Here is a 114,834-nt window from a genome sequence, read left to right as displayed (position 1 = left end):
GATGGCCGCGCTCGACCTGCACCACGGCCGGCGCCCGCACGAGCTGGCGGCGGACCTGCGCCGGGCGTTCTCAGGCATCGTGGCCGGCAACGTCAAGGAAGACGGCCTGCGTCGGGTCGAAGAGTACGGTCCGTTCCAGATCCACGGCGACAGCGACATCATGCAGTCGCTCGACGCGCTGCTGCGCGCGTTCGTCGAACAGCGGCGCATGAAGATCTCCGGCGAGTACCGCCCCTGCTACGAAGTCATCGCCTGAGTCTGGCGGCCACCGTCCGGCGCTTCAGGCGCCGGTCGGCAGCGTCACCGTCGCACTGAAGCCATCGGCCTCGGCACGAGTCACCAGCGCGGCTCCCGGTGCGAGCGCGGTGAGCCGCGCGCGCACAGCCTCCAGCCCGATGCCGTGGCCGCTCGACGCAGCAGGCGCCTGCGCCGCGAGCGGATTGCCGATCCGGATCGTGACCTGACCGGGCTGCACCGACACCTCGATCTCGACCGTGCCGCCTTCCAGGCGCGGCTCGACGCCATGCTTGATCGCGTTCTCGACCAGTGGTTGGATCGCAAGCGCCGGAACGGGCGTGGCCGCGACCGCGGCCATCGCGTCGGGCAGTGTCCAGCGCACCTCCAGGCGGCTACCGAAGCGCAGCGACTCGATTTCCAGGTAACGCCGCACAAGCGCCAGTTCCTCCGAAAGCGGGATCACGCCCGGCCCGCTGAAGGCGGCGCGGAACAGGTCGGCCAGGTCGAGCAGCAGGCGCTCGGCTTCCTCCGGGCGGTCGTGGACCAGCGCCGCGCCGGTGTTGAGCGTGTTGAACAGGAAATGCGGATGCAGACGCGCGCGCAGCAGTTCGAGCTCGGCGGCATCGGCGCGGGCCGACGACTGCAGCGCCCGCCAGTAGTTCTGGTAGATCAGCAGCGCCAGCAGCCCCGCGATCGCCGCCAACGCCACGACCCGCACCAGAAACCGCAGCGGCGACTCAGCGGCCATCGGGCCGCCGGCAAGCTGCCAGCCGGCCCAGGCGACGCTCGAGGCGACGACCACCAGCAGCGCGAGCATCGCCCACGACCAGGCCTGCGGCGGCAGTCGCAGCAACAGCGGGCGCGCGAGTCGCACCGCGCCGAGCAGCACCAGTACGATCCACAGCACTGCCAGCGACGTGAGCCCGAACCGGATCGGCCAGTCGGCATCGAGCGGCCGGGCGAGGCTGAGCATCGCCGCCAGCGCCTGGCTCGACAGCACTACGGCAACCAGCACGGGCGCGGTGAACAGGGCGAGCAGCGGGTGGGGCCGGGGCGCGGGCATGGGGTCTGACGGACGGGACGGGACCGCCATCGTGCCGCAAACCACGCCGGTGCGACCGTTCGGGCCGCCGCAGCGACCATCCGTCGGCCACCGCTGGCGTCCGGGCCGGGTGACCTCTAGTGTGCGGCCGATCGGATTGGGGGTGCTATGCGCAGTGGCAGACACGGCCTGCAGGGCCGCATCGAAGCGGGCGGGTTCTCGCTGGTCGAGCTGATGGTGACGGTCGCAGTGCTCGCGATCCTGTCGGCCGTCGCCGTGCCATCGATGACTGGCCTGATCAATGCCAATCGGCTGTCGAGCGCGTCGAGCGAGCTGGTGGCGGCCGTGCAGTTCGCGCGGTCGGAGGCGGTCCGCCGCAATGTCCGAGTCAAGCTGTGCGGTACCGCCGACGGCGCGACCTGCACCAAGGCGGCGGCGTGGTCCGGCTGGCTGGTCGTCGACGAAAGCGGCGCGAAGCCCGAGGTGCTGCGTGCGCTGGTCGCGCCGGAAAGCCTTCAGATCAACGGCCCGGCCGACGGTGTCGTATTCCGGCCCTCGGGCCTGCTGTCGGCGGCATCGTCGCTGACCGTGTGCATGCCCACGACGAATCCCTCGAGCAACCAGCGCGTGATCAACATCAACATCAGCGGGAGCGCACGCAGCAGCAGCAAGGACGGGAAGGGACAATGCGCCTGACTGGACACCCAAGACGCGCCCTGGCGCCGCCGCGCGGACAGCGCGGTGTGAGCCTGATCGAAGTGCTGGTCGCCGTCGTCGTGCTCGGCATCGGCCTGCTCGGCACCGCGGCGCTGCAGGCGGTCGCGATGCGTGCGGGCCAGAGCTCGCTGGCGAGCAGCATGGCAGTGGTGCAGACCAATTCCATCATCGAGGCGATGCGCGCGAACATTGCGCAGGCCAGCGCCTACAACATGGCGATGACCTGCGATGTTCCGACCGAGGCTGGCACATTGGCCCAGCGCGATCTGCGCGACTGGATGATCGCACTCAAGACCACGGTCGGCGCCGGTGCGGCCAGCGCCGCCGGCGGCGCAGCGGCTGCGGCGCTGGATACGACCACCTGTGCCAGCATCAGCGGCTGCCCGGATGCCTGCGCAGTCGTCGTGCAGTGGGACGACACGCGCGCAGGTGGCAATGCGCAGCGTCAGGTCGAAACGGTGACACGGCTATGATCCGACCCGGTTTCCAGGCGCGCCACCGCGCCGCCGGCATGGCGCTGGTCGAGTTGATGATCGCCATGGTGCTGGGCCTGCTGGTCGTCGGCGCCGCATTCGCGATCTTCCTGTCCAACCAGCGCAGCTATACCACCAACGAGGACCTGAACCGGATCCAGGAGAATGCGCGGATCGCGCTGGACCTGATCGCACGCGATATCCGGGCCGCCGGTGGCTCCGCCTGTTCGAGCGCATCGGAGATGGCCAGCGGAGGCACCAATGCGCTGCTGTTCCGCGATACCCCAATCACGGGCAATGCCAGCACGTTGCGAGTTGCGTCGGGTGAGGATGCTGCATACAAGATCGCGGCCGCATCGGCCACGGGCCTGACGTTGGCACCCGGCCAGCTTTCGAAGGCCTCCAACGTGTTCAGTGCGGGAGATGTGCTGCTGCTTTGCAATGCGCGCAAGACCTTCGTGGTCACCGCGACCGCGGTTGGCGACCAGACCATCAGTTTCGCTGCGCTGCCATCCGGATATGATCCTGCGGCCGACCCCTATGCGTCGCTGGCGACGGTGGCACTGGCGCGGTTCCGCGACGTCACCTGGTCTGTCGCCAACAACGCCAACGGCAAGCGGTCGCTGTTCGTCAAGCGCGGTGGCGGCGCGGCCGAGGAAGTGATCGAGGGCGTGCAATCGGTCGCCTTCTCGTATCTGGACAGCAGCACCGGCCTCTACTCGGCAACGCCGAATTTCGCGAACGTGATCGCAGTCCGGGTCGAACTCGTGCTGCAGGGCGCGGCCGTCGATGGCAGCCCGCTGCTGCGGCGCGCATCGAGTGTGATCAGCGTGCGTGGGAGAACCCTATGACAGTTTCAGGACGATGGATGCCGCCAGGTGTCCGCCTTGCGTCCGGCCGCGCTTCCGAGCGCGGCATTTCTCTGATCGTGGTGATGGTGCTGTTGGTCATCACTGCGCTGCTGGGCATCGCGATCCTGCGCAGCGCCACGCTGCAGGAGCGCATGAGTGCGAACACCCGCGACCGTGGGCTCGCGTTCGAAGCCGCTGAAGCGGCCCTGCGCTATGCGCAGCAGAACGTACTGGGCGTCGCACCCGATGCCACGGCGCCTACCCTGACCTGGGCCAGCATCGTGCCGACCGCCGCGCACTGCGCGAACCTGGGCGTCTGCCCGACCGGGTCCGCGCCCGTCTGGAAGTCCGTGCCCACTGGAGCCTTCAACCCCAAGGGGTTGGTATCGCAACCGGAGTACTGGATCGAGTATCTGGGAACCGGGCCTGGTTACCAGGGCAGTTGCGAGGTGGTGCCCGTGCCGCTCGACTGCCAGAGCCCGATTTTCCGCATCACCGTCAAGAGCGAGGCAGTGGGGCGCGCGCAAGTCGTGCTGCAGGCCAATGTCGTCAGCCGCATTCCGCAGCCGGGAGCCTGAAGCATGTCCGTCTCCCTCCCTGTCCGTCGCCGCACGGCCACCTCCCAGCGCCGCTGGTGGTCCGGGCCGGCAGCTTGCCTGGTGACGTTGCTGGCGCTGCCCGCCAGCGCGGGGATCACCATTCCCGACGATCCGTTGACCACCGCCAGCCGCGTCGCGCCGAACATCCTCTTCATCCTCGACGATTCGGGGTCGATGGCGTTCGAGACGATGCCCGACAACCCGCCGAGCACCTCGATGCCAGATGTCTCGAACGGGACCTACACGCGCAATTCGTTGGCCTACAACCCAGCCGTCACCTATCTGCCCTGGCGTCAGGCGGACGGCACGCGCATGAGCGGCGGCACGAACTTCAATGCGGTCTACGGCAGCTTCAATCTGGTCGGCGGAAGCACGATCAATCTCGCCAGTGGATCGAGCTGCCGGCGCTACAACCGCAACAGCAACTCCACCAACGACGAACTCTCTTCGGGCGGAACGCAGGTGTGTGGAGGCGTGCAGACGTTCTACGTGCCCAAGGACCCGTCGAGAACGGAGGCGTCCTACCTGAACAACGGCGAGAATTACTACCGCTACCAGATCAGCGGCGACGATGTCGTACGCAGCGAGTACGGTGCCGTGTCGTCGAGCACTGGCAACGTGGCGGGATATCCGGTGTCCGGGCTGTCTGCGAGCCGGGGACAATCGCTGTCCTACACGGTCACCGTGCCGGCGGGCACCACTGCGCTCACCATTGCGATCAATGGCGGAACGGGTGACGCCGATCTGTATGTGCGCCTCAACGCTCAGCCGAGCTTGTCAAACTACGATTGCAGGCCTTACGCAAGCGGCAACAACGAGAGCTGTTCGTTCAACCCGCCAGCCGGCGGCGGGACCTACAATGTCCTCGTCAACGCCTACAGCAACTTCAACAACGTCACGCTCAGCGCCGTGACGAGCAACAACAACCGGTGTGCGTCGGGGACGGGTTCGCGGGATTGGATCAACTGCCAATCCGCAACGCCTACGGGCCGCACCGTTGCGGCCGAGCAGGCCAACTACGCGACCTGGTTCTCCTATCACCGGACGCGAATGAAAGCCGCGAAGGCGGGGGCGTCGGAAGCATTCACCGACCTCGACAGCCGTGTCCGCGTTGGATTCCGCACGATCTGGGACCGCAACAGCTTCGACATTCCGGTCAACGACGGCAATGATGGCCGCTTCGTCGACAATCCCGGTGGGCAGGGGACCTCGGCGACGACCTCGCGCTCGACTTGGTATTCCCGGCTGCAGAATGTCATCGCCTACAACGGCACGCCACTGCATGGCGCGCTCGACTCGGCCGGGCGCTATTTCAGCCGCACGGATGCGCAGGGCCCTTACGGACCACAAGCGACATCCGGGCAGTTCTCGTGCCGTCAGAACTTCGCGATCCTCACCACCGACGGTTACTGGAACGACACCAGTAACAATTACAGCGTCAAGGTCGGTAACCAGGATGGCAACCCTGGTTCGACGATCACCGGCACCAACAATCAAAGCTACCGCTACAGTCCAAGTGCGCCTTATACGGACGGTTACTCGGACACGCTGGCCGACGTGGCAATGCGCTACTGGAAGGCGGATCTGCGAACGGACCTTGCCAACAACGTCCCGACCAACTCGGCTAACCCTGCGTTCTGGCAGCACATGGTGACGTTCGGCATCTCCATTGGCCTCAATGGCAACAAGCCTTGGTCGAGCGTAGGGGCGGTGCCGTCGGACGCCACCTGGGAAGATCCCACAGATCGCGAGGATGCCGACCGCATCGATGATCTGCTGCATGCGGCAGTCAATGGCCGTGGTGCGTTCGTCGCCGCATCCAATCCTGAGGAATTCAGCGCCGGCCTCCAAGGCGCGCTCGCTGTGATCTCGCAACGCACGAGTTCGTTCTCCAACGTTGCGTCCAATTCGGTCTCGCTCGATACAGGCTCGCAGGTCTTCAACGCCAGCTACGTATCTGGCACGTGGACGGGGGCGGTGACCGCGCGTGCCGTGACGCAGTCGGGCGTCGCGAGCACGGTCAGCTGGACGTCGACGGTGCCGGCCTGGGCCTCGCGCAAGATCTTCACCGTCAGCGGGGGCGCGGGCGCGAACTTCCCCAGCGCCGCGCAGGTCACTGCGCTGGCACGTGGGGGCGGTCCTTCGAGCTTCCCCGTCACTGGTGAGAACAACGCCAACTATCTCAAGGGACAGCCGACTCTGGAGGAGCGCAACGGCGGTACGTTGCGCAACCGCGCGTCGATCCTGGGCGACATCGTGGGCTCGTCGCCCGCCTATGTGGGCGACACCAATACGCTGTATGTCGGTGCGAACGATGGCATGTTGCACGCATTCGACGCAGCCAACGGACAGGAACTGTTCGCCTATGTGCCGGGCATCATCGACATCTCTGCGTTGTCGACGCTGAGCCGGCCCGATTACACGCATCGCTACTTCGTCGATGGTCCCGTATCGGTCACGTCTCGAGCCCTGACACCGGGAAAGAATCTGTTGATCGGGACGCTCGGCCGCGGCGGCAAGGGCGTGTTTGCACTCGACGTGAGTGCGCCGCGAACGGCGACCGCGACACGTGTCTACAAGTGGGAATTGAAGGACACCACGACCGGCAGCGACGGCAACATGGGGCTGGTGATGGGCAAGCCGTTGCTGTCAAAGGTCGCCGGTGGCCGGGTCGCCGCGGTGCTGGGGAATGGCGTCAACAGTTCGCGTGAGAAGGCCGTCCTGATCGTGCTCGATGTCGAAAGCGGAGAGATCATCCGGCAGATCGATACGGGTATCGGCTCGGCCGATGCGCCAAACGGGCTGTCGGCGCCGGTGGGGGTCTACAGCGCGGACGGCCAAACGCTTGCTTATGTCTATGCAGGTGACATGCTCGGCAACGTGTGGAAGTTCGATCTGACCAGCACCAATGCGACGCAGTGGAGCGCCAAGCGGCTGTTCACGGCGCAGGACGCCAACGGGACCGCGCAGCCGATCACCGGTGCGCCGACCGTGACCACGCATCCGACGACGCGCAAGCGCTGGGTGTTCTTCGGTACCGGGCGCTATCTCACGACCGAGGATGCCGATGCCCGGAATACTGCGGTGCAGACGCTCTACGGTCTTGTTGACGACGATCCGGCGACCCCGCCGACTCGGTCCGCACTCACGCGGCGCACGATCACAGTGCAGAGCACGACCGTCAGTGGCCTCGCGGCACGCGCCTTCGAATCGCGCAGCGCATTGCCGGCGAACTCAAAGGGGTGGTACATCGACCTGCCCGGCAGTGGTGAGCGGATCGTGCAGGATGCGCAGATCGTGTCCTCGTTCCTGGTCACGGCCAGCGTGATGCCTTCGGGTAACGCTTGCGACGCCGATGGCTCGGGCTTCATCAACGCGCTCGACGCGTTTACCGGTACCAGTGCCGGTGGTTCCTATTTCGACCTTGACGGCGACGGGCAGACAGACGATGCGGGTGTGAGCTCCCCGAACGGGCCTCTGCCGGTCGGGTCGGTCAATCCCGGGGTCGGCATGCCGACGCTGCCCAATCTGCTGCGCGGTCGCCTCGTGGTCGGCGGCACCGCTGGGTCCGACCTGCGCACCCTGGGCACGTCGCGTCCGCGCTGGGATCGCGTATCGTGGCGCGAGCTCCGAGGAGACTAACGATGACGCATGCATTCTTTGCACGCTGGCATGCGCGCCGTCGCGCGCAGACTGGTTTTTCGCTGATCGAACTAATGATCGTCGTCGCGATCATCGGCATCCTCGCCGCGATCGCCTATCCGAGCTACATGCAGCATATCGTCAAGACCCGCCGTGCGGCGGGCACTGCATGCCTGATGCAAGCAGTGCAGCAGATGGAACGCTTTTACACGGCCAATCTGACGTACGCGGGGTCGCCGACCAGCTTCACTTGCGACAACGAGGCATCGACGTACTACACCGTCAGTAAAGTGGCGGGCTCATCTAGCGCCAGTACCTACACCTTGAGCGCGGCACCCAAAGGTGTTCAGGACACCCAGGATAAGACGTGCGGCACGTTGACCATCACCAACACAGGGGTGCGTTCGCCGATGACGGGAAATTGCTGGTGATCATGGGACGCGTCGCGTCGGTGTCTGGCCGGCGCTTCGCATCGAACACTTAAGACTTGTTGAATGGTCCGTCATGGACGAGGCAACAAAGAAAAAGGCCTGTGCACTGCACAGGCCTTTTTCGAATTTGGCGCCCGAAGTTGGACTCGAACCAACGACCCCCTGATTAACAGTCAAGTGCTCTAACCGGCTGAGCTATTCGGGCGGGGACGCGTAGTTTAAGGGTTCGTCGCGGGAGGTCAAGCGCCTGAGACGGCGCGTGCCTCCGCGGTGACGAGCGCGGCCGGGCGGGGCGTCAGCCTGCGCCGCACGGCGCAGCGTCCGTGGCCCGTTCGGTCCGCACGCGCCCGACATTGTTGACGACGAGCTGGCGCTGCACACGGCCGGCGCCGCAGACGGCGATGGTCAGGTTGGTCCCGACGCTGCGGCCATCGGGCCGGTAGCGCACGAAGGGGCGGTTGGCCTCGAAGGCGAGGTCGCCGTTCGCCAGCCCGGCCGGGCTGGCGATGCGCAGCAGGTCGTGGTCGGCGTCGGCGGTGAGATTGCGGTCCGGGTCCCGCAGCACCACCCAGCCGAGCGTCCAGGCGCCATCGTCGCGGCATCGGTTGTCCTCTGTGCGCGGGCAGACGACGACGCTCTTGCCGCCGGTGATGGCGGTATTGCGGGCCAGGGCCAGGTCGGTCCTGAGGTGCTCGGCCGCCGATATCGCGCGGTAGGCCGCGATGGCCTGCGTAAAGGCGGGCACTGCGACCAGCGCGAGTACCAGCAGTACGCCGACCGTGCACATCAGTTCGAGCAAAGTGACGCCGCGTTCGCGGTGCATGGCCGATCCTCCTGAACGGGAACGGTCAGCATGGCCGGTCCGGCTGGCACCTTCGCTCGGTGCATGCCGCCTCCACGTGTCGGAAACCACCGGCTGCTATCGTCAGGGGCTCTCCGCGCCGGCGGTTGTCGCCAGCGCCGGTCGCCCCCATTTCCAGTGCTTCCTCGCATCGCAGACGCCATGAACGACGCCATCCAACCTGCCGGATTCCAGCTCGTCTCGCCCTACCAGCCGGCCGGCGACCAGCCGCGGGCGATCGAGCAGTTGGTCGAGGGCTTCGAGGCCGGTCTGGCGCATCAGACACTGCTTGGCGTGACCGGCTCGGGCAAGACCTACACGATCGCCAACGTGATCCAGCGGGTGCAGAAGCCGACCCTGGTGATGGCGCCGAACAAGACCCTGGCCGCCCAGCTCTACGGGGAGTTCAAGTCGTTCTTCCCGCACAACGCGGTCGAGTACTTCGTCAGCTACTACGACTACTACCAGCCCGAAGCCTACGTGCCGTCGTCGGACACCTACATCGAGAAGGACAGCTCGGTGAACGAGCACATCGAGCAGATGCGGTTGTCGGCGACCAAGGCGCTGCTTGAGCGGCGCGATGCGATCATCGTGTGCACGGTTTCGGCGATCTACGGCCTGGGCGATCCGAACGAGTACTTCCGGATGGTGCTGCACATGGTCCGGGGCGAGCGCATCGATCAGCGCGAGCTGATCCGTCGGCTGACCGAAATGCAGTACAGCCGCAACGACCATGAACTGCGCCGCGGTACCTACCGCGTGCGCGGCGAGACGATCGACGTGCACCCGGCCGAGTCGGACGCCGAGGCGCTGCGCATCGAGCTGTTCGACGGCGAGATCGAGCGCATCACCCAGTTCGACCCGCTGACCGGCGAGACCCGGCGCACGCTGCAGCGTTACACGATCTACCCAAAATCGCACTACGTGACCACGCGGCGCACGACGCTCGATGCGATCGAGGCGATCAAAGCCGAGTTGCCGCCGCGGCTGGAGCAGTTCTACGCGGAGAACAAACTGGTGGAGGCGCAGCGGCTGCAGCAGCGCACCCAGTTCGATCTGGAGATGATGGCCGAGGTCGGCTACTGCAATGGCGTGGAGAACTACTCCAGGCATCTGACCGGGCGCATGCCGGGCGAGGCGCCGCCGTGCCTGTTCGACTACCTGCCGCCCGATGCGCTGCTGGTCATCGACGAGTCGCATGTCACCGTTCCGCAGATCGGGGCGATGTACAAGGGCGACCGCTCGCGCAAGGAGACGCTGGTCAACTTCGGCTTCCGGTTGCCGTCGGCGCTGGACAACCGGCCGTTGAAGTTCGAAGAGTGGGAAGGGCGCTCGCCGCGGGCGATCTTTGTCTCGGCCACCCCCGGCAGCTACGAGATGGAGAAGTCACAGGGCCAGGTGGTGGAGCTGGTCGTGCGTCCGACTGGCCTGATCGACCCGGTGGTGGAGATCCGGCCGGTCGCGACCCAGGTGGACGACGTGCTGGGCGAGATCCGCGAGCGCGTGGCGATGGGCGACCGGGTGCTGATCACGACGCTCACCAAGCGCATGGCCGAGAACCTGACCGAGTACCTGAGCGAGCACGACGTCAAGGTGCGCTATCTGCACTCGGACATCGACACCGTCGAGCGGGTGGAGATCATCCGCGACCTGCGGTTGGGCAAGTTCGACGTGCTGGTGGGCATCAACCTGCTGCGCGAGGGCCTGGACATGCCCGAGGTGTCGCTGGTCGCGATCCTCGATGCCGACAAGGAAGGCTTCCTGCGTTCGGGGGGATCGCTGATCCAGACGATCGGCCGCGCCGCCCGCAACCTGCGCGGCAAGGCGATCCTGTATGCCGATCGCATCACCAATTCGATGCAGACCGCGCTCGACGAGACCGACCGTCGCCGCCAGAAGCAGGTCGAGTACAACGCCGAGCATGGCATCACACCCAAGTCTGTCGCACGCGCGATCGTCGACATCATGGAGGGCGCGCGCGCCGAGCCCGAGCTCGAGAAGAAAGGCCGCGGCAAGGGCCGCAAGGTTGCCGAGCCGGCCGAGGACTACGCGGCGCTGTCGCCGGACAAGCTCGCCGCCAAGCTCAAGACGCTCGAGCAGCAGATGTACCAGCACGCGCGCGACCTCGAGTTCGAGGAGGCCGGGCGCCTGCGCGACCAGATCCAGAAGATCAAGGCGGTGGCGCTGGGGTAGGCGCCGTCATCGGCCGGTACGCTCCCGAGGCCCGTAGGGGAGGGCGTGTCGGCCGTGCGCATGTCTCGCGAGGCATGGCGCGCCGCGCCCGATGACTGCGCGGGTGGAGGGTGGGGCCGCAAGTCGCTGAATTGGTTGAATGTTCATCTGCTTGGATGTACGTTATCCCGTACATACCCGAGATGGCCGCCATGGATACCCTAACCTACACCGCCGCCCGCGCCACGTTGGCCGACACGATGGAGCGCGTGGTCAACGATCATGAGCCGGTCATCATCACGCGCGGGCGTTCGCAGTCGGTGGTCATGGTCTCGCTGGAGGACTACAAGGCCATGGAGGAAACCGCCTATCTGCTGCGCAGTCCCAAGAGCGCGCAGCGCTTGCTGCGTTCGATCGCGCAGCTTGAATCCGGTGGCGGACAGGTACGGGATCTGATCGAGTGATTCTGCAATTCTCGGAGGATGCCTGGGAGGATTACCTCTACTGGCAGCAGGCTGACAAGAAGCTGCTCAAGCGCATCAACGAGCTGATCAAGGCCATCCAGCGTGATCCCTTCCAGGGCATCGGCAAGCCCGAGCCGCTTCGGCACGCGCTCGCGGGCTACTGGTCCAGGCGCATCAACGATGAGCACCGGATCGTCTACAAGGTCGAAGGCGATGTGCTGATGATTGCGCAGGCCCGCTATCACTATTGACGCTTCGTCACGCCTGATCGTCCGGCTGTGAAACGGTCCGGAAGCGGTATCTCCGTAAACGAAAAACCCGGCACGATGGCCGGGTTTGTCTGATGCCACGAAGACGCCTGAAGGCTGGGTCTTGCGTGGTGGGCGGTACAGGGTTCGAACCTGTGACCCCTACCATGTCAAGGTAGTGCTCTACCGCTGAGCTAACCGCCCGATGTTGCTGCCCGCCGCTTCGGCGAGGTCGCGCATTCTAGCCCAGTCATCGGAGGTGCACAAGCGTCTCCAGGTTCAGATGCCTTGCGCCTGACGTGGGCCGCCGGCCGCGCGCAGGACGCCGCGCGGCCGGTATGGGTCAGAAGCGGTAGTTGACGCCCATCAGATAGGTGCGGCCGTAGTCGTAGAACTGGTTCGGGCGCTCCTGCAGGCCGTCGAAGGTCGAGCGGAAGGGCTCGTTCTCCAGGTTGTTGACCTGCAGCAGCAGCGACAGGCCCTCCAGGCGTCCGCTTTCGAACGCGTAGCCCAACTGCAGGTCGGTCACGGTCTCGCCGGTGAACATCACCTTGGTGCGGTCGCCGCCGGCGCCCTGGACCTCGCCGAGGAAGTCGGAGCGGCTGCGCTGCGATACGCGGGCCGAGAAGCCGTAGCGCTCGTAGTACAGCGCGACGTTGGAGACGTACTTCGACAGGCCGGGCAGGGGCTCGGAGCTGTCGGGGCCGTTGGGCGCGATGTCGCTCTCGGTGTCGGAATAGTTGCCCATGAAGCCGAAGCCTTCCAGCGGCGCCCACAGCAGGCCCAGCGGGAGCGATACGGCGAACTCCCAGCCCTTGATCGTGCCGCCCTCGCCGTTGACCGGCTGGCTGTACTCGCCGATCCACGACGGCGGCAGGTTGCCCGGCAGTTCGGGAGGCAGCGGCAGCTGGCTGAAGTCGAACGCGGTCGTCTGACGGTAGATGTAGGTCTTGAGGTCCTTGTAGAAGTACGCCGCACTGACGTAGCCGCGCCCGATCGATTCGTTGCCGAAGTACTTCTCGTACGAGAGGTCGTAGGCATTGGCCAGCCACGGATCGAGCTCGGGGTTGCCGCCGCTGCCGGTCCAGCGGTCGCGGCTGCGGTCGATGCTGTAGCTCCCGCCTGCGGTGAGTTCGTCCATGCGCGGCCGCGCCATCTGACGCGAGGCGCCCACGCGCAGGAACTGCTCGGCGGGCAGGCCAAAGGACAGGTTCATGCTCGGCAGGTAGTGCACGTGGTCGGCGCCGCGCTCGCTGGGCGCTTCCAGCGCCGCGCCTTCGAACGTCGCCACGCCGGTCGAGCGCTGGCTGGCGTTGACCACCTGCACGCCGACGTTGCCCTTGAGCGGCACCGGGCCGAGATCGGTGTCGATGTCGGCCTGCACGTAGAGCGTGCCGATCTCTTCGTGGATCTCCCAGTTCTTGTCGTTGATCGCCGCATCGTCCTTGCGCCACGGGCGATAGACGCCGGCGGCAAGCATCGCGCGCTCGTCGAGGTCGAGGATCGTCGGAATGCCGGCGAAGCCGAAGGCGCTGCTGCGCACGTACTGTCCCGGGATCGCAACGCTGAGATCGCCAGTGCAGGCGTCGGTGACGCACAGGGTGTACTCGGTCGAGGCGCGGCTCTTGCGGCGGTCGGTGATGTTGCCGCCGAAGCGCAGGGCGGACACGAAGCCGGCATCGAAACGGCGCTCGAGGTCGACCCGGAACGCACTGATCTGATCGCGGACCTCGAAGTTCTTCAGGTAGCCGGCCTGGTCGCGCTCGCCGCCCCAGCGGTCGGGATCGCGCAGGACGAAGCCGCCCGGTGCGCCGAGGTCGTAGTCCAGGTCGATGTCGTACCAGCCCTCGGGATTGAACACGTAGCGGCCCGAGCTGGTGACGCCGGCTGGCGGCGTGGCGTAGACCTCGAACAGTTGCTCGGCGCGGCGCGCGCGCGAGTGACTGACGTCGGTAGTCAGCGTCCAGTTCGCGTTGACCTCCAGCTCGGTGTTCCAGCCAAACGACAGCAGGCGGTCGTCCATGGTGTTGCTGTCGTTGCGCAGCACGATCGGCGCTATCTGCGACCAGGTCGAATCGATCGTGGTGCCATTGGGGCTCAGCGTGGCGTCGTCGAGGGTTGCCCGGCCATAGGCCAGGCCGGTCTGCAGACCGTACTTGTTCTCTTGCCGATCGAACTGCGAGTAGAACAGGTCGATGGTGGAGTGCAGGCGCTCGTTGGGCTGGAACTCGAGCACCGCCATGTAGCCGTCGCGGCGATTACTGCCTTCGATGGCATAGGCGGCGGTGCCGCCGAGCACGGCGTTGCCCGCGTAGCCTGGGTACTCCTTGTTGAAGTTCCACGACTCGAACTGGTGGCCGAGGTTCGGGCTGTCGAGGCGGGCGTAGCCGAGCGCGATGCCGACGGTGTTGTCGGCGAACTGATCGATGTACGAGATGCTGGCGCGGCTGCCGTATTCCTTGTCGTCGCCCAGCTTGTTCATGTCGCCGCGCACGTTCACCGCAATCGCGCGCTCGCCGAACGACAGCGGGCGGACGGTCTTCATGTTGACTGTGCCCGACAGGCCCTGGCCGACCAGCTGCGCATTGGTGGTCTTGTGCACCACGACCTGGCTGATCAGTTCGGACGGGTACTGGTCGAACTCCACGCCGCGGTTGTTGCCGAAGCTCACCTGCTCGCGGCCGTTGAGCAGCGCGGTGGAGAAATCGCCGGCGAAACCGCGGATGTTGAGTTCCTGCGGGCGGCCGCCGAAACGCTGTGCCGAGATGCCGGGCAGGCGCGCCAGCGAGTCGGCGATGCTGGTGTCGGGCAGCTTGCCGATGTCCTCGGCCGAGATCGCCTCGGCGATGGTGTCCTCGGCTTGCTTGGTATCCATCGACAGTTCGATGCCGCGGCGGATGCCGGTGACGCGAACGCTGTCGAGCTGCACGGCGTCGCCGCCGGAGGCCGGCGTCTGCGTCGAGGCGGTGTCGGTCTCGTTCGACGACGTGGTGGTCTGCGCATGTGCGCCGGTTGCGAGCATCAGCAGCGCAGACGACAGCGCAACGCTGAGCAGATTGCGATCGAGCTTCGACATCTCCCCTCCCAAGGGTGTCCAGCAGGCAGTGTTCGGGGCGCGCCGTCGGCATCGGAACGCGATGGATCGGACAGGCCCCGCGATTGGCGGCCATGGTAGTCCTGGGGTTCGGATCCGGCGGCGCACTGCATACGTATTCATGGCGCAATGCGGTGGCGCTCGTCGACGATGGGGCGTCGATGGCGCTGGGAGGCGGCGATGGAAAACGTTTACATGCAACAGCGCATGCGGGCGTGCGTGCGAGGTCTCGCGCTCGCGTGCCTGTCCTTGATCGCTGGCGCGGCAAGTGCAGGCGACCTGCACGTGCCGTCGCCCGATTGGCGCGATCAGATCGTCTACTTCGTGATGATCGACCGCTTCGACGATGGCGATCCGTCCAACAACGACCAGGGCACCGGCGAGTACGATCCCAACGATCCGGCGCGCTACAGCGGCGGCGACCTTGCGGGGGTGACGCGCCGGCTCGACTACGTGCAGGGACTGGGTGCGACGGCGGTATGGATCACTCCACCGGTGGCGCACCAGTGGTGGAATGAGGCGACGCGCTACGGTGGCTATCACGGTTACTGGGCGGACGATTTCTCCGCCATCGACCCGCACTTCGGCACGCGCGACGACTACCGCGCCCTGTCGCGCGGTCTGCATGGCCGCGGCATGTACTTGATTCAGGACATCGTGGTGAACCACACCGCGAACTATTTCGGCTATCCCGACGGCTGGCGCGCGGACGATCCGGCGGCCGGATTCGTGCGCTTCACTGATGCGCGCGGACGCCAGGCGCCGGTGCAGCCGCCGTTCGACCGCAACGATGCGCGCGACCCCGCGCAGCGCCGCGATGCGATTTACCACTGGACACCCGACATCGTCGATTTCACCGACCGCACGCAGGAGCTGACCTACCAGCTCGCCGGCCTCGACGATCTCAATACTGAGCATCCCGAGGTCCGCCGCGCGCTGCGCCGCAGCTACGGCGATTGGATCCGCGACATCGGTGTCGATGCGTTCCGTGTCGACACTGCGCTGCACGTGCCGGCGGATTTTTTCGACGATTTCCTGCACGCCGAGGAGCGCGATGCGCCGGGCATCGCCGCGGTCGCGCGCGCAACCGGCCGCGAGGACTTCCATGTGTTCGGCGAGGGCTTTGCGATCGACAAGCCGTTCGAGGACAGCCAGGCGCGCCGGCTCGAGGCCTATATGCGCACCGAGTCCGGCGGCGAGCGCTTGCCCGGCATGATCAACTTCCCGCTCTACGGCAGTCTCGGCGACGTGTTCGCGCGCGGCGAGCCGACCGCGGTGCTCGGCCATCGCATCGCCAGCATGGTCGCGCTGCATCCGCGCCTGCACTGGATGCCGAGCTTCGTCGACAACCACGATGTCGACCGGTTCCTGGCCGGGGCCGACACGCGCGCCCTGCGTCAGGCGCTGTTGGCGATGATGACCCTGCCGGGCATTCCCACGCTGTACTACGGCACCGAGCAGAGCTTTTCGGGGCGCCGCACGGCGATGTTCGCCGGCGGCATTGGCGCGCAGGGCGACGCGTTCGACACCGCCGCACCGCTGTATCGCGAGATCGCTGCGATGTCGGCGCTGCGGCTCGACGACCGGGTGTTCTCGCGTGGTGTGCCCGAGGTGTTGCGCGACAGTGGCGGCGGGCCGGGCGCGCTGGTGTGGGCCACCCGCCACGAGGCGGCGCTTGCGCTGGTTGCGTTCAACACTGCCGATGCGCCGGTGCTGGTCGATGCGCTGGAGACGGGGCTGCCGGCCGGCACGCGGCTGGAGGGTGTGTTCGGACTCGATGGCGATCCGGCGCCGCTGACCGTCGCCGCCGATGGTCGGCTGACGCTGGTGCTGCCGCCGCGTGCGGGGCTGGTCTGGCGGCAGCGCGGCGGCGAGGCACGGCCGGATGCGTCGCAGTCCGCGGCACCGACGCTCGATGCGCTGCCGCCACTTCCGTGGCGCGACGACGTGGTGCTGCACGGACGTGCGGCGCCCGGCGACGTGTTGCAGGTCGTGGTCGATGGCGATCTGCAGCGCGCCCCGCGGGTCGTGGCCGGTGCCGACGGTCGCTGGACGGCGACGCTGCGCACCGACAGTTGGATCGATCCGGCGCGCAGGCATCGCCTGGTGCTGTGGCGCGAGGCCAACCGGGCCGCGTCGGCGGCGCAGCCGTTCCAGGTCGAACGCGACTGGCGAGCGGTGGCACGCATGGACGATCCGGCCGGCGACGATCACGGCCTGGACGGGCGCGTGGTCTATCCCACCGGCGGTCAGTGGCGGACGCAGCGGCAGGGCGACCTGCGTGGGTTGGACGTCGAGACCAGCGGCGGCGCGCTGCGCGTCACCTTGCGCATGGCCAGCGTCACCCAGGGCTGGAATCCGCCCAATGGCTTCGACCATGTCGCGCCGGTGGTGTTCATCGAGCTGCCGGGGCGCGAAGGCGGCAGCGAGGTGATGCCCCAGCAGAACGCGCGCCTGCCGGACGGGATGCGCTGGCATTACCGCATCCGCGCCCACGGCTGGTCGAACGCGCTGTTCTCGGCGCAGGGCGCTGACGCCGATGCCGAGGGCACGCCGCAGGCGCAGCCGGCGCGCATCGAGGTCGATCCGGACGCGGCGACGATCCGCTTCACGCTGCCGGCCTCGTCGCTGGGCGATCCGACGACGCTCGTCGGCGCGCGCGTGCATGCGGTGACCTGGGATTACGACGATGGGTTCCGCCCCTTGCAGCCGGAGGCGAGCAGTTCGGCGTTCGGGGGCGGGGATGGGCGGCACGACGCCCGCGTCCTCGATGCGGTGGGACCACTGCGGCTGCCGTGAAGGTGGGCGGCCATGGACAAGCCGCCCCTTCATCTGGAAAATGAGAATCGTTCCCGATAAGTGAGTGTCGCGAGCCAGCAGGTTCGACGGCACCTGCGGTCCGGCTCAGCACCGGCCCGTGCCTGCGGCGGCCATGTCGCCAGGCTCCCATGCGGGCACCCCTCCCATCCCGTCCAGCCGAGTCCATGCCCATGACCCCGTCCCCCCGCACTTCGACCTTGCTGGCTGCCGCGACCGCGCTCGCGCTTGGCTTGTCGTCGCTCGCGCATGCCCAGCAGGCGCCGACCGTCGCAACGCCTGCGGCCACCGCGACCGCGCTGCCCGAGGGCGTGCTGCGCCGCGATCTCGCGCGCGGGGTCTACGAAGCGCGCTACAGCCAGGCCGCGAACGCCTTGTTCGTGGCGTCCTCGGAGGCCGCGCCCGACACCAAGGGCGGGGTGATCTACCGGCTCGATCCGCTCACGCTGGAGACCCGCGGCCAGACCCACACCGACCTGCGCAACTTCGCCATCGCGACCGACGCCAAGGGCGAGACCCTGTACGTGACCAACAGCGTCGAGCGTGGGCTCACCGCGATCGACGCGGTCAGCGGCGAGGTCAAGGGCCGGTTGCGCTTCGAGGACAAGGCCTCCGACGGCACGTACTACGGCCCGCGGCAGGTGATCCTCGACGAAGCCAGCGGCACGCTGTATGTCGGCGGCGTCGGCGCCCCCGGGCTGATCTGGGTGGTCGACGCGGCCACGCTGACGCTGCGCGCGACGATCGGCGATGCCGGCAAGTGGGTGACCGGCCTGCTGCTCGATCCGGCAGCCGGCCGGCTGTACGCGGCCAATGGCGACGGCGAGGTGCTGGTGATCGACACCACGACCCATGCGATCCAGCACCGCTGGACGCCCGGCGACGGCAAGGAGTACCTGCTGCTCAACCTCGCCCACGATCCGGCCACCCACCGCCTGTTCGTGACCGACCACTCGAAGGGCGCGACGGTGCTGGTGTTCGACACGCGCACCGGCAAGGTCGAGCGCAGTCTGCCGGTCGGCGATTCGATGGGCATCGCGCTCCATCCCGCGCGCAAGGCGCTCTATGTGACCCATCGCGACCAGGGCACGGTCAGCGAGCTCGACGCCGACAGCTACGCCGTGCGCCGCACCTGGACGTTGCCGCCCAATCCCAACAGCCTGGAGATCGCGCCCGACGGCAAGGCGCTGTACGTGACGGTCAAGGCGCCCTTCAACAAGGACTACACCGCCAGCGCACTGGAAAGCGTGGTCCGCATTCCGCTCGAGTGATGCCGCGTCGGCGGCGGCGCCCGGATCGCACGCCGCCGCCGCACAGCACATCCGAACGGACGCCAGGCGTCCGTTCGGCACACGGCATCACAGTGCGAGCGAGATCGACAGCGTGACCGTGCGCGGCGCCGCCAGCACCAGGTAGTTGGCACCGGCGGTGCCGCCGGTCGAGGCCCAGTAGGCGCGATCGAAGACGTTGTCCACGCGCGCGCGCAGCGTCCAGTCGCGGCCGCCGGCCCCGAATGCGTAGCGCGTGCCCAGATCGAACCGCGTCCAGGATGGCAGTTCCAGCGCGTTGTCCGCGCGCGCCGCCTGGCGGCCGGTGTGCACCGCACGCGCATCGAGCGTGAGCCCGTCCACGCCGGGGACGTCCCAATCGATGCCGGCATTGGCCTGCACGTCGGGCACGCCGATCACGTCGTTGCCTTCGTTGATGCCGTCCTGGGTGCGGCGCAGCGTGGCGTCGAGCAAGGTCAGGCCGCCGAGCACGCGCAGGCCGTCGGCCGGCTGGCCGTAGATGCTCAGTTCCAGGCCCTGGTTACGCTGTTCCCCGTCGGCGCTGACCCGGTAGTCCTGCTCGATCGCGTTCGGCTTGGCGATGCGGAACACTGCGGCGCTCGCGCCCCAGCCGCCGGCGTCGTACTTGGCGCCGATCTCGTACTGCTTGGAGCGGAACGGGTCGAGGATCTCGCCGGCGTTGACGATCGGGGTGCCGTCAGCGCTGGTCTGCGCGACGGTCTGGCCGGGCAGCAGCGCCTCGGCATAGTTGGCGTACAGCGAGACCTGCCGGCCGAGCTTGAACACGACTGCCGCCACCGGCGTGATCGCGTTCTCGTCATAGCGGTCGAGCGCGGCGCCGGTGGTGTAGTCGTAGCTGGACTGGCGCAAGGTCTGCCGGCGCGCGCCCAGGGTCAGCAGCACGCGCTCATCGGCCAGACGCAGGGTGTCGGCGATCGCGACGCTCGCGGTCTGGGTGCGGCTGGTGGTCAGCGGATCGGCCATATCGCCGACTGCCGGGCTCGTCGGCGGCAGCGGGGTGGCGACCGGCGCGTACAGCGTGCCCGCCGCGCGGCGGGTGCCGGTCGCAAAGGCGTTCTGCGAGTCGAGATCGAAGAACGCGCCGGTCACGCTGACGCGGTGGCCGATCGCGCCGGTGCGGAACTCGGTGCGCAGCCCGACCTCGCCGGTGCGCAGCAGGTCCTCGCGCACGTTGTCGAAACGCGACGCGGTCAGATTGCCGGCGGTGTCGACCCGCGGGTTGGCCAGCACGTTGTGCTCGCGGCTGTCGCGGATGCCGACCGCCGCCCACGCCGTCGCGGTGTCGCTGAGGTCGTACTCGCCGCGAACCACGCCGAACAGGTCCTCCTCGTCAGTGAAGGTCCACGGCTGGGCGAAGTTCACGTCGGCCGCGGGCGCCTTCGGGATCAAGCCGGTGGGCGTGACGCTGGGCCGCGGCGCGTCGATGCGGTGGTCCTGCCAGCCCAGGTCGGCAGAAAAGCGTGCGCGTTCGCCGCGATAGTCGACGCCGAGCGCCAGCACGCCGAGCTCGCGGGCTTCGTCGAGCGCGGTATCGCCGTCGCGGCGCACGGCGTTGGCGCGCACACCCCAGGCGCGCTCGTTGCCGAAGCGGCGTGAGACGTCGGCCGCGGCGTAGCCCTGGCCGTCGCTCTCGTAGCCCAGCGTCAGCCGGGTCAGGGCGTCGTCACCGGCGCGCTTGGGCACCAGATTGAATGCGCCGCCGATGCCGCTGCCGCCGGGTGCCGCGCCATTGATGAAGCTGTTGGCGCCGCGGAACACCTCTACGCGCTCCAGGAATTCCGCGGCGACATACTGCCGCGGCAGCAGCCCGTACAGGCCGTTGTAGCTCATGTCGTCGGAGTACACCGGCAGGCCGCGCACGACGTATAGCTCCTGGAAATTGCCGAAGCCGCGCGCGACCCGCACTGCGGGGTCGTTCTGCACGACATCGGCGACGCTGCGCGCCTGCTGGTCGCGCATCAGGTCGGCGGTGAAATTGAGGCTGTTGAACGGCGTGTCCATCAGGTCGAGGTTGCCGAACAGGCCGACGCGCCCGCCGGTGGCGACCTGGCCGCCGGCATAGGCAGGTGGCAGTTCGACCTGCGAACCGTCGGCGGTCACCAGCACCGTATCGAGCGTGCGGGTCTGCGCATCGGGCGCGAGGTCCTGGGCAAGCGCGGGGGTCGCCGCGATGCAGGCGAGCAGGGCGAGCGCGAGTGGGGCACGGCATGCGCGCAACGACGCGGTCGGCGCGGGAAACGGAAAAGCGGGCATGGCGAAGCAGTCCTGTCGGCAAGGGGAGGCGGCGCGGCTGGCTGAGGGCCGAGGCCCCTGGCTGACGGAGCGGCGCGGACGGGTGTGGACGCGTCGGCGACGTGTGTGAATTGTCGCATGCGACCTCGCCGGCATCGACGCCATCGTCGACGCTGGCCGGCTAGCCTGGCGGGCATGGACGCGCCTCGCCCCGGCCTTGCCGCTCCGCTCACCGCCGCGCTCCGCAGGTGGGTGTTGGGCGTGTTCCCGCGTGGGCAGAGTGGGATCGACTACGACACGCCAGCGGGCGATCCGGGCCTGTTCGGCCCGGAGGCGGTGACCTGGCGGATCCACGGCGATTTCCCCGGCATGCTCGCCGGTGGTCTGTGCGCCTTGCTGCTGCAGGCGCTGCATCCGCGTGCGCTGGCCGGCGTGTGGGACCACTCCGATTTCCGCACCGACCTGATCGGGCGGCTGCGCCGCACCACGGCCTTCGTTGCAGGCACCACCTATGCCGGCACCGCACAGGCGCAGCAGCTGATCGCGCGGGTCGCCGCCATCCACGGCCAGGTGCGCGGCACCACCGCCGACGGCATTCCCTACGCAGCCGACGATCCCGCGCTGTTGACCTGGGTGCATGCGACCGAGGCCTATGCGTTCCTGCAGGGCTTTCGGACCTATGCCGGGCTGCCCACGCCCGATTGGGTCGACGACCGTTACTACGACGAGTCGCGCCGGGTCGCCGAAGCGCTGGGCGCCCGCGAGGTGCCGACGAGCGGTGCGGCGATGACCGACTACTTCGCCCAGGTGCGCCCGGAACTGCGCTTCGATGCGCGCTCGCGCGAAGTGCTGGCGGTGCTGCGCACGACCCGCCTGCCGGTGCCGGGCGGGGCGCTGTTGCGCGGGCTGTTCATCGGCGCCGGTGCCGCGCTGCTGCCGCCCTGGGCCGAGGCGCTGCTGCAGATCACACCGCTGCAGCGGATCCGCAACCGCGCCTGCGCACGTGTGCTGCGCGGCCTGGCGCCGCTGTTCCGCATGGCGCTGCCCGACGGTATCGCGCCGCGCGCGTGTCGGCGCGTCGGGGGATCGCCCGACCTCCTCCGGCGCTGGCCGGATAGGACCTGAGGTCGCGAGCGCGCGGCGCCCCGCTCAGTCGACCCGGGTGCCGAAGATCTTGTCGCCCGCGTCGCCCAGGCCGGGCAGGATGTAGCCGCGTTCGTCCAGGCGCTGGTCGATCGAGGCGGTGTAGACCTCGACATCGGGATGGGCGGCCTCGAGCGCGCGCAGCCCCTCGGGCGCGGCGACCAGGAACAGGCCCTTGATCCGGCTGGCGCCCGCGGCCTTGAGCATCGCGACCGTGGCGATCAGCGTGCCGCCGGTGGCGAGCATCGGGTCGAGGATCAGCGCGGTGCGGTCGGCCATGTCGCCGACGAGGTTCTCGTAGTAGGGCACTGCCTGCAGCGAGGTCTCGTCGCGCTTGATGCCGACGACACTGACCTTGGCCGCCGGGATGAGCTCGAGCACGCCGGGCAGCATGCCGATGCCGGCACGCAGGATCGGCACCAGGGTGATCTTGCGGCCCTTGATGCGTCGTACCTGCACCGGGCCGGCCCAGCCATCAACCGATGCGTCCTCGGTCTCGAGGTCCGAGGTGGCCTCGTAGGTCAGCAGCGTGGCGACCTCGGCGGACAGTTCGCGGAAGGTCTTGGTGCTGTTGTCGGCGCGGCGCATCAGTCCGAGCTTGTGCTGGACCAGTGGGTGGCGGACTTCGACGATCTTCATGGGCATCGGGAACGGAACGGGCGATGCCGACAGGATAGGGCACGCGGGTCTCTGGGTCCGCCCGGCACCGGACGCAAGCTCCGGTGCCGGTGTCGTGCAGCCGCGCCGGGCGATCAGAACTGGTAGCGCACGCCCGCCAGCCACGACCGGCCGAAGCCTTCCATTTCCAACACCCGGTTGCGCTGGCCCTGGAAGCGGACCTGGCGCGTGTCTTGCAGGTTGTTGATCTCGCCGAACACGCGCCAGCCCGCGCCGAGCGCCAGGCTCGCCGAGAAGTCCAGGCTCGCGCGATCGTCCCAGTAGATGTTCAGCTCGGGATTGCTGATGTCGAATGCCTGGATGAAGCGCGAGCGATCGTTGTAGGCCAGACGCGCATCCAGGCCCGCGCGCTCGTAGGTCAGCGCGATGTTGTAGTTGTCGCGCGACGTGCCCGGCAGCTCGGTTTCGCCCAGGCCGAACGGCAACTGCGCCTCGGACTTGGCGTAGGTGTAGTTGGTGTAGAGGCCCAGGCCCGCGAGCGCGCCGGGCAACCAGTCGAAGGTCTGCTGCCAGGTCAGTTCCGCGCCGTAGATCCGGCCGCGGTCGCCGTTCTCGGCGCGGGTGATGCGCAGTGTCTGACCACCGCCGGCAGCTTCGTCGTGCGAGGCGAGGAACAGCGGGTCCTCGATGCGCTTGTAGAACAGCGCGCCCGACACCAGGCCCAGCGGGCGCAGGTAGTGCTCGAACGACAGATCGAGGTTATGCGCGTAGGCCTCGCGCACCTGCGGGTTGCCCTCGTCGATCGCGATGACATTGCGGTCGTCGGCCTCGCCGAGGATGCGGTAGGGCGCGGTGTGCATGAAATCGGGTCGGTTGAGCGCGGTCGAGTACGAGGCCCGCACGATGCTGTCGGGCGTGAGCTCATAGCGCAGGTGGACGCTGGGCAGAACGTTGCCGTAGCGGCGGCCGGCCGAGACCGGGGTCGCGATCCCCGTGTCCTCGTCGAACGCGGTCGCCATGCCCGCGGTCTCGGTGCGCTCGTAGCGCACACCGGCCACCATCGTCAGCGCGTTCCAGGTCGCGTCCAGGCGCGCGTAGCCCGCGTACACGTCTTCCTCTGCGCGGTAGTCGCCGGTCAGCGAATCGGGAATCAGGCGTTCGTAGGCGTCGCTGTCCTTCAACGGCCCGGCGTAGCGGTCGAAGATGTCGCGGCAGAAGCGCCGGCCGGTCAGGAAGTAGCCGAAGTTGTTGGACAGGCTGTCGCAGAGCATGTCCGAATAGGCGATGCCCAACGCGTCGAAGTCGTCGCTCTCGCCATTGCGGTAGCGCTCGTCGTCGAACTGCTTGTCGCGCAACCGCGCGCGCACGCCGACGCGCAGGTCGCCGGTCTGGCCGATGAACGATTGGGGGCGAGCCAGATCCAGTCGCAGGCCGGTTTCCGCCTCTTCGCTGTACTCGAAGCGGTCGTTGAGGCGGCGGAACGCATACCAGTCCTCGGGCAGGTTCACGCCGGTGGCCGGCGCATCGTCGCGGCCGCGGATCGTCCAGACGGGGAAGTCGGGGTTGGCGTAGTCGTAGTCGAGCTGCGGGCGCACGGTGGCGCGGAAGATGTACTGCTGGCGCGGGTCGGTGACCTTGGTCGCCTCGCTGCGAGAGGCCTGCCAGTCGAGCTTCCAGGTCTCGCCCAGATAATGCTCGCCGCCCAGGGTGTAGGTCCGGATGGTCTTGTCGTAGGTGCGTTCGCGCAGTTCCTTGTCGAAGGTTGCGCGCGCGGTCCCGGTGGTTTCGTCCGAGTCTGCGGTGTGGCGGTCGAGTGTGATGGTCAGATTGTCGCGGAACTCGTGATCGACGAAGTTGGCGTCGGAGGCGACCAGGTAGACGAGGTTGTCGGGATCGATGCGAAAGTCGAAGCGGCCGGTCAGGCCCTTGCGGGTGCGTGTGCCCTCGTAGTCCTTGATCTGGATCTCGGTAGGCGCGAAGCCCGCGTCGACGCGCTCGTACAGGCTTTCGACATTGTCGGTGAATCGCCCCTGCTTGCTGAGCGAGCCGGAGATCAGCACGCCGATGTTGCGATCGGCGCCGAAGCGGTTACCGATTGTCGCGTTGTAACGCTCGTTGTCGCCGTCGCCCAACTGGTAGGCGCCGCCGGCGACCGAGGCGCGCAGCGTCAGGCCGTCGCGGTCGAGCGCACTCTGGGTGCGGATGTTGATGTTACCGGCGATCGCATCGCCGTCCATGTCGGGTGTCAGCGCCTTGGTGACCTCAAGCGCGGAGATCACATCCGACGGAATGGTGTCCAGTTCCACGCCGCGGCTGCCGGCATCGGGATTGGCCAGTTGCACGCCGTCGATCGAGACAGTGGTGTATTCCTTGGGCGCGCCGCGCACGGTGACGTAGCGGCCCTCGCCCTGGTCGCGCTCGATCGACACGCCGGAAATGCGCTGAGTGGACTCGGCGATATTGTTGTCGGGGAACTGGCCCAGCAGATCGGCCGACACGACATTGACGTAGTGGGTCGACGTGCGTTGCTGGTTGAGCGCTCGCGCCTGGGCGTCGCGGCTGGCGCGGACTTCGACGACGCCGAAGTCGGTCGCGCCGGCGGTGCTGGTCAGCGCGACATCGAGGCGCGTGCCGCGGCTGTCGCCGATCATGACCTCGGTCTCGTAGGCGCCGTAGCCCAGATAATCCACACGCAGCGTGTGGCGACCCGCGGGCAGGCCGACGACACGGAACAGACCTTCGCCGTCGGTGCTGGCCTGTCGGCCGCCGACGGTGACGAGCGCGCCCTCAAGGGCGATACCACGCGATGCCTCGCGGACCTGGCCGACGATCGTGCCGGCCATCGCGGCGACGCCGTCAGCGGCGGTCTGTGCGTGGGCGGCGGACGGGGTGGCTGCGAACAGCGCGGCGGCGATCGCCACGGCGATCGCGGTCTGGGTCGATGTCATCGGAACTCCGGAAAGTGGCAGGGGCGCGTCGGCCTGCGCGCCCCCTTGGCTTGGCGCAGACCGGTGTTCACGAGCGCCTCGCGAACGTTCGAAAAGTCTGGATCGACTGTGTTGCGGATTCATGATGGCGACACTGCAAGTGCGCCATGGCGGTGACATGCCGATGTCATCGTCCGTCCACACAATGCGCGGTCGCCGCAGTCCGGCATGACCATCGCGTGACCGTTGCGCGCTTCCCCGATGACACGACTTTCTGGTGACCCATGACACGGCCTTCTCCCGTCCCTTCCCGAACGTGGGCGATCGCATCGCTTGCGCTGTGCATCGCGGCCTGTTCGGCGTCCGCGCCCGATGCCGCCGACCCATCTGCCGTGGCCGCCCAGGGCGCGCCGGAGACTGCCGGTCGTGATCTGCCGATCGTCGGGGAAGCCTTTGTCAGTGCGCTGACGCCCGAGGACAACATCGACTCGCCGGCGGCGTGGACCGCGCCCGATGGCCGGGTGCTGGTGATCGCGACGGCCAAGTCCAGCGACCGTCTGGTCGTCTATGACGGGGTGACCGGCGAGAGGCTGCGCACATTCGGTGCTTCGGGCAGCGGGGCGGGCCAGTTCCGGCGTCCCAATGGCATCGCGGTGATCGACGACCTGGTGGTCGTCGTCGAGCGCGACAATCACCGTGTGCAGGTGCTGCGACTGCCGGACTTCGCGCCGGTGCTCGCGTTCGCCGCGCAGGACCTGGTCAAACCTTACGGTCTGTGGATCGACCGGGCCGGCGATGGCTACACGCTCTACGTCACCGACTCCTATCACGACGGCGAGGATGCGCAGGGCCACGATGTGCTGCCGGCGCTCGACAAGCTCGACCGGCGTGTGCACCGCTATGCACTGCGCCCGGACCGCGGGACGTTCGCGGTCGAAGCGTTGGGTGCGTTCGGCGACACCACAGCCGACGGTGCGCTGCGCGTGGTCGAGTCGATCTGGGGCGACCCGGCGAACGACCGGCTGCTGATCGCCGAGGAAGACGAGACCTACGCCAACGAGCTGAAGGTCTACGACCTGGCGGGCCGTTACACCGGGCGCACGCTCGGCCGCGACGTGTTCCAGGCGCAGGCCGAGGGCATCATGCTCAAGACGTGCGCCGATGGCAGCGGTTGGTGGATCACGACCGAGCAGGGCAAGGGTCGGACCGCGTTTCACCTGTTCGACCGGCGCTCGTTGGCGCACGTCGGCGCCGTGACCGGCAAGACGGTCGCCAACACCGATGGCATCTGGCTGCACGATACGCCGTCGGCGGCATTTCCCGACGGCGTGCTCTATGCGGTGCACGACGACCAGGGACTGGTCGCGTTCGACTGGCGTGCGATTGCGCAGGCGCTGTCGCTGCCCGCGTGCGGGAGGCTGTGAGCATGCGGACCAGCTTCGATATGACCTTTTCCCTGCGTGCGGCGCTGCTCGCGCTGGTGTTGCTCGCACCCGCCGCGCACGCACAGGCGCCGCGGCAGGCCGAGCCCAACACCCGTGTACCGGAGGGCGACCGTGGGCACGCCGCGAGCGCGTATCCGGACCGCATCGCGGCCTCGCCCGCGCAGGATGCAGCGACCGGGTTCGCGGTGGCCTGGCGCACCGATGCGCACGTGCGTGCGCCGCAATTGCAGATCGCGCCGGCCGAGGACACGCCGGACGTCGGCGGTGGGCGGGCACGCACGATCGTTGCGACCACACAGACGCTGGAGACGCGCAACGGCGCTGCGCACCAGCACCGCGCCGACGTCGACGGCCTGGCGCCCGATACGCTGTATGCCTGGCGCGTGCAGGGCCACGGCACCTGGAGCCCCTGGTTCCATTTCCGCACCGCGACCGCGGATGCGGCGCCGCTGACACTGCTGTACTTCGGCGACACCCAGAACCAGAACACGTCGCTGGTGACGCGAGTGATCCGTGAAGCGCGCCGTTGGGCACCGGACGCGAAGCTGGCGCTGTTCGCTGGCGACCTGGTGTCGGGCGGTGGTGCCGGGCAGGGCGCCGATGACGACGAATGGGCCGAATGGTTCGAGGCGGCGAGCGGCCTGCCCGAAGACATCGCGACCGCGCCCGCCGCTGGCAATCACGAGTTCCATGAAGAGCACGAAGACACGCCGCAGGAACGCCGGGTGCTGTCGCCGCACTGGCCGGTGACGTTCGCCTTGCCGCGCAACGGCGCGCCCGGGGTGGAGGCGACGACCTACTGGTTCGACTACCAGGGCGTGCGCTTCGCCGTGCTCGATGGCACTTCAATCCTGGATCTTGGGACCGGCCCGGCGCAAGCGCAGTGGCTGGACCGCGTGCTGGCCGACAACCCGCACCGCTGGAGCGTGGTGCAGATTCATCAGCCGTTGTACGCGCTGCGTGCCGATCGTGACTACACATCGCTGCGCGCGCACCTGGCACCGGTGCTGCGCAAGCACCACGTGGACCTGGTGCTGCAGGGGCACGACCACGCTTACGGCCGCCGCGCGCTGGATGCGGAGGGCGAGACACCGCAACTGCTCGTCAGCGTGGCCGGCGCCAAGCAGTACCGCATCGGTCCGCAAGCGCTGGCGACGATGGCGCCGATCGCCGAGGACACCCAACTGTTCCAGGTGTTGCACGTCGACGGCGCGGTGTTGCGCTATGAGGCGCGCACGGCGACCGGCCGGCTGTACGACGCGTTCGAACTGCATGACCACGGCGGCCGCAAACGGCTGGTCGAGCGCGAGGACGGCAGGATCGAGACGCGGCGCTGCACGCGCGAGGGCTCGCTCAAAGGTCGTGCCGACCGGTGCTGGGAGTGAGCACGATGCGCCGCACGCGCTTCGGCACGGCGGTGGCCATGCTCGGGCTGGCGACAGGGCTGCCCCTGGTGGGCGCCGCGGCCTGCGCAACCGAGACCATGCGTCACCCGTTCCACCTGCGCCAGCCCGACCCGACAGCGCACGAGGCACTGCTGGTGGTGGAGATTCCCGCAGGCGGCAGCGTCAAGTACGAGATCGGTGCCGAGGACGGCCTGGTGCATGTCGACCGTTTCCTGTCGATGCCGGTGGCGTATCCGGCGAACTACGGCGCGATGCCGGGGACACGCGCCGGCGACGGCGATCCGCTCGATGCGCTGGTGCTCACGCGCGCGCCGGTCCATCCCGGCGCGTTGCTCCGGTTCCGGCCGCTGGGCGTGCTGCGCATGCGCGATGGCGGACAAGCCGATGAGAAGATCGTCGGCGTGCCGGTCGACGCTGTCGACCCGACCTATGCGGGGATACGCGATCTCGCTGACCTGCCGTCCGCCGAACGCGCGCGCATCGAGGCGTTCTTCCGCGTCTACAAAGACCTGCCTGAAGGCGGCAACGGCGTGGACCTACACGGTTGGGGCGATGCCGCCGAAGCCCACCGACTGATCGGCGATGCGATCGAGCGCGCGGCGAAGTAGCCGCGGCAAACCGAACGCGTGCACGGGGTTGCGATGCCGGCTCGGCGAGCGCGGGGCGACCGCTGCGCACACTGCGCCGCACAGTTGACGCTTTTCGCTACCTACCCGCACAGCTGACACTTCGCTCTCTCCCCCGCACAGCGGACGCTTTGCGCCCTCCCCGTACAGCGGACGCTTTGCTCCCTCCCCGTACAGCGGACGCTTTGCTCCCTCCCCCGCATAGCGGGGGAGGGCTGGGGTGGGGGCAACGCGCCCCGCGGATCAGGCCTCGACAGGCTCGCGGCTGTCGGCAGTGCGCGCACCGGCCGATGCCCCTGCCTTCTGCGGACCTTCGCGCAGCGCGCGACCGACCATGTCCACCAGCAGCTCGAGCTCGTCCTCGCCGATCGCGAAGTGCGGCGTGAAGCGCAGCGAGTTCGCGCCGCCGTGGATCACGCCGATGCCGCGCTCGCGCAGCCATTCCTCGGTCGAACCGGCGCCGTAGCACTTGAACCGCGGGTCCAGTTCGCACGAGAACAGCAGGCCGGTGCCCTGGACCTTGGTGATCGCGCCGCCGGCGTCGGCGCGCAGTGCCTCGAGCCGTTCGATCGCCCGGCGACCGGCCTTGCGGATGTTGTCGCGGATCTGCGGCGTCAGCTGCTCGAGCACGGCGCAGGCCACGTCGAGCGCGCGGGGATTGGCGGTCATCGTGTTGCCGTAGACGCCGCTGCGGTACAACTGCGCCGCGCCTTCCGAGACCGCGAGCACCGACAGCGGGTACTGGCCGGCGTTGAGCGCCTTGGAGTACGTCTCCATGTCCGGCGCATCGACCCCCTCGAAGCCGGGATAGTCCACGATCGACAGCACGCCGTGCGCACGCAGGCCGGCCTGGATCGAGTCGACCAGCAGCAGGCTGCCGTGCTCGCGCGTGAGTGCACGCGCAGCGGCGTAGAACGCAGGCGGCAGCGCACGGCCCGGGTCGCCTTCGCCCATGACCGGTTCCAGGAACACTGCTTCGACGAACCAGCCATTCGCGTCGGCATCGGCGAACGCCTGGCGCAGCGCCTCGACATCGTACGGCGGCACGGCGATCAGCGAGTCTTCGTCGCGGAAGCTGGCCAGGTGCTTCATGTAGGTCGCGCGGGTCGAATCGGAGTACAGCGCCGGCCGCTCGGTGCGACCGTGGAAGCTGCCCTTGACCACGATGCGCTTGACCGTGCGCCCGGCGTGGCGGCCGTCCGGGTCGGTCTGCACGCGGGTGTTGATGTCGGCAATGCGGGCGGCCAGGCCGACCGATTCGGAGCCGGAGTTCAGGCACAGGAAATGGCTGTACGGACAGCCGTCGCCGCGGGTGTGGCCGATCTCGCGACGCAGTGCGCGGTCGAGCCGTAACTGCGACAGATGCGGGGTCATGATGTTGGCCATCGGCACCGGCCGTGCCATCGCCTCGAGCACCGGCGCCGGCGTGTGGCCGAAGCCGAGCATGCCGTAGCCGCCCGAGTCGTGCAGCACGGCGCCCTTGAGCGTGACGATCCACGGGCCGCGTGCGGCCAGCGCGACGTAGGGGTTCACCGCGTCGCCGGGGTAGAAGTTCACGTAGCCGGCCTGCACGGCCTGTGCCTGGGCGTCTTCGTCGAGGTCGAGCAGCTCGGCGAATTCGTCACGGATCCGCGTGTACTCGTCCGCGGCGGCCTGCAGCGCCTCGACGAGTGCAGGATGGCGCGCGGCGTAGGTCTCGACGACCTCGTCGGACAGGCCGGTCGTGCGGCGGGCGCCGCCATGGGCACGGAGCGGGGCGAGGATACGGGTCACGGACATACGGTGGACTCCCAGGTCGGCAGGCGGGCCGGTGGCGGGCGTGGACTCGCGGCGATGGGCGAGACCGGCTCCCCAGCCGGTACGTCCTTTCTATTATCTGGACGATTCCGTCGACCGGTAGCGACGGATCGCCGAAGCCTTGCTAGGATTTCGGCAGATCGCCGAATCCTTGCGTGAAAATGTCCAGTGAGCCCGCCGACGTCCGCCTGCTGATGCTGTTGCGCGAGAACGCACGGCTGTCCACCGCCGAGATCGCGCGCCGACTCGGGCTGTCGCGCACCACGGTGCAGAGCCGCATCGAACGACTCGAGCGCGACGGCGTCATCAGTGGCTACACGGTGCGCGTCCGCGACGACTTCGAGCAGGGGCACATCCGTGCGCAGATCATGATCAGCGTCCGGCCCCGGCAGATGACGCCGGTGGTGACTGCGCTGCGCGCGATCGATGCAGTGCGCACGCTGCATTCGGTCAGCGGCCCCTACGATCTGATCGCGCTTGGCGTGGTGCCGACCGTCGCCGACATGGACGTGCTGACCGACCGGATCGGCTGCCTGGAGGGCGTCGAGCGCACCACCTCGTCGATCATTCTGTCGACCAAGTTCGAAAGATAAGCCGTCTTCCGCTGTTGGGCGGAAGACGCCTCAGTCCCGCCCCCCGTTGACGGGCGGGGGCATCGGCGACGCCAATGGGGTGGGGAGCGTGACCGGGCGATGCGCATTTGCCTGCGCTTGCTCGGGCGAAGGTGGTGGATGACCGGGAGGGCCCGTGCCCCCACCCGGCGCCTGTCGGCGCCGACCGCCCCCGCAGGCGGGGGCGGTGAGTCGGCCCCCTGCCTGTTCGGTATGCTGGCGGTCCGCCCCTCATGCTGGCGGTCCGCCCCTCGAGCGGGGAGGTGAGCCACGCGCGACATTGCGTTTGGGCCTCATCCCCACATGCGGGGCATTGCACCCCTTCACGGGTGGAAGGTCGGGTGGGAGGATCTCGTGTGAGCCTGCGCTTCCCAGTCGGCGTATCGGGCGGAAGGCGATGCCAATGGCGCCGACCTCGTGCTCGCGCCGCCTACAATGGCCGACCCTTTTGATCGTCCGCGCCTCTTGAAGAAGTCCGATTTCCATTTCGACCTGCCGGACGCGCTGATCGCGCAGGCGCCGCTGGCCGAGCGTTCGGCCAGTCGGCTGCTGGTCGTGCCGCCTGCTGACGGCGCATTCGACGACCGTCATGTGCGTGACCTGCCCGAGTTGCTGCAGCCGGGCGATCTGCTGGTGTTCAACGACACCCGGGTGATCCCGGCGCGGCTGTTCGGGCACAAGGACAGCGGCGGACGCGTGGAGATCCTGATCGAGCGGTTGTTGCCCGGCAACGAGGCGCGCGCGCAGATCGGGGCCAGCAAGGCGCCCAAGGCGGGCGGGCGGATCGCGCTCGACGGCGGTGGCAGCGCCGAGGTGCTGTCGCGCGACGAGGGCTTTTACCACCTGCGCTTCGAGGTCGGCGACGCGCTCGAGTCCTGGCTGCTCAAGGTCGGGCGCATGCCGCTGCCGCCCTATATCCGGCGCGAGCCGGGTCAGGACGACGCCGAGCGCTACCAGACCGTGTTCGCGCGCGAGGTCGGGGCGGTCGCGGCGCCGACCGCCGGTCTGCATTTCGACGACGCGCTGCTCGAACGGCTGCGCGCGCGTGGCGTGGACTTCGGCCACGTGACCCTGCACGTGGGGGCCGGCACGTTCCAGCCGATGCGCGTGGACGACATCCGCGAGCATCGCATGCACAGCGAATGGCTCAATGTCGGCGCCGAGCTGGTCGCGCAGATCCGGCGTACCCGTGAGGCCGGTGGCCGCGTGATCGCGGTCGGCACGACGGTCGTGCGTGCGCTCGAGAGCGCGAGCGTGGATGGTGAGTTGCATCCGTTCGCCGGCGAGACGCGGATCTTCATCTTCCCCGGCTACCGCATCCGCAGCGTCGATGCGATGGTGACCAACTTCCACTTGCCTGAGTCGACGCTGCTGATGCTGGTCTCGGCTTTCGCCGGCCGCGAGCGCATCCTCGCCGCCTATGCGCATGCGGTCGCGCAGCGCTACCGGTTCTTCTCCTACGGCGATGCGATGCTGCTGTGGAGCGCGGAGGCACCTGCGCAGGCAGCGGCTGGCTGAGCGGACGGCCGGGCGCGGACGATCGCCTACCGGCAGGACACGCGCGACGGCTCAGGGGCTGTCGAGGATCGCCTCCAGATCGCCGGTGCGCCGGTCGGTCAGCCAGGCGCGCCAGGCATCGCCTTCGACATCCGGCCACCGCGTGACGGCGAACGCGACAAAGGCGTCGCGGTAGCGCAGCCACGCACGCTGGGTATCGCGTACGCCGTCGGCATCGATCGTGCCCAGCAAGTCGGTGTCATGCGGCGAGGCGCCTGCCTGCAGGCGCGCGCGGACGTCGCGATAGACCGCATTGAGCGTGGCGTCGAGCGGCGCCAGCGACGCGCTGCTCTGCTCGGGCCGGGCGCCGCGCTCGAACTGCTGGACATCCTCGAGGAGCTGGGTTTCCTGGCGTTCGCGCGCGCCGACCAGGAATACGTTGCGCGCGGTGCCGCTGAGGTCGATCTCGTAGGCGCTGGTCTTCTCGAAGTAGGTATCGGCCGCGTCGCGGAGCCGGCGCCAGGCGGCGCGCTGCTCGGGCGTCCAGTCGGCCTGCAGCGTCTGCCAGGCCTTCGCACGCCCGTTCGCGGCGAAGCGTGCGTCGCGGCCCGCGCATAGGCCGCTCATGTGGCCGCTGGTGATGTCGTCGCAGAGGTCGATACGCGCGGCCTGCGGGTCCGCCTCGATGCGCGCCAGGTGGTCGAGGCGAAACCGCACTTCGGCCGGCGCGCCGCCGTACTCGCAGGCGAAACGACGCGCCAGCGGCAGGTCGCGCGCGACGCCCTCGCCGTTGGCATAGAGCATCATCAGCACGCCGCTGCCACCGAACGGGACCGTGGGGTCGCGGTCGCGCTCCTGATACGCGCAGTGCCGTGCGGCGATCGGGTCGCCGCCGGTGCCGTCGGCCCCGTAGTACAGCGCCATCGTGTCGCAGGCCTGCGCGGCTGCGCCCGCGTCGGCCGCCGGCACCGGCACGGCCTGCCACGGCGCGCACAGGGTGTCGGGGTCGGTGCGGCCGGCGGCCTGCAGGGCCAGCGGCGCGGCCAGCAGAAGCAGCAGGAGCAGATTGCAGCGCGTCATGGCGTCAGGGTCGAGAGCGGACGGACCGGTCATACTAGCGGGATGTCCAGAATGTCCTTCCAACTGCTCGGCAGCGACGGCGCGGCCCGGCGTGGCCGCATCGCCTTTCCCCGCGGCACCATCGAAACGCCCGCGTTCATGCCGGTGGGCACCTACGGCACGGTCAAGGGCGTGCTGCCGCATCAGATCCGTGCGCTGGGCGCGCAGATCATCCTGGGCAACACCTTTCATCTGTATCTGCGCCCGGGCCTGGAGGTCATCGAGGCGCACGGCGGCCTGCATGGCTTCGCGCGCTGGGACGGGCCGATCCTGACCGACTCGGGCGGTTTCCAGGTGTTCTCGCTGGCGCACAAGCGCAAGATCACCGAGGAGGGGGTCACGTTCTCGGCGCCGACCGACGGCGCGCGAGTGTTCCTGGGGCCCGAGGAGAGCATGCGCATCCAGAAGACGCTCGACTCGGACATCGTGATGATCTTCGACGAGTGCCCGCCGGTGCAGGTCGACGGCAAGCCGGTCGACCCGCGCGTGGTCGAGCGCTCGATGGAACTGTCGCTGCGCTGGGCGGCGCGCTCCAAGCGTGCGCACGAGGGCAACGACGCCGCGCTGTTTGGCATCGTCCAGGGCGGCGTGCACCACGACCTGCGCACGCGCTCGGCGCAAGGCCTCCAGGCCATCGGCTTCGACGGCTATGCGATCGGCGGGCTGGCGGTCGGTGAGACCGAGGCCGAGCGCAACGCGATGCTCGACCACACCTGCCCGCAGTTGCCGGGCGAGCGCCCGCGCTACCTGATGGGCGTGGGGCGCCCGGAGGACCTGGTGGAGGCGGTCGCCCGCGGGGTCGACATGTTCGACTGCGTGATGCCGACCCGCAACGCCCGCAACGGGCATTTCTTCACCTCCACCGGCACGATCCGCATCCGCAATGCGAAGTTCGAGAAGGACCTGCGCCCGATCGAGGAAGGCTGCGGCTGCGAGGCCTGCGCCGGCGGCTACACCCGCGCCTATCTCCGCCACCTGGACCGCTGCGGGGAGATGCTGGGGCCGATGCTGGGCACCCTGCACAACCTCTGGTACTACCAGCGGCTGATGGCAGGCATGCGTGCGGCGATCGAGGCGGGAACCTTCGCCGCATTCCGGGAGTCCTTCTATCGCGCCCGGACCGGGAATCCGGACGCCTGAGCCGGGCCTGGCGGCCCGGATCGTCCGATTTTCACACCCCATCCACGCCCCGGCCTGCGCCCCCGGCCGGCCGTGGCATAATCGCCTGCTGCCTTTTCGACCCTGATGGATGCCCAGATGAATCTGCTGGACCTGCTGATCGCCCCCGCCCACGCCGCCGCCGGGGCGCCCGCCGCGCCGAGCATGCTGTCGACGCTGGCTTTCCCGATCATCCTGATCGCGATCATGTACTTCCTGATGATCCGCCCGCAGATGAAGCGGACCAAGGAACACCGTGCGATGCTCGACAAGCTGTCGGTCGGCGACGAGGTGATCACCAATGGCGGCATCGCCGGCGTCGTGCGCGCCATCGGCGAGAGCTTCATCACCGTCGAGATCGCCGAGCGCGTCGAGATCCGGGTCCAGAAGGGCGCGGTCGGCAACGTGCTGCCCAAGGGCACGCTGAAGTCGGCCTGATTTCCTGATTCTGCCGGGGCTCGCCCCGGCAACTCTCCCGGCGCCGCCTGCGCGGCGCCCGAGGCAAGCCAATGCTCGAATTCCCGCGCTGGAAATACGTCCTGATCCTGCTGGTGCTGGTGCTGGCCGCGCTGTACGCGCTGCCCAACGCCTACCAGAAGAATCCGTCGATACAGATCACCCCGAGCACCAGCGAGGCGCGCATCGACGATGCACTGCGCCAGCAGGTCGACGGCCTGCTCAAGGACGCCGGCGTGACGCCGGTCGGCACCGAGGTGGACGACAGCCACCTGCTGGTGCGCCTGCACGATGCCGATGCCCAGACCGCGGCCGCCGATACGCTGCGTCCGGCGCTGGGCGAGAACTATTCGGTCGCGCTGAACCTGGCCTCGACCGTGCCCGACTGGCTGTCGCGCTTCGGCGCCCGGCCGATGTCGCTGGGTCTGGATCTGCAGGGCGGCGTGCATTTCGTGATGCAGGTCGACCAGGCCGCCGCGCTGCAGAAGCGCGTCGATGGTTACGCCGACGGCATCCGCACCGTGCTGCGCGACAACCGCATCGGCTACTCGAGCGTCGAGCGCCGGGCCGACAACAGCATTGGCGTGGTCCTCAACGAGGGCGCCAATGTCGACCAGGCCCGCCAGCACATCGCCACGAGTCTGGCGAGCGCATCGGGGCAGGGCGTGGCCGGCAGCGGCCCGCAGATCGCCGTCGATGGCAACCGCATCACCGTGCGCCTGTCGCAGAGCGAGATCGCCCGCATCGCGACCGACGCGGTCGAGCAGAACCGCACCGTGATCTCCAACCGCATCAACTCGATCGGCGTGGCCGAGCCGGTGCTGCAGCGCCAGGGCGAGGATCGCCTGGTCATCCAGCTCCCCGGCCTGCAGGACACCGCCGAGGCCAAGCGCCTGATCGGCGCGACCGCGACGCTGGAGTTCCGCGCCGTGACTGGCGATGAGAACCAGGCCGCCGCTGCGGTGGCCTCGGGCAGCATCCCGGCCGACTCGCGCGTGTACTACGACGAGAACAACCGCCCGCTGCTGCTCTCCCGGCGCATCCTTGTCTCGGGCGATCAGCTGATCAATGCCAATCCGCAGACCGACCAGCAGACCGGCATGCCGTCGGTCGGGATCACGCTCAACAGCGCGGGCGGCAAGCGCATGCTCGACCACACGCTGGAGAACGTCGGCCAGCGCCTGGGCATCGTCTACGTCGAGCGTATCCCGACGGTGCGCGTGGTCAATGGCGAGGAAGTGCGTTCGGCACGGACCGTCGAGCGCGTGATCAGCTCCTCGACGATCCGCGGCGTGTTCGGTCGCGAGTTCCAGACCACCGGTCTGAGCCGCGACGAGGCCAACGATCTGGCCCGCCAGCTCAAGGCCGGCGCGCTGGCCGCGCCCATGGACTTCGTCGAAGAGCGCGTCGTGGGCCCGAGCCTGGGCGCGGAGAACGTCGAGCGCGGCGTCACCGCGGTGCTCTACGCGTTCCTGTTCACGCTGCTGTTCTTCATGCTCTATTACCGCATGTTCGGCGTCGTCACCTGTCTGGCGTTGATGCTGAACCTGCTGATCGTGGTCGCGGTGATGTCGCTGTTCGGCGCCACGATGTCGTTGCCCGGCTTCGCCGGTCTGGCGTTGTCGATCGGTCTGTCGGTCGACGCCAACGTGCTGATCAACGAGCGTATCCGTGAGGAACTCAGGGCCGGCATGCCACCGAAGGCAGCGATCGTGACCGGTTATGAGAAGGCCTCGGACACGATTCTCGACTCCAACCTGACCGGCATCATCGCAGGCATCGCGTTGTACGCCTTCGGTACCGGCCCGTTGCAGGGCTTCGCGGTCACGCTGGTGATCGGCATCGTCGCCTCGATGTTCACTGCGATCGTCGTCTCGCGCGCGCTGGTCACGCTGATCTACGCGCCGCGCAAGAAACTCAAGTCCCTGGCGATCTGACGGGAGAGACCGAACATGAAAATTTTCCCGTTGACCCTCGTTCCCAGCGACACCCGCATCGATTTCATGCGGCTGCGCCATATCTGGGTCACGCTGTTTGCGCTGATGTTCGTCGCCTCGATCGCGGTGATCGGCCTGAAGGGCTTCAACTTCGCGCTGGACTTCACCGGCGGTACCGCGGTGAACGTGCGTTTCGAGCAGCCGGTGAGCGTCGATGAGGTGCGCGAGCGGCTCGAGACCGCCGGCATCGCCAACGCCCAGGTGCAGACCTTCGGCAGCGGCAATGACCTGCTGATCCGCGTGCGCGGCGACGAGCAGGCGAACGTGGACGGCAACACGCAGCTGGCACAGCAGGTGCTGGCCGCGGCTTCGAGCGACAGCAACCCGGGCCGGATCCTGAGCACCGAGGCGATCGGGTCGCAGGTCTCGGGCGACCTGCGCAAGAACGCGATCTACGCGGCGATCTTCGTGCTGGTGGGCTTTTTGCTCTACATCAGCGTGCGCTTCGAGTGGAAGTTCGCGGTGGTGGCCAGTGTGACCACGCTGTTCGACGTGCTGGTGGTCGCCGCGCTGTTCTCGCTGACCGGCCGCGAGTTCGATCTGACCGTGCTCGCCGGCCTGCTGTCGGTCATGGGCTTCTCGATCAACGACACGATCGTGGTGTTCGACCGCGTGCGTGAGAACTTCCGTGGCGTGCGTGCCGAGCCGCTGGAGATCTTCAACCGCTCGATCAACCAGACGCTCTCGCGCACGATCATCACCTCGCTGGTGTTCTTCCTGTCGGTGCTGGCGCTGTTCCTCTACGGCGGCGGCTCGCTGGAAGGTCTGGCGCTGACGCAGATGATGGGCGCCGTCGTCGGCACCTTGTCGTCGATCTTCATCGCGTGCCCGCTGCTGACCTATGGCGTGTTGCGCGTCACCAAGCAGGACCTGTTGCCCAAGGCCAAGGACGAAGCCGCCCTGGCGCGTCGGCCGTGATGTGAGTTGGTGATTCGTGAACGCAGAAGGCCGCGCATCGCGCGGCCTTCTGCGTTTGGGTGCCCTGCCGTCGAAATCAGCGGATTTGTGAAGGGGCCGGGCGGAGGCGTGCGGGGCGCCGCCCGCGGTGGCCGATGCGTCAATGCCCCGGAAACGAGAAAGCCGCGCAATGGCGCGGCTTTCTGCTGTTGCGAAACATCACCGAATCCAGAAGCGTCCCGTCAGGTGATCCAGCGGCAGGGGGGCTGGCTCAGTCGAACTCCTTCGCATACCCCGACGACACCAGCACCTGCTGCAGCGGCTCGATCAGGCGTACGTTGGAGGCGAGGATCGGGCGGCCACCGGCCATGGCCACGTTCATCGGACCGGTGGCGCGGCCCTTGAAGTCGCTGACGCGGCCGCCGGCCTCGCGGACCAGCAGCACGCCGGCCGCGATGTCCCAGGGATGGACGCCGGCCTCGAAGTAGGCGTCACAACGCCCGGCCGCGACGTAGGCCAGGTCCAGTGCGGCCGAACCGGCGCGGCGGACGTCTTCGGCGGACTCGAGCAGGGCGTCGACCGCGCGCAGCTGCGCGCCGGCACGCTTGCGCTCGCGCGGGGCGAAGCCGGTGGCGATCATCGCGCCCGACAGGTCCTTGCGGTCGGCGACGCGGATGCGGCGTTCGTTGAGCTGGGCGCCGGCGCCGCGCGTGGCGGTGAACAGTTCGTTGCGCAGCGGATCGAAGATCACGCCATGCAGCGGCTCGCCGCCCTCGACCAGCGCGATCGACACGCACCAGTGGGGGAAGCCGCGCAGATAGTTGCTGGTGCCGTCGAGCGGATCGATGACCCAGGTGTAGCGGCTCGCGCCGCCGCGGCCGGGCTTGGCGCCGCCTTCCTCGCCGAGGATGGCGTAATCGGGATGCGCCCGGCGCAATTCCTTGACGATCGCCTCTTCGGCCAGGCCGTCGACTTCGCTGGCGTAGTCCAGTCGGGCCTTCTCGACGACGTTGAGCGCGTCGAGCTTGTGCATGTTGCGCAGCAGGACGTTGCCGCCGGCACGCGCCGCCTTGACCATGATGTTGACAGCAGGTTGAAGCATCGCGGACGACTCCGGGCGCGGGCGGGTTCGAGGGGAAAAAGAGCGGTGCCGGCGCTTGGCCGGTCGGGCAGTTTACCATTCGCGGCATGCAAGCGCCCCTCAATCCTGACTCTTCGCCCGACACGGTCGCTGCGCGCCTGCGCATCGTGCTCGTCGGCACCCAGCATCCCGGCAACATCGGCTCGGCCGCACGCGCGCTCAAGACGATGGGGCTGCACCGTCTGGTGCTGGTCGCGCCGCAGAAGTTTCCGCATGCCGAGGCCGAGGCGATGGCCGCCGGCGCCGACGACGTGCTGGCCTCGGCCGCGCGTTTCGACACCCTGGCCGAGGCGGTCGCCGATTGCCGGTTGGTGCTTGGCTGCACCGCACGCAGCCGGCGGGTGCAGTTGCGCGAGCTGCGTCCGCGAGACGCCGCGGCCGCGGCGCATGCGCAGGCGCTGGACGGCGGCGAGGTTGCGCTGGTGTTCGGCCGCGAGCGCACCGGGCTCGAGAACTCGGAGCTGCAGCTGTGCCATGCGGCCGTGCACATCCCGGCCAATCCCGACTACAGCTCGTTGAACCTCGCGGCCGCGGTGCAGGTGCTCAGCTACGAACTGCGGCTGGCGCTGTTGGGTGAGGCCGCGGCCCCGTCGGCAGTCGCACCGGTGTCCGCAAACGCGGTGCCGCACGCCCAACTCGAAGGGTTCTTCGCTCAACTGGCCGACACGCTGGAGGCGATCGACTTCCACAAGGGGCGCGCGCCGGACTCGGCGATGCGCAAGCTGCGCCGGCTGTTCGTGCGCACCGGACTCGACGAGAAGGAGGTCCGGCTGCTGCGCGGCATCCTGGCCGATGCCCAGCGCATGGCGCAGTTGGCCGGTGAGCGCCGCGAGCGCTGAGCCGCCGGCTGCGCCAGGCTAGGTGAGCCGTGAGAGCCAGTCCGTTGCCGCGGCCGCCAGCGCGCCGCTGAGCACGCCGAATACCCCGATCGCCAGCAGGCCGGCGGCCCAGGCGACCAGCAGCAGGGCGCCGTCGCGCTCGAGCAGCGCCAGTGCGTAGGCCAGCAGCAGCACGGCGAAGACATAGTTGGTGAACGGGATCGGCAGCGCCAGCAGGATCCCCAGCAGCACCAGCAGCAGGCCGGTGAACATGGTGGCGGCGCGATGGTCGAGGACGCCCGGCAGGCGCGGGCGACTGACCCGCTCCAGACGCCGGAACCAGGGCTCAAGCACGGTCTCGAAGCGCTTCACGGCGCTGCGGTGCGGGCCGCGTTCGGCGATGAACCCGGGCAGCCACGGCTTGCGCAGCCCGACCAGCAACTGCAGCCCGACGAAGATCACCAGCGGGCCACCGACCGCGCCGCCGACGCCGGGAATCGGGATGAACGCCGGCAGCGTGGCGACGAACAGCATCATGCCGAACACGCGCTTGTCCAGGCCGGCCAGCAGGTCGCGGAAGCGCAACTGGTCGCCAGGATCGCCCGCCGCCATCGCCGCGAGCAGTTCCCGGGTCGAGGCTTCCTCACGCGAACGCAGCTCCGGCCGATCAGGCCGCATCGTCGGCCTCATGCTCGGGCAGCCGCTGCAGCAGCAGCTTGTCCACGCGCGGCCCGTCCAGATCGACGATCTCCACGCGCCAGCCGTTGGCGTCGAAATGCTCGCCGACGTTGGGAATGCGTCCGAACTGGGCGATGGTCATGCCGGCGGCAGTGTGGAAGATGTGCTCGTCCTCGCCCGGCAGCTCGCCCCCGCCGAGCAGTTCGCGGACCGCCTCGACCGACAGGCTGCCGTCGACCAGCAGCGAGCCGTCGTCGCGCGTGACCACCAGCGGCGAGGCGTCCACACCGCTGCTCTGGGTGCGCCCGATCACCGCTTCCATGACGTCGTTGACGGTGACCATGCCGGTGATGTCGCCGTACTCGTCGACCACCAGTGCCAGCGACTGCTGGTTCTCGCGCAGGATCTCCAGCAGCTTCATCGCCGGCGTCGACTCGGACACGAACAGCGGCTCGCGCAGGTACTTGAACAGGTCGAAGGCCCCGGCATCGAGCCGGTCGATCAACGACTTGATCTCCAGGATCCCGACCACGTCGGCGTCGTTGCCGCGCAGCACCGGGTAGCGCGAATAGGGCGTGTCGCGCATCCGCGCCAGGTTCTCCTCGAAGCTGGCCGACACATCGAGCCAGGCGATCCGGGTGCGCGGCGTCATCAGCGTCTCGGCATCGCGGTCGCCCAGCGTGAGCACGCGGTTGACCATGTTGCGCTCGTCGGCGTCGATCACGCCCTGCTCGTGGCTCTCGCTCACCAGCATGCGGATTTCTTCTTCGGTCACCTGGGCCGCTTCGGTGTCGTTGAGCCGCAGCAGCCGCAGCAGGCCGCGGACCGAAGCGCTGAGCAGCCACACCGCCGGGGTCGCGATGCGCGAGAGCCAATGCATCGGCAGCGCGACGACGCTGGCCACGCGCTCGGGTGCCAGCAGCGCCAGACGCTTGGGCAGCAGTTCGCCCAGCACGATGGTCAGGAAGGTGATGAGGCCAACGGCGAGCACCGTGCCGGCGGTGGTCGCATAGGCGCCCAGCGCCGGCAGCCTGGACGCCAGCCAGCTGCCGATGGCGCTGCCCAGCGCGTCGCCGCCGAGCATGCCGGTGAGCACGCCGATCAGCGTGATGCCGACCTGGACGGTCGACAGGAAGCGCTCGGGATGCTGGGCCAACTCCAGGGCCGTGCGTGCGCCGCGCCGCTCGGCCATCTGCTTCAGGCGCGGCTTGCGGGACGTCACGACCGACATTTCCGACAGCGCGAAGAACGCGTTGCAGGCAATCAGCGCCAGGACGATGAGGATCAGCTCAAGCATCGACGGCGCCCGGGTTCAGGCCAAGGCCCGAGGTGAAGGCCGGCAGGCGAGGGCATCGGCGGGCGGAGGGCGGTCTAGGGTCGTCGTCCATGGGGGGCGGGCAGCGCAGAAGGGCGCGGGCCGGACTATAGCAGGTGCCCGCGTGAGGACCCCCGGGCACGTCCGGGGTGGTCGCAGGCGTCATGGAGCCGTCATAATTCGCCCTTGCGCAAGCGCCCGGCCCCGCGGGTGCGCGGACAAAGGCGTCGGCATGTTCTCCCTGCAAACCATCTTCGGCCAAGGCAACCAGTTCTACACCCTGCTCGAGGAGGCGGCGGTCGCCGCGCACGACAGCGCCATCGCGTTGCACGCGATGCTCAAGGAAGCCGATCGGCAGCCCGCGCTCGACGCCTTCAAGCTGGCGCGCATGCGCGAGCGCGAGGCCTCCGACAAGATCAGTCAGGCACTGGTCGACAGCTTCATCACCCCGATCGAGCGCGAGGACATCGAGGCGCTGGGGTCGGCGTTGTACAAGATTCCCAAGCAGATCGAGAAGTTCGCCGATCGCTACTCGCTGGCCACCCAGCATCTGGAGCACATCGACTTCGCGCCGCGCGCGGCGATGCTCGAACAGGCCTCGGCGGTGGTGGTGAAGATGGTCAAGACCCTGCGCAGCATGAAGCTCGAGCCGATGAAGGCGCTCAACGACGAGCTGCGCGCGCTGGAGAACGAGGCCGACCGGCTGATGCTCGAGCTCTACCGCGATATCTACTCGGGCAAGCTCGATCCGCTGCAGATGTTCCTGCTCAAGGAGTTCTTCGAGATCCTCGAGAAGGCCATCGACCGCTGCCGCGAGGCCGGGGTCGTGGCCTACGAGATCGTGCTCAAGAACTCCTGACGGGCTGCCGACCATGCTGACCCTCGTGCTGATCGTGGTCGCGACCGCGCTGGTGTTCGAATACATCAACGGGTTCCACGACACCGCCAACTCGATCGCGACGGTCGTCGCCACCAAGGTGCTCTCGCCGATGCAGGCGGTCGGGCTGGCGGCGTCGATGAATCTGATCGGCGCGCTGATGGGCACCGCAGTCGCCAAGACGATCTCCTCGGGCCTGATCAATGCCGGCGTGATCGATGTCGGCTCGCAGCTGATCCTGTGCGCGTTGCTTGGCGGCATCATCTGGAACCTGATCACCTGGTGGTGGGGCCTGCCGTCGTCGTCCTCGCATGCGCTGATCGGCGGCCTGATCGGCGCCGCGCTCGCCGCCGCGTCCAACAACTTCGACGTGGTGGTGTGGTCGGAACCGGCGACGCCGTTCTGGCAGAGCGCGGGCGTGCTGTGGAAAGTGGTCGTGCCGATGGTCAGTTCGCCGGTGTTGGGGTTCGCGGCCGGCTTTCTGATGATGGGCGTGCTGTTCTTCGTGATCTCGATGATGGCGCGCAGCGGCGGCGTGCTGGCGCGCATTGCACGGCCGCGCTGGGTCAATGCGTTCTTCGGCAAGAGCCAGATCGTCTCGGCCGCCGGCATGGGCTTCGCGCACGGCATGAACGACGCGCAGAAGACGATGGGCATCGTGGCACTGACCCTGGTCAGTGCGCAGAGTGTGGGCACGCTGGACAACCTGCCGGGCTGGCTGGCGTTCCTGCACCCGTCCGAGGCCGCGCTCAACAACGGCGACATCGACCTGTGGATCAAGATCTCCTGCGCGCTGGTCATGGCCGCGGGCACCGCCGCCGGCGGCTGGCGGATCATCAAGACGCTGGGCCACAAGCTGGTCAAGCTGCACCCGATCCACGGCTTCGCAGCCGAAACCAGCGCCGCGTCGGTGATCCTCGCGGCGTCCTCGCTGGGCATTCCGGTCTCGACCACCCACAACATCTCCTCGGCGATCATGGGCGTGGGCACCGCCAAGCGGCTGAATGCGATCAAGTGGTCGGTGGTCAACAAGATGATCTGGGCCTGGATCCTGACCATCCCGATGTCGGGTGGCATCGCCTACGGGCTGTTCCGGGTGTTCCACCACTTCGGCTGGGTGTGACGCCGGCCCGCCAAGCGAAGCGCGCACGGGCCGACCGGCCCGTATCGCCATCCCCGGCGCCGGGCGAGAGCCCGCACGCCCGCATCGTGGCTGCCATCCTTGCCGTGCCCGCCGGGCGGGTCGCCGGCTATGGCCATATCGCACGCCGCGCCGGATTGCCCGGCCGGGCACGGATGGTGGCGCGGGTGCTGCGCGACCACGACGGGCCGGCGCTGCCTTGGCACCGCATCGTCCGCAGCGATGGGCGCATTGCATTTCCCGACGGTTCGCCCGGCTTCGATGAGCAGGTGCGCCAGCTGCGCGCCGAAGGCGTGACGGTCGTGCGCGGGCGCGTGCGCATGCCGGTCGAGGACGGGCTCGATGCGGCGTTGTGGGGACCGGACGCGCGCGACTGACGGCGACGCAGTCGACACGGCACGCCGGTATCATGGGCGCGCATAACGAGGAGTGCCGATGTTTCCGAGGTTGCCGCAGGCCGTCAAAGTGATTCTGGCCATCAATGTCGTGGTGTTCCTGCTGCAACTGGTGATCGGGGGCCTGCTCGCGCCGTTCATGCTCTGGCCGCTGGGCGGTGCCGACGCCGGTGGGCTGGGCTTCCAGCCGTGGCAGCTGCTGTCCTATGGCTTCATGCACGACCCGCGCAATCTCGCGCATCTGGTGTTCAACATGCTGGCGCTGGTGATGTTCGGCTCCCAGCTCGAGTACACCTGGGGCACACGGCGCTTTGTGACCTACTACCTGGTGTGCGTGGTCGGCGCCGGGCTGTGCCAGCTCGCGGTGGTGACCTGGTCGCTGACGCAGGGGGCATTCCCGTATCCCACGCTCGGCGCGTCGGGCGGGGTGTTCGGTCTGTTGCTGGCCTACGGCATGCTGTTTCCGAACCAGCGGATCATGCTGTTGTTCCCGCCGATCCCGATGCGGGCGCGCACGCTGGTCATCGTCTACGGCCTGGTCGAGCTGGTGCTCGGCATCACCGGCACGCGGTCGGGCGTGGCGCACTTCGCGCACCTGGGCGGCATGTTGTTCGGCTGGCTGCTGATCCAGCACTGGCGCGGCCGTCCGCCGTTCAACCGCAGCCGGCGCCACGTGCGGAGGCTGTGAGCTGAGCGGCATTCCTGGCAATCGAGATTGAGGGTTCGTAGAAGCGGATTCCTTGACCGACAGCGCACTGTTGGGAAACGAAGAAGGCCGCACATCGTGCGGCCTTCTTTTTGGGGTCCTCTCAAGGGCGGAGCCGGGAGTTCCTCTTCGGATAGGCAGCAGCCTGTCAGCCGGTAGCCGCTCTCCCCTCGGTCAGGACATCCTGTCCTGACTCGGGCGCACGCCATCCATGGCGCGCTCGACGCGGCCACCGGCCGCCAGTCCGCTGCCGTGGACGTTTGCATCCTGTCTTCGAGTAGACCAAGGGTCACATGCTGAAGAAGTTGCGCACCCTCGGCCCCAGCGCGACGCGCGTTCCGGAGACGGGCGCGACTTCGGCGAGGCGTCTTCCTTCGTGCCTGGCCGGACGGGATGCTACGTCTCTTCTGGTGATCGCGCGCCGCTTCTACGAATCCCCAAAAGCGGCTTATCGCCAGATCCGGACCTGATCCTCGGCTTTGCGGTTGAGCGCGTCGCCGGCCTTGCACTGGAAGGTCTCGGCGAACGCCGGCAGGTTGGCGACCGGGCCGTTGGCACGCCACTGGCCGGGGGCCTGCGGACTGGTCGCGGCGTTGCGCGTCGCGGTATCGACCGCCGACTGCTGACGCCACAACTGCGCCCAGGCGTGGAAGAACGCTTCGCGCGACGGCTTGGCCAGCTCGGGCGAGGCCTGCTGCAGCGCATCCCAGGCCAGTTCGACGCCCGCCAGGTCGGCGGCATTCTCGTCACGGGTCAATGCCCCGTTGACGTTGACCCCGGTCAGGCCGGGATAGGGATAGCCGTTGTACTGGGTGACCAGGCGGTCGGTCGCCTGCATCCACGCCGCGTCGTCAGCCGGGGTCCACCAGCTGCGCAGGGCGTCGTTGCTGTCGACGGACTTGCCCTTGATGTCGACCGCGCGGCTCATTTCGTGGCCGACCAGCGCGCCGAAGGTGCCGTAGTGCGCGGCGCCGTCCTGGGCCATGTCCAGCACCGGCGCCTGCAGCACCGCGGCCGAGACGATGATCCGGTTCTGCGCCGGGTCGTAGGCCAGGGCCGGCGTCTGCGGCAACACATCCCAGCGGCGGGCGGCATTGGTCTGCCCGATGCGGCGCATTTCCTGGCCGTGGCGCCAGGTCGCGGCGATGAGCATGTTGCTGCCGAAGCTGCCGCGGCCCATCGGCTGGACGGTGTAGTCGATGTCCTGCACCGGGGCGCCGATCTCGATCCGCAGCTTCGCCAGCTTGGCGCGCGCTTCGGCCTTGGTCGGCTCGCTCATCCAGGTGCTGCGGTCGATGCCGCGGCCCAGCGCATCGCGCACTTGGCCTGCGATCGTTTCGGCGCGCGCGCGGGTGGCATCGGGCAGGTGGCGGCCGATGTACTCGCGCGAGACCATCGGGCCGGCGGCGCGGTTGATCGCCGCCAGCACCTGCTGCCGGCGCTCGGGCTGGGCGGCTTCGCCGCGCAGGATGCGGCCGTGGAAATCGAACTCGGCATCGCGGAAGCGCTTGGACAGGTACGGCGCCATCGCATTGCCGATATGGAAGCGCAGGTAGGCCTTCCACTGCTCGGGCTTGAGCGTATTGACCAGCGTGTCGAGCTGCTGGAACAGCGCGGCATCGGCCAGCGAGACCTGCTGCGCGGTCACGTGCTGAGCCTGGAGGAAATCCTCCAGTTGCAGGCGGCGATACTGCTTGCCCAGGCCGGCGACGTCGACCAGCGCGTACTGGGTGCGCGGATCGCGGATATCGGCCAGGGGCTTGGAGGCGGCGGCGATGCGGCGCTCGAGGTCGAGCACCAGCGCGGTGTCGGCTTCCAGCCGGTCCTCGGTGGTTCCGGTCAGCGCCAGGATGTTGCGCACGTACTGGGTGTACTGGGCGAACACCTCCTGGGTCTGGGCATCGCCGCGGCTGTAGTACGCCGGGTCGGGCAGGCCCAGGCCGCCCTGGACGAAGTAGGCGATGTTGCGGCTGAGGTCGGCCACATCGACCTCGGCACCGAAGTTGAAGAGCACCGGGATCCCGACCGAATGCAGCGCGGCGATCGACGGTGCGATGTCGCGGGTCCGGCGGATGCCGTCGATGCGCGCGATCAGCGGTGCGATCGGCTTGGCACCGTCGGCCTCGACCGCGGCCTCGTCCAGGCCGCTGGCCCAGAAGTCGCCCAGCAACTGTTGCACATTGTTCTGCGGGGCCTGCATCGCGGCATCGAGCAGGTCGTACTGCTGCTGTTGCGCCAGCGCCTGCAGTTCGCCGAGCGCCGAGCGCGTGCCTTGGCCGGCGACCAGGACGTTGGCGGCCAGCCAGTCCTTGTTGACGACGGCGTACAGGTCGCTGCAGGCAGTCACCGGCGGCGGGCCCTTGGGCGCGGCGGCGCGCCGGCGCTGGGCGTCGGCATCGGTGCTCAGGCCCACGAGCAGGGCGATCGACGCGGCAAGCAGCGCCGGGCGGGCGAGGGTGGCATGAATCGGCATTGCGGATTCCGTTCGGCGTGATGCGCGCAAGTCTAGCAAGCGCGCAAGTGCGCGACGTGCAGACGCATGCAGGGTGCGGTGCACCGGTCGGTGGACCCGCATCGCCGCGATGCCAGCGCCTGGAAACGACGAGGCCCGGCGTCGCCGCCGGGCCTCGCTGGTCAGCCGATCGGGGCTGGCCGGGGCGTTACCAGATCACCACCTGGCGCTCGCCGTCTCGCACCATCGGGTCGCCCGGCTTGCACTGGAAGGCGGCTGCGAACGCCGGCAGGTTGGACGGTGCGCCGATCGCGCGGAACGACGACAGCGCATGCTCGTCGGTCGCCAGCCGCTGGGTCAGCTGCTCGGGCGTGAAGTTGCGGCGCCACACCGTCGCCCAGCTCAGGAAGAAGCGCTGGTCGCGGGTCATGCCATCGGTCATCGGGTCGGGCGTGCCGGCGGTGGCCTTCTTCATCGCGTCATAGGCCGTCGCCAGGCCGCCCAGGTCGGCGATGTTCTCGCCCAGCGTGTGGTTGCCATTGAGCGCGCGGCCATCCGGCAGGCGGTAGTCGTTGAACTGCTGGACGAGCTTGCCGGTCCGCGCCTTGAAGCCGGCGAAGTCTTCCGGCGTCCACCAGTCCTCCATGTTGCCGGTCGGCCCGAAGCGTGCGCCCTGGTCGTCGTAGCCGTGCGTCATTTCGTGGCCGATCACCGCGCCGATACCGCCGTAGTTCATCTCGTCGGTGGCTTCGGGATCGAAGAACGGCGGCTGCAGGATCGCGGCCGGGAACGTCAGCTGGTTGGCCAGCGGGTTGTAGGAGGCGTTGACCGTCTGGGGGCGCATGCCCCACTCGGACTTGTCGACCGGCTTGCCGATCTTGCCCAGATCCCACTTGTAGTTGAACTCGGTCGCCGCCAGCACGTTGCCCAGGTAGCTGTCGCGCGAGGTCGTCAGGCCGCTCCAGTCGCGCCACTTGTCGGGGTAGCCCACGCGCGGCTCGAACGTCTCCCACTTGGCCAGCGCCTTGCGCTTGGTCTCCGGGCTCATCCACTCCAGGTTCTCGATGCGCTGCTTGAGCGCGTCGCTGAGGTTGGCGATCAAGGCTTCCATCTTGGCCTTGGATTCGGGCGGGAACGCGACCTGCACGTACAGCTGGCCCATTGCGTGGCCGATCTCGTTGTCGACCGTGCCGAGCACGCGCTTCCAGCGCGGCTCGATTTCCTTCTGGCCGCCGAGCGTGCGGTCGTAGAACGCGAAGTGCTGCTGCACGAAGGCGTCCGACAGGTACGGCGAGGCGCCGTCGACGAGGTGGAAGCGCAGGTACGCTTTCCACTGCTCGACCGGCACGTCGACCAGCATCTTGTCGACTTCCTGGTGGAACTCGGGCACCGACAGCGACAGCGTCTGCGGCACCGCGATGCCCTGCGATTCGAAGAACGTCGTCCACGGGAAGTTCGGCGTGAGCTTGTCGGCCTCGGCCACGGTGATCGGGTTGTAATACAGCCCGACATCGCGCGAGAACGCCTCCCGGGACTTGGAGACCTTGGCGATGCGGGTCTCGAACGCCATCACGTCCTTGGCCTGCGCCTGGGCCTGCTCGGCCGGCACACCCGACAGCTCGAGCACCTTGGCGATGTGGGCGACATAGGCCTCGCGGATGCCGGCCTTGTCGGCGGCGCTGTAATAGGTGGTGTCGGGCAGGCCCAGGCCGCCCTGGCCGGTCGCAGCGATGTTGACCGAGGAATCCTTGAAGTCCGGCATCGCGCCGATGCCCCACAGGAACCCCTGGCCCTTGGCCGCGCTGGTGCGCAGCCATTGCGCGATCGACGCGCTGTCGGTCAGGCCATCGATCGCGGCCAGTTCGCCCTGCAGCGGCGCCAGCCCCTGGGCCTCGATCGCGGCCTCGTCCATGCCGGTCGCCCAGAAATCGCCGACGAGCTTCTCGATGCCGGTCGCGTCGGTGTGTTCGGCCGCCTGCTGCGCGAGCTGGTGCTGGACCGCGGTCGAGCGCTCGTCGAGCATTTCGAACGCGCCCCACGAGCTGCGGTCGCCGGGGATCGGGTTGGCCGCCAGCCACTTGCCGTTGACGTAGCCGCCGAAGTCGGCGCAGGCGTTCTTGGTGGTGTCCAGGTCGTCGATCAGGAAACGGTTGTAGGGCGGCAGCGCGGCCTCGTCGAGGTGGAACGTCGGCGCCTGGGCCGTCTGCGGTGCGTCGGCGGCGGGGGCCGCGGCGTCCTGGCCGCCCGAGCAGGCGGACAGCGCGAGCACGACGGCGCCGGTCAGCAGCAGGCGCTTGGGAACGATGGCAATCAAGACAGTCTCCGGGAGAGCGGCGCCGGACGGCGCCCTGTGAGCGCGCACTCTACGCCTGCCCCCGGGTGCCCGGGGGTGTCGAAGGTCATGCGGCAATCGCCAGATTCCGCACGGTCAACGAGGCCGATCGTTGCCCGTGCCGGACATGGGGAGGCTGTCAGTGCGAGTCGGCAGGCGGGGGCGTGGGGGCGTTCAACGACCGCCCCTCGCGCCGAGGCCGGGTGAACGGCACCGGCTTGGGCCCTGGTGCGTCGGTGTTCTTGATCAGCAGCGGGATGCCGGCGCGGGTGTCGTTGCTCGCGGTTTCCAGGTCGAAGCGTTCGGCGTCGAGACGGCGCACCTGGGCGGCGATCGCATCGGCTTCGTCGTCGTCGACACCGAGTGCGCGCAGCGCGGCGGCGCCGAACAGTACCGCCGATTCGAAGGTCTCGCGCACCTGCACGTCGACGCCGGCATTGACCAGCTTCAGCGCATGCTCGCGGTCGTAGGCGCGCACCAGCAACCGGGCTTGGGGAAAGTCGTGGGTGACCAGCTCGACAATGCGGTCGGCGGCATCGCGATCGTCGACACAGACCGCGATCGCGCGGGCACTGTGCGCGCCCGAAGCGTGCAGCACGTCGAGCCGGGTGCCGTCGCCGTAGTAGACCTTGAAGCCGAAGTCGGCGGCGCTCTGGATCATTTCGATATCGGTGTCGATGATCGTCACGTCGACATCCCGGGCCAGCAGCGACTGGCTCATGACCTGGCCGAAGCGGCCGAAGCCGATGATCAGCACGCTGCCGGTCTGGTCGGCGACGGCCTCCACGCCATCGAGCGACGGGCGATCGCGCCGGGAGGTCCAGCGCCCGGTCGCCAGCACGACCAGTGGGGTGAGGGCCATCGACAGCACGACCACGGCGGTCAGCGTGGCGTTGACCCGGGCCTGGATCAGGCCGCTCGCGGCCGCGGCGGCGAACAGCACGAACGCGAACTCGCCGCCCTGGGCCATCAGTACCGCGCGTTCGAGCGCTTCGCGATGGCCGCTGCGGGTGACGCGTGCGACGACGTAGATGCACAGCGCCTTGGTCACCATCAGCGCCAGCACCGCCGAGACGATCAGCGGCCAGTCCTCGACCACCACCGCCACGTCCAGCGCCATGCCCACGCCGAGGAAGAACAGGCCGAGCAGCAGGCCGCGGAACGGCTCGATGTCGGCCTCGATCTGGTGCCGGAACGCAGATTCGGACAGCAGCACGCCGGCCAGGAACGCGCCCATCGCCATCGACAGCCCGCCCAACTGCATCAGCAAGGCCGCGCCGAGCACCACCAGCAGCGCGGCGGCGGTCATCACTTCGCGCGCGCGGGCGGCGGCAAGGATCCGGAACAGCGGATTGAGCAGGTAGATGCCCGCCACGACCAGTGCGGCCAGCGAACCGATGCCGATCGCGATCGCCATCCAGCGCGACGGCGCGTCGGCCGCGGCCTCCGGCGTCGGCGACAGGAACGCGATCGAGGCCAGCAGCGGCACGATCAGCAGGTCTTCGAACAGCAGTACCGAGACGATCTTGCGGCCGTGCGGCAACGCGATCTCACCGCGCTCCGACAGCAGTTGCATGACCACTGCGGTCGAGGTCATCACAAAGCCGGCAGCGCCGACGAAGGCCACCGGCCAGGGGAAGCCGAAGGCGTAGGCCACCAGGGTCAAGGCCGTGGTCGCGAGCAGGATCTGCAAGGCGCCCAGTCCGAAGATCTGCCGGCGCAGTGCCCACAGATGCGAGGGCCGCATTTCCAGGCCGATCACGAACAGGAACATCACCACGCCCAGTTCGGCCACATGCAGGATCGCCTGGGGATCGGAGAACCAGCCCAGGCCGAACGGGCCGATCGCCAGGCCCGCGGCGAGATAGCCGAGTACCGAGCCCAGCCGGAAGCGGCGAAACAGCGGGACTGCGACCACCGCCGCGCCCAGCAACGCGACCAGTTGCACCAACTGGCCGGTGGTGTCGTGGGCGTCGGCGGCCATCGGTCAGCGCCTCGGGGCCATGGCCGAGAGCAACAAAAAGCCCCCGGCCAGTCCCAGTTGCTGCAGGAACTGCAGCATCTGGCCGGTGCGGGCCGAGGCGCGCACCGCCCAGAACGGATGCGAGAGCACGGCATCGATGAGCACCAGCGCCACCGCCGCCAGCGCGGTCCAGCGCAGCTGCCAGCCGGCGACGATCAGCACGCCCACCAGCAACTGCGCCAGGCTGAAGGCCAGCGTCGTGTCGGAGGTCGGCACGCCGCGCAGCGCCGCCCACAGGCGCAGCGCGCCGGCGACGACGAAGACCGCGGCCAGCAGCCAGCGACCGAGCGTGACCGCGCCGCCCTGGGCGCCGGAACCAGAAGCCATCGGGAACTCCGTGAACGGAAACCCGACGGAGCGTGCCATATGCGCCGCACAACGCACAGACCCGACCGGTGGCGATGGCGTCGCGGGCTGCGGTGCCCTAGAATGGGCGGGTCCTGCAGCGCGGTCGCCCACCCAAGGTCCTTGGACCCGGTCACGATCCTGGTATGCCGTCGGCGCGTCGCGCCGTTTTCGGTCCTTATCCCGCACGTCTTTCGTCGCGCAGACACGGTGCCCGGGCGTTCCCGGTGCCGTCACATCGGATCTCGCAGCGCGGTTTACGGATAGCTCCGGGGTCCATCGCCATCGTCACGGCCATCGGCTGTTGCCCGCACGCGCGGGCCGCCGGGACGTGGACTGGCCCACAGGAGTCCTTGCATGACCACGTTCGAAACCCTCGGGCTGTCGCCCGCGCTGCTGCGCGCGCTGACCGAAACCGGTTACACCACCCCCACCCCGATCCAGGCCGAAGCCATCCCGCTGGTGCTGGGCGGCCACGACGTGCTGGGCGGGGCCCAGACCGGCACCGGCAAGACCGCCGCGTTCGGTCTGCCGCTGCTGCAGCGCCTGGCCAAGGAGACCCCGCCCAAGGGGCCGCGCAAGCCGCGCGCGCTGATCCTGGTGCCGACCCGCGAGCTCGCGGTGCAGGTGTCCGACAATCTCAAGGCCTATGGCCGCCACCTGCGCATGAACGTCACGACGATCTTCGGCGGCGCGGGCATGCAGCCGCAGATCGACAACCTGCGCCGTGGCGTCGACATCCTTGTCGCCTGCCCGGGGCGGCTGCTCGACCATATGGATTCGGGCCACGCCAAGCTCGACGCGGTCGAGCTGCTGGTGCTCGACGAAGCCGACCGCATGCTCGACATGGGCTTTTTGCCGCAGATGAAGCGCATCCTGGGCCGGGTGCCCAAGGCGCGCCAGACACTGCTGTTCTCGGCCACGTTCGAGCCGCGGATCAAGGCGCTGGCGCTGGAGTTCATGCGCGATCCCAAGCAGGTGCAGGTTGCGGCCAACAGCACGATCGCCGACACCATCGCCCACCGCGCCCACCCGGTCGACAACAGCCGCAAGCGCGATCTGCTGGTCGATCTGCTGTCCAAGCGCCACACCGACCAGGTGCTGGTGTTCGGCAAGACCAAGCACGGCTGCAACCGTCTGGCCGAGCAGTTGGCCGAGTCCGGCCTGCCGTCGGTCGCGATCCATGGCAACAAGAGCCAGGCGCAGCGGCAGAAGGCGCTCGACGCGTTCAAGTCCGGCCGCGCCCGCATCCTGGTCGCGACCGACGTTGCCGCGCGCGGGCTCGATATCCCGAACCTGCCGCTGGTGATCAACCACGATCTGCCGATGGTTGCCGAGGATTACGTGCACCGCATTGGCCGCACCGGCCGCAACGGCGCGTCGGGCGAGGCACTGTCGCTGGTGTCGCCGGAGGAGGGCGGTCTGCTGCGCCAGATCCAGCGCATGCTCAAGGCCGAGATCGACATGAGTGCGGTCGAGGGGTATGAGCCGAGCCAGCCGGTCCGGCTGGATACGCCGATCCCGAAGAACGGCGGCGGTCAGCGTCGTCAGCCGGCCGGCGGTCGTCCGGGCGCGCGCATGGGCGAGCAGAAGCCCGGTGGTCAGCGTCCGCCGCGCAAGCCGGCCGCACGCGGCCACGGCAAGCCGCAGGAACGCGGCGCGCATGCGCACGCCGGTCCCAGGCCGCATCGCCAGGGCGCCGGCAGGCCGCAGGGCGCCCGCCAAGACACCCGCGCCTGAGCCATCGGCGCGCGGTATCCAACCCCGCTTCCGCTTGCCGGAAGCGGGGTTTTTCTTGTGGGGCTCTTCGTCGGTCGGGTTGAATCTTGCGTCTGCCCGCTCGCACCGTGCGTTCGTCTTCGGGGAGTGCACCGCGCGGGCGGGGCTTGCGTCCGGCTCCGCGAAACCAAAACCGGGGTCAGAGTGCAATTTCGCCTTGCGAAATTGCACTCTGACCCCGGTTTACGAGGCGACGGCGGGCCTGATGGCTGACGGGGTGCGGGAGGCTTGAGCGCCCAAAGGCGCGTGCCTCAGCTGTTCTTGCGCTTGCCCTTGCGCGGGGGCGATGGCTTCTTTGCCGCAGCGCGCCGCGGCGTTGCGGCCGGGCCACTGTGCGCGGCGATGAAGTCGCGGACCTGCGGGTAGACCTGGTTGCGCCAGCGGCGGCCGCTGAAGATGCCGTAGTGGCCGGCGCCCTCGACGGTGAGGTGGGCGCGGTCGGCCTCGGCGATGCCGGTGCACAGCGTGTGCGCCGCGCGTGTCTGGCCTTCGCCGGAGATGTCGTCGAGCTCGCCTTCGATCGTCAACAGCGCAGTGCCGGCGATCCGCGACGGATCGACCGGCTCGCCGGCCACGACCCAGCGTCCGCGCGGCAGCAGGTGCTGCTGGAACACCACGCGGATCGTGTCGAGGTAGTACTCGGCCGGCATGTCGAGCACGGCGTTGTACTCGTCGTAGAAGCGGCGGTGCGCCTGCGCGTCCTCGAGGTCGCCCTTGATCAGGTTCTCGTAGAACGCGCGGTGCGATTCGAGATGCCGCTCGGGATTCATCGCCATGAAACCCATGTGCTGCAGGAAGCCGGGATAGACCAGGCGCCCCCGTCCCGGATAGTTCATCGGCACCGGGTGGATGACGTTGTGCTGGAACCACGACAGCGGCTTTTCGGTCGCCAGGTTGTTGACCGCGGTCGGCGACTGCCGGGTGTCGATCGGTCCGCCCATCATCACCAGCGAACGCGGCGTCGGCTCGCCGCGTGCGGCCATCAGCGACACCGCCGCGAGCACCGGCACAGTGGGCTGGCAGACGCTGATCACGTGCAGATCCTCGGCGCCGATATGACGGATGAAGGTCTCGATGTAGGCGACGTAGTCGTCGAGCGAGAATCCGCCCGACTCGGTGGGCACCATCCGCGCGTCCACCCAGTCGGTGATGTAGACCTTGTGGTCGCGCAACAGCGTGCGCACCGTGTCGCGCAACAACGTGGCGTGGTGGCCCGACAGTGGCGCGACCACGAGCACCCGCGGCTGGGCGCGGATCACCTCCAGGTGCGCCGGATCGTCGGTGTAGCGCTTGAAGCGCAGCAGCTTGCAGAACGGCAGTTCCAGCGCGTCGAGCTGCACGACTGGATAGGTGCGATCGTTGTGATCGACCGAATGGATGTCGAAGTCAGGCTTCTCGTAGTCCTTGCCGATCCGGTAAAGCAGTTCGTTGGCCGCGGCGACCTGGTCGGCGCCCGCCAGCTGCGACAGCCAGGTGCCGCCGGGCGCATAGGCGCGCGCGGTGGCGTCGGCCAGCAGCGTCCATGGCTTCATCCACGCGCGGCCGAGTTCGTGCATTTGGTAGAACAGCATGGCGGGTATCCGGAGAACTGGTTGTGCGTCGCAACATATTCTAGGCTGCATGAACCCGTCCTGCGGGATTGCAGCCGGATTCAGCCGGTCATCGGCGCCAGTTCGAGTGCCGTGGCGGCGTCGGCCAGGGCCGGCGAGAGCCAGCAGTGCGAGCCCAGCGGGCGGAAGCCGACGCCGGCAAACCGCGTGCGGTAGAAGCGGGCCGGACGCTGCCGGAAGCCGTCATCGTCGCCCTCGGCGCCGTCCTCGCGGGCGAAGGTCTCCAGGAACGCGACGCCACCGCATAGCGCGGCCAGACCGGGCAGGCCACGATCGAGCTCGCGCGTGTCCAGGTAGTGCATGACGTCGCTGCACACCAGCAGATCGACCGGGGGGCAGGGTCGCAGCATCGCGAAATCGCCGAACCGCGCCAGGTGTAGGTTGCGCGTGCGTCCGTGCCGACCGACCGCGTAGGTGCTGGCATCGAAGCCCAGGTACTGGGCCTTGGGGCGCAGCTTGCGCAGCGGTGCGCGCCAGGCGCCTTCGCCGCAGCCGATGTCGAGCACGCTGCGCAACGGCCGTTCGAGATGGTATTCGGCGGTCGCGACTGCGAGCGCGACCTTGCGCGCCAGGCGCGCCGGCCCGCCGATGTCGCCGGCGCGGTACCAGCGGTCGAAGTAGGCACGGTCGTATTGCTTGGCCATCAAAGTGCCGGCGCGAAAGGGGCGGTCATTCTAAGCGGCAGCGCCGCGCACGACCCGATGCGGTCGACATGCGATCCTATGCGCCAGCCGAAGGAGCCAGCGCACGATGCAAGCCTATCTGTGGGTCAAGACCTTTCACCTGGTGTTCGTGATGGCCTGGATTGCCGCCGCGTTCTACCTGCCGCGGATCCTGATCAACCTGGTCGAGGCGCAGGGCCGTGTCGAGGTGCACGAGCGGCTGGTGCTGATGGGGCGCCGGTTGTACCGCTTCGGGCATGTGATGGCGGGTCTGGCGGTCGCGCTGGGCCTGGTGCTGTGGCTGGGCTATCGGGTGCTGCCGGACTTCCCGACGATGGTCGGCAGTGCGGGCTGGATGCACGCCAAACTGCTGCTGGTGGCGCTGTTGTTCGCGCATTTCGTCGTCGGCGGGCGCTGGCTCAAGGGCGCTGGGCGCGGCCGCGCCTTGCCCTCCACGCGTGCGCTGCGCTGGTTCAACGAAGTGCCGGTGCTGTTGCTGGTGGGCGTGGTGTATCTGGTGATCGCCAAGCCGTTCTGAAGCCCCGGACAGCACAACGCCCCGGCCGGCGTAGACCGACCGGGGCGTGTCCTGTCGATCACTCGTGCGCGGTGACGCCGGCGTCGATGCGCGTGTAGCTGCGGTCGCCGAAGCCGCCGGCCGTGCTGCCGTCGGAGATCGAGAACAGCCGCTCCGACAGGCCGTAATCGCTGTTGCCCAGGTTGCGGCCCAACGACAGCGCGAAGTCCCAGGCCTCGGGCGTGGGGTAGCTGCCGTCGCGGTTCTGGTAGCCCAGCAGATGGCCCAGGCTCATATGGGCGCCGTTGCCGACCGCAGTCGCGGTCTTGTCGGCCAGCGCGGCCATCTGCTGCTCGCTGAAGCTCAGGGTCACGGTCTGGCCTTCCTGCACCGGCGTGCCGTCGAGGTTGCCGCTCAGTGCGGTGTTGAGCATCTGCACGTTGCTCTGGTCGACCTTGATGTCGTAGCTGTAGACGCGCGCGCTGGCGATCTCGTTGCCGCTCGCGTCCCAGCGCTGGGTCACGTTCATCGGCACGTTGCCCGAGTACTGCAGGTCGACGTTACGCTCGATGCTGCCGTCCGGACGCGTGGTCACGACCATGTTGCCGGTGTTGCGTGCACCGTCGAGCGACAGGTTCACCGGCCCGAGCTTGGCGCTGAGGTTGGTCTGCGAGCTGTAGTCCAGGCGCTCGATGGTGGCGACGTCCGCGACGCCGGCGCCGTTCGTCTCGGGCAGGCGGCCGGCGGCCAGGAAGTCGTTGTAGGCGGCCTGGCCGGCCTCGGTGGACAGGTCGAACTCGGCCGTGCGCAGCGTCGCACCCGCCAGGCTGTCGTTGCGGCCCAGCATGACGTTGCCGAGACCGAATTCCACGCCGACGCCGTTGTAGGCCTTGACCGCTTCGGTCGGCCCCGCGGTCACGCGGACCGTGTCCTCGCCAGTGCGCGCGATCACGGTGCTGACCCCGGTCTCGTCGGTGATCTTGGTCTGCGTGGCGAGATTGCGGAACGTCGCCTTGAATTCGTTGGTGGTGTAGTCCGAGCCGTTCATCGTGACCGTGGACCCGACCGGCATCGAGCGCGGCGAGAACGGATTGACCGACAGCGGATCGACGCCGGCATCGGCCGGCATCGCGACCTGATAGCTGGCGCGGATGCCATCGGTCCGGCCGAGCTCGACGCCGGCCTGCGGTGTGTTCACGCCGCCCTTGAGGAACACCGAAACATCGCTCGAGGCTTTATAGGTCGTCACGCCGTTGGCGGTGTTCACACCGCCGGTCACCGATGCATTCGCGCCCGCGCCAAAGCTCACGCCATAGCCCTTGGCCGACTTCACCGACTCGCTGAAGGACACGCCGCCCGAGGCAGTGACCGAGCCGGCCTCCGGATTGACGCTGACGTTGCCGCTGCTCGACGTGGTGGACTGGTGCACGGTGCCGGCATCGCTGGTGTACGTGGTGCGGGTGTCGGTGCGCGTGCTCTGGTTGGCGCTGATGCCGCCGGAGTTGGAGATCGAGACTCCCTGGCTGTCGCTCTGCGACACGCGCGTGGGGATCACCAGCTCGTCGCTGGGATAGATCATCTCCGGGTTCACGACCTGCGGGTTGGCCTTGAGCAGGTCCTGCGGCGAGACACCGTACTGGTTCGCGATCTGGACCAGGCTCTCGGCCGGTTGCACGGTGTGCCGTGTGGGCTCGGTGGACGGGGATGCGGGAAGCGACGACGGTGCGTGCGCTGCGGCGGGCTGAATGCTCATGCGGAACCTGACTGGGAAATCCTATTCAGGATAAAAGTCGGGCCTACGAACGGCAGCTAGGGTTATCCCGAGGTCGAGGCGCACGACACGCGCTTGGCCAGTCTCGATTCAGCGATGCGCTTACCGCTTCGGTGGCTACTGCATCGCCCAGCCGTGGCTGACGTTGAGGCTCTGTCCGGTCAGCGCGTTGGTCTCGAACGCGGCCAGCATCAAGGCGACGTTGGCGACATCGTCGAGCGTGGTGAACTCCCCATCCACGGTGTCCTTGAGCATGACCTGGCGCACGACCTCGTCCTCGCTCAGCCCCAGCGCCTGCGCCTGTTCGGGGATCTGCTTTTCCACCAGCGGCGTGCGGACGAAGCCGGGGCAGACCACGTTCGCGCGCACCCCGTACTCGGCGCCTTCCTTGGCCACCGCGCGCGCCAGACCGAGCAGCCCGTGCTTGGCGGTGACGTACGGGGCCTTGAGCTTGGAGGCGAGGTGGGAATGCACCGAGCCCATGTAGACGATGGCGCCGCCTTCGCGGCGCCTGGCCATGTCGCGCAGGCACTCGCGCGTGGTCAGGAACGCGCCATCGAGATGGATCGCGAGCAGCCGCTTCCAGTCGGCGAAGTCGAAGTCGACGATCGGGCTGACGATCTGGATGCCGGCGTTGGCAACCAGCACGTCGATCCGCCCGTAATGCGCGATCGCGCGGGCGATCCCGTCCACGACCTGCGCCTCGTCGGCGACATCCATCGCCAACGCCAGGGCGTCGCCGCCGGTGGCGCGGATCCCGGCGGCGACCGTCTCGGCGGCCTCGGCCGCGAGGTCGGCGACGACCACGCGGCCGCCAGCCGCGGCATAGACCTCGGCGATGCGCCGGCCGATGCCGCTGGCCGCGCCGGTGACCACGCAGACCTTGCCGTCGAGACGATTCATGCGCGCATTCGCCATGGAGAAGATGCCGCGCAGCTTAGCTCGACCGCAGCGCGTGCGTCAGTGCGTGCGTGCCGGCGCCAGTGTCGGCAGCTCGACCGGTACGCCGTCGGCGTTGCAGTGGCCACCCGCGCACAGCTGCGCACGCAAGGCCGGGGTCGCCTGCACGATGATGTGGTAGATCGCGTTCTGCTCCATCGTGCCGCGCACCGCGTCGCTGCCCGGGCCGCGTGCCCAGATGCCGACATCGTCGCCGCCGTGCGATTCGCTCTTCATCGGCACCAGCGCCTCCTGCATGTAGTCCGGGTGCTCGGTGTCGACCTCGCGCAGGTCCGGCCGTCCCTGCGCCGGCTCGACACTGCGGGGCGCATGGGCATGGGTCTTGGGCCCGGCCGGTTGCTGGTCGCTGGCGCCGGTGTAGCCCGGGCCGTTGGCGTAGGACAGCGTGGTGTAGGGCAGGCCGGTGGCATCGAGTGCATAGGCGGTGGGATCGCCCTCTTCGCCGGTGCGGCCACGGACCTTGCCCAGGATCGGATTGCCGCGCGCCGGGTAGCCGACGAAGTTCAGCGTGTGCGAGTGATCGGCGGTGACCAGGATCAGCGTGTCGTCGGCGGAGGTCGCCTCGACCGCGGCCTGCACCGCGCGCGACATCGAGACGGTTTCATCCAGAGCGCGGAATGCGTTGCCGGCATGGTTGGCGTGGTCGATGCGGCCGCCTTCGACCAGCAGCACGTAGCCCTTGCCATCGCGCGACAGGGCATCGATCGCGAAGCGCGTCATCGTCTCCAGGTCGGGCTGGCCGTCGGGACCGGTGTCGCGGTCGTGCTCGTAATCCATGTGGCTGAGGCCGAACAGCCCCAGCACCGACGACGACGCCTGCGCCGCCTGCAACTGACGCGTGGTCCAGACGAACGCGCCATCGGGGCGGGCGGCCTGCCACTCTTCGACGAGGTTGCGTCCATCGCGGCGTTGGCCGCGGATGCCGGGCATGACCTCCGCGTCGGGCAGGAACGGCCGCGCTCCACCGCCCAGAGCGACGCGCGGGCCGTAGCCGTCGCGCACGGCGTCGACGAACTGGCTGGCGATGTCGCGGCAGCCGGCGGCGCGTGCGGCGTCGGGCATGTCGACATCGCTCTCCCAGTTGCGGTCCGGGACGTGGGCGTAGGTCGCGGCCGGGGTGGCATGGGTCAGCCGCGCGGTCGTGACGATGCCGGTCGCCAGGCCGGCCTCGGCGGCCAGGCGCAGCCACGACTGCAGGTGACGGCCCTGGCTGTCGGCGCAGTCGGTGCGGTCGCCGGCCGAGACCCCGATCGCGCCCATGTGCGACTTCACGCCGGTCGCGACCGCGGTCATCGTGCCGGCCGAGTCGGGCGTCTGCGAATCGGTGTTGTAGGTCTTGCTCAGGCCGGTGTGCGGGAAGTGCTCCCAGCTCAACTGGTGCTCCTCACCGGTGCCGCCGTTGCGCTGGCCTTCGAGGATGCGCGCGGCGGCGACCGTGGTCAGGCTCATGCCGTCGCCGAGAAAGACGATGACGTTCTTCGCGTTCCCGGCCATCGCGCCATTGCCCGCCGCGCGCGCGGCGCCGCTGCGGTACCACCATTGCGCGGTCTCGTCGGCGGGACGCGTGGCGACCGGAACGTCGACGTGAAGCGCAGTGCCGGCCTGGGGCGGCATGGGGGTGTCGATGGAGGCGCAGGCGGCGCAGAGCAGGGTCAGGGTGCAGGCGAGGCCCGCGGAGGAAACGCGCATGGAGAGTCGGCCCGGAAACGAAAAGATGCGCCTCCATTATGCCCGCCCGCCATGGCAGGCTCGTGTCGGGGGCGCGGCGCGCTACCATCGGGGGCGCCGGCGAGACGATGCCCCCACGTCTGCCGGCGCGGAACGACGACGATGACGCTGACCATTGCGCTGCTCGAAGACGACGACATGCTGCGCGAGCGCATTCTGCTGCCGCGTCTGGCCGACTTCGGCTTCCAGATCGACGGCATGGCCAGTGCGGCCGAGCTCGAGCTGCGCCTGCGCCGCGGCGTGCCGGACATCGTGGTCCTCGATGTCGGCCTGCCCGATGCCAGCGGCTACGACGTCGCGCGCAGCTTGCGCCTGCGCCATCCGCGGATGGGCATCGTGATGCTGACCGCCCGGCGCGATACGCCCGACCGGGTGCGCGGGCTCAATGAGGGTGCCGACGCCTATCTGGCCAAGCCGGTCGAGATCGACCTGCTGGCCGCGACCCTGCACAGCCTCGCCCGTCGCCTGCACGGCGATGCGCCGTCGCCTGCACCGGCCGATGGCTGGCGACTGGCCGACAACGGCTGGCGTCTGGTCGGGCCCAGTGGGCACGGCGCGGCGTTGACCAAGTCCGAGCGGCGGATGCTGCAGTGCCTGGTCGACGCCGAGGGCGAGACGGTCGCACGCGACCGCCTGATCGCCGCGGTCTCCGACAACGTTCACGATTTCGACCCGCATCGGCTCGACACGCTGATCTACCGATTGCGCCGCAAGGTCGCCGAGGCCTGCGGCGATGTCTTGCCGCTGTCGGCGGTCCACGGCGAAGGCTACGTGCTGACCTCGCTGCGCTGAGCGCGCGGCGCGTCGGGCGCGCGCGGCAGACGGATGCGGAACGTGGTGCCCGCACCGGGCGCGCTCTCGACCTCGATCGTGCCGCCGGCGCCGGTCACCAGGCTGTGCACCACCGCCAGGCCCAGCCCGGTGCCGCTGCCGGCCGCCTTGGTGCTGAAGAACGGCTCGAAGATCCGTTGGCGCACGGCCTCGTGCATGCCGTGGCCATCATCGCGCAACACGATCTCGACCCCGCCGTCGGCGGCATCCCCCGCGCTCGCCTCGAACGTGCCGCCGTCGGGCATCGCGTCGCGGGCGTTGGAGGCGAGGTTGAGCAGCGCCAGGTCGAAGTGGTGGCGGTCGATGCGGATCGGCAGGGCGGCGTCGACGCGCGGCACGCGCACGCGCACATCCGGGCCGAACGTCTGCCGCAGCATCGGCGCGAGTTCGGCCAGCGCGCGACCGACGTCGACCGTGTCCAGCGTCGCCGGCTGTGGCCGAGCGAACGTCAGCAACTTGCGCGTCAGCGCCATGCCGCGCTGGGAGGCCTGCTCGACGCCCTCGAGCGCCTGCGCCAGTGCGTCGGCACGCGCATGCGCATCGGCGGCCGGGTCGACCCGATGGCGCTCGCTGGAGAACGCCGCCATCAGCGCCAGGATGTTGTCGAAATCGTGTGCCACGCCGCTGGCCAGGCGGCCGGTGGCCTCGAGCTTCTGCGCCTCGATCAGTTGCGCCTGCGCCTGCTCGCGCTCGCGCATCTCGTTCTCCAGTCGCGCGCCGCGCGCCTTCGATTCGGCCAGTGCCTCGCGCAGCGCCGCGATGCTGCGGTCGAGCACCAGCGTGATCACCAGATAGCTCATGAAGAACGAGGGCAGCAGCACCGCCGCGCGGGTCAGTGCCTGCTCGGCGCCCGCATTGGGGATGAGCGCCACGCCCACGCCGATCAGCACCACGCCCAGCAGCATCAGGAACACCGTCCACAGCGCGCGGCGGCCCAGGATCAGGCCGGCGATCACCAGCGTGAGCATCTGCGCGGTCTGGTCGATCAGCACGCCGGTGGTCGCATAGCCCACGCTGGCAGCGCCCAGCTGCGCGGTCACGAATAGTGCGATCGCGCCGCGCAACGCGCCGCGACGGATCAGCCACAGGCACAGCCAGCACAGCAGCGCGGCGACGATGTCGGCGGCGATGAAGGGCTGGAACTGCGGCGCGAGCATGCCGGCGCTCAGATGGCGCCACCAGTTCAGCGGCACGGTGATGCCCAGAAACAGGAACAGCACCTGCAGCGTCGCGGCATTGCGACGGTCCATCGGCTCGTCGAGCGGCACGCGCTGCAACCAGTCCGAGACCCGCCGGAGCCCGGAGACGGCCCGGCGACGCAGGCGGGGAAGCAGGCTCGACGGCATGTTCGTGGCCGTCGGCGGACGGAATGTGAGAAGTCGTGATGATCCGGCCAGATTCGGAGTGTGACAAGTCACGCGACTGAAATTTAGTGTCGGACCTCGGCCGCAATGGCCGTCAGGCCCCGCAGCAGGTGGGGCCCGTCGACGGGACTCGACACACAGCAACGGCACGACGAACGCGGCAGGGGGGCTGCGTGCGTGGACGTGTCCATCGTCTTCGTCTCATTCCAGGGGTTAGCGCAATGAACAGGATCTACAGGCTGGTCAGGCATCGGACCACCGGGCGGCTCGTCGTCGCCTCCGAGCTGGCGCGCCGCGGTGGTCGCGCACGCACGGTGCGCGGATTGGCACTGGCGGCGGCACTGGGTACCGTGCCGGCGGCGTTCGCCGCCGACGCCGCAGCGCTCGCGCCACGTGCCGACGATGTCGCGTCGGTGCCGTACTTCGCCGCGGTCGGTCGCGAAGATCCGAGCGAAGACGCCGGCGCGTTCGCGGCCGGTGAGGAAGCCACGGCGGCCGGCGAGACCGCGACTGCGATCGGCTATGGCGCCTCGGCCTATGGCGCCGGCGCGACTGCCTATGCCAACGGCACGGTCGCGGTCGGCCACAATGCACTGGCGCTGGCCGAAAACGCACTGGCGCTGGGCGCCGGTGCCGAAGCGGGCAACCTCAACACCATCGCGATCGGCACCGAGGCGACCGCGCTGGGCGACCAGAGTCTGGCGATCGGCCTGGGCGCCTACAGCGATGGTCCGGCGAGCATGGCGGTCGGCGCGCACAGCAGTGTCGAGGGGCTGTGGGCCACGGCCTACGGCTACAACGCCAGCGCGACCGGTGAGATGGCGCATGCGCTGGGCGCCGGTGCAGGGGCCAGCGGCTACAACGCCACGGCAGTCGGCGGCAGCGCCTTCGCCTATGAAGAAGGCGCGACGGCACTGGGCGCCGGCGCGCTCGCACGCGGTGGTTACTCGACCGCGGTCGGCAACTTCAGCTTCGCGTCCGGCTATCGCTCGGTGACGCTGGGCAACGGTGCCTATGCCAACAGCGACGCCTCGATCGCGGCTGGCTTCCAGGCGATCGCCGAAGGAGAGGGATCGCTGGCGCTCGGCACCTGGGCGAATGCGGGCGGCTTCCGGCCGTGGGAATTCGGCGGCACGGGCGGCCGCGAGGCCGCGCCGTTCTCGGTTGCATTGGGTGCGAACGCGACCGCCCTGGGCCAGCGGGCACTGGCGCTGGGCACGCAGACGATGACGCTCGATGACGACTCGGTCGCGCTGGGCACCGGCTCGCTGGCCGACCGCGGCAATGCGGTGTCGGTCGGCGCATCGCAGCAGTGGGTCAACCAGAACGACGGCCACACGACGGCGCCGTTCACCCGCCAGATCATCAATGTCGCTGCCGGCACCGAGGACACCGATGCGGTGAATCTTGGCCAGCTCAAGGACGCAACGGCCTCGAGCCGGTACTTCGCCGCGGTCGGTCGCGAGGATCCGAGTGAGGACGCCGGCGCATTCGCGGCCGGCGAGGAAGCAACGGCGGCCGGCGAGACCGCGACTGCGATCGGCTATGGCGCCTCGGCCTATGGCGCCGGCGCGACTGCCTATGCCAACGGCACGGTCGCGGTCGGCCACAATGCACTGGCGCTTGCCGAGAACGCACTGGCGCTGGGCGCCGGTGCCGAAGCGGGCAACCTCAACACCATCGCGATCGGCACCGAGGCGACCGCGTTGGGCGACCAGAGTCTGGCGATCGGCCTGGGCGCCTACAGCGATGGTCCTGCGAGCATGGCGGTCGGTGCGCACAGCAGTGTCGAGGGGCTGTGGGCCACGGCCTACGGCTACAACGCCAGCGCGACCGGCGAGATGGCGCACGCGCTGGGCGCCGGCGCATGGGCCAGCGGCTACAACGCCACGGCGGTCGGCGGCAGCGCCTTTGCCTACGAAGAGGGCGCGACGGCGCTGGGCGCCGGTGCGCTTGCACGCGGTGGTTATTCGACCGCGGTCGGCAACTTCAGCTTTGCGAACGGTGCCCAGTCGGTGAGCCTGGGCAACGGCGCCTATGCCAACAGCGATGCCTCGATTGCGGCCGGCTATCAGGCGATTGCCGAGGGTGACGGGTCGCTTGCGCTCGGAACCTGGGCCAATGCCGGTGGTTTCCGGCCGTGGGAACTGGGGGGCGGTCCCGGCGGTCGCGAGGCGGCGCCGTACGCGGTCGCGCTCGGCGGCTTCAGCACCGCGCTGGGGCGCAACGCGCTGGCGCTGGGCTTCCAATCGCTGACGCTGGAGGACAACGCCGTTGCGCTGGGCGCAGGTTCGCTGGCGGACCGCGGCAACGCGGTGTCGGTCGGCGCATCGCAGCAGTGGACGAACGGCAACGACGGCACGGTCAACCAGGCCTTCACCCGGCAGATCATCAATGTCGCGGCCGGCACCGAGGACACCGATGCGGTGAACCTCGCCCAGCTCAAGGCCGTGTCCGGCAACCTCGGCGAACTGGCCGAAGGCGCGGTGCGCTATGACGGCGCCGATAAGGCGCGCGTCTCGTTCGGTGGCGCCAACGGCACGCGTCTGGACAACGTCGCCGCCGGCCGGATTGCGGGCGACAGCCGCGAGGCGGTCAACGGCGGCCAGGTGCATGACGCCTTGCGCAGCGTCGCCGATGTCCTGGGCGGCGGCGCAACGGTCACCGCCTTCGGCACGGTATCGGCGCCGGCCTATGTGCTGCAGGGCGTGCAGTACACCTCGATCGGCCAGGCGCTCGGCGCGATCGATGCACACATCAGCCGGATCGATGCGCACATCGGCGCGGTGGAAGCGGGGGGACGCGGGATCGCGATCGGCGGCGACGGCGAAGCCAGCGTTGGCCCCGACAGTCCGAATGGTGTCGCGGTCGGCAGCGGCGCGGCCGCCAACGGCGAGAACGGTGTGGCCGTGGGCGGCGGTGCGTACGCGCACGGCCCCAACGACACCGCGGTCGGCGGCAACGCCCAGGTGCACGCCGACGGCAGCACCGCGCTGGGCGCCAATACGTCGATCTCGGCCGGCGCCACGAATGCCGTCGCCGTCGGCGAAGGCGCCTCGGTGTCGGCGGCGTCGGGCACAGCGATCGGGCAGGGCGCGTCGGTGACCGCCGACAACGCGGTCGCGCTGGGCCAGGGCTCGGTGGCCGACCGGGCGAATACGGTCTCGGTCGGCAGTACCGGCAACGCGCGGCAGATCACCCATGTCGCCGCCGGCACCGCCGCGACCGACGCGGCCAATGTCGCGCAGGTGCAGGACGGCGTGACCGAGGCCAAGGCCTACACCGACACCACCGCGACCAAGACGCTGTCGTCGGCGAATGCCTATACCGACCAGCGTTTCGCGGCCTGGAACGACGACTTCGCGGCCTATCGCGGCGATGTCGAGCGGCGCTTCAGCGACGTCGATCGGCGGCTCGACAAGCAGGGCGCGATGAGTGCGGCGATGCTCAACATGGCCACCAACGCCGCCGGCACGCAGAGCCCGCGCGGGCGCGTGGCGGTCGGTGCGGGCTTTCAGAGCGGCGAGCGCGCGCTGTCGGTGGGCTATGCCCGCAAGCTCGGCGAGCGCGGCTCCTTCAGCCTCGGTGGCGCGTTCAGCGGCGACGAAGCCTCGGCCGGTATCGGCTTCGGTATCGATCTGTGATCTGCCGGCCGGCGGACGCCGCCGGCCGTTTCCCAATGCCCCCGGCAGCGCGACGCGCGATTGCCGAAAGCTCGACCCAATCGAGGAGTTCAACCATGAACAAGACATCCATCAGCCTGGCCCTGGCCGCGATCCTGGCCGGCACGTTCGGCGCGCAGGTCGCCGACGCGGCCCGCATCCCCGCCAGGATCGTGCCCCGCATCGATGTGGCGCCGCCAGCCGAGGCCGCGTCCGATCGTATCGTCGTGCGCTATGCGCAGACGCGCATCGCCAGCACCGACCGCAGCGGCAAGCTGCAGATCGCAACCGCCGCGATCCGTCGTGCGGGCCTTGAGCGTCCGGCCGCGGCGGGGCGTGCGGCCAAGGCGCTGCCGGCATTGCAGGTCGGCCATCTGCGCACGACCGCAGTCGGCTTCGACGTGCTGCGGCTGTCGCGCCCGTTGCCGGCGCGCGACCTGCAGGCGCTGGTGACCGAACTGGCCGCCGACCCGGCGGTGGCCTCGGTGCACGTGGACCGGCGTATGCGCGCGACCGGCGTGGACAAGCGCACCGTCTCGCCGCAGCTCACGCCCAACGACGAATTCTTCGCCAGCCATCAGTGGCACCTGCAGGGTTCGGCCGGCGCGATCAACGTCGCCAATGCCTGGGACCGTTCGACCGGTGCCGGCATCGTGGTCGCGGTGCTCGACACCGGCATCCTGGCCGAGCATCCGGACTTCGCCGACAACATCCTGCCCGGCTATGACTTCATCACCGATCCGTTCGTGTCCCGGCGTGACACCGCCGATCGCGTGCCAGGGGCGCTGGACCATGGCGACTGGAATCCGGTGGCGGGCGAGTGTTACAGCGGCTCGCCGGTGATCGACAGCACTTGGCATGGCACCCACGTGGCCGGCACGGTCGCCGAGGCGACCCATAACGGCATCGGCGGTGCCGGCGTCGCCTACGACGCCCAGGTGTTGCCAGTGCGCGTGCTCGGCCGCTGTGGCGGCTATGACTCCGACATCGCCGATGCGATCGTCTGGGCCTCGGGCGGCGAGGTCGACGGCGTGCCGGCCAATACGCACCCGGCCGAGATCATCAATCTCAGCCTCGGCGGGCAGGGCCAGTGCGAGGCAATGACCCAGGCGGCGATCGACGATGCGGTCGCGCGCGGCAGCGTGGTCGTGGTGGCGGCCGGCAACTACAACGACGATGCGCAGCGCTATTCGCCGGCCAACTGCAACAACGTGATCACGGTCGGGGCCAACCGCATCAACAGCGGGCGCGCGTACTACTCCAACTTCGGCGCGGTGGTCGATGTCTCCGGCCCCGGCGGTGGTGGCGAGTTCGACACCGGCAACGGCGGCTGGAACGGCTACGTGTTGCAGACCGGCTACGACGGCAAGACCACGCCGACCTCCGGGCAGTATCTCTACACCGGGCTGATGGGCACCTCGATGGCGGCCCCGCATGTGTCGGGTATCGCCGCGCTGGTGCAGAGCGCGCTGGTGGCGCAGGACCGCCCACCGATGACGCCTGCCGACATGGAGATCCTGCTCAAGCGCACCGCGCGTCCGTTCAACGTGCCGCCGCCGGCCAATACCCCGATCGGTGTGGGCATCGTCGATGCGACCCGCGCGCTCGAGAAGGCCCTGGAGACGCCCTGCGATCCGGCCACCGAGACCTGCGAACTCGGCACGCAGTTGTTCAACGGCGCCGACGTCACTGGCCTGGCGTCCACGGGCGAGGGCGCGCTGTTCCGCTTCGAGGCGCAGGCCGGCCACACGCTGACGCTGATGACGCTGGCCGGCCGTGGCGACGTCACGCTGCATGCGCGTTATGGGGCGCCGCCGACCGCGAGCGCTTACGAGTTCCGTTCGGCGCGTGCGGGCAGCAACATCGAGACGATCCGCATCACCGCGCCCAAGGCCGGCACGTACTACCTGCAGTTGAGCGGCAGCTACACCGGGCTGACTGTGGTCGCTCGTCAGTAGTCGCATCCGTGCGCCCGGCGGACGTTGATGCCGCCGGGCGTTGCACTGGTGGGATGCTGGCGTCGCGGCAGGGGCATCGCCAACCCCCATGCGCTCACGTATCGTCGCAGTTCGACGTTTCGGGCAGGCCGCAATGAACGCAGTGGCGTGGTGGTTCAGGATTCCGTTCTGGCAGCGCGTGCTCGGCGCCTTCGTGCTCGGCGCGCTGGCCGGCTGGCTGCTCGGGCCGGCGGCTGGCACCTGGCTGCAACCGCTGGGCACGCTGTACGTCAACCTGATCCGGATGATCGCGGTGCCGCTGGTGTTCTTCGCGGTCATCAACGCGGTCGCCGCTTTGCACGGGCAGCAGTCGATCGCCGCGCTCGGCGGGCGCACGTTCGGCTGGTTTGCCGCGACCGCGGTGCTCGCGGTGGGCGTCGGCTTTGCGGTGGCCTATACCTTCAATCCCGGGCTCGGCGTGGAGCCAGGCTCGCTGACCGCAGCCGCCGACTACACCCCGCGCGAGGTGCCGACCCCGGTCGAGGTGCTGCTCGGCGTGGTGCCGACCAACCCGTTCGCGGCGCTGTCGGAAGGACGGATCCTGCAGGTCATCTTCTTCGCCGGCCTGCTCGGTTTCGCGCTGGTCAAGCTCGGCGAGCGCGTGGCCGCATTGCGCACTCTGGTCGGTCAGGCGTCCGACGCGATGATCCAGGTCACGCGCTTCGTGCTCGAGATGACCCCGATCGGCACCTTCGGTCTGATCGCAGCCCTCGTGGGCACCTACGGCTTCGAGAAGCTGCTGCCGCTGGGCAGTTTCGTGATCGCACTGTATGTCGCGTGCGCGGCGCACATCCTCATCGTCTACAGCGGTCTGTTGCTGGTGCACGGGCTCAATCCGTTGAAGTTCTTCCGCGGCGCCGCGCCCGGCATGCAGGTCGCGTTCGTCAGTTCGTCGAGCCTGGCGGCGATGCCGGTCGCGCTGCGCGCGGTCACCCACAACCTGGGCGTGAACCGCGACTACGCCGCGTTCGCGGTGCCGCTGGGTGCGACGATCAAGATGGATGGCTGCGGCGCGATCTATCCGACGCTGGCCTCGGTGTTCATCGCCCAGTACTTCGGCATCGAGCTGAGTTTCGCGCAGTACGCGGCGATTCTGCTGGCCTCGGTGCTCGGCAGTTTCGGCACCGCCGGCGTGCCGGGCACGGCGGTGGTGATGGCGACGGTCGTGCTGTCGGCGGCCGGCCTGCCGCTCGAAGGCCTGGGCCTGCTGCTGGCGATCGACCGGATCCTGGACATGATGCGCACGATGACCAACGTCACCGGGCAGATGCTGGTGCCGGTGCTGGTCGCGCGCGAGACCGGCCTGCTCGACCGCGAGGTCTATGAGGCGGCGAGCAGCAACGTCGGGCTCGACGACACCGGCGCCGACGCGCCGCGCTGACGCAGGCGGTGTCGCCGGGCGATGCGTCGCTCAGCGTTGCAGGGGACGGGTTCCCAGGCGACCGCCACACCAGGCCAGGGGCAGGGCGCCGAGCGCGTCGAGCAGGGTCATCCATAGCGGCTGCGGCAACAGCCAGGCGTTGAGCAGTACCGCGATCAGGATCAGCGCGCCGATCGTCAGCGCCATGCGCATCGGCCGCCGGCGCGCGATCCGGGCGGCGACCCAGCCACCGCACAAGGCCCCGGCCAGCCAGCCGAGCGCGACCAGCAGCAACATGCCGGTCGGTGCGACTGCAAACAACTCGGCCGGGTTGGCGTCGGTCGGCAACGTACCGACCGGCAGCGGAAACAGCCACTTGCCGAGGAACTCGAAGCCCAGCGCGACCGTCGTGGCGGCCAGCATGCCGAGCATCAGCGAGGCCAGCGTGCGGAGCATCTGGCCGCGTGGCACCGGCCGGCTGGCGGCCTCGTCGCGCACGCGCGCCCCTGCGGGCTGCGTGCGTTGGCGGGGGCGACGTGCCGGCACGGGACTTTAGCGAGCGGACGCCGACGCGGCCGGCGGCGGCTCGAAGGGGATCGTGTCGGGCGCCACCGCGCCGCCGGAGATGATGAAGCTCATCGCCTGGTCGACGGTCCAGTCGGTCGGCGTGACCTTGTCCAGCGGCACGATCTCCAGATAGCCCGAGGTCGGGTTGGGCGTGGTCGGCACGTAGACCGCCGCAAGCTCCCGGCCGGTGCCCTGTTCGCGGATCACCCGGGTGACGAAGCCGACCGATTTCATCTGGCTGTGCGGGAAATCGATCAGCACCACGCGCTGGGTGCCGTCGGGCTTGGTCTGCAGGATGTCGAGCAGCTTGCGCGCGCTCGAATAGATGATGTTGGCCAGCGGGATGCGGCGCACCAGCGCGTCGACCCAGCCGAGCATGCGCTGGCCGACCACGCGGCGGGTCAGCCAGCCGACGGCGAGGATCAGCACGATCGTCGCGACCATCGCGACCGTCGCCTGGACCGAGGCGACATTGATCCAGCCCAGCGCCGGGAACGTGGCGGAGATGCCGTGCGCCAGCGGCACCACCCAGGGCGTGCTGATATCCGACAGCAGCACGAAGACGAACTTGACGACGATCCAGGTCAGCCAGATCGGCAGCAGCGTCAGCAGGCCGGTGAGGAACAGGCGCTGCAGGCGCCCGCCCAGGGAGTGGGCACTCATGAAAGATCCGCGAGGCGAAAGGGGGGGCGTCATCATGCCCGGGAACTCATGGCAGATGCACGAGCCGGAAGCCGACGTCGTCGTAGCCGCGCTTGGGATCGAGCGCGCGGCTGTCGATCGCGTCGCGCCGGCTGCGGCCGGCGGCGATGCGATCCTTGCATGCCGCCGCGCAGTCGCTGCGCCATTCCGCCGGCCCCTCGGCGGACGCCGGGGCGGCTGCGCCTTGGGCGGTGGAGGCCACGACGATGCTGCGGCCCTCGCGTTCGCTGCGCCAGCGTGCGTAGTCGACCGCGTCATGCCACGACACGCACACCACCGGGTCGTTCGGGCTCTGGTCGAAGCCCGGCGACTCCCAGTCGCGCGGTGCCAGCGCCCGCAGGACCGAACCGCGCGCGCGGCACGGTGCCGACTTGCGGCCGGTCGCGGCGACGAAGGCCGCGTAATCGGCCCGGCTGACCGGCGCGTTGGAAATCGCAAAACTCGTGTCGCCGCTGCGCACCACCCGCGCGCCACCGGGAATCTTCGCCGCGAGCGCGTTGAGATCGGGAATGGCCTGGGCCTCGCGCCGCAGACGCGCCTTGGTCGAGGCGTCGAGGCCGGCGGCGTCGGCCGCGGCCAGACTGGCGATCGCGTCGTCGCGATCGACCGCGGTCACGGCGTCGGCGATGCGCGCCTCGATCGCATCGGCGACCTGCGCGCGCACCGGCTGCAGCGCCGCGACCTCCTCGGCGCTGCCGGCATGCGCGCGCGCGGCCTGCAGCAGGTCGGTGGCCGCGCCGTCGTCGCGGCCCGCGATCAGCGTGGTGGCGCGGCTGCCGACCGCGGCGAAGACGCGCGCAGTCAGCGACGGCAGCCCCAGGTGCTGGGCATCGGCCGCGCGCGCGCGGCGCAGGCGCTCGAGCGCGTTGTCGTCGTGCGGCGCCGCCAGTTTCCCGGCCCGCAGCAGGCGCTCGGCGGCGGCGAGGTGGCGGTCGGCCTCCGACACGGGCGCCGCCTGCGAGGCTTCGATGCCGGCGGCGGCCGCCACCGCGTCGGGATCGGCCTGCGGTGTGAGATCGGCATCGGCGTCACCGTCGGCGGTGTCCTGGTCTGCGACCGGTCGCGCGCTCGTGATCGATGCGGCCGGCGCGGCCTCGTCGGCCGCTGTGGTCGCGGCCGAGGGGCGCTCCCAGGCGCGCCAGACGCCGACACCGGCCAGCAGCACGATCGGGAGCGCCAGCCATGGCAACAGGCGGCGTCCGTCGTGGCCGATCCGGCGGATCCGACCGGTGATCCGGGCCTCACCATCGCGCTGGGGCACCTGCTCGAGCGCCCGCAGCATCTGCCCGGCATCGGCGAACCGCCGCTTGGGCGACTTCGCCAGTGCCTGGTCCAGGAACCGCTGCCAGTGGCGCAACTCGGGCGGCAGGCGCGGCACCGGGTTCTGTACGTGTGCCAGCGCCATCGACAGCGCGTCCTCGCCCGCGAACGGCAGCGCGCCAGTCAGCATTTCCCAGGCCAGCACGCCGACGCTGTAGAGGTCGGCGCGGAAGTCGACCTGTTGTCCGCGGGCCTGCTCGGGCGCCATGTACGCGGTGCTGCCGACCGCCAGCCCGACCATCGTCATCCGGGTGCCGTAGCCGCGCCGCAGCGCGATGCCGAAATCCGCCAGCAGCGGCCGGTCGGTCTCGTCGAACAGCACGTTTTCGGCTTTGACGTCGCGGTGGATCACCCCGCGCGCATGCGCATAGGCCAGCGCCGACAGCAGGGCATGCAGGATCGCGCGGACCCGGGCCTGGTCGCCGCGCAGGTCGCGCTGGCCGAGGTGGCCATGCGGCAAGTGGGGCATCGCGTACCAGGGCAGCCCGTCGGCGGTGCGGCCGACATCGTGGATGCCGACGATGTTGGGATGCTCGAGGCGTGCGATCGTCCGCGTCTCGTTCTCGAACCGGCGTCGGCTGACCTCGTCGGCCAGTGTCTCGGGGCGCATGACCTTGATGGCGACGTCGCGTCCCAGCGACAGCTGCGTGCCCAGGTACACCGTCGCCATGCCGCCATGGCCGATGACGCGCAGCAGCCGATAGCCCGCGATCTGCGGCAGCGCAGGCGACTCGTATCCGCTTGTGGTCTGCGACATGCGTGTTCCCCGTAGCGCTACAGCATACCGACCGGCCGACGGGTTGGGGCGTCGTGCGCGCGGCTCAGGCAGGCGTTGGGGCGCTGCCGCGGTCGCGCTTGCGGCGCACGTAGATCTGCTTGCGCACGCGGGCGACCGGCTCGCCGGCCGCATCGACGACCTCGGTGGTGAACCAGCGCAGATGCTTGTCGCCATGCGCGGTCGCTTCGCGGATCGCGTCGACGGTGGCCGCGTCGAGATCGAACGTGGCATGCACAGTGCCGCGCCCGGGGCGGATGAACTCGATCTCGGCGGCCTTGTCCCAGACCACGTAGTCGTCGCCGAGCGCGCGCAGCGTCATCACCATCCAGAACGGGTCGGTCATCGCGAACAGGCTGCCGCCGAAGTGGGTGCCGACGTAGTTGCGGTTGTACCAGTGCCGGCGCAGCTCGACCCGGGCGTGCGAAAACCCGGGCGTCAGCGCGGTGACGCGGATGCCGGTGAACAGGAACGGCGGCCAGAGATTGAACAGCAGACGGGCGAGGCGCGGCGACATGGCGGGCGGGCATGACCAGGGCGTCGGGACATTACCATACGCACCTGTATGTTTTGGCGTTGCCCGCACCGGCAGGGCCGATGCAGGCGACTGGCGCATCGGCGCGTCAGAACAGCAGCGAGGCCATCTTCCTGCGGTAGCGGCCGACGAGCTCGGCGTCATCGACGATGCGGAATGCATCGATCAGTGCCTTGCGGGGCAGGCCCTCCTCGAAATCGCGGTCGCGGCGCAGCATCTCGATGAACTGGTCCAGGCCGGCTTGTGCATCGCCGGCGACGATCTGGCGCACGCCCAGCAGGTGACGGGCGCGCAGGTCCGCAGGATCGCGTTCGATCGCCGCCTGCAAGGCTTCGATGGGCGGCGCGTCGGCCAGCAGCGCGGCAAAATCCAGGCGCGCCCGCGCCTTCACCGCGCGATCGTCGGTGGCGAGGTTGGCTGGCAGGCCGTCGAGCAGGCCTTCGACTTCCTGCGCCGCGCCGGTCTGCAGCAGCGCCAGCGCCAGGTCGAGCCGCAGCTCCGCCTTGTCGGGTTCGGCGGCCACCGCCTCGCGCAGCCGCGCGACCTCGGCCTGGGGATCGAGCGGGGTGGCGTCGTCGGGCGAGGCGCCATCGCCCTGCGCCGGCACGATGCCGTGGCGCTGCAGGAACTCGCGCAGCTGGCCCTCGGGCAGCGCGCCCGGAAAGCCGTCCACCGGCTGGCCACCGGCGATCAGGAAGACCGTGGGCACCGAGCGGATCTGGAACGCCGCGGCGATCTGCGATTCCTTGTCGACGTCGACCTTGGCGAGGATGAAGGCGCCGTTGTACTCGGCCGCCAGCTTTTCGAGCACCGGGCCCAGGGTCTTGCACGGGCCGCACCATTCCGCCCAGAAGTCCACCAGAACCGGCACATCGAGCGAGGCCTGCAGCACCGCAGACTCGAAGGTCTCGGTGGTGACATCGACGATATGGGGCGAGCGTTGGGGAGCGGGGGCCTGGCCGTTGAGCAGCATGCGGAAGTTCCAGTTGCGGTCGGGGAGCCGCCGGAGCGGCCCGACTAGAGGTGGCGACGGTTGCGCAGGATACAAGCGCAGACCGCGCGCGATCTGTGGATCCCCAGCGACATCGACGCGGCGGCACGCCAGGCGCCTATCATCCGGCCCGGACATGGCCGGAGTGGGGTGGATGGGAACAACGATGCGGTGGCGGTCTCTGGGGCCGGTGCTCGTGGCGCATGCCGCGACCTGGCTGGCGATGGTCGGCTTCGCGCGGGGCGCGGGCCTGCCGGCGGGCGTGCCGCTGGCATTGCCGGGTGCGCACGCGCTGCCGCATGCGGCTGCGTTCAATCTGCTCGCGTTCGTGCTGCCCGGCCTCGCGCTGGCCGTCGTGGCGTGGCGGGCGCGCGCGCGCTGGTGGCCGGAGGCGGGCCTGGCCGTCGGCATCGCCCTGCGTCTGTGGCTGCTGGCAGCGCTGCTGTTCGCGCTGCAGGGTGCACTGCCGCTCGATGCCGGCGACCTCGACGGCGGCGGCAGCCGGGCGCACGCCAGCGCGTGGATGCTGTGGGCCCTGGCCTTCGGTGCCGGGGCGGCCCTGGCCGCCATCGCCATGCCGGGCGTGCGGCTGGTCTCGCTGTTGGCCGCGCTCGCGGTCGTGGCCGCACTGGCATCGCCGGCGGTCGCGGCCGCCGGTGCGGCCGACCGCGTGTTGCTGCTGGCCTGGTGCGGCTGGACGGCCTGGCTGGCGTGGCGGTTGCCGCGCCGGGGCGGCTGACTCAGTCGAGCGTGGCCGATGGCTCCGGCGCGCGGTACACGCGGCCGGCCTTCATCACGAAGTCGACCGCCAGCACCGCATTGATGTCGGCGACCGGGTCGCCCGGCATCGCGATGATGTCGGCGCGCCGCCCGGGCTCGACGATGCCCTGGTCGTCGACACCGAGCACGGTCGCGGCGTGCAGCGTCGCCGACTGCAATGCGTACGACGCCGGGATCCCGGCCTCGACCATGTAGATGAACTCACGCGCGTTGTCGCCGTGCGGGCCCACGCCCTGGTCGGTGCCGAAGGCGATCGGCACGCCGGCGCGATAGGCGCGCGCCGCGGTGTCCTGGATCTGCGCGCCGATCGTCGCCGCCTTCGGGCGCACGACCTCGGGAAAGTAGCCCGGTTCGCGCGCCTTGTCGGCGACGAAACGACCGGCGTAGATCGTCGGCACGTACCAGGTGCCGCGCTGCTTCATCAGCCGCATGACCTCCTCGTCCATATGGGTGCCGTGCTCGATGCTGGTCACCCCCGCCAGTACCGCGCGCTTCATGCCCTCGGTGCCGTGGGCATGCGCGGCGACGCGGTAGCCGTAGTCCTTGGCGGTGTCGACGACCGCCTGGACTTCGTCGACGGTGAACTGCGGCGCATCGCCCGACCTGGCGTAGCTGAGCACGCCACCGGTCGCGGTGATCTTGATCACGTCGCTGCCGTCCTTGTAGCGCTGGCGCACGGCCTGGCGGGCATCGTCGATCGAATTGATCACGCCTTCGGTCGGGCCCGGCGGGCCGAGCAGATGCGAGAGCATCGAGTTGTAGCCGTTGCTGGGATCGGCATGGCCGCCGGTGGTGGCGATCGACTTGCCGGCCGCGAAGATCCGCGGACCGCGCACCAGGCCCTGTTCGATCGCATCGCGCAGGTGCGGCGCGACTTCGCCCCCGAGATCGCGCACCGTGGTGAAGCCGGCGAGCAGGGTCTTTTCCGCGTAGCCGACCGAGCGGTAGGCGAAGTCGACCGGATCGAGGCGGAAGCCTTCCGAATAGCTCTGCGGGCCGGACTGCGAGTCCAGGTGTACGTGCAGGTCGGTCCAGCCGGGCATGCAGGTGCGCCCGGGGAGCGCGATCGTGCGCGCCTGGCCCGCCGGCGCCGCGTGACCGGCGGCGACCGATTCGATCCGGCCATCGGCGATCACGATCGTATGCGCGCCGAGCACGCGGCCGCTGCGCGCGTCGAACAGGCGTTCGCACTGCAGGGCTGTGCGGTCCTGCGCCTGCGCGGCGGGTGCGAGCAGGGCGACGGCGAGCAGGGCGAGCACCGGCGACGGTGCGGTGAAGCGGAAGCGGCTGGTCATGCGGCGGGCTCCGGGCGGCCAAGACAGGAAGCCGGATTGAAGCACGGCGGCAGGGCGCGTGCCCGCGCCGCGCTCAGTCGGTCTGCGAGGCGTGCAGCACCCGGTTGCGGCCTTCGGCCTTGGCGCGATAGAGCGTGGCGTCGGCGACCTGCAGCAGCAGCTCGGGCGTGGTGCCATTGGCGGGGAAGGTCGCGATGCCGATCGACAGCGTCACCGGGCCAAGGGTCTGGCCCATGTGCTGGACGCTGGAGATCTCGACCGCGCGGCGGATCTGCTCGGCGCGCAGGCGCGCATTCGCCGCGTCGAGCTCGGGCAGGACCACCGTGAACTCCTCGCCGCCGTAGCGGCAGGCGATGTCCTCGGTCCGCACGCCGGCCTGGATCAGCCGGCCGACCTGGCTGAGCACGGCGTCGCCGGCGGCATGGCCGTGAGTGTCGTTGAAGCGCTTGAAGTGATCGACGTCGAGCATCATCAGCGACAGCGGCAACTGGCGGCGCTCGCAACGTTGGAGCTCGCGCGCCAGGCTCACCTCGAGATAGCGGCGATTGAACAGCGAGGTCAGCGGATCGCGCAGCGACTGCGTGCGCAGGGTCTCGCGCAATTGCAGGTTGGCCAGCGCCAACGCCATCTGTTCCGACAACGAGGCCAGGATCGAGGCGTCGTTGTCGCTGCCCGACGGATCGCTGGCGGCGCTGACATGCAGCATGCCCAGCGACTGGCCCTGCGCGATCAGCGGCACGCACAGCGTCGACACGCCGTCCAGCGGCACGTCCCGGTCGATGTGCGCGCAGCGCAGCCCGCCGCTGCGGCCGCGCAGATAGTGCGGCTGGCCACGCCGCAGCGCCCAGCAATCGTCCTGGGTGACGGTGTCTTCGTGGCTGATCGGGTGCTCGCCGAAGGTGCCGGCGCTTTCGAGGAAGTTCTGCGACGGGCGTGCCAGGTAGCAGCGACCGCTGGCGCCGGGCACCAGCTCGACGACCGCACGTGTGGTCAGCGCGACGATCTCTTCGCGGCTCTGGCAGCTCTGCAGCATGCCCGCGTACTCGCTCTGGGTATGCCGCTGTTCCGACAGCGCGTGCAGGTCGCGCATCGCGTTGCGCGCGTCGCGCTCGAGCCGGCGGCTGCGCCGGTTCTCGCGCGACAGGCTCCACAGCATGAAGATCAGCAGGCCCAATGCGACGACGAACGCCAGCACGATGAACACCACCAGCAAGGTCGCGCGCTGCTGGCTGGTGACCTGGCGTTCGGCCAGCAGCCGGGCTTCCTCGTCCATCAGCTGCTGGCGCAATGCCGACATCGCCGTGGCGCGGCGGACGTTGTCGCTGATCCGCCGCTGGCGCTCGTCGTCGGGCAGCGCGGCCATCTGCACCGGATCAAGCAGGATCTCCATCGTGCTCAGATGCCGCTGCATGTCGGCGTCGAAGGTTCGCGCGAGCGCCTGCTGGGAGGGGTTGTCGGCGGTCAGTTCGATCAGCCGGCGGCTGTACTGGCCGGCGCGTGCCACCGCATCGCCGTACTCGGGACGGAAACTCTCGCGACCGGTCAGGCGGTAGCCGCGCGCCTTGGACTCGGCCTCGTGCAGCGCCGCTTCCGAGGCGATCAGCAGGTTGATCACCAGGTAACTGTGCTCCAGCGATCCGTTCGCCCGCTCCAGGCCGCGCACACCCACGATCGCCGCGGCGGCGGCGCCCACCAGCAGCACGAATGCCAGCAGGATCGCCGGCAGGCGCAGGGCTCGGGAGCGGGAGTGAGGTGATGTCCGAGACATCAGCCGAGTCTAGCAGCCCGTTCGGTCGTACCGGGCTCGCGTGGCGGACGCGGGGGCGCTGGGGTAGGCTTGCCGGCTGTCCTCTGCCGCCAGAACTGTCCGTGTCCAGCGATCCTGCCGCTCCGTCCGTCAACGCCTACCAGCCCACCCGCGTCGAGGCCGACGCCCAGCGGTTCTGGACCGACACCCGCGCCTTCGAGGTCGTCGAGCGCACCGACCGGCCCAAGTATTACTGCCTGTCGATGCTGCCGTACCCCTCCGGCGCGCTGCATATGGGCCATGTGCGCAACTACACGCTCAGCGACGTCATCAGCCGCTACCAGCGCATGACCGGCAAGAACGTGCTGCAGCCGATGGCCTGGGACGCGTTCGGCCTGCCGGCCGAGAACGCGGCGATCAAGAACGCGACGGCGCCGGCGAAGTGGACCTACGCCAACATCGACCACATGCGTGGCCAGCTGCAGGCGCTGGGTTACGCGATCGACTGGAGCCGCGAGTTCGCCACCTGCAGCCCGGATTACTACGTCCACGAGCAGCGCATGTTCGTGCGGCTGATGAAGAAGGGCCTGGCCTACCGCCGCAACGCAGTCGTCAACTGGGACCCGATCGATCAGACCGTGCTCGCCAACGAGCAGGTCATCGACGGCCGCGGATGGCGCTCGGGCGCGGTGGTGGAGAAGCGCGAGATCCCGCAGTGGTTCCTCAAGATCACCGACTACGCGCAGGAACTGCTCGATGGTCTGGACACGCTCGAGGGCTGGCCGGACTCGGTCAAGACCATGCAGCGCAACTGGATCGGTCGCAGCGAGGGTCTGGAGATCACCTTCGCGGTCGATGGCGAAGCGACCCCGCTGACCGTCTACACCACGCGCCCCGACACGCTGATGGGGGTCACCTTCCTCAGCATCGCCGGCGAGCATCCGCTGGCGCTCAAGGCCGCGCAGGACAACCCCGAACTGGCCGCGTTCCTCGCCGATCTGCGTCAGGGCGGCGTGTCGGAGGCCGAGCTCGAGGCCCAGGACAAGCGCGGCATGGCGACCGGCCTGTGGGCGATCCATCCGGTCACTGGCGAGGACGTGCCGATCTACGTCGCCAACTTCGTGCTGATGGGCTACGGCACTGGCGCGGTGATGGCGGTGCCCGCGCACGACCAGCGCGACTGGGAATTCGCCAAGGCCTACGGCCTGCCGGTGCGGCCGGTGATCGTGCCGCTGGCGGTGCGCGATGCGCTGCGCGAGGTGATCGGCGATGTCGCGCACGACGCCGACCCGTTCCAGGCGGCGCTGTCGGGCGGTTCGGTCGATGCCTACGACACCTCGGCCGCCGTCGCGGTGGTCCGTGATTACCTCGACGGCATCGAGCAGCGCGGCGCCTACACCGAGCGCGGCGTGCTGATCAATTCCGGACAATACGATGGGCTGGATTTCGACGGCGCGTTCAACGCGCTGGCCGCGTACCTGGGCGCACAGGGGCAGGGCGCACGCAAGGTCAACTTCCGGCTGCGCGACTGGGGCGTGAGCCGCCAGCGCTATTGGGGTTGCCCGATTCCGGTGATCTATTGCGAGGCCTGCGGCGCGGTGCCGGTGCCCGAGGACCAGTTGCCGGTCCTGCTGCCCGAGGATGTCGAGGACGCATTCGCCAACCCGGGCGTGGTGCAGTCGCCGATCAAGTCCGACCCGCAGTGGCGCAAGACCACCTGCCCGGACTGCGGCGGCCCGGCCGAACGCGAGACCGACACCTTCGATACGTTCATGGAATCGAGCTGGTACACCGCGCGCTACACCTCGCCCGGGGCCGCGGACATGGTCGACGAGCGCGCCAATTACTGGATGCCGGTCGACCAGTACATCGGTGGCATCGAGCACGCGATCCTGCATCTGCTGTACTTCCGCTTCTACCATCGCCTGATGCGCGACGCGGGCCTGGTGCAGGGCGACGAGCCGGTGCGCAACCTGCTGACCCAGGGCATGGTGATCGCCGAGACGTTCTATCGGGACCAGGACAACGGCGGCAAGGACTGGATCCATCCGGCCGAGGTCGAGGTCACCCGTGACGACAAGGGGCGCATCGTCGGCGCGGTGTCCAAGCGCGACGGCGCGCCGGTGCGGGTGGGCGGCGTGGAGAAGATGTCCAAGTCCAAGAACAACGGCATCGATCCGCAGTCGATGATCGACAAATACGGCGCCGACACCGTGCGCCTGTTCTCGATGTTCGCCGCCCCGCCCGAGCAGTCGCTGGAATGGAACGAGGCCGGCGTCGAGGGCATGGCGCGCTTCCTGCGCAGGCTGTGGACGCAGGTCCAGCGGCATGTCGAGGCCGGCCCGGCCGGCGCCTTCGACGTCGCCGCCGCGACCCCGGCGCAGCGGACGCTGCGCCGTCAGCTGCACGAGGCGATCCAGAAGGTCAGTGACGACTACGGCCGCCGCCACAGCTTCAACACCGCGATCGCCGCGGTGATGGAGCTGTTCAACCATGTGCAGAAGTTCGAGGCCGACGACGCCAACGCACGTGCGTTGCTGCAGGAGACGCTCTCGACGATCGTGCTGTTGCTCAACCCGATCACTCCGCACATCGCGCACGCGCTGTGGCAGCTGCTGGGCCATCCCGAGACCCTGCTCGAGGACCAGCCGTTCCCGCGTGCCGACCCTGCCGCGCTGGCGCGCGATGCGCTGACGCTGGCCGTCCAGGTCAACGGCAAGTTGCGCGGCACGATCGAGGTCGCCGCCGACGCCGCCAAGGACGCGGTCGAGGCCCTGGCCCTGGCCGAGCCGAACGTGGCGCGGTTCCTGGCCCAGATGACCGTACGCAAGGTCATCGTGGTGCCCGGCAAGATCGTCAATATCGTCGCCGCCTGAACCTGCCGGGGCGGCGCGTCCGCGCGCCGCTTGCCGGCCAACACCGCCTCGTCCAGACTCCGTCCATGAGCATCCTCCGCCCGGTTTCCCTCCGTCTGGCCGCTGCCGCCACGGTCCTTGCGCTGACCCTGTCGGCCTGCGGCTTCCATCTGCGCAACGCGCTGACGCTGCCGGCGGAGCTGGGGCCGGTGGATATCGTCTCGTCCGATCCCTACAGCCGGCTCGCGCGCTCGGTCGAGCGCGCGCTGGCCGCGGCCGGGGCGCAGATCGCCGAGCAGGACGCGGTCGATGTCGCCGTGCTCGACATCCGCTCCGAGCGCTGGGCCTCGCTGCCGGCGAGCCTCGATGCCCAGGGCCGCGCGCAGGAGTACACGCTGCGCTATGCGGTGGTGTTCTCGATGCGCGATGCCGACGGCCGCGACATCGTGCCCCAGCAGGCGATCGAGCTGGCGCGCGACTACCTGGCGCTGCCGACCGATTCGATCGGTGCCGATTCCGAGCGCGAGCTGCTGTCGCGCGAGCTCGAGCGCGAAATGACCGCCTCGATCATCCGCCGCATCGATGCGGTGTTCCGCAACCCGCAGGAACGCGAGCGCGGTTGATGGCGACAGTCCCGGCCAGCGGCGCGTCCTCGCCGTGGAGCTGACCCCCGAGCGCCTGCCTGCGCAATTGGCGCGCGAACCGCTGCGGCCGGCCTATCTGATTGCCGGGCCCGAGCCGCTGCGCGTGCTTGAGGCCGCCGACGCGGTGCGGGCTGCGGCGCGGGCCCAGGGCGTGTCCGAGCGCGAGGTGTTCGAGCCTGACGGCCGCGACGTGGACTGGAATGCGCTCGAGGCGACGTTCCGCGCGCCCAGCCTGTTCGCCAGCCGACGGCTGATCGAGTTGCGCCTGCCCACGACCAAGCCCGGCAAGGAGGGCGCGCAGGTCATCGCCGGCTTCTGCGCCGACCCGCCGGCCGATGTCACCTTGCTGATCACCGGCGGCGAGTGGAGCCGCCAGCACGGCGGCAAATGGAGTGAGGCGGTGGCCGCGGTCGGGCACCTGGTCGTCGCCTGGCAGGTCAAGCCGCACGAACTCGAAGGCTGGATGGAGGCGCGCCTGCGCAGTCGCGGCGTGCCTGCCGAGCGCGCCGCGGTGCAACTGCTGGCCGAGCGCGTCGACGGCAATCTGCTGGCCGCCGCGCAAGAGGTCGACAAGCTCGCGCTGCTGGCCGACGGTCAGCCGCTGGATGCGGCGCGGATGCAGGCGCTGGTCGCCGATGCCGCGCGCTACGACGTGTTCCGGCTGCTCGATGCGACGATGAACGGGCAGCCGGCGCAGGCTGCGCGGATGCTGGCGGGTCTGCGCGCCGAGGGTGCGGCGATTCCCGCGCTGATGGGCATGATCGTCATGGAACTCACGCGCGCGGCCAGCCTGGCGCAGGTCCAGGCACGCGGCGGCAACATGGCCGCCGAATTCAAGGCCCAGCGCATCTGGGACGCGCGCCAAGCCGGCTACCGACGTGCGCTGCAGCGGCACCCGGCCGCGCGCTGGGACCGCTTCGTCGCCGAGGCCGGCCGGATCGACCGGATCGCCAAGGGGCGCGGTCGGCCGGGGATCGACCCGGCCGACGCCTGGCTTGCGCTGGAGCGGCTGCTGATCGCGGTTGCCGACGCCAGGGCCGGCGCGCTGCTGGCGGCCTGATCCCGGCGATGCTCTATCTGGTCTACGGCGGCACCTTCGATCCGCTGCACTGCGGCCATCTGGCGATCGCACGGGCCGCGCGCGATGCGCTGGGCTGCACCGTCCGGCTGATGCCCGCTGCCGACCCGCCGCATCGCGCCCCGCCCGGCGCCGATGCCGCGCAGCGCGCGGCGATGATTGCGCTGGCGATCGACGGCGAGCCGGGCCTGTTGCTCGATCGCGAGGAACTGCGGCGTGGTGGCCGCAGCTACACCGTCGACACGCTCGCGGCGCTACGCGCACGCCTCGGCGAGGCCCGGCCGCTGGCGTGGCTGGTCGGCGCCGACAGCCTGCTCGGCCTGCCGCACTGGCATCGCTGGCAGGCACTGTTCGAGCTGGCGCATCTGGTGGTCGCCGAGCGTCCGGGCAGCGGCCTGGACGGCGCACTGGACCCGGCGCTGGCGGCCTGTCTGGTCGATCGCTGGACCGACGCGCCGGCCGCGCTGTCGGCGACCCCGGCCGGGCGCGTGCTGCGCTTGCGCCAGCCGCTGCATCCGGTCTCGGCCACGCAGGTCCGTGCGCAGGCGGCCGCTGGCGCGCCGCTGGCAGGGCTGGTGCCGGACGCGGTGGCCGCATTCATCGAGGAGAAGGGGCTGTACCGGCCGCGGGCGGGCGCTCCGCTATAATCGCTGCCGCACTTTTCGAGTCCCGATCCCTTGTCCGATACCGCCCACGTCATCAAGACCCGTCTGCCCGAGCCGCCGCCGCCGGCAGATGTCCTGCTCCGGACCGCGCTCGACGCGGTCGATCATCTCAAGGCCGTCGACGTCGTCGATATCGACGTGCGCGGCCGCAGCAGCGTCTGCGACTTCATGGTCGTTGCCTCCGGGACCTCCAGCCGCCACGTGAAGTCGATCGCCGACGAGGTCGTCAAACGCGCCAAGCAGCTCGACTGCCAGCCGCTCGGCGTCGAGGGCGAGCGCGAGGCCGAGTGGGTGCTCGTGGACCTGGGCGACGTGGTCGTGCACGTCATGCTGCCGCGCGTGCGCGAGTTCTACGCGCTCGAACGCCTGTGGACGGTCGGCGACCAGCCGCCGGGCGCCGGCGAGCCGCGCAGCGACGGGTGAAGCGGCAGCCGGCCCCGGCCGATGCCCGTCCGCCGCGCGTGACCGCATGAAGGCCCGGCTGGTCGCGGTCGGCGAGCGCGCCCCCGCCTGGGTGGCCGATGGCTTCGGCGAGTACCGCAAGCGCCTGTCGCACTGGTTGCCGCTGGACCTGGTGGAGGTCGAGCCGGGCCTGCGTGGCAAGGGACGCGACACCGCGCGTGCAATGGCCGACGAGGGCGCGCGCGTGCTCGCCGCGCTGCCACGCAATGCCCTGGTGGTGGCACTCGATGGCCGCGGCCGCATGCATTCGTCCGAGGATCTCGCGCAGCGGCTGGAACACTGGCGCGCGCAGGGGCGGGATCTGGCGTTCCTGATCGGCGGACCCGAAGGCCACGCCGACGCCGTGCTGGCGCGCGCCGATGAGCGCTGGTCGCTCGGCCCGCTGACGCTGCCGCACATGCTGGTGCGGCTGGTGCTGGCCGAACAGCTCTATCGGGCCGCGGCGATGCTGGCCAATCATCCCTACCACCGCGCCTGAGGCAGGGGCCCGCGACGGCGGGCGCTCGCGTGCGTGGGCGGCTGCGCTACACGCGCTACAGCCGCGCGTCGACCTCGTCGGCCGGCAGGATCGCCTTGACGTCGAACAGCACCGCGCCGGGCTTGCCGTAGGCGCGGATCCCGGCGCTGCCGAGCTCGCGGAACTGGGTATGCGCGACCGCCAGCACGATGGCGTCGTAGGCGCCCGCTTCGGGGGTCGCGACCGGGCGCAGCCCGTATTCGTGCTCGGCGTAGGCCGGCGCCACCCAGGGATCGTGCACGTCCACCTCGACGCCGTAGCTGCGCAGCTCGGCGACCACGTCGACGACGCGTGTGTTGCGCAGGTCCGGGCAGTTCTCCTTGAACGCCAGGCCCAGCACCAACACGCGTGCGCCGGCGGTCTGGATACCGCGCTGCTGCATCAGCTTCACCAGCCGCTGGGCCACGTGCAGACCCATGCTGTCGTTGATGCGGCGCCCGGCCAGGATGACCTCCGGGTGGTAGCCGATCTGCTGGGCCTTGTGGGTGAGGTAGTAGGGATCGACGCCGATGCAGTGGCCGCCGACCAGGCCGGGCCGGAACGGCAGGAAGTTCCACTTCGTACCGGCCGCTTCGAGCACCTCGTGGGTGTCGATGCCGAGCCGTTCGAAGATCAGCGCCAGTTCGTTGACCAGTGCGATGTTGACGTCGCGCTGGGTGTTCTCGATGACCTTCGCGGCCTCGGCCACGCGGATGCTCGAGACCCGGTGCGTGCCGGCCGCGACGATGTCGCGGTAGAGCGCATCGACGAAGTCGGCCGCGGCCGGGGAGGAGCCGGCAGTGACCTTCAGCGTGTTCTCCAGGCGGTGCAGCTTGTCGCCCGGGTTGATCCGCTCGGGGCTGTAGCCGACATGGAAATCGTCGCGGTAGCGCAGGCCCGAGGCCTGTTCGAGGATCGGCACGCAGACCTCCTCGGTCGCGCCCGGATACACCGTGGATTCGTAGATCACCACATCGCCCGCCGCGAGCGTGGCACCGACCGCGCGGCTCGCGCGCTCCAGCGCCGACAGATCCGGGCGGCGGTAGTCGTCGACCGGTGTCGGCACCGTGATCACGTGCACGTTGCAGCGCGCGAGCGCTGCCGGGTCGGCGCTGTAGTGCAGATGGGTCGCCGCGCGCAGTTCGTCTTCCGACAGTTCGCGGGTATGGTCGTGGCCGGCCTGCAACTGCTCGATGCGTGCCTGGTCGATATCGAAGCCCAGCGTGGGGTGGCGCCGCCCGAACGCGACCGCGAGCGGCAGGCCGACGTATCCCAGGCCGACGACGGAAATGCGGATGTCGTCGCGTGCGGGCAGCGTTGCGCTCATGGGGGAAGGCGTTCGGACAAGAGGACGGCGCAGTTTAGCGCAGCGCTCCGGGGCGACCGGGTCAGCGCTGCGCGAGCCAGTCGGCGATCGTGTCGGGCTGCCGCATCCAGGCGAAATGGTCGGCGGCAATGCCCAGGGCCTGGGCATCGAAGCTCGCGATCGTCGGCGCTGGCGTGGCGAGCTTGCCGAGCAGGTAGCGCAGCGAGGAGGCCGGCGCCATCCAGTCGTCGGCGAGCACGGCGGCCGCGACCGGGACGTCGACCCGGTGCAGTGCGGTGTCCAGGTCCAGATCGAGGCCGGCGGCGCGATAACGGCCCGACAGCCCGCTGCGCGTCCAGTCGGCGACGACGCCACGGGCTTCGTTGCCGCCGAAGCCGAGCCGGCGACCGGGCAGTGCGCCGTTGACCCGCGACAGCCAGGCCATGAACCGGTACAGCACCGGCAGTGCGAGCGCGCGCGGCCCGGAAAACGCGCGCCAGTACGGCGCGCCGCTGGCGACCAGCCACAGCGCCTGCGCCGCCTCGGGGCGGCAGGCCAGATGGCAGCAAGCGAGTTGGCCGCCGAGGCTGTGGCCGCCGACGATGCGGTCGGCGTCGGGCACGGCCGTGCGCATCGCCGCCTCGCTGCAGGCGATGTCGCCGAGCAGCTCGCGATACCCCCAATCGACATGGCGCCCGGCGCGCAGCGCGCTCGAGCCGATGCCGCGCCATTCGTGCAGGAACACGGCGATGCCCTGGCTGGCCAGGCGTTCGGCGAACGGCTGGTAGTGCCGCGCCGCCACGCCCAGCGCGGGCAGCCAGAGCAGGCTGCGTCGTGGCGCCGCCGGCACGCGCGCGATCAGTTCGTAGCGGTGACCGTCGCCTGCGACCAGGGCCAGTGGCGGCGACGGCGTGCTCATCGGGCGATCGGCCCCAGGTGGCCAAGCACGCTGACCGCACTGCGTCCTGGTCGGTAGGCGTCGCGCATCGTTGCGTGCACGTAGTCGATGCCCTGGCGGCAGGCATCCGCCGGCGACGCCCCCAGCGCCAGCTGCGCGGCGATCGCTGACGACAGCGTGCAGCCGGTGCCGTGGCCGTCGATCGCCAACCGCGGCGCATCGTGTTCGAACTGCACCTGCGCATCGGCGTAGCGGTCCACCACGCGGTCGCCTTCGTCGAGGTGGCCGCCCTTGAGCAGCACGCCGCGCGCACCGAGCGCGCGCAGCTCGCCCAGTGCGGTACGGGCGCGGCCGGCGTCGACGATCGGGGTGCCGAGCAGCAGTTCCGCTTCGGGGATGTTGGGGGTGAGCACGGTCGCACGCGGCAGCAGCCGGGCGCGCAGCGCTTCGAGCGCGTCGTCGTCGAGCAGCTTGGCACCCGAGGTCGCGATCATCACCGGGTCGAGCACCACCGGCACGTGCGGATGCGCGGCGAGCGCGTCGGCCACCGCGACCACGATTGACGCGGTCGCGAGCATGCCGATCTTGACCGCACGCACGTCGAAGTCGTCGAAGCAGGCGTCGATCTGCGCCTGCAGGAACGCCACCGGTGGTGCGTGCACCGCACTCACCCCGCGGGTGTGCTGCGCGGTCAGTGCGGCGATCGCCGACAGGCCGTGCACACGATGCGCGGCGAAGGTCTTCAGGTCGGCCTGGATACCCGCACCGCCGCCCGAGTCGGAGCCGGCGATGGTGAGTGCGGAAGGGGGGCGAGGGGTGTCGGACATGGCGCTATTCTGCCGCAACGCCCGGCGCCCACGTGCCGGCGTCAGGGAACGCGGCGTGCCTCGCGTACCAGCGTCCAGTGCCGATAGCCCGCATAGCCCAGGCCGGTCAGGCCGGTCAGCGCGGCCGGGATCAACAGCGCGTGGTAATGCAGCGCCCGGAACAGCCAGGTGCCGAGCACGCCGCCGCCGAGGAACCCGGTGATGATCAGGCCGCTGAGCGTGAGCCGACGCATCGGCAGCGGCTTGCCGCGGATCAGATGGCCCAGGCCGATCCCTAAGTCGGTGAACATGCCGCTGAGGTGGGTCGTGCGCACGATCGCGCCGCTGTAGGTGGTCACCATCGCGTTCTGCAGGCCGCAGGCCATCGCCGCCAGCAGTGCGCCGTTGAGCGGCTGGGACGAAAACAGCGGGACCGCGGCCAGCAGCAGCGCCGATTCGAGCGCGAGCGCCGCGCCGTAGCGCCGGCCCAGGCGCAGCGCGCTGTCCTGGATGATCAGGCCACTGAGCATCGCGCCAAGGCTGAAGGCGATCAGGATCGCCCACAGATGGCGCACCGAGCGCCAGTCGCCGTCGGCAAGCGCGGCGCCGAGCAGGCTGGTGGTGCCGGTCAGGTGGCTGACCGCCAGATGCTCGAAGCCCAGGTAGCCGGTCACATTGACCATGCCGGCAATGCACGCCAGCGTCACCGCACCCACCCAGACCCAGCGTGGCAGTTGCATCCCCATCGCCTCAGCGCACCGCCCGCAGTCGCCGCGCCGTGCTCATGCCGGATCCTTGAGCCGCACGCCGCGGCCACGTCCATGGCTGGGACGGTCGTTGCCGATCAACTCGACGCCTGCCGCCTCCAGCGCGTCGACGATCTTGGTCAGCGTCGCGATCGAGCCGCGCACGTCACCGGCGCTGGCCTCCATGCGCTGGATCGTCGGCAGCGAGACCCCCGACAGCGCCGCCAGCGCGCGCTGGTCGAGCCCGAGCAACGCGCGTGCGGCGCGCAACTGGGTGGCGGAGATCACGGGGACGGCCCTGCGCACATGCGGTGCATGTTGCATCGCAGCGAATGCCGATGCAAGTCGGAGCAGTTCAAATCGATGGCTGATGCATCATTTTGGCCGGCACAGCCTTAGGCGACGCGCCAGTGCGGCGAGCCGCGCTGCCGCGCCGGCCGACACCCGCATGCGCGGGTGCCGGCGTCGTGCCGGCTGCGGTCGATCAGCAGATGACGGCCTGCACCGGGCTCAGAGCACCTCGGACGCGAAGTCGGCCAGACGCGAGCGCTCGCCACGGCGCAGGGTGATGTGCGCGCTGTGCGCCCACTGCTTGAAACGGTCCACCGCGTAGGTCAGGCCCGAGGTCGTCTCGGTCAGGTAGGGCGTATCGATCTGCTCGACGTTGCCCAGGCACACGATCTTGGTGCCCGGGCCGGCGCGGGTGATCAGCGTCTTCATCTGCTTGGGCGTGAGGTTCTGCGCCTCGTCCAGAATCAGATAGCGGCTGAGGAAGGTGCGTCCGCGCATGAAGTTCAGCGAGCGGATCTTGATCCGCGACGCCAGCAGGTCGTTGGTGGCCGCGCGCCCCCAACTGCCGCCGTCCTGGTTGTGCGTCAGCACCTCGAGATTGTCGGTCAGCGCGCCCATCCAGGGCGTCATCTTCTCCTCCTCGGTGCCGGGTAGAAAGCCGATGTCCTCGCCGACGCTGACCGTCGCGCGGGTCATGATGATTTCGCGATAGCGCTGCTGGTCCATCGTCTGCGCCAGTCCCGCCGCCAGTGCGAGCAGGGTCTTGCCGGTGCCCGCAGTGCCCAGCAGGGTGACGAAGTCGACGTCCGGATCCATCAGCGCATTGAGTGCGAAGTTCTGCTCGCGGTTGCGCGCCAGGATGCCCCAGACCGCATGCTGGTTATGGCGGAAATCGTCGACGATCTGCAGCGTCGCGCGGCCGTTCTCGACCGCCACGACCCGGAACTCCGACTCCTCGTCGCCGGGCAGGTACAAAAACTGGTTGGGATACCAGCCGTCCTCTTCGTCGGCGGCGAGTTCGTAGAACGTGCGGCCCTTGTCGGTCCACGAGCGCAGGTCCTTGCCGTGCCGGGTCCAGAAGTCCTCCGGCAATGCGGTCGCGCCGGTGTAGAGCAGACTGAAATCGTCGAGCGCGCGATCGTTTTCGTAATCCTCGTTGGCGATGCCGGCGATCGCGGCCTTGATCCGCAGATTGATGTCCTTGGAAATGAACACCACCGTGCCGTCGGGCTCGTCGCGCTGGAGCGCGAGGATCGCGCCGAGAATGCGGTTGTCGGGCGCGACCGCACCGAACGAGGTCTTGTCCTCCTTGGGCACCGTGGTCTGGAAGCGCAGGTGGCCGACACTGGCGGCGCCGCGCAGTTGCAGGCCCTGCGGGCGGGCGAGCGGCAAGCCCGAGGCGATGCGCTCGCTGCCCGAGGCTTCGATCAGTTCGTTGATGAACCGGCTGACCTGCCGGGCATTGCGGCTCGATTCGCTGGTGCCCTTCTTGGCGTTGTCGAGCTCCTCGATCACCTGCATCGGCAGGTAGACATCGTGCTCCTCGAACTTGAACAGCGCCGTGGGGTCGTGCATCAACACGTTGGTGTCGAGGACGTAGACACGCTTGCCTTGGGTCATCATCGTGGTCGCGGCGCTCCGTGGCGGGACGGTGAGGGAGACAGGATCGAGGCCAGCATCCGCGCCGGCGGTCGAGAACGGGTGAGGCCGGCCATCCGGCCGGTGTCGAGCGCGCACGGCAGCGCTGCCATGGCCCGGAATCCGGGATGGCGGCCGCCGGGGCGGGCGAGGGCGATCACCGGGACTGCGCGGCCTGCAGCGCGTCGAACACCGCCTGGGCGTGGCCGGCAACGCGGACCTTGCGCCACTGGGCTGCGATGCAGCCCGACGGGTCGATCAGGAACGTGCTGCGCTCGATGCCCAGCACCTTGCGGCCGTACATGGTCTTTTCGCGGATGACATCGAACGCGCGGCACAGCGCCTCGTCGGCATCGCTGACCAGCGGGAAGGCGAAGCCCTGCTTGGCGCAGAAGTTGTCGTGCGCGCGCACCGAATCGCGCGACACACCGAGCACGTCGGCGCCCAGCGCGCGCAGGCGCGGCAGCAGCGCATTGAAATCCAGGCCCTCGGTCGTGCAGCCGGGCGTGGCGTCCTTGGGGTAGAAGTACAACACCAGCCAGCGACCCGCATAGGCGGCAAGCGTGGTGGTCGTGCCGCCGGACAGGGCCAGCGGCAGTTGCAACGTCGAGGCGGCGAGGGGCGTGGCGCTCATCGAACAGTCGGCCGTTCCATGCCGGTGGCGTTGCGCATCACGATGCGGCAAGCCGATGCGGGAGGCAAGCGGTGCGCCATCGGCATCAGAACTTCATCGGGTCCATGATGGCGTCGAGATTGAGATGGTCGCAGAACTCGAGGAAATCGTCGCGCAATGCGGCGATGTGCATGTTCGACGGAATGCCGATGGTGACCTGGGCCGAGAACATGTCCGCACCGGTCTGCATCGCGCGATAGCGCGAGGAGTGCAGGCTCTCGATCGTGATGCCCTGGCGGTCGAAGAAGTCCGCCAACTGGTACAGGATGCCCGGCTTGTCGGCTGCGACGACTTCCACCACGTAGGGCAGCAGGTTCGACTGCACCGGCTTGGGGCCGGTGCGGTACCAGATCAGCTTCAGGCCTTCCTCGCGCTCCAGGCGCGTGAGCATCGCCTCGAGCTTGGCGACGGCGTCCCAGGGGCCATTGGCCAGTGCGGTGACCGACACATCGCGGCCCACGGTGGACAGGCGGGTGTCGACGAGGTTGCAGCCGCTGTCTGCGATCCGGCGCGACACCGACAGCAGCGGCGAGGCCGGATGCGTGGTGTAGGCGTTGATGAGCAGGTAGTTCTCGTTCGGCGCAGGCCGTGAAGCGGTATCGGAATCAGTCAAGGCGGCGTCCGCGGCGGGAATCTGGTCGACGGCAAGCGCGTCGGGGGCGACTGGAGGGTGAACGGCGACCCGGCCGGGGCCGGTGCTGCGGTCAGCATACTTGCCCGCGCTTCGCGGCCGCAAGTAACATCGGCCGGCATTTTCCCCGTGTTTCTGCCACTCGTGCGCCCATCGGGCGCGTTCCGGCGAGCACGCCCGTCCCGTCCTCATGCCTTGGATGCCTCATCTTGCGACTCTCCGGCAGCATTACCGCTCTGGCCACCCCGTTCTCGCCCTCCGGCGCGCTCGATCGGTCGGCGTGGAAACGCCTGGTGGATGCGCAACTGGCGGCGGGGACCCAGGGGCTGGTGGTCGCCGGTTCGACCGGCGAGGCGGCGACGCTGGACGATGAGGAATACGACTGGCTGATCGCCGACACCGTCGCGCGGGTTGCCGGCCGTGTGCCGGTGCTGGCCGGGACCGGGCAGCCGGGCACGGCGAAGACGATCGCGCTGACCCGCCGCGCGGCAGCGCTCGGCATCGATGCTGCGCTGGTCGTGGTGCCGGCCTACGTGCGCCCGACCCAGGCGGGGCTGGACGCCCACTTCCGCGCGGTCGCCGATGACGGCGACGTGCCGGTGGTGCTCTACAACGTACCGGGGCGGACCGGCACCGACCTGCTGCCCGACACCGTCGCCGCGCTCGCGCCGCATCCGCGCATCGTCGGCATCAAGGAGGCGCACAACGGGCAGGCGCGCATGCAGGCGCTGCTGGCGCTGCAGGGCGATGGATTCTCGGTGCTCAGCGGCGACGATCCCACGGCCGCGCGCGCGATGCTGGCCGGTGCCGACGGCACGATCTCGGTGGTCTCCAACATCGTGCCCGCGGCGTTTCGTCGACTGTGCGATCTGTCGCGCGCCGGACGTGCCGACGAGGCCATGGCCTGGGATGCGCAGTTGCAGCCGATCCATGCGTTTTCGGGCATCGAACCCAATCCGATCCCGGTCAAGGCGGTACTGGCGCGCCAGGGCTTCGGCCACGGGCTGCGCCTGCCGTTGACCTCACTGGCCGAGGCGCATCGCGCGCAGGCCGACGACGCGACGCGACTGGCGGCGGACCTGGAAGGGTCCTGCCGCGCGCGCGCCGCCTGATTTCCCAGGAGAACTCCACCCATGCGTCGATCCCATTCCCCCATCCGTTACGTCGCCATCGCCGTCCTGGCCGTCGCGGTCGTGGGCGCCAGCGGCTGCCGCTGGTTCAAGAAGGACAACGCGCTGTATGCGCAGAGTCCCGAGAGCCGGCCGCTGGAAGTGCCGCCCGACCTCGACCAGCCGCGCACCGATGGCGCGATGGCGCTGCCGCAGACCGGCGGCTCGGCGACCCAGTCGGCAACGGTCGCGGCCGCCTCGTCGAATGTCGCGTTCACCGTGGCCGGCGAGCGCGACGCGGTGTTCGCCCGCGTCGGTCAGGCGCTGGCCGGGATCGAGGGCGTGGTGGTCAACAGCCAGTCGCAGGCGCTGGGGACCTACGAGGTCAGCGATGCGGGCAGCCAGTTCCTGGTGCGCGTGGGCGCCGGGCAGGGCGGCGCGACGGTGTCGGCGGTCGATCCGCGCGGTGTCGCAGCGAGCGGCGCAGGCCCTGAGCGTGTGATCGCGGCGCTGCGCGCGGCGCTGGCCAACTGAGGACAGGGCGCCGGTCGGGTCGACCGGCATCGGCCTGCAAACGCAGAACGGGCGCCTCGCGGCGCCCGTTTTCGTTGCAATGCCCGGTCTGGCCTCAGCGTTCGAGCAGCGGCAGCTTGCCCGGCTTGCCTTCCCAGTCCTTGGCGTCGGGCAGCGGGTCCTTGCGCGTGGTGATCACCGGCCAGACCTGGGCCAGTTCGGCGTTCAGCGCGACGTACTGCTCCTGACCGGCGGGGACATCGTCCTCGGGGTAGATCGCGTTGATCGGGCACTCGGGTTCGCACAGGGTGCAGTCGATGCACTCGTCCGGGTCGATGACCAGGAAGTTCGGGCCCTCATGGAAGCAATCCACCGGGCAGACTTCGACGCAGTCGGTGTATTTGCACTTGATGCAGTTTTCGGTGACGACGAAAGGCATGGAGATCTTCGAGCACGCGGCAATGCGTCAAGTTTAAGGCAGCGCTCCACGCTCCGGTGGAAAGGATTCGCATTTGCGCGTTCGGTGCGGGCGTTACGCGTGCCACGCTGGCAGACTGGAGTGGCCATGCGTGGTGCCCGCCGGGTGCCGTGCCGAGTCGCGGCCCGATGTCCGCTTGGTGGGCCCGGCGCCCGGCGGGCACTCGATGCGCTTCCGCAGCGGAAGGCCGCCGCACACGATGGCGTCGATGCGTAGCGGTGCCGCGGTCACCTCCTCCGCGTGCGGGGGAGGTCGGCGCGTCTGCGCGCCGGGTGGGGGCGGCCCTGCGAAGCGAAGCACAGTTGCCGGACACCTCAACGAAAAAGGCCCGCTTGCGCGGGCCTTTCTCTGAAGATGGCGCTCCCTACGGGATTCGAACCCGTGTTTTAGCCTTGAGAGGGCCACGTCCTAGGCCTCTAGACGAAGGGAGCTGGGTGTACCGCCGAAGCGGCGACCGGTTGGACGACCGGTCTGCAGAACATCGGAAAGACGTGTGCAGCTTGCTAGTATAGCAGGCTTGCGGGCCCCGCAACGGGTCGCCCACGGAAAATTTTCATTTGATGCACGACGACACTTCGACTCCGGGCTCCGCGTTGCGGACCATCCCCCGCGACCAGCACATCATCTCGCGCCGGCAGATCAGCCAGAGTGCGCTGCGTGTGCTGTACCGGCTGCACGAGGCCGGGCATGCCGCCTATCTGGTCGGTGGCGCGGTCCGCGACATTCTTGTCGGCCTGGCGCCCAAGGATTTCGACGTCGCGACCGACGCGACGCCCGAGCAGGTCAAGGCGCTGTTTCGCAACTGCCGGCTGATCGGGCGGCGGTTCCGGCTGGCGCATGTGGTGTTCGGCCGCGAGATCATCGAGGTCGCCACCTTCCGCGCCAACGTCGACGACGGCAGCGGCGATCGCGAGGTGCACGACGACGGTCGCCTGCTGCGCGACAACGTCTACGGCACGATCGAGGATGATGCGGTCCGGCGCGACTTCACCGCCAACGCACTCTATTACGCGATCGCCGACTTCTCGGTGCGCGACTACGTCGGCGGCTTCGAGGATGTCGAGAACCGCGTGCTGCGGCTGATCGGCGATCCGGAGACGCGCTACCGCGAAGACCCGGTGCGGATGCTGCGCGCGGTGCGGCTGGCGGCCAAGCTCGGCTTCTCGATCGCGCCCGAGACCGCGGCGCCGATCCCGCACCTTGCCGGGCTGTTGTCCGAAGCGGCGCCGGCGCGGCTGTTCGAGGAATGCCTGAAGCTGTTCCTGTCGGGTCATGCGGTGGCGAGTTTCGAGGGCCTGGAGCGGCATGGCCTGCTGGGCGCGCTGTTCCCCGAGACCGCCAAGGCATTGGCGAGCAATCGCAGCGGCGCATTGCGCACGATGGTGGTCGCGGGCCTGCGCTCGACCGATGCCCGCATCGCTGCCGGCGATCCGGTGTCGCCGGCCTTCCTGTTTGCGACCCTGCTGTGGCCGGCGTACTGCCGCACGTTGATGAAGTTGCAGGCCGAGGGCGTACAGCCGGTGGATGCGCAGCGCCGGGCCGCGGATCGGGTGACGCTGCACCAGTTGTCGACGGTCGCGCTGCCGCGCCGGTTCTCGCTGCCGATGCAGGAGATCTGGCTGCTGCAGGCGCGCTTCCCGCAGCGCCAGCGCAAGCGGGTGACCCGGATGCTCTCGCACCCGCGCTTTCGCGCCGCCTTCGATTTCCTGGTGTTGCGCAGCGCCGCGTCCGAGGCCCATGCCGCCGATGTCGCGTTCTGGCAGGAAGCCCAGCGCGATCCCGACCACGCGATTGCGCTGTTTCCCGGCGACGAGGACGGCGACAGCGAGGGGCAGGCCCCGCGCCGCAAGCGCCGCCGTCGGCGCGCGCCCGCAGCTGGATGAGTGCCAGGCCGGCGGAGGCGCCGCGCGTGCGCGCCTGTGTCGGGCTGGGCGCCAATCTCGGCGACGCGGTCGCGACGTTGCACGACGCGGCGCGCGCGCTGGCGGCCTTGCCCGGCATCTCGGGGTTTGCGCTGTCGCGCTTCTATCGCACGCCCGCGTGGGGCGTGACCGATCAGCCGGATTTCATCAACGCCGCGGCAGCGTTCGAGACCGGCCTGCCGGCAACTGCACTGCTCGAGACGCTGTTGTCGATCGAGACAGCGCTGGGGCGACGCCGCGCAGCCGATGGCAGCGACCGCTGGGGGCCGCGCACACTCGACCTGGATCTGCTGCTGTACGGCGATGCCGTGCTTGCATTGCCGGGACTCACCGTGCCGCATCCGCATCTGCATGCGCGCGCATTCGCACTGGTGCCGCTGCTCGATGTCGCGCCCGATGTACGGATTCCCGGCATCGGCGCAGCCGTCGAGGTGCTTGCGGGCATGGATCGAAGCGGCATCGAAGCGATACCCTAGGGCGATGACCACGCCCAACACTTCCGCGCCGGTGACCGTGCCCGCGCTGTTCGAGGCCCGCGCCGCGGGTCGCCGGCTCTCGATGCTCACCGCCTACGACGCCGGGTTCGCGCGCGCATTCGATGCCGCCGGGGTCGAGCTGCTGCTGGTCGGCGATTCGCTGGGCATGGTGGTGCAGGGGCACGGCTCGACCTTGCCGGTCACCACCGACGACATGGTCTATCACACCGCCTGCGTGGCGCGGGGAGCCCGGCGCGCGCTCATCGTCGCCGACCTGTCGTTCCAGGCCGATGCGACGCCCGAGCGCGCACTCGATGCCTCGACGCGGTTGCTGCAGGCCGGCGCCGGCATGGTCAAGCTGGAAGGCGCGAGCGCGAACAAGCGCGAGGTCGTGCGCTTCCTGGTCGAGCGCGAGATCCCGGTCTGCGCGCACCTGGGGCTCACTCCGCAGTCGGTGCTGCGCTTTGGCGGGTTCAAGGTACAGGGCCGCGACGAGGCGGCCGCGCAGGCGCTGCGCGAAGATGCGCTCGCGATCGCCGAGGCGGGTGCCTCGTTGATCGTGCTCGAGGGCGTGCCGGCTGCGCTGGCGGCCGAGATCACCGCGGCTTCTCCGGTGCCGACGATCGGCATCGGCGCCGGCCCGGGCTGCGACGGCCAGGTGCTGGTGCTGCACGACATGCTGGGCCTGGACAGCGGCCATCGCCGGCCGAAGTTCGTCCGCGACTTCCTGGCCGATGGCGGCTCGGTTGCGGGCGCGGCGCGTGCCTACGTCGCCGCGGTGCGCGACGGCAGTTTCCCCGGCCTCGAACATTCCTACAGCTGAGCGCCGCGCCGCCGGCCTTCGCCCGAATCCGCACGCCCCCATGATCGAAACCGTCGACAGTCTGACCGTCCTGCGCACGCGCATCGCGGCGTGGAAGCGCGCAGGCCTGCGCGTGGGCCTGGTGCCGACGATGGGCAATCTGCACGCGGGGCACTTTTCGCTGGTCGCGGCCTTGCGCGCACAGGTCGACCGGGTCGTCGCCAGCGTGTTCGTCAATCCCACCCAGTTCGGGCCCAACGAGGATTTCGCGCGCTATCCGCGCACGCCCGAGCAGGACGCGCAGGGACTGGCCGCTGCGGGCTGCGACCTGCTGTGGCAGCCGTCGGTGGAGACGATGTATCCGCTGGGGCTGGCGAACACGGTCACCGTGCGCGTGCCCGGGATCACCGAGGTGCTCGACGGCGCGCACCGTCCGGGGCACTTCGATGGCGTGGCGACGGTCGTCGCGCGCCTGTTCAACCAGGTGCAGCCCGATGTCGCTGCGTTCGGGCGCAAGGACTACCAGCAGTTGGCGGTGATCGCCCACCTGGTCGCCGAGCTCGCGTTTCCGGTGCAATTGCTGCCGGTCGCGATCGCCCGCGATGCCGACGGGCTGGCGCTGAGCTCGCGCAACCAGTACCTGGACGCCGACCAGCGCGCACTGGCGCCCCAGCTGTATCGCACGCTGCAGGCAATGCGCGAGGGCCTGCGCGCCGGTCGCGCGCCGGCCGAGGTCGAGGCCGACGCCCTGGCCCAGCTCAGCGCGCACGGTTTCGACGTCGACTATGCGGTCGTGCGCACCCCCGCGCTCGGTGCACTGGCGCCAGACGATCGCGAGGCGGTCGCCTTGCTCGCGGCCCGGCTGGGCACGACCCGGTTGATCGACAACCTCGAATTCAGCCTGGCACCGGCGTCCGCGGCCGGCTGAATCGCCGCCCGCGCGGCCGTGGCGCATGTTGCGATGCCGCACGCGGCGCCTATACTTGCCGACTCCTGCGGAACGCCCGCGTCTGCCAACGGCCGCACCCGGCCGCCGCCATGCAACTGACCCTGCTCAAAGCCAAGATCCACCGCGCGTCCGTGACCCACGCCGAGCTGCACTACGAGGGCTCGTGCGCGATCGACGGCCATCTGCTCGATCTGTCGGGCATCCGCGAGTACGAGCGCATCGAGATCTACAACATCAATAACGGCGAGCGGTTCGCGACCTATGCGATCCGCGCCGAGGCCGGCAGCGGCATCATCTCGGTCAACGGTGCCGCTGCGCACAAGGCCGGCGTCGGTGATCTGGTGATCATCTGTGCCTACGGTGCGCTCGACGAGGCGCAAGTCGCCAAGTTCAAGCCGACCCTGGTCTATGTCGACCGGCAGAACCGGATGACCCACACCAACGATTCGATTCCGGCGCAGGCCGCCTGATGACGATGGCGGCGCGACTGCTCCGCGACACGCTGACGCCACATGCGCGGCGCCTGGACGCGGCGCGCATCGCCGACCTCGTCGCCGCCGATGCCGCGCGTCCGCGCGACTTCGCGCTGCGCGTGGGCGGGCTCTACGCCAGCTTCGCGCGCCAGCGCTTCGACCGCGAGGCACGCGATGCGCTGCTCGCGCTCGGCGCGTCGGCCGAACTGGCGGCCGCGATGCGCGCGCTGTTCGATGGCGCCATTGTCAACACCTCCGAGCAGCGCCCGGCGCTGCACGTCGCACTGCGTTCGGCGCTGTCGCAGGCGCCGGCCGCGCGTGACGCCCGCGAGCAGGCGCTCGCTGCGCGCACGCGCATGCGCGCGCTGGTCGCGCAGCTCGAGGCCTCCGAGGTCACCGACATCGTCAATGTCGGCATTGGCGGCTCCGATCTGGGCCCGCGCCTGGTCGTCGATGCGCTCAAGGACTTCGGCACCGGGCGTTTCCGTGTGCATTTTCTGACCAACGTCGACGGCAGCGACGCCCAGCACCGCCTGGCGAAGCTGGATCCGGCGAAGACCGCGGCGATCCTGGTCTCCAAGACCTTCGGCACGCAGGAGACCCTGCTCAACGGCGCGGTCGTGCGCGACTGGCTGGGCGGCAGCGAGCGGCTGTACGCAGTCAGCGCCAACGTGCCGCGCGCGCAGGCCTTCGGCGTTGCGCCCGAGCGCGTGCTGCCGATGTGGGACTGGGTCGGTGGCCGCTATTCGCTGTGGTCGGCGGTCGGGTTCTCGATCGCGCTGGCGATCGGCGCCGACGGCTTCGAGGCCTTGCTCGACGGCGCGGCCGAGATGGACGCGCACGCCCTGCAGACGCCGCTGGCCGGCAACCTGCCGCTGCTGCACGCGCTGACTGCCATCTGGAACCGCAATGCGCTGGGCCTGGCCACGCACGCCGTGCTGCCCTACGACGAGCGGCTGGCGCTGCTGCCGGCCTACCTGCAGCAACTGGTGATGGAGAGCCTGGGCAAGTCGGTCACGCCCGAGGGCGAGGCGGTCGGACTCGACACCGTGCCGGTGCTGTGGGGCGGACCGGGCACCAACTCGCAGCACAGTTTCTTCCAGGCGCTGCACCAGGGTACGCAGACGGTGCCGGCCGATTTCATCGGCGTGGTGAATCCGGCGCACCCGCATGCAGACAACCACGCCGCGCTGCTGTCGAACCTGCTCGCGCAGACCGAAGCGCTGGCCAACGGGTTTTCCGCCGACGATCCGCAGAAGTCCTACCCCGGCAATCGACCGTCGACCTTGTTGCTGCTCGACCGGCTCGATCCGCGCAGCCTCGGCGCGCTGATCGCGCTCTACGAGCACAGCGTCTACGCGCAGTCGGTGCTGTGGGGCATCAACGCCTTCGATCAGTGGGGCGTCGAACTGGGCAAGCGCATCGCCGGCGAGCTGCTGCCCGCGGTCCAGGGTCAGGACGTCGAGATCGCCGACCCGGTCACCCGCGCGCTGCTCGACGAACTGCGCGCACGCCGCAACGCCTGATCCGCGTCGATCATCTCCCCGCGCACGTGGGGAGGTCGACGTGCGTAGCGCGCCAGGTGGCGCATGGGCTTGTCGCGCAAAGCGCCCCCATCCCAACCTTCCACCCGTGAAGGGCGCAATGCCCCGTAAGCGGGGGAAGGGCAAAGCGTATCCGTGCGTGCGGGAGTCCGCCGCGCGCCGGATGCTGAAGTCACCTCCCCCGCGTGCGGGGGAGGTCGGCGTGCGCAGCGCGCCGGGTGGGGGAGGGGCTTTGCGGCCCTGTCATTCCACCAACGCTGACCTGCCGCCATGGCAACCGTCGTTCGCGCCAGCCGCGATCGACCGAACGCCGCATGCGATGTGCGGCGTCGTCACCGCGCGTCGTGCTGCGCCAGCGCCCATTCGACATGCTCGTCGACCAGCGCATCGCCCGAGTGCCGGCGCGTGCGCAAGGTGGCGATGGTGTCGGGGGCGGTCGGCGCGTTGCCCAGTGCGACGGCGATATTGCGCAGCCAGCGACGATGGCCACTGCGGCGCAGCGGTGAGCCTTCGGTGCGCTGCAGGAATTCGTCCTCGTCCCAGGCGAACAGATCGGCCAGAGTTGCGCTGTCCAGACCGTTGCGGGCGCGGAAGTCGGGTTCGTCGTGGCGCTTGGCGAACTTGTTCCACGGACACACCAGCTGGCAGTCGTCGCAGCCGAAGATGCGGTTGCCGATCGGTGCGCGCAGCGGTTCGGGAATCGCGCCGTCGTGTTCGATCGTCAGATAGGAGATGCATCGGCGCGCATCGAGCCGGTAGGGCGCGACAATCGCCTGTGTCGGGCAGACATCGATGCAGCGCGTGCAGGTACCGCAATGCGCGCTCGCTGGCGGATCGATCGGCAGCGGCACGTCGACGTAGATCTCGCCGAGGAAGAACCACGAGCCGCCGCGCTTGTCGATCAGGCAGGTGTGCTTGCCGATCCAGCCCAGGCCGGCGTTGCGCGCAAGCGCGCGTTCGAGCACTGGCGCCGAATCGACGAACACCCGATGGCCGAACGGGCCGATCTCCTCGGCGATACGGTGCGCGAACTTCTGCAGCCGGTTGCGCATGAGCTTGTGGTAGTCGCGACCGAGCGCATAGCGCGCGACGTAGGCGCGGCGGCCGTCGGCCAGCGTGTCCCAGGCGCTGTCGTCGTCGTTGCGACCGTAGTCGAGCCCCACCGAAATCACCCGCACGGTGCCGGGCAGCAGTTCGGCGGGACGTGCGCGCAGCGTGCCGTGGCGCGCCATCCAGTCCATCGTGCCGTACAGCCCCTGGGCCAGCCAATCGCGCAGGTGCGCCTCGTCTTCGGCGAGTTCGATCCCGGCAATGCCACAGCGCTGGAAGCCCATCTCGGCCGCGATCGCGCGGATGCGCGCAGCCACCTGCTGCGGCTCGGGCGGGGCGCGTGCCGGTGGCGCGGCATCGGGGATGTCGGGGCGGGGACTCACGATGCGTGAAGTATAGAATCGGCGCGATGAGCCCACCCTGTGCCTCGAACGCGGCCTCCATGCCGGGAACCCTGCTGTACGACGCGGCGGCCCTGCGCGCGCTCGAGACCGCGGCGATCGCAGCCGAGGGCGGCGATGCCGGCGTGCTGATGGCGCGCGCCGGGCAGGCCGCGTGGCGTCTGGTGCAGAGCCGCTGGCCGCAGGTACGCACGCTCGTCGTGGTCTGCGGACCGGGCAACAACGGCGGCGACGGCTACGTGCTCGCACGCCACGCGCAGTCGGCCGGCTGCGAGGTGCAGGTGGTCCGGCTCGACACGCATGCGCCACGGACCGAGCTGTCGCGCGCCGCCTGCGCGGCCTTCGTCGAGGCCGGCGGCCGGATCGTGGCATTCGATGGCGGCCCGCTCCCGTCGGCCGGACTGGTCGTCGATGCTGTGTTCGGCATCGGCCTGTCGCGCGCGCCCGACGCCGATGCCGCGGCCTTGATCGCCGCGATCGATGCCGCGCCCGCGCCGGTGCTGGCGCTCGACGTGCCCAGCGGCCTGGACGGCGATCGCGGCAGCGTGCCGGGGGCCGCGGTGCATGCCGAGGTCACGCTGCAGTTCCTCGCCGCGCACGTCGGCCTGCAGACCGGTGACGGCCCCGACCATGCCGGCGACCTCACACTCGATCCGCTCGGCGTCGATCCGGCGCTGATGGCCGCCGGCGGGCCCGGCGCCGCGCGCCGGATCGAAGCCAATGACCTGGCGCACTGGCTGCGTCCGCGTCTGCGCAACAGCCACAAGGGGGCGTCCGGCCGCGTGCTGGTCGTCGGTGGCGACCATGGCATGGGCGGGGCGGTGATGCTGGCCACCGAGGCTGCGCTGCGCGCCGGGGCCGGGCTGGTGTCGGTCGCGACCCAGGCGGCGCATGTCGCCCCGCTGCTGGTGCGCTGTCCAGAGGCGATGGCCCGCCGCATCGACAACACGTCCGCGCTCGCGCATCTGCTCGCGACCGCCGATGTCGTTGCGCTCGGACCGGGGCTGGGGCGCGGTGCCTGGGGCCATGGGCTGTACGACGAGGTGCTGGGCAGCGGCCGGCCGCTGGTGCTCGATGCCGATGCGCTGACCCTGCTGGCCAGCATGCCCCGTGCGCTCCCGTCCGGGACCGTGCTGACCCCGCACCCGGGGGAAGCCGGGCGCCTGCTCGGCGGCGCGACCGCCGACATCCAGCGCGACCGGCCCGCTGCGGTGCGTCGGCTCGCCGCCCAGACCGGCGCGGTCGTCGTGCTCAAGGGGACGGGGACACTGGTCTGTGCACCGGGCGGCACGCCCTGGCTGGTCGCCGCCGGCAACCCGGGCATGGCGACCGGCGGCATGGGCGATGCGCTGACCGGCGTGATCGCCGCGCTGCGCGCGCAGAGCCTCGATCCCGAAGCCGCCGCGGCCTGTGGCGCGCTGCTGCATGCCGCCGCCGGTGATCTCGCGGCGCGCAGCGGTGGCGAGCGCGGGTTGTTGCCGGTCGACCTGGTCGCCGCGCTGCGTCCGCTGGCCAATCCAATGCCCTTGGAGACGTGGCGATGAGCCTCTGGCAACTCGACGGCGAGGCCGCCACGCAGGCCTTCGCACAGGCGCTCGCCGCCACGGCGCCCACGCCGGCGGTGGTCCATCTGCAAGGCGATCTGGGCGCCGGCAAGTCCACGCTGGCACGCGCCTGGCTGCGCGCACTCGGCGTGACCGGCACGGTCCGCAGTCCCACCTACACGCTGGTCGAGCGCTACCCGGTGGCGGGCGGGGAGGCGCTGCACCTGGATCTGTACCGCATCGGTGACATCGGCGAACTGGAGTTTCTCGGCCTGGACGATGTCGCCGCGCGGCTGTGGTTGATCGAATGGCCCGAGCGTGGCGCCGACGCGTTGCCCAAGCCCGACCTGCGGGTCGCGCTGGCATTGTCCGGCGAAGGCCGCAGTGCCCGCCTCGACGCGCTTTCGGACGACGGGCTGCGCTGGTCCGAGCGCGTCGCAGCCGCGGTCCGTTTGCCAACTGTTGCTGAACCGAAACCGTAGGAAGGACACGCAGGCTGCGGATTTGCAAGGGAAAACGTCTTGCATTGTCCTGGCGGCGATGATTGACTAGCCCCATGCGTATCCGGGGGATCAATCTGTCTCAGGCCTTGCTGGCGCTCGCGCTGCTCGCGGCGCTGTGCTGGAACCTGGCCTATGGCGCCGAACTGCGCGGCGTCGACCTGCAGACCGGTGCGACCGGGACGCGGGCCGAATTGCGGCTGGACGGCAAGGCCGAGTTCTCGGTGATCTCGCTGGCCAATCCCGATCGCCTCGTGGTCGATCTGCCCGGCACCAAGCTCCGCGGCGGCCTGGCGCTCCCGGCCGCGCGCGGCGTCGTGCGCAGTGTGCGGACCGGCCAGCCGGTGGCCGGCACCACCCGGATCGTGTTCGATCTCGCCAGCCCGATCGTGGCGATGGCGCCACGTCTGGAAGAAGGCGGCGACGGCGCCCGCCTGGTCGTCGAGTGGCCGGGTGACGGCGATGCCGACCCGATCGCGCGGGTCGCCGCGCAGACCGCGACCCCGCCGGCGGCCACTGCCGGCGCGGCGCCCGCCGCCGGTGCGCCTGCCGCGCGCACGCCGCCGCCCGATCCTGCGCTCGCCTCCAACGATGCCACCTCGCGGCTGATCGCCGAGATGGCCCGCGCCCGTGCGCCGGCCACGCCGGCACCGCAGCCCGTCGCGCCGACCCCGGTGCCGGCAGCGTCTGCGGCCGCGCCCGTCGCCCAGGCGCCGGTGCCGACGCCCGAGGCCGCGGTGCCGGCGCCGCGCAGCGCCGCCCCGCCGCTGCCGACCGCGGTCGGACCGGGCATGCGTCCGCTGGTGATCGCGATCGACCCGGGCCATGGCGGGCAGGATCCCGGCGCGATCGGACCCAGCGGCACCTACGAAAAGCACGTGGTGCTGGCGATCTCGCGCGAACTGGCGCGCCAGATCAACGCCACGCCCGGCATGCGCGCGCATCTGATCCGCGACAACGACAGCTATGTCGAATTGCCGCAGCGCGCGCGGCGCGCGCGCCAAGCCAAGGCCGACATGTTCGTGTCGATCCATGCCGATGCCGCGCTCAATCGCGCCGCCTACGGGTCCTCGGTCTACACGCTGTCGCTGCGCGGGGCGTCCTCGCAGCAGGCGCGCTGGCTGGCCGACCGCGAGAACAGTGCCGACCTGGTCGGCGGCGTGCGCCTGGAGAAGGACACGCTGTCGAATGTCTTGCTCGAGATGGCGCAAAGCGGGCACATGCGCGCATCGCAGGAGGCCGCGACGCACGTGTTGACCGGGCTGCGCGATGTCGGCAAGACCCACAAGTCGAACGTCGAGTACGCGAACTTCTCAGTGCTCCGCAACGCCGACATGCCGGCGATGCTGGTCGAAACCGGCTTCATTTCCAATCCCGAGGAAGAACAGCGGCTGCTCGATCCGGCGCACCAGCGGCGCGTTGCCGCTGCGGTGTTGCAGGGGATCAATGCCTTCTTCACCAGCCAGCCGCCGCCGGGCACGCTGTACGCGGCGCGCGCCGCGGCCGCGGCGGCCGGGGCCAGCAGCGGCGGCGGCAGCCCCTGAACCGGCCGGATCGCGCTGTCCGGCAGTCGCGTCCAGCGCCCGCTATCATCCCGGTCCCCCTCTCAAAGCGCCTTGGCGCCGCCGTGCCGTGCCCATTCGCCAACTGCCCGACATCCTGATCAACCAGATCGCCGCCGGCGAGGTCGTGGAGCGACCGGCCTCGGTGGTCAAGGAACTGGTCGAGAACGCGCTCGATGCCGGTGCGCGCCGGGTCGACATCGAGCTCGAGGAAGGCGGGGTCCGTCTGATCCGCGTCCGTGACGATGGCGGCGGCATCGCGCCCGAGGAATTGCCGCTGGCGGTGTCGCGGCACGCCACCAGCAAGATCGGTTCGCTCGACGATCTCGAATCGGTCGCCACCCTCGGTTTCCGTGGCGAGGCGCTGCCGTCGATCGCTTCGGTCAGCCGCTTCTCGCTGGCTTCGCGCCGCGAGGACGATGCGCACGGCAGCGTGCTGCAGGTCGATGGCGGGCGCGTCGGTGATCTGGCCCCCAAGCCACATCCGCGCGGCACCACCGTCGAGGTCCGCGACCTGTTCTACAACGTGCCGGCGCGGCGCAAGTTCATGCGTGCCGAGCGCACTGAGCTGGGCCACATCGAGGAATGGCTGCGTGCGCTGGCGCTGGTGCGGCCGGATGTCGAGCTGCGGGTGAGCCACAACGGCAAGCCCGCGCGCCGATACAAGGGCGATGAAGACCTGTTCTCGGGCGCGCGCCTGGTCGAGACGCTGGGCCGCGAATTCGCCGACGCCGCGCTGCGGATCGACCATGCCGCGGCGGGCCTGCGGCTGTCGGGCTGGATCGCGCGCCCGGCGTACTCGCGCGCCAGCGCCGATCAGCAGTATCTGTACGTCAACGGCCGATCGATCCGCGATCGCAGCGTCGCGCACGCGGTCAAGCAGGCCTTCGCCGATGTGATGTACCACGGGCGGCAGCCGGCCTACGTGCTGTTCCTCGAACTCGATCCGACCCGGGTCGACGTCAATGTGCATCCGGCCAAGCACGAGGTGCGGTTCCGCGACGCGCGGCTGGTGCACGATTTCGTCTATCGCACGCTGCATGAGGCGCTGGCCGACACCCGCGCCGGGCAGGCCGGCGATGTGGCGACCGAGGTGCCGTCGCCCGGCGCGCCGTTCGCCGCCGGCCCGGCGACCGGCACCGCTGCCGCCTGGTCGCGGCCGATGCCGCAGACGCACCTGGCGCTGCGCGTGGGCGAGGCGCGTGCGGCCTATGCCAGCCTCTACGGCGGCGGCATGGGCGGCGGCGATACTGCGGAGAGCCACGCAGGGACGGATGCGACGTTCGCGCCGGGGCCCGCGGTCGGCAATGCGTGGACGGGCGCCGCCGGCGCGAGCGCGCATGGCATGGCTGCGGACAGCAGCACCGCTGCCGACAGCGCCGCCTTCGTCCCGCCGCTCGGCTACGCGGTCGCGCAATTGCATGGCATCTACATCCTCAGCCAGGCAGCCGACGGCATGATCGTCGTCGACATGCACGCCGCCCATGAGCGCATCGGCTACGAGCGGCTCAAGACCGCGCACGACGGTGAGGGCGTGCGCATGCAGCCGCTGTTGGTGCCGCAGACCGTCGCGGTCTCCGAACGCGAAGCGGATGTCGCCGAGCAGGAAGCGGGCACGCTCGCCGACCTGGGCTTCGAGGTCACGCGCACCGGGCCGCAATCGCTGCTGCTGCGCGGCGTGCCGGCGCTGCTGGTCGATGGCGACACCGAGGCGCTGTTGCGCGATGTGCTGGCCGATCTGCGCGAGCACGGCGAGAGCCGTCGCGTGCGCGCGGCGCGCGACGAGTTGCTCTCGACGATGGCCTGTCATGGCGCGGTGCGCGCGAACCGACGGCTGACGGTGCCCGAGATGAACGCCCTGCTGCGGCAGATGGAGGCGACCGAGCGCTCGGGGCAGTGCAATCATGGTCGCCCGACCTGGGCACATTTCCCGCTCGCGGAGATCGACCGTTGGTTCCTGCGCGGGCGTTGAGCGCGCGTCCGCTCGCAGCGCCTGGGCACGTGTCCGAAGACGCGCGCGCGACGGCGACTGTCCGCGTTCCGAACCGTTTTCATTCTGGAGTCCGCATGCGTTTGCTCCCTGTGTTGCGCGCCGCCCGTGTCGCTGCGCTCGCGTTCGTGTTTCTGGGTCTGGCACCGACGGCATGGGCGCAGTCGCCCGTCGCGACGGGCGAAGTCGCGCCGTCCGCGGTGCCTCACATCGCCGACGTGCCCGTGCCGGCACCGCCGGTCCCGCTGCTATGGAAGGTCTCGGGCGATCACGGCGCGCTCTATCTGCTGGGCTCGTTCCATTTCCTGCAGCCTGCGGACTATCCGCTGTCCGAGGACGTCGCCCGGACGCTGGCGGCGGCAGGCGAGGTGGTCTTCGAGCTCTCGCCCGAGGAACTGGAATCGCCGACGCTGGCAATGCAGATGATGCAGGCCGGTCTGCGCAGCGATGGCAGCCGCCTCGACGACGACCTGCCGCCGGCGCTCGCCGCCGACCTGGCGGCCTGGGGCGAGGCGAACCTCGCCGCACAACCGACCGGCGGCATGAGCGCGCAGAGCCTGCAATTGTTCAAGCCGTGGTTCGCCTCGCTGCTGGTGACCACGACCGAACTGGGGCGCTACGGCCTGCAAGCGCAACTGGGCATGGATGCGTATCTGGCGCGGCAGGCGCGTGAGGCGGGCAAGGCGACCGCAGGGCTGGAGACCGCCTCCGAGCAGATCGGCTTTCTCGATGGTCTGGGCCAGGTCGAGCAGGTCGAGATGCTGCGCGAGGCGCTGGACCAGGCGCAGGGCGGACAAGCCTCGATCGAGGCGCTGCATGGCGCCTGGCGCGCGGGCGATGCGGCGCAGTTGTGGAACGGCATGGCGCTGGACATGCGCGCGCGCTTTCCCGCGCTGTATCGGCGGATCAACACCGAGCGTAACGATGCCTGGTTGCCCAAGCTCGAGCAGATGCTGCAGCAGGACGGCGAGATCCTGGTCATCGTCGGCACGCTGCACCTGCTGGGCGAGGATGGCGTGGTCGAGAAACTGGCGGCCAAGGGTTACGAGGTCGAGCGCATCTGCAGCGCCTGCGCGCCGCCGCCGGCGATCGAGATCGGCGACGGCACCGCACCGGTGCCCGAGGAGCGCACGCCTGCAACGCCGCCAGTGACGGCGCCTCAGGACGAGGTGCCCATGCCGCCGGCCGATGCAGACGACGTACCGCCGCCGCAGCCCGAGCTGCCCGCGCGCGACTCCGCCACGCCAACACGTTGAACCTGGCGGCCGCAGGCCGCCGCAAGCATCGCGCCCCGGCCTCAGGTCGCGACGGCCATCGTGATCGGCCTCAGGCCGCCTCGACCATGACGATGCAGTCGACCGGGCAGGCCGGGACGCACAGCGCGCAACCGGTGCACAGCGGCTCGACCACCGTGTGCATCAGCTTGGACGCGCCGACGATCGCATCGACCGGGCAGGCCTGGATGCACTTGGTGCAGCCGATGCAGTCGGCCTCGATCACCAGCGCGACCGGCGGGCGCGGATGGTGCGGGCCGCGGCTGCGATCGAAGGGTTGCGCCGGCACGCCGAGCAGGGTCGCCAACGTCCGTGCGCCGGCATCGCCGCCTGGCGGGCACCGGTCGATGTCGGCCTCGCCGCGCGCCATCGCCTCGGCGTAGGGGCGGCAACCGTCGAAACCGCACTGGCCGCATTGGGTCTGCGGCAGCAGGCGATCGAGGCGTTCGACGAGATCGGGAGCGGGGGACATGCGGCAGGGTGAAGGCGGGCGGCGCACAGGGTAGCGCGCTGCGCCCGCATGCGCTGCGCTGTGTCGGCGATGGCGGCCCCTGCAACACGCCCGCCGGCCGTTCCTGACTGCGCGGTCTAGTTCGAATGTATGACCGCGCCGGGCGACACGGTCTGGCAGGCTCGACCCATGCCGACCGATACCACGCCTCCGATCGCGCCCGACGCGACGCTCCGCACCCCCGTCCGCCCCCGCAAGCCGCTGTGGCACCACCTCTACTTCTGGGTCCTGCTGGGGATCGCGGCCGGCATCGTCATCGGCCTGGCCGCGCCGCAGGTCGGTGCACAGATGAAATGGCTGGCCGACCTGTTCATCAAGCTGGTCAAGGTCGTCATCGCACCGACGATCTTCGCCACCGTCGCCGTCGGCATCGCCGGCCTGGGCAATCTCGCCAAGGCCGGCGGCCTGGCGCTCAAGACCGTGGTCTATTTCAACGTCACCACGGTGTTTGCGCTGGGCATCGGCCTGGTCGTCGTCAACCTGCTCGGACCGGGCCGCAACCTTGGGCTGGACATCGAGACCTTCGATGCCTCGGCCGCGCAGGGCACGCTCGCCAGCGCAGGGGCTGCGGCCGGTGATGGCATCACCGGGTTCCTGCTGCATCTGGTGCCCAGTTCGTTCTTCGCGGCCTTCGTCGAGGGCCAGCTGATCCAGGTCCTGGTGATGGCGATCCTGGTCGCCTGTGCGATCACGATGCTCGGTGAGCGCGGCAAGCCGGCGGTCGCCGCACTCGACACGATCGCCCAGGTGATGTTCGGCGTGATCAAGATCGTGATGTGGTTTGCGCCGCTGGGCGCGATGGGCGGCATGGCGTTCACGATCGGCGAGTATGGCGGTGCGATTCTCGGCTCGCTCGGCTACTTCATGCTCAGCTTCTGGCTGACCTGTCTGCTGTTCCTGTTGCTGGTGCTCGGGCCGATCTGCTGGTGGTCGGGCTTCAGCGTGTTCAAGTACATCCGCATGATCCGCGACGAACTGCTGATCGTGCTCGGGACCTCGTCGTCGGAAACCGTGCTGCCGCGCATGCTGGCCAAGCTCGAAGCGGCCGGTGTGCCCAAGTCGGTGGTCGGCCTGACGATTCCCACCGGGTACTCGTTCAACCTCGACGGCACCGCGATCTACATGGCGATGGGCGCGATCTTCATCGCGCAGGCGTTCGGGATCGAAGTGCCGATCGGCACGCAGATCGCGCTGCTGGTGTTCATGCTGATCTCCTCCAACGGCGCGGCAGGCGTATCGGGCGCCGGGCTGGTGACGCTGGCCGCCTCGCTGGCGGCGTTCGAAAGCGTGATCCCGCTGGCCGGCATCGCGCTGATCGTCGGCATCGACCGTTTCATGTCCGAGGGCCGCGCGCTGACCAACCTGACCGGCAACGGCATCGGCACCCTGGTGATCGCGCGCTGGACCGGTCAGCTCGACCGCGAGCGCCTGGCGACGGTGCTCGACAACCCACAACTGGTCGATCCCGATCGCGTGCTGGCCGAGCAGGCGGCGCGCGATGCGGGCCGGTCGGTCGGGACGGCGCCGGCGCGGCCGGCCTGACGCACGGATGCGAGCGGTTGCGCACGCAACCGTTGCGCAGTGCGAGCGCACCGGTTAGGGTCGATCCCATGTCGCGCTTGTCCGCTCGCAATACCAACCGCAACGCCCCGCGCACGAATAATCGTGCGCGGCCGAGGCGGGTGTGGGAGCGGGCGCGAGGATAAGGCAACACGCGCAACGCACCAGACACACAACCCGCATCGGCCGCGATGCGGGTTTTTTTGTGGCCCGCGCGCGGCTCCTCACCCCCAAGGAGCCTCACCATGTGTTCGATCTTCGGCATCTTCGGCCTGCAGCCCGGCGATGACATCGCCTCTCTGCGCCGGCAGGCGCTCGCCTGTTCGCAACGCCAGCGCCATCGCGGTCCCGACTGGAGCGGCGTGCACGCCGACGCGCGCGCGATCCTCGTGCACGAGCGCCTGGCGATCGTCGATCCGGCCGGCGGCGCCCAGCCGCTGCGCTCGGTCGATGGCGCACTGGTGCTGGCAGTCAACGGCGAGATCTACAACCACCAGGCGCTGCGGGCGGACCTGGGGACGCCCTATGCGTTCACGACCGCATCCGACTGCGAGGTGATCAACGCGCTGTATCGCGAGCACGCAGACGACCCCGCGGGCCCGACGACCTGGCTCGAACAGCTCAACGGCATCTTCGCGTTCGCGCTGTGGGACCGCACCTCCGGGCGCGCGATCATTGCCCGCGACCCGATCGGCGTGGTGCCGCTGTACTGGGGCCACGACCGCGAGGGCCGGCTGCGCGTGGCCTCGGAGATGAAGGCACTGGTCGACAGTTGCGCCGATGTCGCACAGTTCCCGCCCGGCCACTGGTACGACAGCGCGACCGGCACGCTGACGCGCTACTACGCGCGCCCTTGGCGCGAGCATGACGGGGTGGCCGGGCATGCGCCGTCGTTGCCGGCGCTGCGCGAGGCCTTCGAGGCCGCCGTGCACCGGCAGCTAATGACCGACGTGCCGTATGGCGTGCTGTTGTCGGGCGGGCTGGATTCCTCGCTGGTCGCCGCGGTCGCCGCGCGCTATGCGCGCCATCGCATCGAGGACGGCGACCGCAGCGAGGCCTGGTGGCCGCGGCTGCATTCGTTCGCGATCGGCTTGGCCGGCTCGCCGGACCTCGCCGCGGCGGCCGTCGCGGCCGAGGCGCTGGGCACCGTGCACCACGGCTTCGAGTACACGTTCGAGGAAGGGCTCGACGCGTTGCCGGACGTGATCCGGCACATCGAGACCTTCGACGTGACCACGATCCGCGCATCCACGCCGATGTTCCTGCTCGCGCGGCGGATCAAGGCCATGGGCGTGAAGATGGTGCTGTCGGGCGAGGGCTCTGACGAGATCTTCGGCGGCTACCTGTACTTCCACAAGGCGCCCGATGCGCGGCAGTTCCACGAAGAGCTGGTACGCAAGCTCGACGCCTTGCACGGCTACGACTGCCTGCGTGCGAACAAGGCGATGATGGCCTGGGGCGTCGAACCGCGCGTGCCGTTCCTCGACCGTGAGTTTCTCGACGTGGCGATGGACATCGACGCCGCATACAAGATGATCGATCGCGGCAGCGTGGGGTATCAGCGCATGGAGAAGGGGCTGCTGCGCGCCGCCTTCGACGGCGCATTGCCCGACGAGATCCTGTGGCGGCAGAAGGAGCAGTTCAGCGACGGCGTGGGCTACGGCTGGATCGACGGGCTCAAGGCGCACGCCGAGGCCCAGGTCAGCGACCGCGAACTGGCGGCCGCGGCGAGTCGCTTCCCGCACGCGCCGCCGCAGACCAAGGAGGCGTATCTGTATCGCAGCCTGTTCGAACAGGCGTTCCCGACGCCTGCCGCAGCGGCGACCGTGCCGGGCGGCAAGTCGATCGCGTGTTCGTCGCCCGCGGCGATCGCCTGGGACGCCGCGTTCGCGACTGCGGCCGACCCCTCGGGCCGCGCAGTCGCCGGCGTCCACCACGCTGCAGTGGCCTGAGGCCACGTCACCATCACTGCATGGATCGCCTTCCCCGCAACGCGGGGGAGGTCGGTCCGCATCGCGGACCGGGTGGGGGCCGGGCCGCGCAGGCCATGGCTACAGCCGGCCGGCCATCCGTGCGAGCGTGGTGTCGCGCCACAGCAGATGGTGCAGCGCGACCATCAGCACATGGCCGACCACCAGCGCGAGCAGCGTCCAGGCGAGCACGCCGTGCGTCAGGTTCGCCGGCGCCATCAACGCCGCCTGCTTCACGCCGGTGGCCGGGAACAGCGGCACGCCCCAGGGCGCGAAGCCCTTGCCCGAACCATACTCGCGCAGCAACGCCACGGTCGGCACCCAGGCCATCAGCGCGTACAGCGCCGCATGCCCGGCCAGCGCCGCGCGGCCGACCCAGGTCGGCGGGTGCGGTGGCCGGCGCCGCCATTGCGACAGCCCCCAGACGCCGCGCGCGAGGATCAGCAGCATCAGCAGCGTGCCGACCGGCTTGTGGGTACCGACCAGGAACGCGGTCAGGGCATGGCGCCCGAGCGCCAGCTTCACGCCCATGCCGAGGAACTGCCACGCAAACAGCGCAGCCATGCCCCAGTGCAGCAGGCGGGTGACCAGGCCATAGCGGGCGGGGGAATCGAGCCAACGGGACGACATCGGGAGCGGGATCCGCAGCAGGCGCGGGTGCGCCGGGGGCCCAGTTCAGCTGGCAGCCCGCGTGCTGTCAATCGCCTCGACGCAATGCAGCGTCAAGGGTCCTTGCGCACCATTGCCCCCCGTACGGGACCGGGACCGCAGCACGCCTTAAACTGGCGCCCGATTTCCACGACAACCGGGCAGCACAGTGATCATCCATCCCAAGGTCCGCGGCTTCATCTGCACCACCACGCACCCCACCGGATGCGCCAACAACGTGCGCGACCAGATCGAGGCGACGCAGGCGCGCGGCGTGCGCGACGACGGCCCGAAGAAGGTGCTGGTGATCGGTGCATCGAGCGGCT

The 114,834-nt window shown here is 69.6% G+C and carries 95 protein-coding genes, 3 tRNA genes and 1 pseudogene (2 of these 99 cut by a window edge); 56 read left to right on the top strand and 43 right to left on the bottom strand.

The window, feature by feature from the left end; translation table 11 throughout:
• Positions 1–256: the end of a nucleotide 5'-monophosphate nucleosidase PpnN gene (gene ppnN / locus FHW73_RS07935; protein WP_183426168.1), read on the top strand. It extends 1,133 nt beyond the left edge of the window; the window shows 256 of its 1,389 coding nt (coding positions 1,134–1,389); the start codon falls outside the window, past its left edge; its stop codon occupies positions 254–256.
• A gap of 24 nt (positions 257–280) precedes the next feature.
• Here the strand turns inward: ppnN and FHW73_RS07930 are convergent, their stop codons facing one another.
• Positions 281–1,300, bottom strand: coding sequence for a histidine kinase (locus FHW73_RS07930; RefSeq protein ID WP_183426167.1), 1,020 nt, complete (start codon positions 1,298–1,300; stop codon positions 281–283).
• A 147-nt stretch (positions 1,301–1,447) separates the two neighbouring features.
• Here FHW73_RS07930 and FHW73_RS07925 point away from each other — a divergent pair, with 147 nt between their 5' ends.
• From FHW73_RS07925 to FHW73_RS07900, 6 genes are read left to right on the top strand one after another with little or no spacing between them, the layout of a single operon-like run.
• Entirely contained in the window at positions 1,448–1,975 is a 528-nt protein-coding gene (locus tag FHW73_RS07925; protein ID WP_183426166.1) for a GspH/FimT family pseudopilin, read from the top strand.
• A gap of 47 nt (positions 1,976–2,022) precedes the next feature.
• Positions 2,023–2,469: a prepilin-type N-terminal cleavage/methylation domain-containing protein gene (locus FHW73_RS07920; protein WP_183426165.1), complete on the top strand. Its 447-nt coding sequence runs from the start codon at positions 2,023–2,025 to the stop codon at positions 2,467–2,469.
• The gene (locus FHW73_RS07915) at positions 2,466–3,320 is read left to right on the top strand and encodes a prepilin-type N-terminal cleavage/methylation domain-containing protein (RefSeq protein ID WP_183426164.1); all 855 of its coding nucleotides are present in this window, start codon (positions 2,466–2,468) and stop codon (positions 3,318–3,320) included. Before FHW73_RS07920 ends, FHW73_RS07915 begins: the two co-directional genes overlap by 4 nt.
• Before the next feature lie 17 nt (positions 3,321–3,337).
• Positions 3,338–3,898 (top strand): PilX N-terminal domain-containing pilus assembly protein, encoded by a 561-nt coding sequence (locus FHW73_RS07910; protein ID WP_183426163.1) that lies wholly within the window; start codon positions 3,338–3,340, stop codon positions 3,896–3,898.
• 3 nt (positions 3,899–3,901) lie between these two features.
• Positions 3,902–7,561, top strand: coding sequence for a PilC/PilY family type IV pilus protein (locus tag FHW73_RS07905; RefSeq protein WP_183426162.1), 3,660 nt, complete (start codon positions 3,902–3,904; stop codon positions 7,559–7,561).
• 2 nt (positions 7,562–7,563) lie between these two features.
• Positions 7,564–7,992, top strand: coding sequence for a type IV pilin protein (locus tag FHW73_RS07900; protein ID WP_183426161.1), 429 nt, complete (start codon positions 7,564–7,566; stop codon positions 7,990–7,992).
• 128 nt (positions 7,993–8,120) lie between these two features.
• On the opposite strand, the gene FHW73_RS07895 is transcribed toward FHW73_RS07900, so the two are convergent.
• Together FHW73_RS07895 and FHW73_RS07890 are read right to left on the bottom strand one after the other, a co-directional pair.
• A tRNA-Asn gene (locus FHW73_RS07895) sits at positions 8,121–8,197 on the bottom strand.
• Positions 8,198–8,287: 90 nt separating this feature from the next.
• On the bottom strand, positions 8,288–8,815 hold the full coding sequence (locus FHW73_RS07890) for a GspH/FimT family pseudopilin (RefSeq protein ID WP_183426160.1): 528 nt from the start codon (positions 8,813–8,815) through the stop codon (positions 8,288–8,290).
• A 180-nt stretch (positions 8,816–8,995) separates the two neighbouring features.
• On the opposite strand from FHW73_RS07890, the gene uvrB reads away from it, so the two are divergent.
• The 3 genes from uvrB (at position 8,996) to FHW73_RS07875 (ending at position 11,720) form a co-directional block, all read left to right on the top strand.
• Positions 8,996–11,026: an excinuclease ABC subunit UvrB gene (gene uvrB, locus FHW73_RS07885; RefSeq protein WP_183426159.1), complete on the top strand. Its 2,031-nt coding sequence runs from the start codon at positions 8,996–8,998 to the stop codon at positions 11,024–11,026.
• A gap of 191 nt (positions 11,027–11,217) precedes the next feature.
• Positions 11,218–11,469 (top strand): type II toxin-antitoxin system prevent-host-death family antitoxin, encoded by a 252-nt coding sequence (locus FHW73_RS07880; protein WP_183426158.1) that lies wholly within the window; start codon positions 11,218–11,220, stop codon positions 11,467–11,469.
• Complete coding sequence (locus FHW73_RS07875; RefSeq protein ID WP_183426157.1) at positions 11,466–11,720, top strand: Txe/YoeB family addiction module toxin; 255 nt, start codon at positions 11,466–11,468, stop codon at positions 11,718–11,720. Before FHW73_RS07880 ends, FHW73_RS07875 begins: the two co-directional genes overlap by 4 nt.
• Before the next feature lie 126 nt (positions 11,721–11,846).
• Here FHW73_RS07875 and FHW73_RS07870 read toward each other — a convergent pair.
• Positions 11,847–11,921, bottom strand: a tRNA-Val gene (locus FHW73_RS07870).
• Between the two features lie 139 nt (positions 11,922–12,060).
• A complete protein-coding gene (locus FHW73_RS07865) occupies positions 12,061–14,793 on the bottom strand; it encodes a TonB-dependent receptor (protein WP_183426156.1) in 2,733 nt (910 codons plus the stop codon).
• A gap of 303 nt (positions 14,794–15,096) precedes the next feature.
• Between FHW73_RS07865 and FHW73_RS07860 the strand changes: the two genes are divergently transcribed.
• Together FHW73_RS07860 and FHW73_RS07855 are read left to right on the top strand one after the other, a co-directional pair.
• Positions 15,097–17,610, top strand: a complete 2,514-nt coding sequence (locus FHW73_RS07860; protein ID WP_183426155.1) for an alpha-amylase family glycosyl hydrolase — start codon at positions 15,097–15,099, stop codon at positions 17,608–17,610.
• Between the two features lie 191 nt (positions 17,611–17,801).
• Positions 17,802–18,899 carry a YncE family protein gene (locus tag FHW73_RS07855; RefSeq protein ID WP_183426154.1) on the top strand — a complete coding sequence of 366 codons (1,098 nt, stop codon included), beginning with the start codon at positions 17,802–17,804 and terminating at the stop codon, positions 18,897–18,899.
• An 87-nt stretch (positions 18,900–18,986) separates the two neighbouring features.
• Here FHW73_RS07855 and FHW73_RS07850 read toward each other — a convergent pair whose 3' ends face one another.
• Positions 18,987–21,191 carry a TonB-dependent siderophore receptor gene (locus FHW73_RS07850; protein ID WP_183426153.1) on the bottom strand — a complete coding sequence of 735 codons (2,205 nt, stop codon included), beginning with the start codon at positions 21,189–21,191 and terminating at the stop codon, positions 18,987–18,989.
• 174 nt (positions 21,192–21,365) lie between these two features.
• On the opposite strand from FHW73_RS07850, the gene FHW73_RS07845 reads away from it, so the two are divergent.
• Positions 21,366–22,295, top strand: coding sequence for an oxygenase MpaB family protein (locus FHW73_RS07845; protein ID WP_183426152.1), 930 nt, complete (start codon positions 21,366–21,368; stop codon positions 22,293–22,295).
• 24 nt (positions 22,296–22,319) lie between these two features.
• On the opposite strand, the gene upp is transcribed toward FHW73_RS07845, so the two are convergent.
• A complete protein-coding gene (upp, locus tag FHW73_RS07840) occupies positions 22,320–22,952 on the bottom strand; it encodes a uracil phosphoribosyltransferase (RefSeq protein WP_183426277.1) in 633 nt (210 codons plus the stop codon).
• Between the two features lie 113 nt (positions 22,953–23,065).
• Positions 23,066–25,879: a TonB-dependent receptor gene (locus FHW73_RS07835; protein ID WP_183426151.1), complete on the bottom strand. Its 2,814-nt coding sequence runs from the start codon at positions 25,877–25,879 to the stop codon at positions 23,066–23,068.
• A 371-nt stretch (positions 25,880–26,250) separates the two neighbouring features.
• On the opposite strand from FHW73_RS07835, the gene FHW73_RS07830 reads away from it, so the two are divergent.
• The 3 genes from FHW73_RS07830 to FHW73_RS07820 are packed head-to-tail and all read left to right on the top strand — an operon-like array spanning position 26,251 to position 29,317.
• A complete protein-coding gene (locus tag FHW73_RS07830) occupies positions 26,251–27,282 on the top strand; it encodes a phytase (protein ID WP_345776162.1) in 1,032 nt (343 codons plus the stop codon).
• A gap of 20 nt (positions 27,283–27,302) precedes the next feature.
• Positions 27,303–28,688: a metallophosphoesterase family protein gene (locus FHW73_RS07825; protein ID WP_183426149.1), complete on the top strand. Its 1,386-nt coding sequence runs from the start codon at positions 27,303–27,305 to the stop codon at positions 28,686–28,688.
• Positions 28,689–28,726: 38 nt separating this feature from the next.
• Entirely contained in the window at positions 28,727–29,317 is a 591-nt protein-coding gene (locus FHW73_RS07820) for an inorganic diphosphatase (RefSeq protein WP_183426276.1), read from the top strand.
• 261 nt (positions 29,318–29,578) lie between these two features.
• Here the strand turns inward: FHW73_RS07820 and FHW73_RS07815 are convergent, their stop codons facing one another.
• The gene (locus FHW73_RS07815; protein WP_183426148.1) at positions 29,579–31,114 is read right to left on the bottom strand and encodes an aminotransferase class III-fold pyridoxal phosphate-dependent enzyme; all 1,536 of its coding nucleotides are present in this window, start codon (positions 31,112–31,114) and stop codon (positions 29,579–29,581) included.
• A 179-nt stretch (positions 31,115–31,293) separates the two neighbouring features.
• Here FHW73_RS07815 and FHW73_RS07810 point away from each other — a divergent pair, with 179 nt between their 5' ends.
• Positions 31,294–31,725, top strand: a complete 432-nt coding sequence (locus FHW73_RS07810) for an Lrp/AsnC family transcriptional regulator (RefSeq protein ID WP_183426275.1) — start codon at positions 31,294–31,296, stop codon at positions 31,723–31,725.
• 483 nt (positions 31,726–32,208) lie between these two features.
• A complete protein-coding gene (gene queA / locus FHW73_RS07805; RefSeq protein WP_183426147.1) occupies positions 32,209–33,261 on the top strand; it encodes a tRNA preQ1(34) S-adenosylmethionine ribosyltransferase-isomerase QueA in 1,053 nt (350 codons plus the stop codon).
• Between the two features lie 51 nt (positions 33,262–33,312).
• Here the strand turns inward: queA and FHW73_RS07800 are convergent, their stop codons facing one another.
• Positions 33,313–34,320 carry a lysozyme inhibitor LprI family protein gene (locus FHW73_RS07800; RefSeq protein WP_183426146.1) on the bottom strand — a complete coding sequence of 336 codons (1,008 nt, stop codon included), beginning with the start codon at positions 34,318–34,320 and terminating at the stop codon, positions 33,313–33,315.
• Positions 34,321–34,362: 42 nt separating this feature from the next.
• Between FHW73_RS07800 and tgt the strand changes: the two genes are divergently transcribed.
• From tgt to secF, 4 genes are all read left to right on the top strand, one after another.
• Positions 34,363–35,499, top strand: a complete 1,137-nt coding sequence (gene tgt / locus FHW73_RS07795; RefSeq protein WP_183426145.1) for a tRNA guanosine(34) transglycosylase Tgt — start codon at positions 34,363–34,365, stop codon at positions 35,497–35,499.
• A 117-nt stretch (positions 35,500–35,616) separates the two neighbouring features.
• Positions 35,617–35,955: a preprotein translocase subunit YajC gene (yajC, locus tag FHW73_RS07790; RefSeq protein ID WP_183426274.1), complete on the top strand. Its 339-nt coding sequence runs from the start codon at positions 35,617–35,619 to the stop codon at positions 35,953–35,955.
• Positions 35,956–36,026: 71 nt separating this feature from the next.
• Positions 36,027–37,910, top strand: coding sequence for a protein translocase subunit SecD (gene secD, locus FHW73_RS07785; protein WP_183426144.1), 1,884 nt, complete (start codon positions 36,027–36,029; stop codon positions 37,908–37,910).
• A 15-nt stretch (positions 37,911–37,925) separates the two neighbouring features.
• Positions 37,926–38,888 carry a protein translocase subunit SecF gene (gene secF / locus FHW73_RS07780; RefSeq protein WP_183426143.1) on the top strand — a complete coding sequence of 321 codons (963 nt, stop codon included), beginning with the start codon at positions 37,926–37,928 and terminating at the stop codon, positions 38,886–38,888.
• Between the two features lie 250 nt (positions 38,889–39,138).
• Here secF and FHW73_RS07775 read toward each other — a convergent pair whose 3' ends face one another.
• Complete coding sequence (locus FHW73_RS07775; RefSeq protein ID WP_183426142.1) at positions 39,139–39,969, bottom strand: inositol monophosphatase family protein; 831 nt, start codon at positions 39,967–39,969, stop codon at positions 39,139–39,141.
• Between the two features lie 86 nt (positions 39,970–40,055).
• On the opposite strand from FHW73_RS07775, the gene FHW73_RS07770 reads away from it, so the two are divergent.
• Complete coding sequence (locus FHW73_RS07770) at positions 40,056–40,847, top strand: RNA methyltransferase (RefSeq protein WP_183426141.1); 792 nt, start codon at positions 40,056–40,058, stop codon at positions 40,845–40,847.
• Positions 40,848–40,865: 18 nt separating this feature from the next.
• Here FHW73_RS07770 and FHW73_RS07765 read toward each other — a convergent pair whose 3' ends face one another.
• Both FHW73_RS07765 and FHW73_RS07760 read right to left on the bottom strand, forming a co-directional pair.
• Positions 40,866–41,504, bottom strand: coding sequence for an exopolysaccharide biosynthesis protein (locus tag FHW73_RS07765; protein WP_255492823.1), 639 nt, complete (start codon positions 41,502–41,504; stop codon positions 40,866–40,868).
• Positions 41,494–42,801: a hemolysin family protein gene (locus tag FHW73_RS07760; protein ID WP_183426140.1), complete on the bottom strand. Its 1,308-nt coding sequence runs from the start codon at positions 42,799–42,801 to the stop codon at positions 41,494–41,496. The genes FHW73_RS07765 and FHW73_RS07760 overlap by 11 nt, the downstream gene beginning before the upstream one ends.
• Before the next feature lie 250 nt (positions 42,802–43,051).
• Here FHW73_RS07760 and FHW73_RS07755 point away from each other — a divergent pair, with 250 nt between their 5' ends.
• The 4 genes from FHW73_RS07755 to FHW73_RS07740 all read left to right on the top strand — a co-directional run bounded on the left by FHW73_RS07755 (position 43,052) and on the right by FHW73_RS07740 (position 45,920).
• Positions 43,052–43,678 (top strand): DUF47 family protein, encoded by a 627-nt coding sequence (locus FHW73_RS07755; protein ID WP_183426139.1) that lies wholly within the window; start codon positions 43,052–43,054, stop codon positions 43,676–43,678.
• A gap of 13 nt (positions 43,679–43,691) precedes the next feature.
• Complete coding sequence (locus FHW73_RS07750; RefSeq protein ID WP_183426138.1) at positions 43,692–44,819, top strand: inorganic phosphate transporter; 1,128 nt, start codon at positions 43,692–43,694, stop codon at positions 44,817–44,819.
• 83 nt (positions 44,820–44,902) lie between these two features.
• Positions 44,903–45,214 (top strand): MGMT family protein, encoded by a 312-nt coding sequence (locus tag FHW73_RS07745; RefSeq protein WP_345776166.1) that lies wholly within the window; start codon positions 44,903–44,905, stop codon positions 45,212–45,214.
• A 58-nt stretch (positions 45,215–45,272) separates the two neighbouring features.
• On the top strand, positions 45,273–45,920 hold the full coding sequence (locus FHW73_RS07740) for a rhomboid family intramembrane serine protease (protein ID WP_183426137.1): 648 nt from the start codon (positions 45,273–45,275) through the stop codon (positions 45,918–45,920).
• 466 nt (positions 45,921–46,386) lie between these two features.
• Here FHW73_RS07740 and FHW73_RS07735 read toward each other — a convergent pair whose 3' ends face one another.
• From FHW73_RS07735 to FHW73_RS07720, 4 genes are all read right to left on the bottom strand, one after another.
• Positions 46,387–48,411: a M13 family metallopeptidase gene (locus FHW73_RS07735; protein ID WP_183426136.1), complete on the bottom strand. Its 2,025-nt coding sequence runs from the start codon at positions 48,409–48,411 to the stop codon at positions 46,387–46,389.
• A gap of 187 nt (positions 48,412–48,598) precedes the next feature.
• On the bottom strand, positions 48,599–50,701 hold the full coding sequence (locus FHW73_RS07730; RefSeq protein ID WP_183426271.1) for a M13-type metalloendopeptidase: 2,103 nt from the start codon (positions 50,699–50,701) through the stop codon (positions 48,599–48,601).
• A gap of 160 nt (positions 50,702–50,861) precedes the next feature.
• Positions 50,862–52,706, bottom strand: coding sequence for a monovalent cation:proton antiporter-2 (CPA2) family protein (locus FHW73_RS07725; RefSeq protein ID WP_183426135.1), 1,845 nt, complete (start codon positions 52,704–52,706; stop codon positions 50,862–50,864).
• Between the two features lie 3 nt (positions 52,707–52,709).
• Positions 52,710–53,072, bottom strand: a complete 363-nt coding sequence (locus FHW73_RS07720) for a DoxX family protein (protein WP_183426134.1) — start codon at positions 53,070–53,072, stop codon at positions 52,710–52,712.
• Positions 53,073–53,447: 375 nt separating this feature from the next.
• Here FHW73_RS07720 and FHW73_RS07715 point away from each other — a divergent pair, with 375 nt between their 5' ends.
• Positions 53,448–54,830, top strand: coding sequence for a DEAD/DEAH box helicase (locus tag FHW73_RS07715; RefSeq protein ID WP_183426133.1), 1,383 nt, complete (start codon positions 53,448–53,450; stop codon positions 54,828–54,830).
• Positions 54,831–55,120: 290 nt separating this feature from the next.
• Here FHW73_RS07715 and phaZ read toward each other — a convergent pair whose 3' ends face one another.
• Together phaZ and FHW73_RS07705 are read right to left on the bottom strand one after the other, a co-directional pair.
• Entirely contained in the window at positions 55,121–56,440 is a 1,320-nt protein-coding gene (gene phaZ / locus FHW73_RS07710) for a polyhydroxyalkanoate depolymerase (RefSeq protein ID WP_183426132.1), read from the bottom strand.
• A gap of 80 nt (positions 56,441–56,520) precedes the next feature.
• Positions 56,521–57,123: a class I SAM-dependent methyltransferase gene (locus FHW73_RS07705; RefSeq protein ID WP_183426131.1), complete on the bottom strand. Its 603-nt coding sequence runs from the start codon at positions 57,121–57,123 to the stop codon at positions 56,521–56,523.
• 106 nt (positions 57,124–57,229) lie between these two features.
• Between FHW73_RS07705 and FHW73_RS07700 the strand changes: the two genes are divergently transcribed.
• Positions 57,230–57,679 (top strand): CopD family protein, encoded by a 450-nt coding sequence (locus FHW73_RS07700; RefSeq protein WP_183426130.1) that lies wholly within the window; start codon positions 57,230–57,232, stop codon positions 57,677–57,679.
• Positions 57,680–57,737: 58 nt separating this feature from the next.
• On the opposite strand, the gene FHW73_RS07695 is transcribed toward FHW73_RS07700, so the two are convergent.
• The 3 genes from FHW73_RS07695 to FHW73_RS07685 form a co-directional block, all read right to left on the bottom strand.
• On the bottom strand, positions 57,738–59,411 hold the full coding sequence (locus FHW73_RS07695; protein WP_183426129.1) for a LysM peptidoglycan-binding domain-containing protein: 1,674 nt from the start codon (positions 59,409–59,411) through the stop codon (positions 57,738–57,740).
• A 135-nt stretch (positions 59,412–59,546) separates the two neighbouring features.
• Entirely contained in the window at positions 59,547–60,332 is a 786-nt protein-coding gene (locus FHW73_RS07690) for a 3-hydroxybutyrate dehydrogenase (RefSeq protein ID WP_183426128.1), read from the bottom strand.
• 57 nt (positions 60,333–60,389) lie between these two features.
• Positions 60,390–62,078 carry an alkaline phosphatase gene (locus tag FHW73_RS07685; protein ID WP_183426127.1) on the bottom strand — a complete coding sequence of 563 codons (1,689 nt, stop codon included), beginning with the start codon at positions 62,076–62,078 and terminating at the stop codon, positions 60,390–60,392.
• Between the two features lie 141 nt (positions 62,079–62,219).
• On the opposite strand from FHW73_RS07685, the gene FHW73_RS07680 reads away from it, so the two are divergent.
• Positions 62,220–62,909: a response regulator transcription factor gene (locus tag FHW73_RS07680; RefSeq protein ID WP_183426126.1), complete on the top strand. Its 690-nt coding sequence runs from the start codon at positions 62,220–62,222 to the stop codon at positions 62,907–62,909.
• On the opposite strand, the gene FHW73_RS07675 is transcribed toward FHW73_RS07680, so the two are convergent.
• Positions 62,885–64,294, bottom strand: coding sequence for an ATP-binding protein (locus FHW73_RS07675; protein WP_183426125.1), 1,410 nt, complete (start codon positions 64,292–64,294; stop codon positions 62,885–62,887). The genes FHW73_RS07680 and FHW73_RS07675 overlap by 25 nt on opposite strands.
• 239 nt (positions 64,295–64,533) lie before the next feature.
• On the opposite strand from FHW73_RS07675, the gene FHW73_RS07670 reads away from it, so the two are divergent.
• The 3 genes from FHW73_RS07670 to FHW73_RS07660 all read left to right on the top strand — a co-directional run bounded on the left by FHW73_RS07670 (position 64,534) and on the right by FHW73_RS07660 (position 71,352).
• Complete coding sequence (locus FHW73_RS07670; protein ID WP_183426124.1) at positions 64,534–67,956, top strand: ESPR-type extended signal peptide-containing protein; 3,423 nt, start codon at positions 64,534–64,536, stop codon at positions 67,954–67,956.
• A gap of 95 nt (positions 67,957–68,051) precedes the next feature.
• Complete coding sequence (locus FHW73_RS07665; protein WP_255492822.1) at positions 68,052–69,932, top strand: S8 family peptidase; 1,881 nt, start codon at positions 68,052–68,054, stop codon at positions 69,930–69,932.
• A gap of 133 nt (positions 69,933–70,065) precedes the next feature.
• A complete protein-coding gene (locus FHW73_RS07660; protein ID WP_183426122.1) occupies positions 70,066–71,352 on the top strand; it encodes a dicarboxylate/amino acid:cation symporter in 1,287 nt (428 codons plus the stop codon).
• 30 nt (positions 71,353–71,382) lie between these two features.
• Here FHW73_RS07660 and FHW73_RS07655 read toward each other — a convergent pair whose 3' ends face one another.
• The 5 genes from FHW73_RS07655 to trxA form a co-directional block, all read right to left on the bottom strand.
• Positions 71,383–71,829 (bottom strand): hypothetical protein, encoded by a 447-nt coding sequence (locus FHW73_RS07655; RefSeq protein WP_183426121.1) that lies wholly within the window; start codon positions 71,827–71,829, stop codon positions 71,383–71,385.
• Between the two features lie 54 nt (positions 71,830–71,883).
• Positions 71,884–72,561: a DUF502 domain-containing protein gene (locus FHW73_RS07650; RefSeq protein ID WP_255492821.1), complete on the bottom strand. Its 678-nt coding sequence runs from the start codon at positions 72,559–72,561 to the stop codon at positions 71,884–71,886.
• 46 nt (positions 72,562–72,607) lie between these two features.
• Positions 72,608–74,677: a bifunctional serine/threonine-protein kinase/formylglycine-generating enzyme family protein gene (locus tag FHW73_RS07645; RefSeq protein ID WP_183426120.1), complete on the bottom strand. Its 2,070-nt coding sequence runs from the start codon at positions 74,675–74,677 to the stop codon at positions 72,608–72,610.
• Positions 74,678–74,741: 64 nt separating this feature from the next.
• Entirely contained in the window at positions 74,742–75,212 is a 471-nt protein-coding gene (locus FHW73_RS07640) for a DUF4442 domain-containing protein (RefSeq protein WP_183426119.1), read from the bottom strand.
• 106 nt (positions 75,213–75,318) lie between these two features.
• A complete protein-coding gene (trxA, locus tag FHW73_RS07635; RefSeq protein WP_183426118.1) occupies positions 75,319–76,203 on the bottom strand; it encodes a thioredoxin in 885 nt (294 codons plus the stop codon).
• Between the two features lie 184 nt (positions 76,204–76,387).
• Here trxA and FHW73_RS07630 point away from each other — a divergent pair, with 184 nt between their 5' ends.
• Positions 76,388–76,960, top strand: a complete 573-nt coding sequence (locus tag FHW73_RS07630; RefSeq protein WP_183426117.1) for a DUF998 domain-containing protein — start codon at positions 76,388–76,390, stop codon at positions 76,958–76,960.
• Position 76,961: 1 nt separating this feature from the next.
• Here the strand turns inward: FHW73_RS07630 and FHW73_RS07625 are convergent, their stop codons facing one another.
• Both FHW73_RS07625 and FHW73_RS07620 read right to left on the bottom strand, forming a co-directional pair.
• Complete coding sequence (locus FHW73_RS07625; protein ID WP_183426116.1) at positions 76,962–78,296, bottom strand: amidohydrolase family protein; 1,335 nt, start codon at positions 78,294–78,296, stop codon at positions 76,962–76,964.
• Between the two features lie 73 nt (positions 78,297–78,369).
• On the bottom strand, positions 78,370–80,064 hold the full coding sequence (locus FHW73_RS07620) for a diguanylate cyclase (RefSeq protein ID WP_183426115.1): 1,695 nt from the start codon (positions 80,062–80,064) through the stop codon (positions 78,370–78,372).
• Positions 80,065–80,165: 101 nt separating this feature from the next.
• On the opposite strand from FHW73_RS07620, the gene leuS reads away from it, so the two are divergent.
• The 6 genes from leuS to rlmH all read left to right on the top strand — a co-directional run bounded on the left by leuS (position 80,166) and on the right by rlmH (position 86,225).
• Positions 80,166–82,919: a leucine--tRNA ligase gene (gene leuS, locus FHW73_RS07615; RefSeq protein ID WP_345776161.1), complete on the top strand. Its 2,754-nt coding sequence runs from the start codon at positions 80,166–80,168 to the stop codon at positions 82,917–82,919.
• A gap of 65 nt (positions 82,920–82,984) precedes the next feature.
• Complete coding sequence (gene lptE, locus FHW73_RS07610) at positions 82,985–83,521, top strand: LPS assembly lipoprotein LptE (RefSeq protein WP_183426113.1); 537 nt, start codon at positions 82,985–82,987, stop codon at positions 83,519–83,521.
• A 34-nt stretch (positions 83,522–83,555) separates the two neighbouring features.
• Entirely contained in the window at positions 83,556–84,602 is a 1,047-nt protein-coding gene (gene holA, locus FHW73_RS07605; RefSeq protein ID WP_183426112.1) for a DNA polymerase III subunit delta, read from the top strand.
• Between the two features lie 8 nt (positions 84,603–84,610).
• Positions 84,611–85,267: a nicotinate-nucleotide adenylyltransferase gene (nadD, locus tag FHW73_RS07600; protein WP_183426111.1), complete on the top strand. Its 657-nt coding sequence runs from the start codon at positions 84,611–84,613 to the stop codon at positions 85,265–85,267.
• Between the two features lie 30 nt (positions 85,268–85,297).
• Complete coding sequence (gene rsfS / locus FHW73_RS07595; protein WP_047136056.1) at positions 85,298–85,708, top strand: ribosome silencing factor; 411 nt, start codon at positions 85,298–85,300, stop codon at positions 85,706–85,708.
• Between the two features lie 46 nt (positions 85,709–85,754).
• Complete coding sequence (gene rlmH / locus FHW73_RS07590; protein WP_183426110.1) at positions 85,755–86,225, top strand: 23S rRNA (pseudouridine(1915)-N(3))-methyltransferase RlmH; 471 nt, start codon at positions 85,755–85,757, stop codon at positions 86,223–86,225.
• Between the two features lie 55 nt (positions 86,226–86,280).
• Here the strand turns inward: rlmH and FHW73_RS07585 are convergent, their stop codons facing one another.
• From FHW73_RS07585 to FHW73_RS07550, 8 genes are all read right to left on the bottom strand, one after another.
• Positions 86,281–87,570 (bottom strand): nucleotide sugar dehydrogenase, encoded by a 1,290-nt coding sequence (locus FHW73_RS07585; RefSeq protein WP_305067765.1) that lies wholly within the window; start codon positions 87,568–87,570, stop codon positions 86,281–86,283.
• A 61-nt stretch (positions 87,571–87,631) separates the two neighbouring features.
• Complete coding sequence (locus tag FHW73_RS07580; protein WP_183426109.1) at positions 87,632–88,468, bottom strand: alpha/beta hydrolase; 837 nt, start codon at positions 88,466–88,468, stop codon at positions 87,632–87,634.
• Complete coding sequence (gene thiD, locus FHW73_RS07575) at positions 88,465–89,274, bottom strand: bifunctional hydroxymethylpyrimidine kinase/phosphomethylpyrimidine kinase (protein ID WP_183426108.1); 810 nt, start codon at positions 89,272–89,274, stop codon at positions 88,465–88,467. Before thiD ends, FHW73_RS07580 begins: the two co-directional genes overlap by 4 nt.
• Before the next feature lie 41 nt (positions 89,275–89,315).
• Positions 89,316–89,999, bottom strand: coding sequence for a YoaK family protein (locus tag FHW73_RS07570; RefSeq protein WP_183426107.1), 684 nt, complete (start codon positions 89,997–89,999; stop codon positions 89,316–89,318).
• 36 nt (positions 90,000–90,035) lie between these two features.
• Positions 90,036–90,287, bottom strand: a complete 252-nt coding sequence (locus tag FHW73_RS07565; RefSeq protein WP_183426106.1) for a helix-turn-helix transcriptional regulator — start codon at positions 90,285–90,287, stop codon at positions 90,036–90,038.
• A gap of 222 nt (positions 90,288–90,509) precedes the next feature.
• Positions 90,510–91,910: a PhoH family protein gene (locus tag FHW73_RS07560; RefSeq protein ID WP_183426268.1), complete on the bottom strand. Its 1,401-nt coding sequence runs from the start codon at positions 91,908–91,910 to the stop codon at positions 90,510–90,512.
• Between the two features lie 175 nt (positions 91,911–92,085).
• The gene (locus tag FHW73_RS07555) at positions 92,086–92,562 is read right to left on the bottom strand and encodes a peroxiredoxin (protein ID WP_183426105.1); all 477 of its coding nucleotides are present in this window, start codon (positions 92,560–92,562) and stop codon (positions 92,086–92,088) included.
• Between the two features lie 85 nt (positions 92,563–92,647).
• Entirely contained in the window at positions 92,648–93,235 is a 588-nt protein-coding gene (locus FHW73_RS07550) for a glycine cleavage system protein R (RefSeq protein WP_183426267.1), read from the bottom strand.
• A 206-nt stretch (positions 93,236–93,441) separates the two neighbouring features.
• Between FHW73_RS07550 and dapA the strand changes: the two genes are divergently transcribed.
• Together dapA and FHW73_RS07540 are read left to right on the top strand one after the other, a co-directional pair.
• Positions 93,442–94,344 (top strand): 4-hydroxy-tetrahydrodipicolinate synthase, encoded by a 903-nt coding sequence (gene dapA / locus FHW73_RS07545; protein ID WP_183426104.1) that lies wholly within the window; start codon positions 93,442–93,444, stop codon positions 94,342–94,344.
• Positions 94,345–94,365: 21 nt separating this feature from the next.
• The gene (locus FHW73_RS07540; RefSeq protein ID WP_183426103.1) at positions 94,366–94,875 is read left to right on the top strand and encodes a hypothetical protein; all 510 of its coding nucleotides are present in this window, start codon (positions 94,366–94,368) and stop codon (positions 94,873–94,875) included.
• A gap of 94 nt (positions 94,876–94,969) precedes the next feature.
• Here FHW73_RS07540 and fdxA read toward each other — a convergent pair whose 3' ends face one another.
• Together fdxA and FHW73_RS07530 are read right to left on the bottom strand one after the other, a co-directional pair.
• The gene (gene fdxA / locus FHW73_RS07535) at positions 94,970–95,293 is read right to left on the bottom strand and encodes a ferredoxin FdxA (RefSeq protein WP_183426102.1); all 324 of its coding nucleotides are present in this window, start codon (positions 95,291–95,293) and stop codon (positions 94,970–94,972) included.
• A 394-nt stretch (positions 95,294–95,687) separates the two neighbouring features.
• A tRNA-Glu gene (locus tag FHW73_RS07530) sits at positions 95,688–95,763 on the bottom strand.
• 162 nt (positions 95,764–95,925) lie between these two features.
• On the opposite strand from FHW73_RS07530, the pseudogene pcnB reads away from it, so the two are divergent.
• The 6 genes and pseudogenes from pcnB to pgi all read left to right on the top strand — a co-directional run.
• Positions 95,926–97,215: pseudogene (gene pcnB / locus FHW73_RS07525) on the top strand (polynucleotide adenylyltransferase PcnB); the annotation flags it as partial.
• Positions 97,212–97,730: a 2-amino-4-hydroxy-6-hydroxymethyldihydropteridine diphosphokinase gene (gene folK, locus FHW73_RS07520; protein WP_183426100.1), complete on the top strand. Its 519-nt coding sequence runs from the start codon at positions 97,212–97,214 to the stop codon at positions 97,728–97,730. The pseudogene pcnB and the gene folK, both read left to right, overlap by 4 nt.
• A 4-nt stretch (positions 97,731–97,734) precedes the next feature.
• A complete protein-coding gene (gene panB, locus FHW73_RS07515) occupies positions 97,735–98,553 on the top strand; it encodes a 3-methyl-2-oxobutanoate hydroxymethyltransferase (protein WP_183426099.1) in 819 nt (272 codons plus the stop codon).
• A 40-nt stretch (positions 98,554–98,593) separates the two neighbouring features.
• Entirely contained in the window at positions 98,594–99,460 is an 867-nt protein-coding gene (panC, locus tag FHW73_RS07510) for a pantoate--beta-alanine ligase (protein ID WP_183426098.1), read from the top strand.
• A gap of 110 nt (positions 99,461–99,570) precedes the next feature.
• Positions 99,571–99,951: an aspartate 1-decarboxylase gene (gene panD, locus FHW73_RS07505; RefSeq protein WP_183426097.1), complete on the top strand. Its 381-nt coding sequence runs from the start codon at positions 99,571–99,573 to the stop codon at positions 99,949–99,951.
• Between the two features lie 5 nt (positions 99,952–99,956).
• Positions 99,957–101,480, top strand: coding sequence for a glucose-6-phosphate isomerase (gene pgi, locus FHW73_RS07500; protein WP_255492857.1), 1,524 nt, complete (start codon positions 99,957–99,959; stop codon positions 101,478–101,480).
• Between the two features lie 350 nt (positions 101,481–101,830).
• On the opposite strand, the gene queG is transcribed toward pgi, so the two are convergent.
• The gene (gene queG, locus FHW73_RS07495; RefSeq protein WP_345776165.1) at positions 101,831–102,913 is read right to left on the bottom strand and encodes a tRNA epoxyqueuosine(34) reductase QueG; all 1,083 of its coding nucleotides are present in this window, start codon (positions 102,911–102,913) and stop codon (positions 101,831–101,833) included.
• Between the two features lie 44 nt (positions 102,914–102,957).
• Here queG and FHW73_RS07490 point away from each other — a divergent pair, with 44 nt between their 5' ends.
• The 5 genes from FHW73_RS07490 to FHW73_RS07470 all read left to right on the top strand — a co-directional run bounded on the left by FHW73_RS07490 (position 102,958) and on the right by FHW73_RS07470 (position 109,801).
• The gene (locus FHW73_RS07490) at positions 102,958–104,493 is read left to right on the top strand and encodes an NAD(P)H-hydrate dehydratase (RefSeq protein WP_255492803.1); all 1,536 of its coding nucleotides are present in this window, start codon (positions 102,958–102,960) and stop codon (positions 104,491–104,493) included.
• Entirely contained in the window at positions 104,490–104,975 is a 486-nt protein-coding gene (gene tsaE, locus FHW73_RS07485; protein WP_183426094.1) for a tRNA (adenosine(37)-N6)-threonylcarbamoyltransferase complex ATPase subunit type 1 TsaE, read from the top strand. Before FHW73_RS07490 ends, tsaE begins: the two co-directional genes overlap by 4 nt.
• Positions 104,976–105,049: 74 nt before the next feature.
• On the top strand, positions 105,050–106,537 hold the full coding sequence (locus FHW73_RS07480) for an N-acetylmuramoyl-L-alanine amidase (protein WP_183426093.1): 1,488 nt from the start codon (positions 105,050–105,052) through the stop codon (positions 106,535–106,537).
• 88 nt (positions 106,538–106,625) lie between these two features.
• Positions 106,626–108,527 carry a DNA mismatch repair endonuclease MutL gene (gene mutL / locus FHW73_RS07475; protein ID WP_183426092.1) on the top strand — a complete coding sequence of 634 codons (1,902 nt, stop codon included), beginning with the start codon at positions 106,626–106,628 and terminating at the stop codon, positions 108,525–108,527.
• A 95-nt stretch (positions 108,528–108,622) separates the two neighbouring features.
• The gene (locus FHW73_RS07470; protein ID WP_183426091.1) at positions 108,623–109,801 is read left to right on the top strand and encodes a TraB/GumN family protein; all 1,179 of its coding nucleotides are present in this window, start codon (positions 108,623–108,625) and stop codon (positions 109,799–109,801) included.
• A 70-nt stretch (positions 109,802–109,871) separates the two neighbouring features.
• On the opposite strand, the gene rnfB is transcribed toward FHW73_RS07470, so the two are convergent.
• Positions 109,872–110,291, bottom strand: coding sequence for an Rnf electron transport complex subunit RnfB (gene rnfB / locus FHW73_RS07465; protein ID WP_183426090.1), 420 nt, complete (start codon positions 110,289–110,291; stop codon positions 109,872–109,874).
• A gap of 168 nt (positions 110,292–110,459) precedes the next feature.
• Between rnfB and FHW73_RS07460 the strand changes: the two genes are divergently transcribed.
• On the top strand, positions 110,460–111,872 hold the full coding sequence (locus FHW73_RS07460) for a cation:dicarboxylase symporter family transporter (RefSeq protein WP_183426089.1): 1,413 nt from the start codon (positions 110,460–110,462) through the stop codon (positions 111,870–111,872).
• 263 nt (positions 111,873–112,135) lie between these two features.
• The gene (gene asnB, locus FHW73_RS07455; RefSeq protein WP_183426088.1) at positions 112,136–113,842 is read left to right on the top strand and encodes an asparagine synthase B; all 1,707 of its coding nucleotides are present in this window, start codon (positions 112,136–112,138) and stop codon (positions 113,840–113,842) included.
• Between the two features lie 99 nt (positions 113,843–113,941).
• On the opposite strand, the gene FHW73_RS07450 is transcribed toward asnB, so the two are convergent.
• Entirely contained in the window at positions 113,942–114,490 is a 549-nt protein-coding gene (locus FHW73_RS07450; protein WP_183426087.1) for a cytochrome b, read from the bottom strand.
• Between the two features lie 187 nt (positions 114,491–114,677).
• Between FHW73_RS07450 and fabV the strand changes: the two genes are divergently transcribed.
• A protein-coding gene (gene fabV, locus FHW73_RS07445; protein WP_183426086.1) for an enoyl-ACP reductase FabV crosses the window boundary here: on the top strand, positions 114,678–114,834 show its 5' portion. 1,055 nt of this gene lie beyond the right edge of the window; the window shows 157 of its 1,212 coding nt (coding positions 1–157); the start codon lies at positions 114,678–114,680; the stop codon falls past the right edge of the window.

The sequence above is a fragment of the Luteimonas sp. RC10 genome, from assembly GCF_014192745.1.
Taxonomy (GTDB): Bacteria; Pseudomonadota; Gammaproteobacteria; order Xanthomonadales; family Xanthomonadaceae; genus Luteimonas.
The sequence above is the reverse complement of the archived record's forward strand: the minus strand, read 5'-3'. Positions and strand labels throughout refer to the sequence as shown.

Excerpts from the sequence above, each read along its gene's own strand:
- FHW73_RS07930 (WP_183426167.1), bottom strand. The coding sequence starts at position 1,300 with ATGCCCGCGCCCCGGCCCCACCCGCTGCTCGCCCTGTTCACCGCGCCC.
- FHW73_RS07925 (WP_183426166.1), top strand. The coding sequence starts at position 1,448 with ATGCGCAGTGGCAGACACGGCCTGCAGGGCCGCATCGAAGCGGGCGGG.
- FHW73_RS07915 (WP_183426164.1), top strand. The coding sequence starts at position 2,466 with ATGATCCGACCCGGTTTCCAGGCGCGCCACCGCGCCGCCGGCATGGCG.
- FHW73_RS07910 (WP_183426163.1), top strand. The coding sequence starts at position 3,338 with ATGCCGCCAGGTGTCCGCCTTGCGTCCGGCCGCGCTTCCGAGCGCGGC.
- FHW73_RS07905 (WP_183426162.1), top strand. The coding sequence starts at position 3,902 with ATGTCCGTCTCCCTCCCTGTCCGTCGCCGCACGGCCACCTCCCAGCGC.
- FHW73_RS07900 (WP_183426161.1), top strand. The coding sequence starts at position 7,564 with ATGACGCATGCATTCTTTGCACGCTGGCATGCGCGCCGTCGCGCGCAG.
- FHW73_RS07890 (WP_183426160.1), bottom strand. The coding sequence starts at position 8,815 with ATGCACCGCGAACGCGGCGTCACTTTGCTCGAACTGATGTGCACGGTC.
- uvrB (WP_183426159.1), top strand. The coding sequence starts at position 8,996 with ATGAACGACGCCATCCAACCTGCCGGATTCCAGCTCGTCTCGCCCTAC.
- FHW73_RS07880 (WP_183426158.1), top strand. The coding sequence starts at position 11,218 with ATGGATACCCTAACCTACACCGCCGCCCGCGCCACGTTGGCCGACACG.
- FHW73_RS07865 (WP_183426156.1), bottom strand. The coding sequence starts at position 14,793 with ATGTCGAAGCTCGATCGCAATCTGCTCAGCGTTGCGCTGTCGTCTGCG.
- FHW73_RS07855 (WP_183426154.1), top strand. The coding sequence starts at position 17,802 with ATGACCCCGTCCCCCCGCACTTCGACCTTGCTGGCTGCCGCGACCGCG.
- FHW73_RS07850 (WP_183426153.1), bottom strand. The coding sequence starts at position 21,191 with ATGCCCGCTTTTCCGTTTCCCGCGCCGACCGCGTCGTTGCGCGCATGC.
- FHW73_RS07845 (WP_183426152.1), top strand. The coding sequence starts at position 21,366 with ATGGACGCGCCTCGCCCCGGCCTTGCCGCTCCGCTCACCGCCGCGCTC.
- upp (WP_183426277.1), bottom strand. The coding sequence starts at position 22,952 with ATGAAGATCGTCGAAGTCCGCCACCCACTGGTCCAGCACAAGCTCGGA.
- FHW73_RS07835 (WP_183426151.1), bottom strand. The coding sequence starts at position 25,879 with ATGACATCGACCCAGACCGCGATCGCCGTGGCGATCGCCGCCGCGCTG.
- FHW73_RS07825 (WP_183426149.1), top strand. The coding sequence starts at position 27,303 with ATGACCTTTTCCCTGCGTGCGGCGCTGCTCGCGCTGGTGTTGCTCGCA.
- FHW73_RS07820 (WP_183426276.1), top strand. The coding sequence starts at position 28,727 with ATGCTCGGGCTGGCGACAGGGCTGCCCCTGGTGGGCGCCGCGGCCTGC.
- FHW73_RS07815 (WP_183426148.1), bottom strand. The coding sequence starts at position 31,114 with ATGTCCGTGACCCGTATCCTCGCCCCGCTCCGTGCCCATGGCGGCGCC.
- FHW73_RS07810 (WP_183426275.1), top strand. The coding sequence starts at position 31,294 with ATGTCCAGTGAGCCCGCCGACGTCCGCCTGCTGATGCTGTTGCGCGAG.
- FHW73_RS07800 (WP_183426146.1), bottom strand. The coding sequence starts at position 34,320 with ATGACGCGCTGCAATCTGCTCCTGCTGCTTCTGCTGGCCGCGCCGCTG.
- tgt (WP_183426145.1), top strand. The coding sequence starts at position 34,363 with ATGTCCAGAATGTCCTTCCAACTGCTCGGCAGCGACGGCGCGGCCCGG.
- yajC (WP_183426274.1), top strand. The coding sequence starts at position 35,617 with ATGAATCTGCTGGACCTGCTGATCGCCCCCGCCCACGCCGCCGCCGGG.
- secD (WP_183426144.1), top strand. The coding sequence starts at position 36,027 with ATGCTCGAATTCCCGCGCTGGAAATACGTCCTGATCCTGCTGGTGCTG.
- secF (WP_183426143.1), top strand. The coding sequence starts at position 37,926 with ATGAAAATTTTCCCGTTGACCCTCGTTCCCAGCGACACCCGCATCGAT.
- FHW73_RS07775 (WP_183426142.1), bottom strand. The coding sequence starts at position 39,969 with ATGCTTCAACCTGCTGTCAACATCATGGTCAAGGCGGCGCGTGCCGGC.
- FHW73_RS07770 (WP_183426141.1), top strand. The coding sequence starts at position 40,056 with ATGCAAGCGCCCCTCAATCCTGACTCTTCGCCCGACACGGTCGCTGCG.
- FHW73_RS07765 (WP_255492823.1), bottom strand. The coding sequence starts at position 41,504 with ATGCGGCCTGATCGGCCGGAGCTGCGTTCGCGTGAGGAAGCCTCGACC.
- FHW73_RS07760 (WP_183426140.1), bottom strand. The coding sequence starts at position 42,801 with ATGCTTGAGCTGATCCTCATCGTCCTGGCGCTGATTGCCTGCAACGCG.
- FHW73_RS07755 (WP_183426139.1), top strand. The coding sequence starts at position 43,052 with ATGTTCTCCCTGCAAACCATCTTCGGCCAAGGCAACCAGTTCTACACC.
- FHW73_RS07750 (WP_183426138.1), top strand. The coding sequence starts at position 43,692 with ATGCTGACCCTCGTGCTGATCGTGGTCGCGACCGCGCTGGTGTTCGAA.
- FHW73_RS07740 (WP_183426137.1), top strand. The coding sequence starts at position 45,273 with ATGTTTCCGAGGTTGCCGCAGGCCGTCAAAGTGATTCTGGCCATCAAT.
- FHW73_RS07735 (WP_183426136.1), bottom strand. The coding sequence starts at position 48,411 with ATGCCGATTCATGCCACCCTCGCCCGCCCGGCGCTGCTTGCCGCGTCG.
- FHW73_RS07725 (WP_183426135.1), bottom strand. The coding sequence starts at position 52,706 with ATGGCCGCCGACGCCCACGACACCACCGGCCAGTTGGTGCAACTGGTC.
- FHW73_RS07720 (WP_183426134.1), bottom strand. The coding sequence starts at position 53,072 with ATGGCTTCTGGTTCCGGCGCCCAGGGCGGCGCGGTCACGCTCGGTCGC.
- FHW73_RS07715 (WP_183426133.1), top strand. The coding sequence starts at position 53,448 with ATGACCACGTTCGAAACCCTCGGGCTGTCGCCCGCGCTGCTGCGCGCG.
- phaZ (WP_183426132.1), bottom strand. The coding sequence starts at position 56,440 with ATGCTGTTCTACCAAATGCACGAACTCGGCCGCGCGTGGATGAAGCCA.
- FHW73_RS07705 (WP_183426131.1), bottom strand. The coding sequence starts at position 57,123 with ATGGCCAAGCAATACGACCGTGCCTACTTCGACCGCTGGTACCGCGCC.
- FHW73_RS07700 (WP_183426130.1), top strand. The coding sequence starts at position 57,230 with ATGCAAGCCTATCTGTGGGTCAAGACCTTTCACCTGGTGTTCGTGATG.
- FHW73_RS07695 (WP_183426129.1), bottom strand. The coding sequence starts at position 59,411 with ATGAGCATTCAGCCCGCCGCAGCGCACGCACCGTCGTCGCTTCCCGCA.
- FHW73_RS07690 (WP_183426128.1), bottom strand. The coding sequence starts at position 60,332 with ATGAATCGTCTCGACGGCAAGGTCTGCGTGGTCACCGGCGCGGCCAGC.
- FHW73_RS07685 (WP_183426127.1), bottom strand. The coding sequence starts at position 62,078 with ATGCGCGTTTCCTCCGCGGGCCTCGCCTGCACCCTGACCCTGCTCTGC.
- FHW73_RS07680 (WP_183426126.1), top strand. The coding sequence starts at position 62,220 with ATGACGCTGACCATTGCGCTGCTCGAAGACGACGACATGCTGCGCGAG.
- FHW73_RS07675 (WP_183426125.1), bottom strand. The coding sequence starts at position 64,294 with ATGCCGTCGAGCCTGCTTCCCCGCCTGCGTCGCCGGGCCGTCTCCGGG.
- FHW73_RS07670 (WP_183426124.1), top strand. The coding sequence starts at position 64,534 with ATGAACAGGATCTACAGGCTGGTCAGGCATCGGACCACCGGGCGGCTC.
- FHW73_RS07665 (WP_255492822.1), top strand. The coding sequence starts at position 68,052 with ATGAACAAGACATCCATCAGCCTGGCCCTGGCCGCGATCCTGGCCGGC.
- FHW73_RS07660 (WP_183426122.1), top strand. The coding sequence starts at position 70,066 with ATGAACGCAGTGGCGTGGTGGTTCAGGATTCCGTTCTGGCAGCGCGTG.
- FHW73_RS07650 (WP_255492821.1), bottom strand. The coding sequence starts at position 72,561 with ATGAGTGCCCACTCCCTGGGCGGGCGCCTGCAGCGCCTGTTCCTCACC.
- FHW73_RS07645 (WP_183426120.1), bottom strand. The coding sequence starts at position 74,677 with ATGTCGCAGACCACAAGCGGATACGAGTCGCCTGCGCTGCCGCAGATC.
- FHW73_RS07640 (WP_183426119.1), bottom strand. The coding sequence starts at position 75,212 with ATGTCGCCGCGCCTCGCCCGTCTGCTGTTCAATCTCTGGCCGCCGTTC.
- trxA (WP_183426118.1), bottom strand. The coding sequence starts at position 76,203 with ATGCTGCTCAACGGCCAGGCCCCCGCTCCCCAACGCTCGCCCCATATC.
- FHW73_RS07630 (WP_183426117.1), top strand. The coding sequence starts at position 76,388 with ATGCGGTGGCGGTCTCTGGGGCCGGTGCTCGTGGCGCATGCCGCGACC.
- FHW73_RS07625 (WP_183426116.1), bottom strand. The coding sequence starts at position 78,296 with ATGACCAGCCGCTTCCGCTTCACCGCACCGTCGCCGGTGCTCGCCCTG.
- FHW73_RS07620 (WP_183426115.1), bottom strand. The coding sequence starts at position 80,064 with ATGTCTCGGACATCACCTCACTCCCGCTCCCGAGCCCTGCGCCTGCCG.
- lptE (WP_183426113.1), top strand. The coding sequence starts at position 82,985 with ATGAGCATCCTCCGCCCGGTTTCCCTCCGTCTGGCCGCTGCCGCCACG.
- nadD (WP_183426111.1), top strand. The coding sequence starts at position 84,611 with ATGCTCTATCTGGTCTACGGCGGCACCTTCGATCCGCTGCACTGCGGC.
- rlmH (WP_183426110.1), top strand. The coding sequence starts at position 85,755 with ATGAAGGCCCGGCTGGTCGCGGTCGGCGAGCGCGCCCCCGCCTGGGTG.
- FHW73_RS07585 (WP_305067765.1), bottom strand. The coding sequence starts at position 87,570 with ATGAGCGCAACGCTGCCCGCACGCGACGACATCCGCATTTCCGTCGTC.
- FHW73_RS07580 (WP_183426109.1), bottom strand. The coding sequence starts at position 88,468 with ATGAGCACGCCGTCGCCGCCACTGGCCCTGGTCGCAGGCGACGGTCAC.
- thiD (WP_183426108.1), bottom strand. The coding sequence starts at position 89,274 with ATGTCCGACACCCCTCGCCCCCCTTCCGCACTCACCATCGCCGGCTCC.
- FHW73_RS07570 (WP_183426107.1), bottom strand. The coding sequence starts at position 89,999 with ATGGGGATGCAACTGCCACGCTGGGTCTGGGTGGGTGCGGTGACGCTG.
- FHW73_RS07560 (WP_183426268.1), bottom strand. The coding sequence starts at position 91,910 with ATGACCCAAGGCAAGCGTGTCTACGTCCTCGACACCAACGTGTTGATG.
- FHW73_RS07555 (WP_183426105.1), bottom strand. The coding sequence starts at position 92,562 with ATGAGCGCCACGCCCCTCGCCGCCTCGACGTTGCAACTGCCGCTGGCC.
- FHW73_RS07540 (WP_183426103.1), top strand. The coding sequence starts at position 94,366 with ATGCGTCGATCCCATTCCCCCATCCGTTACGTCGCCATCGCCGTCCTG.
- fdxA (WP_183426102.1), bottom strand. The coding sequence starts at position 95,293 with ATGCCTTTCGTCGTCACCGAAAACTGCATCAAGTGCAAATACACCGAC.
- folK (WP_183426100.1), top strand. The coding sequence starts at position 97,212 with ATGAGTGCCAGGCCGGCGGAGGCGCCGCGCGTGCGCGCCTGTGTCGGG.
- panB (WP_183426099.1), top strand. The coding sequence starts at position 97,735 with ATGACCACGCCCAACACTTCCGCGCCGGTGACCGTGCCCGCGCTGTTC.
- panC (WP_183426098.1), top strand. The coding sequence starts at position 98,594 with ATGATCGAAACCGTCGACAGTCTGACCGTCCTGCGCACGCGCATCGCG.
- panD (WP_183426097.1), top strand. The coding sequence starts at position 99,571 with ATGCAACTGACCCTGCTCAAAGCCAAGATCCACCGCGCGTCCGTGACC.
- pgi (WP_255492857.1), top strand. The coding sequence starts at position 99,957 with ATGGCGGCGCGACTGCTCCGCGACACGCTGACGCCACATGCGCGGCGC.
- FHW73_RS07490 (WP_255492803.1), top strand. The coding sequence starts at position 102,958 with ATGAGCCCACCCTGTGCCTCGAACGCGGCCTCCATGCCGGGAACCCTG.
- tsaE (WP_183426094.1), top strand. The coding sequence starts at position 104,490 with ATGAGCCTCTGGCAACTCGACGGCGAGGCCGCCACGCAGGCCTTCGCA.
- FHW73_RS07480 (WP_183426093.1), top strand. The coding sequence starts at position 105,050 with ATGCGTATCCGGGGGATCAATCTGTCTCAGGCCTTGCTGGCGCTCGCG.
- FHW73_RS07470 (WP_183426091.1), top strand. The coding sequence starts at position 108,623 with ATGCGTTTGCTCCCTGTGTTGCGCGCCGCCCGTGTCGCTGCGCTCGCG.
- rnfB (WP_183426090.1), bottom strand. The coding sequence starts at position 110,291 with ATGTCCCCCGCTCCCGATCTCGTCGAACGCCTCGATCGCCTGCTGCCG.
- FHW73_RS07460 (WP_183426089.1), top strand. The coding sequence starts at position 110,460 with ATGCCGACCGATACCACGCCTCCGATCGCGCCCGACGCGACGCTCCGC.
- asnB (WP_183426088.1), top strand. The coding sequence starts at position 112,136 with ATGTGTTCGATCTTCGGCATCTTCGGCCTGCAGCCCGGCGATGACATC.
- FHW73_RS07450 (WP_183426087.1), bottom strand. The coding sequence starts at position 114,490 with ATGTCGTCCCGTTGGCTCGATTCCCCCGCCCGCTATGGCCTGGTCACC.